The sequence below is a fragment of the Pseudomonas capsici genome, from assembly GCF_017165765.1.
GTDB classification, from domain to species: domain Bacteria; phylum Pseudomonadota; class Gammaproteobacteria; order Pseudomonadales; family Pseudomonadaceae; genus Aquipseudomonas; species Aquipseudomonas capsici.
Genome location: NZ_JAFGZD010000012.1, coordinates 57,672 through 161,494 on the forward strand (window position 1 = coordinate 57,672; position 103,823 = coordinate 161,494).

Genomic DNA, 103,823 nt, shown 5'->3' on the forward strand with positions numbered 1-103,823 from the left:
ATACCTTTCCTCTGGTCTCGGCAATGGCTTTCTCCAGAGCGACCTGGAAGATACTGACCAGCACATCGACTTCTTCAGCCTGAATGATCAGCGGCGGCAGGAAACGCACGACCGCTCCGTGGCGTCCGCCCAACTCCAGAATGACACCCAGGTGCAGGCATTGGCGTTGAATGGCCTGGGCCAGAGCGGTATCCGCTGCTGGCACACGGCTGTCGCCCGGTGCGTCGCTGACGATTTCCACACCCACCATCAGGCCACGACCGCGAACCTGGCCCAGGCATGGGTAATCGCTCTGCAACTGGCGCAGCGAGCTCATCAGGCGTTGCCCCATGACGTCGGCATGCCCCGGCAGGTTTTCGCTGATGATATGGCGCAGGGTTGCAGCACCAGCCGCCATCGCCATCTGATTGCCGCGGAACGTGCCGGCATGGGAGCCGGGCTTCCAGGTGTCCAGCTCTTCCCGGTAAACCACCACGGACAATGGCAAGCCGCCGCCAATGGCTTTGGAAAGCACGAGAATATCGGGCTCGATACCGGCGTGTTCAAAAGCAAAGAGTTTGCCGGTACGGCCTATGCCGGTCTGTACTTCATCGATGATCAATGCAACGCCATGTTTGCGGGTTAGCTGGCGCAGGCCTTGAAGCCAGCGTACCGGCGCGGGTATCACACCGCCCTCGCCCTGCACGACTTCGACCACGATGGCGGCCGGCGGCAGCACACCTGATTCCGGATCACCCAGCAGTTGTTCGATGAAATGCAGCCCGGCATCGACACCCGCTTCACCGCCAATGCCGAACGGGCAGCGGTAGTCATAGGGATACGGCAGAAACTGCACGTCGGCCATCAGAGAGCCCAGCGCCTGTTTAGGCCCCAGGTTGCCCATCAGGCTCAAGGTGCCCAGGGTCATGCCATGGTAGCCGCCGGAGAACGACATGACCGGTTTGCGTCCGGTGGCGATACGCGCCAGTTTCAATGCTGCCTCGATGCCATCGGCACCGGTAGGGCCACAGAACTGGATGCGCGCATGGCGGGCAAAGTTTTCGGGCAGCGCAGCGAACAGGTCTTCGACAAAACGATCCTTGACCGGTGTCGTCAGGTCCAGAGTATGCAGGGGCAAACCGGAATCCAGCGTCTGGCGCATGGCTTCGATGGCGACCGGATGGTTATGGCCCAAAGCCAGAGTCCCCGCTCCCGCCAGACAGTCCATGAACAACTGGCCTTGAGTATCGCGTACATAAAGGCCATGAGCTTCCTGCAACGCCAGTGGAATGCGTCGCGGGTAAGAACGGGCATTCGATTCCCGTGCAGCCTGGCGCTGCAGGTACTCATTGGTGTTCAGCTCACGGGGTGCTTGCTGACGAAACTGTTCCAGTGTGAAGCTTGCACTGGATGCCTGGCGAGGCTGGACGCTTTCCATTATTGAATCCCTGAAATTGAAAACACAGTCGCAGGCAATCAGCCCTGCCCTTGTACCTGCATGGCCTGGCGCAGGCTCAGCGGTCGCATGTCGGTCCAGACTTTCTCGATATAGCTCAGACATTCTTCCTTGCTGCCCTGAACATCAAGAGTGCGCCAGCCTTGGGGCACAGTGCGGTAATCCGGCCAGATGGAGTACTGTTCCTCATCATTGACTACAACCAGAAAGCGCGTATCCGGACTGTCCAGACTCATTGTTTTTCTCCTTGATAGGTTTTGATACATTCTCGATACATTACTACGAATGGTAGCAATTCTCATTAATATTTTATTACCGACACAGCTTTCCCAGTCATCGATGACAGGATCAACAGTCGCAAGACGCTGACGCCCTGTTTATACTTCCAGCCCTTCTGAACGATAACTGCTCTCAGCAAGCGGTCCACGGATGAGTCGATGATTCCCAGCCTTGCCCCGCTGTTCACCGGTCCTCTCGCCGACTACGGTGAGAAACTGCAACTGCGCAGCCTTCCACGGACCGACGTACCGGGTGACCTGTTCTTTGAGCACGAGCATTTCGGTGCATTCGTCGATGGCCTGTTACTGCGCTACCAGACCGATGAACGTCTTGCCCTGGTGTCGCTGTGGTCCAAGTGGTACTTCAGCACCTTCATCGCACCGGTAATGGCCGCCAGCCTGCTGCAACAATCGGCACTGCCGCTTGCCCTGGCCGATACCGGTCTGCAACTGGGTGCCGATTCCAGACCCAAGGCACTGCATCTGGCCCATGCTGGCAAACCCCTGTCTCCCTGCTCGGCCTTCGAGCGTTTTCATGACCTGATCGACGAGCACCTGACACCCGTCATCGACGCCCTGGTCAATGTCACCCGTGCCTCACCCCGGCTGTTCTGGAGCAATGCCGGCAACACGTTCGAATTCGTCACCAGCCGTCTAGAGCTGCACCCGCTGGTCAACCCGCAGAGCACCGCACCGGCCAGGGAAATCCTCACTGCCCGCCTGCGCCCTGACGGCCGACGCAATCCGTTGTTCGCCCCCGTGCGCTATCACGACACCGGCGAGAGCGAGCCGCTGCGCCTGAGGCGCATCTGCTGCATTCGCTACCGGCTTCCCGGTGTCGGCTATTGCAGCAGTTGCCCTCTGGATGAGTGCAGACAGCCGGACTGACTATTTCACCAACTGGAAAGGGTTTTCGGTTTCCCGGTCGTAATCCACCAGATGACCGTAATCCAGGCGATAGACGCGGTCGGCGACATCGAAATAGCGGTCGTCGTGGGTGATGGCGATCACCGTCTTGCCAGCGGCCTTCAGCTCGGGCAGCAGGTCGTTGTAGAACACATGGCGGAATACCGGGTCCTGATCCGCCGCCCATTCGTCGAGCAGGAAGACTTCCCGCCCTTCCATCATCAGCATCAACAGTGCCAGGCGCTTGCGCTGCCCCATGGACAGCGATGTGGTGGACAGACGCCCGGCCGCGAACTCGACTTTGTGAGCCAGCCCCAGACGCTCCAGATAATGATCCACCCGGGCTTCGAGCCCTTCATGGTTGCCTGCTTCTCCCAGCACATCGGCGAACAGATAGAAGTCGGCAAAGATGGCGGCGAAATGCTCGCGATGCCACTCGCTGGTACTGGCATCGAGCACCACACCATTGAGCGATACCTGCCCCGACGTCGGCACGTAGAGCCCCGTCAGCAACTTGGCCAGGGTGGACTTGCCGCTGCCATTGCCACCGACGATGAAAATCAGCTCACCACGCCGGATCGACAGATCCACAGGGCCCAGCTCAAAGGCAAATTCATCGCTCTGGCCGGGATAGCGGTAGCGCACGTTCGACAGGCGCAGCTCCTCAAAAGGCTGCGAAGCCTGCTCCGGTGTCGTGAACTGCACCGTTTCACCCAGAGCCAGGGAATCGATGGCCTGCAAGGCCACATGACCACGGATAACGGCCGGAATGGCATCCAGAATCATCGAGATCGGTGTCCGCAGGAACATGATTGCCAGTACGTAACCCACCACCACCTGCTGGTTCAGCCAGCCAAGCCCCTGGCCCAGAAAGAACAGCGTACCGATCAGCACGAATACCAGCAGCGTCGTCCAGTTCAGGTTGATTGCCCACAAGGTATCGGCACGCACCGAGGCATCCAGCGAGGCGCGGGCAATGGGCTCCAGCTTCTGCTGATAGAGCTGGTGCCGACGCTGGCGGCTCAGGCCCAGCTCGCAACGACCATGAATGGCGGCCTCGAACTGCTCGGTCAACTGGTCATCCTGGCGTCGCACCGCCTGCATCAGAGTCTTGATCTTGCGCCCGAGCAACACATCGAGGCCGACCCCGAAGGCAATCACCAGCAGTGTCAGGAAAAAGAACGGCAGACTCAGCCAGGCCATATAACCCAGGCCTGCCAGCAACAGCAGACCGTTGTACAGGGAAATCGGCAGTTGCTTGAAGGCTGTGGCGACGGTGGTCACGTCCTTGGTCAGTGCGTTGTAGATGCGTGGGCTGCCCAGTCGCTCAATGCGCTCCAGCGCAGTGCCCAGCACCTTGCCTACCAGTCGCAGCCGCAACTGGTAAACCAGGCGATGACCGATCTGCACCAGCAGCGACTGTGAGGCAATCCCACTGACAAACAACAGCATCAACAAGCCGCCGAATATCAGCAAGGCCTGGCCGATATCGCCAGGGCCATGCTCAAGGCTGCGGTTGATGTAACCAATCAGACCGATACTGGCCGCTGCACTCAAGGCACTGCTCAGCACCGCAAGAAAGATGCGCCACCGAGCGTTATGCAGCAGTTCTTTCAATAAAATCATGACGCCGATACCACCTTGGCAGAAGTTTCCAACAGTAGAGGCAACAGGCTTTCGGCCAGTCGAGGTTCGCCAGGTACTTCGTGATGCCCCACGTCCAGCGTCCATTGGCGAACGGCCTGCTGCGTATGCGCTTGCCACTGGGCACGCAGATCCGCATGGACATTGCCACGCCACACCCAGACCGGCACATCGACGACAGGCAAGGCCTGCTCATACAGGCGGGTCTTGATCGAGCGATACTGCTTCAACAGTGCAAGCAGTTCGGCGTCGGCGGCTTCCCATTGCAGATGCGAGCGTACCTGAGGATCGTTGAGCAACAGGTTGACGCCTTCGGCATAGTCATGACCGGCCAGCAGGCTCGTCAAGCGCTCGCGCAAGGATTCGCCAATCGGCTGTGCATGGCTGCGGCAGTAAAAGGCAAAATCGGCAATCAACTGCCCCGCCTCATCGCCCTCACCCGCCAGACTGCGCCGGGCATCGTGATCGAGCACTGCAAGCCCTGCGATGTTAAAACCACTGGCCTGCAAGTGCGGCACCAGCAACAAGGCCAGTCGCGAAGCGAGGCTCCAGCCCAGCAGCACCAGAGGCCGCTGTTTCAATTCGACGGGGATGCTCGCCACATAGTGCTGCAACAGCGCATCCATAGCGCCTTCATCCCAGCCTTTTTCCACTGCAGCCAGACCAAAGACCGAGACTTGAGGCCCCAGATTGTCCACCAGCGGTTGATAGGCCTGCAGATGCCCCTGGGCTCCGTGCATCAGCAACACGGCGGGCGACTGTTCGTGAGCCTCATTCAGCACTTTCCAGGGTCCGCTGCTCTCGCCTTTGCCCAGACCATTGACCAGATTGCGCACCGTATGCCGTTCGAACAGAAGGTTGGTTGGCAGATTGAGCGCAAGACGCTCGCGCAGCAGCGATATGACCTTGATTGCTGCCAGCGAATGCCCGCCGACGCTAAAGAAGTTGTCGGTCACGCCCAGATCCTCGACACCCAGCACCTCGCACCAGATGGCCAGAATGGCGGTTTCCAGCTCACCGACCGGCGCCACGCGGGTGTTCTGCAAACGCTGCCGGGCACGCTCCAGCAGACTCTTGCGATCCAGCTTGCCGTTGCTGTTCAGTGGCAGGGCCTTGAGCTCCAGAATGCCGCTGGGCAGCATGTAGTCCGGCAGTTGACGAGCCAGGCTGGCACGCAGTTGATCTGCGCTCTGAGAACCGGCTTCGTCCTTGACGATAAAGGCCAGCAGACGCGCATGATCGCCTTCGCCATCCAGCAGCACCGCGGCCTGCAAGACGCCCGGCTGACCCAGCAGTGCCTGTTCGACTTCTGCCAGCTCCAGGCGGAAACCGCGAATCTTCACTTGCTGATCGTTACGTCCCAGGATGCGCAGTGCACCATTGGCCTGACGCAAGGCCAGGTCGCCGGTGCGATACAGGCGGCTGCCGCTGAGCGGATCGACACCAAAGGCATTGCCGCCCACATCACCCACGTAGCCTCGTCCGACACTGGCCCCACTGATGCACAGCTCGCCAGCCTGCCCCGGTGGCACCGGGCGCTGCTGTTCGTCCAGCAAATGGATACGGTTATCTCCCAGCACCTGACTCAGCGCAGTGCCTGCCACACCCTGCTCGAGATCGATGGCCTGCCAGAGCACGCCGACCGTGGTTTCGGTCGGGCCATAGTGGTTGTACACGCGGCAGGCCGGTTTCGACTCGACCAGACGACTCAGCAAATGCTCACCCACAGGCTCGCCGCCCAACACCAGCACCTGCCTCGGAAGCACCTCGACGGCCTGCTCGCCCATCAGGGCTTCGAGATGCGAAGGCACGATCTTGAGGACATCCAGCGGGTAGCGCTTGAGTTCTTCGGCAAAGGCCCGGGCATCGGTCACGGTGGATTGCTCCAGCACATGCACGCATCCGCCTTGCAACCAGGCCGGGAAAAGTACGGTATTGCCCAGATCCGCGAGCAACGACGACACCAGCCCATAATGCCCGCCCTCGGGCAGTTTCAGGGCTCGCGTCACTTGCGTGGCGTAATGGCGTAGCTGAGCCTGTTCGATCTGCACGCCTTTCGGTTTGCCGCTGGTGCCCGAGGTATAGAGCACATAGGCCAGATCCTGCGCCTCAGCAGACACCGGCGTATCGAAGACTGGGCCGTTGCTGGCTTCTGACCAGTTCAGGGTCACAAGCGAGGTTTCAGGCAACTCTTCCATGCACAGCAACAGCGCTGGCTGGGCGTCTTCCAGAATGCCGGCCAGACGCAGCGGTGGCTGCTTCGGGTCCAAAGGCAGATAGGCGGCACCGACCTTGAAGCAGGCCAGCATTGCCACCAGCATCTCGGCCCCCCGTGGCAGATACAGACCGACCACTTGCTCACGACCGATACCGGCCTGATGCAGGCTGCCAGCCACCCGGTCGCTCAGGGCATCGAGTTCGGCATAAGAGAATATCTGCTCCCCATAGCGCAGTGCCGGCCGATCCGGTTGTGTGCGGGCGTGCTCACGCAAGGTGGCGACGATATCGAGATCGGCTTCCAGTTCAGGGCGAGCCGTTGCGGCCAGCAGTTCCCCGGGCAGATGAAGCTCAAAAGCATCGATTCGGCCGTTGGGTGACTGCACCAGTTGTTCAAGCCAGGGGGCAAAGCGCTGTAGCAACACCTGCGCCTGCTCGCCACGATACAGGCCCTCGTCATAGGAAAGCGCAAGCTGCCCAAGGCCCTGTGCATCCAGGGTCAGTTGTACTTGCAGCTCCACCGGGGTGTCGAAAGACAACACCTGCATGTCGTGCAGTTGCGACGTGTACAGAACCCGCAATCCGGTCTGGAAGCTGGCGCGCCACTCCGGCAGCAGTTGGGCCTGGCCCACATATTCCTGCCACTCGACAGCGTTTTCCAGCTGTCGGCTCAGTTGCCGGGCCACGCTGGTCAGGGTGCTGTGTTCGGAGAGCTGCACCACCATTGGCAAGGTCTGCTCGAACAGACCATAAGCGCCCTGCAACTCTTCATAGTCATCCCGTGGGTCATGCTGCAAGCCCAGTTGGCCATGCTGTTGACCATTGAGCCTGCCCAGCAGAGAGCCCCAGGCCGACAGTGCCAGTTGCTCGACATCCAGGCCTTCGTGCTCGGCCAGCGCACTCAGCGCAGTCGTCAGTGCCTCGGCAAGTTCCAGGCGAACCACGCCATGGCTGCCACTGGCGACGCCGTAGCGTTCGATCAGGCGCATGCCAGGCACGTCCTGCAAGGCCAGATTGCGCCAGAACTGCGCGCCCTGCTCGGCATCTTCGTCCAGTTGCAGGCCGTTGATCCACTCGACATATTCGCCGTACTGCATGGGTTCGGCTTCAAGCGCTGCACTTCGGCCCAGCAAATGCTCTCTCAACTGGAGCAGGCTGCGTTGATCCAGCGAGTAGACCGGGACTGCCAGGAGCAGGCTGTCGTCCAGCAGCCAGGCCAGCACATCCGGTTGTTCAACCTGACAATGACGCTGCGCCTGTTCCAGCCAGCCTTGCGCATCATGGCCGTCACCGGCATGAGCCTGACGCCAGTCCAGGCGCAGCTCGTGGTGTTCGGCAACCCGCTGGCGCAACGCCGTGGCCCCGACCGGGCGTTGATAGCGCAGACGCAGGGCCTCGTGTTGTTCAAGGCAGGCACGCAGACGTTGTTCGATGCTGCCTGCGGGTACACCGGCCAGTTGCATCCGTACCCAGCGCCAGGCCTGTGGGTTGGCCTGGGCCAGTTGTTTCTGTTGCGGTGAAAGCGTCAGTCCAAGATCCATCATGGGTTCAACTCTGCGTGGGTCGCTTCGGTCTGCGCCGGGGCAGCCATTACCTGATCACGGCCATAGATCTCGCCCATGGCCACCACAATTTTTCGCTCGCCGTCGAACGGGTCCCGGGCATGGGCCGCCAGCATGTTGTCGAGCATGACCACATCGCCCTGCTGCCAGTCGAAACGCACAGCGCAACGATCGTAGGCGGCGTTGATGGCTTCGATGGCGCTTTCTTCAAGCTCCGAACCGTCGCCGTAGAACACCTGCCGCGGCATGCTTGCCTCGCCATCGCGCAGGAACTGCTCGCGGATATCGGCATCCAGAAAGGCCGGATGGTACAGCTGGATCTGATTGAAGAAGCTCTCTTCGCCGGTCAGCGGATGCAGAATCACCGCCGGACAGACCTGACGGGTGTGCAGATCGTTGGCACCGCGCCACTGGAATTCGATATTGCTTTCACGGCAGATCCGCTCGACCTCGGCACGTTCCTCGGTCTGGAAGAAGTGCTGCCAGCTGACGTCCAGGCTGGTGCTGAAATTGCGCACGTACATCAGTTGTTTGCTGCGCAGCTTCGCCTGCAGCCAGGCCGGCAGTTCACGGTAGACCTCGCGGCTGTCGACAATCGGCGTCGCCCCACCGGTGGTGGCCGGAATCTCGCAATAGAACCACTGCCGACGCGGCCAGCGGTGCTGATGCGCGCTCTCGTTGTGGAACAGGATCATCCGGTCCTTGGGGTATGGCGTAGACTTGTAGATGTTCTTGCCGCCCTCTTTCTTGGGCAGGTCGCCGTACTGGCCGTAGAGCTGCGGGCACAGGGACTGGCAGAAACTCTCGAAATCGACCGGCGTCGGCAGGTCGAAACCACGGAACAGAATGCCGCCATGCTCGCGCAGCCAGTTCTCGACCTTGTCGCGGTTGGCTTCGGCCCAGATGGCGGGTGCCAGTTCACGGTCGCGCAGAGTCACCAGCAAGGGGAATTTCGAGCCTTCGCGCAACGGTCGGGCTTCGATGGGCTCGCGGGCGGCGGGTGAAGCGCTCTGGCGCATCTTGCCCAATTTGCTCATCTTGCGTTGCACCGGGTTGTCCGTGGACATTGCAGCAGCTCCCTTTACTGTCGGAATCAAGGTATCGATAGGTTTTTCAGGCGCGACGAGGGCCATTTCCAGCAGTGACGCGAAGGCATCGCGCAGGCGTTCGATGGTCGCCGGGCGGAACAGGCTGGTGCGATACACCCAGCGCAGGCTGATCGCATCGCCGTCTTCGCTGGCGAACAGCGCCATGTCGAACTTGGAATGATGCTGCTCGCCGGTCAGCGGTTCGACCTGCAGGTTGCCCAACCGACGTTGCTGACGCGGTGTGTTGTCGAGGACAAACAGCGTTTGCAGCAGCGGATGCAGATTGGCCACCCGAGGCAGTTCCAGGCATTCCACGACCCGCTCGAACGGCGTGTCCTGCCAGGCGAATGCTTGCAGGCAAAGCTCCCGGACCTGCTGCGCCTGTTCACGGAAACTCAGTTCCGGTTGCAGGCGGATACGCAAGGCCAGCAGGTTGACGAAGAAGCCGATCAGTGACTCGGTGGCAGGATGGTCGCGGTTTGCGACATCGGTACCGATTACCAGGTCGCGGCCTTGAGTCTCGCGCTGCAAGACAGCGGCATAGCAGGTCAGCAACAGCATGAACGGTGAATTGCCGCTGTCCTGGGCAAAGGCTTTCAGGCGTTCGACGATAGCAGCAGACAATTGGAAATCCAGGGCCGCGCCGGTGCCGCTATCGCGTTCCGGGCGCGGAAAATCGAACGGCAAAGGCACGTTAGCGGGAATTCCGGCCAGATTGCGCCGCCAGAAGTCCAGACCTTCGCGCTGACGCAACTGGACCGCAGGCGAGCCTTGCCATACCGCATAGTCGACGTACTGGATCGGCAAGTCGTCCTGATCGGGTTGCAGGCCCGCACTCCAGGCTTCGTAGCCTTGAATCAGCTCATCCACCAGTATCGCGCCGGACCAGCCATCGGAAGCGATATGGTGCATGACCAGTTGCAGCACATGTTCCTGCTCGTCCAGGCGATACAGCACGGCCCGCAAAGGCGCTTCGCTGCCCAGATCGAAAGGCCGCAAGGCAACCTCTCGAGCTTCGATTGGCCATTGGGCTTCGCTGGAGTCGATCATTTGCAGCGCGACCGACAGATCCTCATGAATCCGCTGGCGCAACTCGCCGCCTTGCTGATGATAGGTCGTGCGCAAGATGGCATGACGACCGACCAGACGCTGTAACGAACGCTGCAACGACTGGCTGTCCAGCTCACCGCGCAAGCGCACGTTGCTGCTCATGTTGAAGCTGCTGTCGGCCAGATCCAGTTGCTGCATCAGCCAGACCCGCTGCTGTGCCGACGACAATGGTTGCTCGATGTGCCGGTCGACGTGAGGAATCGCCAGTGAGCCGATATCCAGATCACGCGCCAGACCTTCCAGCCGTACAGCGAGTTCGGTCAGTACCGGAGTCTCAAACAGCCAGCGCAGCGGCACTTCAAGGCCCTGCTCGCGCAAGCGGCTGCGGACCTGGGCCGCCATCAGCGAATGCCCGCCCAACTGGAAGAAATGGCCGTCGGCAGGAATCTGCTGGCGTTTCAGCACTGCGCCCCAGATGTCGGCCAGCATGCTTTCGCTGGCCGACAGCGGTCGCCGATCGGCGCTGATTGTCGGGCTTTCCAGCTGCAAGCGTGGCAGTTGCTTGCGATCCACCTTGCCGTTGGTATTGAGCGGCAACTGTTCCAGCGACTGCAAATGCGTCGGCAGCATGTAAACCGGCAAGCGCGCCTGCAAATAGTCGCGAATCTCGGCTTCGCCGGGTGAGCTGCCAGCCTCTGCCACCCAGAAAGCGGCCAGATGCTCGCCCTGCACGGCCACGACCGCCTGGATCAGTTGCGGGTGACTGAGCAGCACCGCTTCGATCTCGCCCAGTTCGATACGGAAACCGCGCAGTTTGATCTGATCGTCGGTACGGCCCAGGTAATACAGTTGCCCATCGGGCTGCCAGCGCGCCAGGTCGCCGGTGCGATACAGGCGGCTGCCATCGGTGCTGAACGGATCGGCAATGAAGCGTTCTGCCGTCAGCCCAGGTTGTCCGGCATAACCGCGGGCCAGGCCATCACCGGCGATGTACAGCTCACCGACGCAACCGGTCGGCACTTCGCACAAATGTTCGTCGAGTACGTGGCAGCGGGTATTGAGCAGTGGTCGGCCAATCGGCGCGACAGGCAATTGCAGCGCATCGATCGGGGTTTGTGTAGACCATACCGTGGTTTCTGTCGGGCCATAGACGTTGACCAGATGAGCCACCGATTGCCGCAGTTCGGTGGCCATTTCTGCCGACAAGGCTTCACCGCCTGCCAGCGCCACACGCCCTGCCAGCACCTGACGGTCGCCCTGCAACAGCATGGCCCAGGTGGCGGGAGTGGCCTGAATCAGATCCACGGACCGATCCTGGATCAGGCGAGCGAGCAGTACCGGATCCTGGCGCTCGTCATCGTCGGCCAGCACCACGGAACCGCCGCGTACCAGCGGCAGACACAGTTCCAGGCCGCAGATATCGAAGGTGACGGTAGTCAGGGCCAGATAACGCTGCACATTTTCCAGGGGCAGCGCCTGCTCCATGGCCAGCAGGAAGTTGGCGAAGTTGCCGCGACTGATCTGCACGCCCTTGGGTTGTCCGGTGGAACCCGAGGTGTAGAGCGTGTAAGCCAGTTGCTGAAGATTTCTGTCAACCGCCGGAGCCTGTGCCGGGAACTGCGCCAAGGGCAGATCGGCCCAGAGATGGCTGCGCAGTTGCTCGGGCAAGTCTGCATTCCGTGCATCGCAGATCAGCAATTGTGGCTGCGCCCGAGTGAGGATCTGCGCCTGACGGGCTGCCGGATGACCGGGATCGAGCGGCAGGTAAGAAGCACCGGCCTTCTGGATCCCCAGGATGCACACCAGCAGTCTTTCGTCTCGCGGCAGGCAGAAGGCAATTGTCGATTCGTGACCGACGCCCTGCTCCAGCAGCCAGTTCGCCAGCCGGTTGGCCTGGGCATCCAGCGCCGCGTAACTCAAGCGCCGATCTGCGCTGTACACCGCAACACGCTCGGGATAGAGAGCAGCCTGGACTTCAAAGCGCGTTACAAAATCCGCTTCGCAATGCAGGTCCATGGATGTACCTGCCGTGGCCAGTCGTGCAACCGAGTCCAGCGGCACTTCCAGCAGGTTCTGCTGAAGATCGAGGCTCGTCAGGCTGCCCAGCAAGCCCTGGTAATCCTCGACCAGCCGTTTTGCGGTTTCAGGACGCAGCAGCGCGGTGGCGTACTCGACAATCAGGCGGGTATTGGCATCGGTGCCACGGCCGTGGGTGAACAGGTTGAACGTCAGATCGAACTTGGCACTGACCACACCGTCCGGCAGCGCCAGCGACTCAACGCTGACACCCGGCAGGCTGAGGCGGCGGGAGTCGCCATGGTCGATCTGGTAATTGAACAGATTCTGGAACACCGGGGTGCGATCCAGATGGCGCTCGAAATCCAGCTTGTCCAGCAATTGCTCGAACGGCAGCTCCTGGTGGGCCATATCATCGGCCAGTTGTCCGCTGAGCGTCTTGATGAACGATTGCAGGCTTTGCCGGGCATCGATCCGTACACGGTGAGCCAGGGTGTTGACGAACAGGCCGACCAGCGCCTGACCCGCAGCCGACTCACGCCCGGCCACCGGCAAGCCGATAGCGAAATCCGTGCGTCCGGCATGTCGCCAGAGCAGCAACTGGTAAGCGGCAAAGTACAACACGAATGGCGTGACACCCAGCGCTTTGGCCTGTGCATCCACTGCCGCACTCAGCGTACCCGGCAAGGCAAATTCGTCACGGGCACCGGAATAATCCTGCACCGCTGGCCGCAGGCAGTGATCAGGCAGTTCCAGAGGCTCGTTGCCCAGATCCTGCAACCGTTGCTGCCAATAACCCAGCAATTGCTGGCCCTGCTCGCCGTCCAGACGCTCGCGCTGCTCCTTGATGAAAGCCAGCAGGCCGGTTGCCGCAGGTGTTGGCTGGCCCTGGTAGATCAGCGCGAAGTCCTGCACCAGCAGGCCCATGGACCAGCCGTCCACGGCAATGTGGTGCACATTGAACAGCAGGCGGTAATCGCCGGGTGCAATGCTGAAGACATCGATGGCCAGCAACGGCCCGTTGAGCAGATCGAAAACACGCCGGGCTGCCTTGGCAATACTTGCCTGCTGCTCCGCTTCGCTCAGACCGCTGAGATCATGCACGTTGAAGATCGGCGCAACCGTCTCGTCCATACGCTGCCAGACCTGCCCCGTCTCTTCAAAGAAGCGGCAGCGCAAGGCCTCATGGCGCTGAACCAGGGTCTGACAAGTGCTTTGCAGACGCGGCACATCCAGATCACCGCGCAAGGCCAGCAATTGGGTGACGTTATAAGCCGTTTGCGCCGGATCCAGTTGCTGCATGAACCACACCCGCTGCTGGGCGTGGGACAAGGGCTGTGGTTGATCTGCGGCCTGTATGGCCACTGGCGGCGTAGCGGGTTTTGCCGCAACGGGTTTCAATACTCCGGCCAGTTGCCGGGGCGTCGGGTTTTCCAGGAGTTGCCGAGGAATCAGGCGCAGTTCGGCCTTACGCAGACGTGCAATCAGTTGCAGGCTGAGGATCGAGTCACCGCCCTCGGCAAAGAAGTCGGCATCTGCACCCAGCCCCGGTTGCTCAAGCAACTCGCGAAAGGCCTCGATCACTGCAAGCAAGGCCGGTTGCTGGCGGCAATCGATACACAGGGCCATGCTCACCAGCGTGGAATGCTGCAAAACGTCACGGGGCTTGAGCTTGAGTCCGGCACGGGAAGCCAGGCCGATCAGTTGCAGGCTGAGGATCGAATCACCGCCAAGGGCGAAGAAATCATCCTCGCGTCCGACCTGAGTACAACCCAGCACCTGACACCACAACTGCGCCAGATGCTGCTCCGTGGCGCCAATCGGTGGCTGAGCGGCGGCGCTGGCTGCTTCACCTTCGGTTGGCTCAGGCAAGGCGCGACGATCCAGCTTGCCATTGGCCGTCAGCGGCAATGTATCCAGCACCTGCCAGTGTGCGGGCAGCATATGCTCAGGCAATTGACGACGGGCTTCTTCCTGTACGCCAAGCAGTTCTTCGGCGCTCAGTGCAGGGCTGACATAGGCCACCAGTTGCGTCCGGCCCTTGATTTCCATAGCCAGTACCGCGCCCTCGCGGACCTGCGGCTGGGCATTGAGCCAGGCACTGACTTCACCCGGCTCGACACGGAAACCACGAATCTTGACCTGATCGTCCTGACGACCGAGAAACACCAGACGCCCGTTGCGGTCCAGGCGAACCCGGTCGCCACTGCGATAAAAACGCTGGCCCTGAGCCGTGGAGCCGAACGCCCTGGCGGTCAGTTCAGGCTGGCCGAGATAGCCCTGGGCAACCTGTGGGCCTGCAATCAATAGTTCACCGGCCACCCCCACAGGCACCGGAATGTCATTGCCATCGACAATGCGCAACTCACAGTTGGCCAGCGGCTGCCCCAACGGCAGGTATTGTCCGGTCTGCACTGAGTCGAGGGACGGGATTTCGCCGCAGATCACACCGACCGTGGTTTCCGAAGGCCCGTAGTGATTGAAGATGCGCAGTTGCGGTGCCAGTTCGCGCACCTGTGTAAACAGGGCCTGATCAAATCCCTCGCCGCCCAGAATCAGCGTTTCCCTGGGCAACACACGCCGGGCATCGTCCAGCGCCAGCAAGCCGCGCAAGTGCGAAGGCGCGATCTTCAGGCAATCCACGGGCTGCTCGTCGAGGAAATCAGCCCAGCCTGGCGGGTCGAACGTCAGGGATGCAGGCGGCAGCACCAGCGGATCGCCGGCATTCAGGGCCGCGAATACGCAGGTCAGGCCCAGATCCGCTGCCACGGTAGCCAGGGTCGCCCAGCGGCTGCCGGGTTTTGCCTGGAGGCGTTGGCCAACAGCAGTCGCGTAGTGCGCCAGATTTTCGTGGGTGACCAGCACGCCCTTGGGCTGACCGGTCGAACCCGAGGTATAGATCAGATAGGCAGGCAGATGTAGCTGGCTGAGGCTCTGCTCCAAATCCACAGGTGCATCAGCCGACCAGACGCTGGAGGTCAGCGCAAGGTGCGCAATATCCACACCGGTTTCAGGCGCTTCGGCCAGGGTCAGCCACAGGCTCGCGCCACTGTCCTGCAACAGTTGTGCAAGTCGTTGCGGCGGCTGGGCAGGGTCGAGAAACAGACAGGTCGCACCGCGTTGCCAGCAAGCCAGGGTCGCCAGCAATTGCTCGGCGCAGCGGGGCATGCACAGCGCAACCACATGGCCAGGCTCGACACCCTGCCCGGCCAGTCCTGCCGCCAGTGCATGGCTGGCGGCACCCAGCGTTGCGTAATCGATGTTCTGCTCGGCACTGCACAAGGCCAGGGCGTTCGGCGTATGGGCCGCCCAGTGCCGGACTTGCCGATCCAGCGGCAAGGGCGTCGAGCCCAGTTCAGGACCATGCAGCTCGCTTGGCGGCGAGACCATCTGCAACTCGGCCAGACGTCGCTGGGGATGGCTCACAGATTGTTCGAGAATCGCCAGCAGGTCGTCCAGCATTTGCTCGACCGTTGCAGCCTCGAACAATTCGTCGCTGTATTCCAGCTCGCAGCGCAGTCGCGAGTCGGCGGTGCGCACCATGCGCAGCGTGAGGTCGAAACGGGCATGACGTTGTGGCGGGTCAAGCACTTCGACCGCAACACCGGGTAATTCCAGGGTTCGGCTCGCGGGTAGATCGACCTGCACGAACATGACCTGGAACAGCGGGCTGGAACGTGGGCGCTCAAGGCTTTCCAGCACCTTCTCGAAAGGCAGCAATTGATGGTCGAAAGCGGCTGCGACGGTGTCACGGGTACGCAGCAGTGCACTGCTGAAATCGGGGTTGTCCTGTAACTGCTGACGGATCACCAGCGTATTGAGCAACGGGCCTATGAGCGGTACCAACTCTGGCCGGTCACGCTGGGCTGCGGAAGTCCCCAGGCACAGGTCGCTTTCGCCGCTGTAACGCGACAACAGGCAACTGAAAGCGGTCAGACCGTAGATATACAGCGTCACGCCCTGCCTGCGAATGGCCGCTTCCACTGCTGTGGTCAGTTCGGATGAAAGCTCACGGGCCAGTACCGCGCCGCTATGACGACGCTGGCTGGCTGCAGGTCGTGGTCGATCCAGCGGCAAAGCCAACGACGCCGGAGCATCCGCCAGTTGGGTGCGCCAGAACTCCAGGTGTTGCTGGCAACTATCGCTGTCCAGCCACTCCTGCTCCCAGGCCGCGTAATCGGCGTACTGGATGCTCAGCTCGGGCTGTCGGGCGGGTTCGTTCAGGGCAAGTGCCCGATAAGCCTCGGCCAGCTCCAGGGTGAGCTGCTGAGCCGACCATGCGTCGTAGGCCACGTGATGAATGGTGAAAAACAGCCAGGTCGACTGCCCCTGGGCGTCGCTGAAAGCCTGCCAGCGCCAGGGTGCCGAGCTGGCCAGATCGAAGGGTTCGGCAAGCTGACGTGCGTATTCGTCGGCACACCACTGCTCGTATTCATGTGCCTGCAGGCTCAAGCGCTCGACCTTTGGCAAGAAAACCTGCAAAGGTTCGCACTGAGGCTGCAACTGGCCCTGTGCATCGCTGATATAGCGGGTGCGCAGGATCTGGTGGCGATCGGTCAACTGTTGCATGGCCTGTTGCAGACGCTGGCCATCGAGGTCTCGATCGAAATGCAGGACCGAGCACAGGTTGTAGAGCGCACGGCTGCTCAGGGCTTCGGCCGACAGAAAGCGTCGCTGCGCCTGGGCCAGCGGCAGGCTCTGGCCTTCGCTGTGCACGGCAGGCACGATCGGCAGCCGCCAACTGTCGATGCCCTTCTCGGCCAGACGCTGGCGGAACAGCTTTTTCTTGTCCGCAGGCAAGGAAGCCAGTCGTTGTGCAATCTCCAGGAACGCTTGTTGCGTCATCCCACTCATTCTTATTCTTCCATCTCTGATAGCAGACGCTGCATTTCGTCCAGGGCTTCATCCGTGGAAGGCCCTTGGGGTTTTTCGATCTGCTCGGCAAGCGCGGCAATCGTCGGGTTATGGAACAGGCTGCGCAGTTCGATCTTGATGCCGAAACGGTTCTCGACCCGGGTCATCAAGCGCATCGCCAGCAGAGAATGGCCACCCAGCTCGAAGAAGCTGTTGAACACCCCGACCTGCGGCACTTCAAGCAACTCCTGCCAGATCTCGGCCAGTTGCTGTTCCAGCTCGTTGCGTGGTGCAACGCCTTCCAGAGCCACAGGTTGCGGCACCGGCAGGCTCTTGCGATCGATCTTGCCGTTTGCATTGAGGGCAAAACGTGGCTGCTCGATGAAACCGGCAGGAATCATGTAACCCGGCAACAGACCTTCCAGATGGCGACGCAAGGCCGCCTGATCCACCGGGCTCGGCGTTTGCAGCCAGGCGAACAGACTCTGGCTGCGGGCGTCGATCATCACCACGGCCTCTTCCACACCCGGATAACGACGCAACAGCGATTCGATCTCCCCCGGCTCGATGCGGAAGCCCCGTACCTTGACCTGGAAGTCGCTACGGCCCACATAGGCCAGACGTCCGTCATTGCGGCGGCGCACCAGATCGCCGGTGCGATACATGCGGCTGCCTGGCTCGCTGGCATAAGGATCCGGCAAATAGGCTGACGCCGTGATGGCAGGCGCATGCTGATAGCCGCGGGTCACCCCGGAACCGGCGATATACAGCTCACCGGTCGTGCCCAGCGGCACCGGACGCAGCATTTCATCGAGCACGTAGCAGCGAGTGTTGAGCAACGGCGAGCCGATATCGGCCACTCCGTTCGGCACCTCCTGCAACGCCTGAGTCGTCGACCAGACCGTGGTTTCAGTCGGGCCATAGGCGTTGATCAGGGTCACGCCGCGGCTGCGCAGTTCGGTCACCAGCTCACCCGGCACCGCTTCGCCGCCGATCAGGCCGCGTATGGCAGGCCAGTCGGCATGGCCGGTTTCCAGCAGGATCTGCCAGCCCGCCGGTGTTGCCTGGAACACCGTGGCACGGCGCAACAAGGCAAACAGCTGATGGCCATCAACCACCTGCTCGCGGCGGGCCAGCAACAGGGCCGCGCCATTGACCAGCGGCAGGAACAGCTCCGGCTTGCACATATCGAAGGCGTAAGTGGTGCTGGCCAGCCAGACATCGCTGGCACCGAGCGGCAACTGTCGGTCAAGACCGGCCAGCAGGTTGCTCAGGTTGTCGCGGGTGACCTGCACGCCTTTGGGGGTACCGGTCGAGCCCGATGTGTAGATCACATAGGCCCGTTGTTGCGGGTTGACCGGCAAGGCCAGGTTCTCGGCGCTGTAGTCATCCAGAGACAACTGATCGATCAGATCCTTGTCGACGCCCTTCAAGGCCTCGGCACTCAGGCTCTCGCCAAGCACCCGTGCCGGACGCGCATGACCGATGATGAAGCGCAGGCGCTCTGCCGGATGTTGCGGGTCCAGTGGCAGGTACGCCGCTCCGGCCTTGTGAATGGCCAGCAGGGTTGGCAACAGCCACGGGCCGCGGGTCAGGCAGACGGCAATCAGGTCATCGGTGCCGACACCCCGGGCACGCAGCCAATGGGCCAGACGATTGCTGCGGGCATTGAGTTGCGCGTAGGTCCATTGCTGGTCCTGACAATCCACGGCCAGGGCCTCGGGAGTCAGTTGCACTTGCCGCTCGAAACGGGCAATCAGGTCCACTTCACGCTGCAAGGCCTGGGCAGGCAGGTTCCATGGGCGCTCGTCCAGCGCGTGATCGGCATTGGCCAGATCGATATCCCACAGACGTGCTTCAGGTTGTTTGAGCATGCCTTCGAGCAGATAGCGGTATTCGTCGGCATAGCGTTGTGCAGTGTGCGGCAGGAACAGGTCGGTGTTGTATTCCAGTACGCACTGCCAGTCATCACCGTGCTGCTCGATATGCAGACCGATATCCACCAGCGCGCTGTCGCTTTCGACATTCAGGCGCTGCACCGCAGCACCGGCAAAATGCTGTTCGACCGACGCGGCGACATCCCGCTGGATCAGGTTGAACAACGCCTGGAACAACGGCGTATGACTCAGGTCGCGGCGAACTTGCAGGGCTTCGACCAAACGTTCGAAAGGCACATCCCCATGCTGCTGCGCTGCCAGATGCGTGGCTTGCAGTTGCTGCCAGAACTGCTCGACCGATTGCAGCGGATCGATGCTGCTGCGCAATACCTGGGTCGTGGCGAAGTAACCGATCAGGTTGTCGGTATGGGCCTGATGGCGATGGGCGACCGGCAGACCCATCCATATTTCACGTTGGCCAGAGTGTCTGGCCAGCAGGGTTTTCCAGGCAGCCAGCAGAGGTGCGAACGCCGTCAGGCCATGACGTTGCGCGGTTTCCCGAAGCTGCTCGACCAGCGCGGCGGGCAGATCGAAGCGCAGGCGCTGGCCTTTGTAGCCCTGCTCCGCCGGACGCGGCAAATCGGTCGGCAGGTTAAGTACCGGCGGTTCGCCAGCCAGGGTCTGACGCCAGTATTCAAGCTGCGATTCGATCAAGGCCTGACCCGCAGGGGCTTGCCAACTGGCGGCAATGTCGGAGAACTGCAGGGGCAGTTTCGGCAGACAGGCGCTGCGACCTTCCAGGAGGGCCTGATAGATCAGTTGCAGTTCATTGAAGAAGATCTCCAGCGAACGGGCGTCGGCAATGATGTGATGCAAGGTAACCTGCAGCACGCTGCGGCCCTGGCCCTGATACACACGAACCCTGAACAGCGGCGATGACGTGAGATCGAAGGCCCGCTGGGCTTCCTGACTCAGTTTCCGGGCGAAAGCCGGGGAATGCTCGTCGCTTTCCAGCGGTTCGATGCTCACCTGCACTGCGGCCTGAGCCTCGACACGCTGACGTGCGCCGTCGGCGGTATCGCTGAACACCGTGCGCAGGCTGTGTTGGCGGCTGACCAGTTGAGTCAGGGCCTGTTCCAGCAGTGCCAGTTGCAGAACAGCATCCAGGCGCAAGGCCAGGGACAGGTGATAAGCCTGAGTATCGCCTTGCAGGCGATCCAGGAACCACAAGCGCTGTTGCGTGAAATGCAGCGGGGCCAGAGGCTCCTTGAAAGGACGCAGGATGCCTTCGGATTCAACGCTGGTTGCCGCCAGTTGCGCCGCCAGATCCCGCAGGACCGGGTGCTCGAACAGCGTGCGCAATGGCAGGCGTCGGCCATGCTGCTCGGCAATGCGCGCCACCAGACGCGCTGCCAGCAACGAATGACCACCGAGAGCGAAGAAGTTGTCTTCGGCCCCGATATCGCTGCTGCCCAGCAGCTCTTCCCAGAGTCGGGCCAGTTCCTGCTCCCACTCGCCAGAGAGCGCACTGCGCCGACCATCGCGCTGGAGTGGCTCCGGCAGCGCCTTGCGGTCAACCTTGCCGCTCGGGCTCAGTGGCAGAGTCTCCAGATGCACGAACTGACTCGGCAGCATGTAGTCCGGCAGTTGTGCAGCAAGGGTTTCGCGCAGCAGCGCTTCATCCTGTGCATCCCCCGCGTAATAACCCACCAGCCGCGCCGCCTCGCCGTTGCCCAGCAGCACGACAGCTGCCTCGCGAACGCCGGCGATACGCGCCAGCAAGGCTTCGATTTCACCCAGTTCGATGCGGAAACCGCGCAGTTTGACCTGGAAGTCCAGACGTCCCAGATAATCCAGGCTGCCATTGCTGTTGCGGCGCACCCGGTCGCCGGTGCGGTACATGCGGGCTCCGGTCACGAACGGATCCGGCAGGAACGCTGCTGCGGTCAGTCGCGCTGCCGCGAAATATCCGCGGCCCAGGTTGGCACCGGCCAGATACAGTTCGCCAGGAACCCCGGCAGCCACGGGTTGCAGGTCGGCATCCAGAACATAGGCGGCCGTATTGGCCACCGGCTGTCCAATGGGCACTTCCACGCCGCTTTCGTTGCCGTTGCGGACCTCGAAGGTGCTGTAGACCGTTGCTTCCGTCGGTCCGTAACCATTGATGACCCTGGCTCCCCTGCCCTCGATAGCTTCGGCCAGCGCACAAGGCAAGGCCTCGCCACCGGAAATGGCGCGCACGCCTTGCCAACTGCGCGAGGTATGCGCCACCAGCATTCTCCAGGTAGCGGGCGTGGCCTGCATGACAGTCGGTTGCGAAGCCTCCAGCAATTGATCGATAGCCTGCGGGTCCCGAGCCTGTTCGCGGTCGGCCAGCAGGATACTGGCACCATGGGCCAGTGGCAGCAGCAGTTCGACGATGGCAATGTCGAAGGTCGCAGTGGTCAGGGCCAGCACCCGGTCCCGGGCAGTCAGCGGCAGGACCTGCCCGACCGCCAGCATCAGGTTCATCAGGTTGCCACGGCTGATCGCCACGCCTTTGGGCTTGCCGGTGGACCCTGAGGTGTACAGCACGTAGGCGAGTTGATCGGCCATCCATGCCGGTGTCCGGAGTGTGTCGGTCGAACTCAGGGCGTCGATATCCAGCAACGGCACGCCGCTGTTCCACTCAGCCAGCGTCTCCAGACTCGCCGCAGTACCGAGGCATATCCGCGGTTGTGCAGCGTCAAGAATGTAGCGGCCACGTTCCGGTGGCGTGTCTTCGGCCAGCGGCACATAGGCCGCACCCGCCTTGAGGATGCCCAGCATCGCCGTTGGCAGGCGTGCATCCCGTGGCAGATTGAATGCCACCCGGTCTTCGATGCCGACGCCATGGGCCTGCAACGCTGCTGCCAGTCGCTCGGCGGCCTGATTCAGTTCGGCGTAAGTCAGACGCTGATCGCCAGCCAGTACGGCAATGGCATCGGGCTGGCGCGCAACCTGAAGCTCAAAGGCCTGGAGAATGTCCTGTCGGCCATCGACCTCAGGTCCGTCGAGCCGTGCCAGAGCACGCTCGGCAGGCTGCCAGACCAGCTCACCCAGTGCTTTTTCCGGTTGATCGAGCAAAGCCTCCAGCAGCGCCAGATATTGCTCGGCCATGGTCTGCACAGTCTGTTCACGGAACAGGTCGCTGCTGTATTGCAGGCTCAGGCTGATGCCATGCTCGCTGTCACGCACATCCAGATGCAGATCGCACAAGGCGCTGTCCGGGCGGTTGTCCAGCGGCTCTGCGATGACGTCGGTCAGCTCGAAACGCTCCAGGGCATTGCCCGGGAAGTAGTTGAACATGACCTGGAACAGCGGGTTGTAACTGACCTGCCGGGCCACGCCGAGCTGTTCGATCAGGTAGTCGAACGGCAAGTCCTGATGGGACTGCACCGACACCGACAGCGCCTGCAACTCAGTCATCAATTGCAGCAGGCTGCGCTCGCCGGACAGCTTCTTGCGATACACCAGCGTATTGACGAAGCAACCGACCAGAGGCTGCAACGCGGCATGATGCCGGTTGGCCACAGGTACGCCGACAATAATGTCGTCTTCACCGCTGCGGCTGCGCAGCAGCAACTGGAATGCCGCCAGCATCGGCGTGAAGTTGCTCCAGCCATGACGGGCGCTGAAGGCGCGCAAACGCGCAGTCAGGGCTTCAGGCAAACGCTGCTCGACGCGACCACCGTTCTGGCTGGCCTGGGCGGGACGCGGGAAATCGGCAGCCAGTTCCAGCACCGGCAGTTCACCGGCCAGTTGCTCGCGCCAGAAACCCAGTTCCTGCTCACAGGCCTTGCTGTTCATCCATTGACGCTGCCACAGGGCATAATCGGCGTATTGCATCGACATGACCGGAGCTTCTGTGCTCAGGCCCTGACGCAGATGGCGATACTGTTTGCACAGGCCATCGATGATCAGTTGCAGGGACCAGCCATCGGCGACGATATGATGGCAGTTCAGTGACAGGACAAACGCCTCAGGTGCCAGACGATAGAGCCTGGCGCGCAGCAACGGCGCAGCCTGCAGATCGAAAGGCATCATTGCGTCCTGACGCAGCAGGTCGTGCAGTGCTTCTTCGCTTTGCACGTCGATCAATGGCAACTCAAGTTCTGTACGGGCCAGAATCACCTGACTCGGTCCCTCGGCTTCGCCGATGAAACCGGTGCGCAGCACTTCATGCTGATCGAGTACAGACTGCAAGGCACGCTGCAGGTCGGCGATATTCAAGGCACCGGTCAGGCGCACCGCACCGGCCAGGTTGTAGGCCGGGCTTTGCGGGTCGAGCTGTTGCAGGAACCAGAGCCGTTGCTGGGCAAAGGACAGCGGCAGCTTTTCAGGGCGCGGCAAGCGTGTTGGCGCTGATTGGGCGGTGTCGGTACGGTTTTCCAGCCAGTCGGCCATGGCGGCGATGGTCGGACGCTCGAACACGATGCGCAGTGGCAGGTCTTTACCGCTGAGCTTGCCGATCAGACCGATCAGTTGCGTGGCCAGCAGCGAGTGCCCGCCCAGCTCGAAGAAGTTGTCTTCGACGCCGACCTGATCGAGCCCCAGCACGCTTTGCCAGGCTTCGACCATCTGGCTTTGCAGTTCGCTGCTGGGTGCCACATAACGGGCCTGGCTTTGCGCGGCAAAATCCGGCGCGGGCAAGGATTTGCGGTCGATCTTGCCATTGCCGTTGAGCGGAAAACGTTCAAGGAACATGAACGCGCTCGGAATCATGTACGGCGGCAGGTTGCCCAGCACATGCTCGCGCAGGGCTTCGATGCCCGGCTGGGTATCGGCCACCACATAGGCCACCAGCACCTTGGAGCGTTGCTGGTCATCACGCGCCACGACTACCGCCTCCCGGACACCCGGATAACGGGTCAGGCAGGCTTCGATCTCGTCCAGTTCGATACGGTGGCCACGGATCTTGACCTGATGGTCGGTGCGCCCGACGTACTCCAGATCGCCATTGGGCAGGAAGCGCGCCAGGTCGCCCGTGCGATAGAGGCGGCTGCCATCGTTGGCAATCGGGTCCGGCAGGAACACCGCCGCCGTGCGTGCCGGGTCGGCCATATAGCCACGACCGACGCCCACACCGGCCACGAAGATTTCCCCCACCGCACCGGCAGGTATCGGCTGCAGATCGGCATTGAGCAGGTACAAGCGGTTATTCAGCGTGGCGCGGCCAATGGGCACGTTGATGCGTTGCTCGGGCAAGCGTTCGAGCAACGGATGGAACGCCACGTCATCGGAGCATTCAGCCGGGCCATAGGCGTTCATCAGCGGAATCGCGGGATAACGCTCGAACCAGCGCCGCGCCAGAGCTGGCGGCAGTGCTTCACCGGTGGCCAGCACCCAGCGCAGACGCGAACGGTCAAGGCCTGCATCGAGCAGGCTCTGCATCAATGACGGCACCGCCTCAAGGATGCTGATGCCATGGCGTTCTATGGCTGCTGCCAGATCGTCGGGGTTCTGCACCACGCAATCGCCCAGAATCACCGTGCGCGCACCCAGCACCATACCGGCCAGGGTTTGCCAGACGGAAATGTCGAAGCACTGCGGCGCGGTCTGGGCAATCACATCATTGGCATCGAGCCCGAGCCCCGGCAGCTTGCCGAGAATGTTGTTGAGCATGCCTGCGTGGGCCACCATCGCGCCTTTTGGCGTGCCGGTGGAGCCGGAAGTGAAGATGCAATAGGCCAGCGAACTGTCATGAACCGGAATGTTCAGGTCATCATCGCTGTAGCTGCCCAATGCGGACGAGTCGTAAAGCACCGACTTGAGCGGCTGCTCCAGCAGTTCCACGGCCTCCATCGCCAGTTCGCCCTGCCCTGCGCTGTGGATCAGCAAAGGCGTGCGACTCTGGCGCAGCACCTGGGCCAGACGTTGTGGCGGGTTGCGCGGATCAAGTGGCAGCCAGCCTGCGCCGGCCTTGAGGGTGGCGACGATCATCACCACCAGATCCAGGCCACGCTCGTCGAACACCGCGATCAGGTCGTCGGATTTGACACCCTGTGCCCGCAAGTGCCGGGCCAGGCGGTTGGCGGCACGGTTCAACTGATCGAAAGTCAGGCTCTGTTCACCATGCACAATGGCCACGCGCTCGGGCGTCTTGCGAACCTGTTGTTGCAAACGCTCGATATACAGGGGTTGCAGCAGTTGTTCATCGGCGGCCAGACCACCACCGGCCCAGACCTGCTGCTGGAGGGCAATTTCCTGCTCATCGAGCATGGCCAGATGATGCAAGGGCGTTTCGGGCTTCTCGCTCAGTGCTTCGCCCATATTCAGCAGCAAGGCGCGGAAGTGACGCAGCATCTGCTCGATTTCTTCGCGCAGGAACCAGTCGGTCTGATAGGTCAGCTGCAAATGCAGACGTTCGCCCGGAACAATTACCACGGTCACGGGGTAATTGGTGTGGGTGCGGTTGGCCATGTCGCTGATCAGGTAATCCAGCTGGCTCTGACGCAGGTCGGAAGCAATCGGCGCGTTCTCGAATACGAACAGGCTCTGGAACAGATCCTGGCGCTGCACTTCGCTCCAGCGCTGGATGTCGGCCAGGGAAACGCTTTCGTGTTCACGCAGGCTCAGGTTCTCGGTCTGCAAGGCCTTGAGCCATGGCCCCAGCGCATCGTCCGGGCACCAGCTCCAGCGTAGCGGCAGGCTATTGATAAACAGGCCGACGATACTTTCCATGCCCTGCATATGGACCGGACGCCCGGCCACGGTGATACCGAACACCAGATCGCGATCACCGCTGTAGCGTGCCAACAGCAAAGCCCAGGCACCCTGCACCAGAGTGTTGAGGGTGATGCCGTGGCGGGCTGCGGTATTTTGCAGGCTCTGGGTCTGTTCCAGAGTCAGGTATTCGACGCAATCCTCGACCGGCTCGGCGGCCCCCTGAATACGACCGACATGACCAAAACCAAATTCGTTGGGTGTATCGAACCCGGCCAGACGCTGTTGCCAGAACTCCTGATGATCTTCCGGCTTCTGGGCTTCCAGCCAGCGGATGAAGTCGCGGTACGGACGTGGTGTCGACAGATTCAGACGACGACCTTCCTGCGCGGCGCGGTAGCCGTTGAGGAAGTCCATCATGATGATCGAGAAACACCAGGCATCCATCAGAATGTGGTGATAGCTGCGCACGAACTGATAGGTATCGGGTGCAATCTTGTACAGCCTGACGCGCATCAGGGGAGCCTTGGTAAAGTCCAGGCCCTGGGCACGCTCTTCGCTCAACAATTGCTCGAGACGGCCCTGTTGCTCGCCTTCGCTCAGGTGCGACCAGTCTTCATAGGTGATTGGCAGTTCGACCTGCTTGTGTACCACCTGCATCGGACGCTTTTGCTGCTTCCAGACGAAAGAAGTGCGCAACAGTTCGTGACGCTCAACCACTTGCGCCCAGGCCTGACGGAAAGCGTTCAGGTCGAGGTCGGGCATGACCATGACATGGCGATATTGCAGCAGGTACATCCCCTTTCCGGGGTGCAGCAGACTGTGAAACAGCAATCCTTGCTGCATGGGAGCCAACGGGTAAATCGCCTCGATGTTGCGCGAAAGTGCTTTGACCTTGTCGTTCATGCTGACGGTATCCGAACCTTTAATGTAGGGGACGCAGGGTTGTCACTGCTCAAGCTGTTCGAGCAGCCCCAGGAATTCATCGTCGGACAGGCCTGAGTCAGCGAAGTCCGAAGCCGTGGCGCGACCAGCCTCTGGCGACAGGCAGTGCTCCAGCAAGGCATCGATCTGTTGCACAAACTGCTGCGCCAATCCGTTTACCAGTGCCTCATCGTGAACATGTGGGGCATAACGCCATTCGATATGCAGCCGCCCTTCGTTCTCCAGCACCGTCACATCCAGCCAGTGGGTGCGGCGGGTATCGTCGGCACGCATGCCAGGGCAGATCGGCCGGGACAGGCGCCACAGACGGGAGGCTCCCAGCCATTGATCGACACGGCCCAGATAGTTGAAGGTCAGCAGCGAGGCTGCGCCCAGGCCGTGAGCCGGGTCCTGGCGCAACAGGCCGTAGCCGATGCCTTGCTCGGGTACGCGGCGCAGCGCTTCCTTGGCACCGATGATCGAGGATTCGAGGTCCCAGGAGGTGCTGACCGCCAGAGGGTAACGACTGGTGTGCCAGCCCACCGAACGGGACAGGTCGGGAGCTTGCTCCCAGCCGCTACGACCATGACTTTCCAGCTCAAGAGTGACCCGCTCACGGCCTTGCCATTGACCGATGACACCGGCCAGTGCCGCCACCAGCAGGTCCTGAACCTGGGTGCCGTAGGCTGAGTGGCAGTCACCCTGCAGCCGTTGCGTCTGCTCGACCGAAAGTTGTGTGTCCAGCGTGCGGCTCTGGCCGTACTCATTGCTCTGCTCAAGGACTACGCCTTCAGCAACCAGTTGCTCGCGCCAGTAATCCACTTGAGCCAGGACTTCAGGCTCGCTGCGATGGCGCTGCAAGGCTTCGCTCCATACATGGAAGCCCGCCGAAACGGCTGGCAGCGCAAGATTCGGTTGCAGGTACAGGCTTTCCAGCTCTTCCAGCAGCACCTGCCAGGACACCGCATCCACCAGCAGGTGATGAGCCGTGCACAGCAGCTCCCGGCTTTGCGAGAAATACACCCAGCGGATCAAGGGTGCCCGATCCAGGCTGAAACCCTGTTGCCAGCGTTGCAGCAAGGCTTCATTCAGAGGCTCGTCCTCCACCTGCAGCAGTGCTTCGACCTGTTTCTCGGAAAAGGCCTGATAGCGTTGCTGCCAGCCGTTTTGCGCGGCCTCGAAGGTCAGGCGCAAGCTGGCATGACGCTTGAGCAAGGCGCCCAGGGCCTGAATAAAAGGCGCCTGATCCAGCGGCTCGTCCAGCGCCAGCAACAGCGACTGGTTCCAGTAGCCGGGCTGGCTTTGCTGCTGGGCAAAGAACCAGTCCTGAATCGGCGTCAGGGCAAAGGCCGCGGTGGGCTCAAGTGCCGCAGAAGTGGCGTTCGCATTGGCCGCGCCAAGGTCAACCACCTGCTCTGCCCAGCCACGCACGGTGGGGAATTCGAAGATCTGCTTGGGCTTGAGTTGCAGGCGCTGCTGCTTGGCCTTGGCGATGATCTGCAAGCTCAGGATCGAGTCGCCGCCCGCCGTGAAGAAGTTATCGTCGACACTCAGTTGCGGCTTGTCGAGAATCTCACGGGCGATGTCCAGCAGACGTTTTTCGAGCTTGCTGCGCGGTGTCTGCGCCACTCGCGCCAGGGCCCGCACGCTTTGCTCGGCAAACAGTTGCTTGGGCGTCATCAGAATCTGTTGCTGACGCGCCAGGGCAATGATTTGCAAACCGAGAATGGAATCGCCGCCGTGGGCGAAGAAGTTATCGTCCGGGCCAAGTTCCGGCTTGCCGAGCAAGGTCCGCCAGATATCCAGCAAGGTGCTTTCGACGGCGTTCAACGGTTGATCGTCTGTCGATTCTGCAGCAGACGACTGAACCGACTCCTGACTGGCAAGAGCGATCAAGGCCTGACGATCGACCTTGCCGTTGGCCAGCAAGGTAAAGCCTTCAAGGCAATGCCACTGGGCTGGCTGCATGTAGTCCGGCAGTTGCGTTTGCAGAGCCTCCTGGATTGTGGCCAGGGCGTCTGGCGGCGCAACCACAAAGGCCACCAGACGATTGCCGGTCAAAGGCGCAGGAATATTCAGCACCCGGGCATCGCTGACCTGCGCCATGGCACGCAACTGGGCCGCCACTTCTGCCGGCTCGACCCTGTAACCACGAATCTTGACCTGCTCATCGAGCCGCCCGAGAAATTCGACTTGCCCCTGATGATTGAGGCGTACCCGGTCGCCGGTGCGATAACCATGCTCAGCAAAGCGCGCATGATCCGCATCCGGCGCACTGAGATAACCCGGCGAGACCGTCGCACCCTGAATGTACAGCTCACCGCTGACACCCATCGGCAACAGCGCGCCTGCGGGAGAACGAACGCTGATTTGAACGTTGGCCAGGGGTCGTCCTAACGGCGCAGCAGCGCTGCCCTCCACTTCATGGGTCAGGACGCCGATTGTGGTTTCGCTGGGGCCGTAGTGGTTGACGATGCGCAGGTCCGTTTTCAGGGTACGCAAACGGTTGATCAGCTCATGACCCAGCGCTTCGCCGCCCGTGACCAGACACTGGCGTGGCAGCAGGCGTTGCGGATCCGTGGCGACCAGCAAGGCATTGAGATGTGAAGGCACGATCTTCAGCAGATCGACAGGCTCGCGCTCCAGCACGGCCGCCAGTTCTTCTGCATCGAAAGCCAGCTCTTCCGCCAGCAGGCGCAGGCGGCGACCGCTGAGCAAGGCACCGAACAGGGCTGTATGCCCAAGGTCGGTCGCGCAACTGGCGAGGCTGGCCAGACTGGCATCGGCGCTGAGGTTCAGGCGTTCAAGGCAGCCAGTCACGTAATGGATCAGGTTGCTCTGGCTGACTTTCACCCCTTTTGGCTTGCCGCTGGAACCCGAGGTGTAGACCACGTAAGCCGTCAGATCTGCCGCCAGGGCACCGCGCAGCGGCGCATCGCTGAATAATGGCGCAGCCGGAATTGGCAACCAGCGCACCGGCTCCGGCAACCACTCTGGGCGTGGGCCTTCGCCAACCAGCACCTTGGGCGCAGCATCCTGGCAGATATCCTGCAGACGCGACGCTGGCCATTGCGGATCGAGGGCCAGATAAGCTGCACCGCTCTGCCAGGCCGCGAGCATATGCATCACCAGTTCGCGACTGCGTGGCAGGCACAAGGCAATCCGCTCGCCGGCCAGATCCAGCCCCAGGCGCTCGCCACGGGCAACCACGGCACGACCCAGTTCGGCATAGTTGAGCGTGCCCTGCTCATCCTGCAACGCAATCGATCCGGGTTTTAGCGCGCACTGCTGAGTGAAAGCCTGCCAGGCATTGCTGACGGCCAGCGGAACGTCCTCGCCCTTGAGCAACGACTGCTGTTCCACAGGCAGCCAGTCCAGCTCGGCAAAGGGCACTTCGGGCTGTTCGAGAACGGCATGTACCAGGGCTACGAACTGGTCCCGATAACGCTCGACGGTCTGATGCAAGTACAACGCCTTGCTGTAGCGCCACCGGCAAAGGAAACCCTCTTCCTCGTCGATGACCACCATGTTCAGCTCGTGGGCTGCGCCACGCTGCTCCGAGAGCAAACGATCGACATACTGCTCGAAAGGCGCGATGCGCTCCTTGTTGAGGGTGAACATATGCTGGAACAGCGGCGCCCTGCCCATCTGCCGCGGCAGGTCCAGCTGTTTGACCAGCCGCGAGAACGGATAGTGGCGGTGCTGGAGTGCCTGTTTGACGGTGGCGTCCACCTGCTTTGCCCAGTCGCCACTGGACAGATCACGGCGCAGACGGCAGCGGATCGGCAGTGGATTGACCAGATAGCCCGGCAGGTTGAGGTGTTCACGGCGCAAACGCCAGCCGCTGGGAGTTCCCAGCACGAAGTCGTCCTGCCCGGACAGCACGCCGAGAAACTGCTGGAACAGCGAGAACCAGAACACATAAGGCGTTACCCCCAGACCGCGGGCAACTGCGCGGATTCTGGCGGTAACCGCAGGATCGAAACGCACCGACAATTCACCGCCCTTGAAGGCCTGATTGCTGCCATAAGGGAAATCGGTCGGCAACTCCAGGGCCGGGACTTCGGCCAGTTGTGCCTGCCACCATGCCAACTCTTCGGGTTCGGCCGCTTCGCTGCGGATATGCAGGTCACTGCAATAATCGCGATACGCATCGGGATTTACAGAAGGCAGCGACTGTCCTGCGAGCAAGGCGAACAACTCGTTGAGTACGGTGTAGAAAGTGGCCAGATCCGCAGCGATATGATGGATCACCAGCAATACGCTGTATTCGGTAGCCTCGCCTTTCGAGTTGCTCAACAGGACGACACGACTGACCTCGGCTGCTTCCAGGTTGAACGGCTTATCGGCCAGAGCGGTGATGTGTTGCTGCAGGGTATCGGCATCTGCGGCCTGCAATGCCACACGTTGCAAGGGCTGGATCTGCTCGCGATGGCTCCATTGCAGCAACTCGCCATTACGTTCTGCATAGGCCGTACACAACATCGGATAGCGTTGCTGCACCGTGCCCCAGGCTTCCTGCAGACGCTCGGGCAAGTCTGCAGTGACGAATTGCGCCTTGATGCGTCCGGCATAAGCGATGTTGTAGGCGCAGTTGTCGGGCTCCAGACGCTGTAGAAACCAGAGGGCCTGCTCGTTATCCGTCAATGGACGGGCATCGAAATAATCGGGATTCTGTTGCAGCCAGTGCAGCACCTCAGGGCTCCTGGCCTGCAGCTCTGCTACCAGCTCATCGTTCAAGGCGCCCTGGGATCCGTGGGCAATGGCTAACTGGCCTTCGGCTATAGACAGGCGAATTCCGCGCAGCCAGCAGCGATGCATCAGGCGATCCATTTGTTGTCCTTTTTCTACTTGTTCGAAGTAAGCCGTCTATTGCGACAGCTTTCCAAAAGAGAGTGCTCAGCTTGCCGAAGCAGGCTCCGCCATGGCGACCACGACCTTGCGTGCGCCCTGGAATGTCGAGCGGCCATGGGCCACCAGCATGTTGTCGAGCATCAGTACGTCACCGGCCTGCCAGGGAAAACTGACCTGGCAGCGCTGGAGAACAGCGCGTACATGCTCAAGAGCTTCCAGCTCGATGGGTGAACCGTCGCCGTAAAACACGTTACGTGGCACGCCTTCTTCGCCAACGATGGAAATCAGCGTCTCGCGTACCGCCGGTGCAAGATTGGAGATATGAAACAGGTGCGCCTGATTGAACCAGACCCATTCACCGGACACCGGATGCCGGGCAACGGCCTGGCAGACCTGGCGAGTGGAAAGCTCACCCTCTTCATTCCACTCGAAGTCGATATTGCTGGCCTTGCAGTACTGCTCGACCTGGGCTCGATCCTCGGTGCTGAAAGCCTGTTGCCATGGCAGATCCAGGCCATTGCCGTAGTTGCGCACATACATCAGACGCTTGTCGGCAAAACGCTGGCGAATGACCGGATCGAGCTGTCGATAGACCTCGCGACTGTCGGCAATCGGGGTTTCACCCCCCACCTCGGATGCCTGTACGCAATGAAACCAGATCTTCATCGGCCAGTTCAGGGAATAGGACTGTTCGTTGTGCAGCGGGATGACCTGATGGGCCGGGTACTCGGTGGAGGTATAGACGCGGTTGTTGAGTTTGGTACGCGGTGTGGAAGCGTAGTCGTAGGTCAGCAGCTCATGGCCGAAGCTGCTGGCGAAGGCTTCAAAATCGGCTTCGCCCTTGAAGGCAAAACCGCGAAACAGAACACCGCCGGCACGCGGCAGTTCAGCATCGACCACCTGCTGGATCTGCTCGCGATGGGCTTGCCAGGTATCACCGGCAGCAGGTGCCTGAAAGATGAACGGCAGGGTCAGTTCGCTCCCTTGGGAAACCTCCGTGGATTGAACCTGTGTACGTGCCACACCCGTTTCCATTTGAAACCCCTCGCCATCCCGATATGCGTATTTTTTGGAGAGCACAAACTAATACAAACGAGTACCAACATCAATAGAGAATGATTGTCATTTATGACATTTGTATCAAATCGGACACATTTCATCTGGCCTGCAGGACACTCTCCCGCTCACCGATATGCGACATCAACAGATAGGCCGATCCCAACAGGCCTTGCATCGTATCGGCATAGCGGCTGCGGTTCAGATACAGGAACTGGCGATTCTTGACCGCAAAAAGATTCTGCCATTGTGGCGACTGTCGGAAGGCAGCCGTGCTGGTCTCCGAATCTAGCAGCTCTTCATATGTATCAATAATGAAATCACTGTTGAAGTCGCCAATACGCTCCAGACTGTAGGGCACGTTCTGCCTTGCGGCGCTGTAAGCCGGTACACGTCCCAGGCCAAAATCGGCAATGACATCATCCATGCCACCACGACCGATCAACTGGAAACCATCGGTGTAGACCTCCAATGTGGTGACGGTAATTCGTGATGGGTCCTTGACCCGCTTCTTGAACTCCTTGACCACCCATTGGTACTCGCCCAGCATCTCTTGGTAGCGCTGCTGTTTGCCGACCAGTTCGGCGAGCTCTTTGGCGTAGGTCTTGATATCGCTTTCCCGTGCAGGCAAGAGCACCACAGGTGCAATCTTGCTGAGCTTTTCCTTGATATCCGCGTGATATGACAATCCGACTATCAGGTCGGGCTTCAAGGCGGCAATCGCCTCCAGATCGGGAGCCTGATGCGAGCCGATATATTGAATGCCCGTCACATCGAAACGCTCCTGGGTGCCGCGAAACAGCACATCGGAAAACAGCTTCTTGCGCCCGGTGGAGCCACACGGCTTGACGCCCAGCTCCAACAGTTGCGTGGTCAGACTGAAATCATGCAGAGACACGATGCAATGCGGCGCTACGGGCACTTCGACACGGCCAAAGCTGTTCTCGAATACCCTGGTTTCTGCCGCACTGACCTTTACGGCCAGTAATGCCAGAGGCACACACAACATGCACGCCACACCCCGGAAAAATCCTTTCACCCGCACTTACCCCCAGACAATTTTGTTTTTCAGCGATTGCGCTGCCGCGCCAATAACACCATCAGATAAGGCGCACCGATAATGGCGACCACCAGCCCGGCCGGTAACTGCAAGGGCGGAAAAATGCCCCTTCCCAGAGTGTCGCCGGCCAGAACCAGCAGCGCGCCGAACAGCGCCGACAAAGGCATCAAGGCACCATGGCGATCACCTGCCAGCTGCCGCGCCAGATGCGGAGCGACCAGCCCGACGAAGGTCATGGTGCCGACATTCGCTACAGCCGCCGCCGTCAGCATGACGCTGCACAGCAGCAAGGAAATCATGACGCCCGTGACATTCAGGCCTCGACTGAGCGCAACCTTTTCACCCAGTTGCAGCAGGTTCAACTGCCGATGACAGAACAGCAATGGCACACCGGCCAGCAATAACCAGAGGCAAAGGCTGTTGACCTGTGGCCAGCCGGCCCGATGCAGACTGCCACCCAGCCACATCAGTGCCGACTCCACTTGATCGATATTGCCGTAGGTGATCAGCAGATCGGCGACCGCACTCAACATGGCGGTAAGCCCGACGCCCACCAGAATCAGGCGCAGCGGCGAGATGCCCTGACGCCAGGACAACAACGCCACAAAGAACGCCACCGCCAGACCACCGGCCAGTGCCGCCAATGGATAGAACTCCAGCGGCAGCAGTCCGGGCCAGAGCACAATGATCAGCAGCATGGTGACACTGGCACCCGATTCCACGCCCACCAGACCGGGCGCTGCCAGCGGGTTACGGGTCAGGGATTGCATCAGCAGACCGGCCAGGGACATTGCTGCACCCGCCAGGATGGCCAGCACCACGCGGGGCAAGCGCAGCTCCCAGAGCAGATTGCGGATTGTCGGGCTGACTTGTTCGGGCGTCAGCACTGCCTGCCAGGCCTGGGCCATGCTCAGCGAAAAACTGCCCACGGTCAGCGCATACAGCGCCAGCGCGATCACAGCGCCTGTCAGCAGCAGCACTGAAATCAGGTCGATAGGCCGGGCAATCCAGGGCAGCAGCGGCAAGGCTCTGGGCAGGGTCAGTCCGGTGCGCCTCATTTGACTTTCCTCAACACCAGGATGACAAAAACGGGACCGCCGATCAGGGCCGTTACGATACCGGTATTGAGCTCGAACGGACTGACCACGGTGCGCGCCGCGATGTCCGCCAGAATCAGCAACAGCGCACCCAGCAAAGGAGCTGCCAGCAACAGCCGTCGATAGTCGTCGCCAAACAGCAGACGCGCCGCATGGGGCACGACCAAGCCGACAAAACCGATAGGCCCGGCCAGAGCCACGGCACACCCGGACAGCAGAACCACCGAGGCCAGCCCGAATACGCGCATCCTCAACAGACTGACGCCCATGCCGGCAGCCGCTTGCGGACCCAGGCGATGGGCATTCAAGGCCCGCACATTGACCAGACACAAAAACATGCCCAGCAGCACATAAGGCCAGACCCAGGCCTGCATCGTGCCACCAGTCACGCCGATGGAGCCGGTCAACCAGCGCCGCAGGCTGTCGAGCCCCTGTTGATCGAGCAACAACAGAATTGAAGTGATTGCGCTGAACAGCGCTGCAATCATGGCCCCCGACAGCGTCAGCCGAATCGGGTTATGCCCCCTGCCTGCCAGCAACAGGACGCCGATGGCTGCCGTCAGCGCACCGACAAAGGCAAAGAGCGGGATCATCGACAAATCGTTGCCCGGCATCACCAGCAGTCCGAACACCACGAACAGTGCCGCGCCGCTATTGATACCGAGAATCCCCGGATCGGCCAGCGGATTATCGCCGACCGCCTGCATGATGGTGCCGGCAAGCCCGAGACTGGCCCCCACCAGCAGCGCGACCAGCAGGCGCGGCAGGCGGCTGCCGCGAATGACGCTGTGATCGGGATTATCCGGCACATAGGCAACCAGTGCCTGCCAGGTTTCGTGCCAGGGAATACTCTTTGCACCAACTGCCAGATGAAACAGTGCGGCCAGGGCAATTGCCATCAACAGACCCAGCCATACCGGCAATCGCAGACCGTGACTCACATCGCCTCCTGCACGGACAGCGGCTTGCTGCGGTTCGACTGCGGGACGCATAGCAGATCACCGGAATAAGGGTCGGTGATGATGTGCGCATCCAGATCGAAGACCGCCTTGAGGTTTTCCCGGGTGAACACCTCGGCAGGCGCGCCCTGGGCCAGCAGACGTCCTCCACGCATCATCACCAGATGGTCGGCGTAACGGGCGGCCTGATTCAGATCATGCAGGACTGCCACTATGGTCTTGCCCTGCTCGCGGAGATCCACCAGCAATTCGAGCAGCGTGATCTGATGGGCGATATCGAGGAAGGTGGTCGGCTCGTCCAGTAGAATTACCGGCGTATCCTGGGCCAGGGTCATGGCAATCCAGCAACGTTGCAACTGTCCGCCCGACAGGGTTGCCAGCGAACGGTCGAGCAAGGAATCGATACCGGTCAGTTCGATGGCACGCTCAATCGCCTGCTGGTCCTGCTCGGACCATTGGCGCCACCAGCTCTGCCAGGGAAAACGTCCCTGCATCACCAGCTCTCGTACGCTCATGCCCGCTGGCGATGTTGCATGCTGTGGCAGCAGGGCCATCTGTTGCGCCAGAGCTCGACGCGAATACTGGCGCAACGGTTTGCCGGACAACTGCACCTCGCCGGCACCCGGACGCAGCATATGGGCAAGTACGTTCAGCAAAGTGGTCTTGCCGCAGCCATTGGCACCGATCAATGCCGTGAAACGGCCTTGGGGAATGTCCAGACTGACGCCATCGAGAACCACTTGTTCGCCATAGCCAAGCCGCACTCCGGTGGCTTTCAGCATGACTTTACCCCCGCCCAATACAGCCTCGTCGAGCAATGCCCCAGCATCGTTTTTCATCCTGTCATCACATCAGGGGCATAAGTGGGCCACAGAATGTGTCGAAAATGAAATAATTCTGTACCGTAGCAACAAATCTTAATGCAAAACTTTATCATTTACAGATAAAGTATGGCCAGTCGATACCAGCCCGGTTGAGCCACTGATGGCAAAGGATTCAGGGCGCATGGCTATTCCGAAAGTCAAAATGTAAATCCAAGGACTTCCTCGATGCTTGAAAGAAAAACAACAGTTGGCAGTGGAAACCGTTACACAAAGCGCCCTCCTGTGTTTCAACTGACCACCCTGGCATTGGCTTTGAGCGGCGTCATCTCGGCGCAGGCAATCGCGGCGGATGAAGCATCCAGCAGCAATGCCGTTCAACTCACCAATATCAATATCAACGCCGACACCCCGGAAAACCCGACGGCCCCGCTGGTCGGCAAGGTTGCCCTGCGCAATACCAGCGCCACCAAGACAAACGCGGCCATTACCGAAACACCGCAGTCGCTGTCGGTGGTGACTGCCGATGAAATCACCGACCGCAAATCCGACACCCTGGCCGATGCCCTGAGCTATACGCCGGGTTTCACCAGCCAGCCATCGAGCTTCAACCGCACTTCCGACCGCTTCCGTATCCGCGGTTTCGACGTAGAGTCCGCTACCGGTGGCTCGCTGCGTGACGGCCTGCGTCTGCAGAACAACTCCTACGACGGCGTCCAGGAACCCTTCGGCCTGGAGCGCGTGGAAGTGATCCGTGGTGCCGCCTCGGTCCTGTACGGCCAGTTGTCGCCGGGCGGATTCGTCAACGGCGTCAGCAAGCGCCCGACCGATACACCGTTCCATGAGCTGGGCCTGCAATACGGCAACAATGATCGCAAGCAATTGACGGGCGACTTCAGCGGCCCGCTGGGCGACAGCGATACCCTCAGCTATCGCCTGACCCTGTTGCAGCGTGACAGCGACACTCAGCAGGACCATATCAACGACGACAAGCTTTACATTGCTCCGGCCCTGACCTGGCGCCCCAATGAAGACACGTCGCTGACCTTGCTGGCTTTCCATCAGAAAAGCGACACGCGTTTTTCCGCGCCCCTGCCATACCAACTCGTCAAAGGCCTCGGCAACGGCCCCTTTACCATTGGCCGTCATGACTTCATCGGTGAGCCCGGTTACGACGACATGAATGGCGAGATGTCCGCCATCGGCTACGAGTTCGAGCATAACTTCAACGACAATATCCGCATCAGCAACAAGCTGCGCTACTACGAAGCGGAGATGAAGTGGAAGTACCTGCAAATCCCGACTAACAACGCGGCAGCAATAGCAGCGGTCAACTCGGCGGCTAGAAATGGTTTGCTGACTCGTCAGTACAGTGATCGTCACGAGCGCTCCAGGGCCCTGACCAGCGATACCAACGTCGAAGCACGCTGGAACATCGGTGGAGTGGAAAACACCTTTCTGATCGGTGCCGACACCTACGATGCATCGTATGACTCGCACAACTTCCGGAACAACGCGCCCTCTTTGAATCTCGCCACCTACAACTACGGGCAGCCGGTGGTAGTAACCCGAACCCCTGACCGTGGTTCGCAAATCGATACCCTGCAGACAGGCGTTTATCTGCAGGACCAGATCAAGTTCGACGATCACTGGCTGCTGTTGCTCGGCGGTCGCCACGACTGGGCCAACCAGGACCAGAAAGCTTTTGCAAACGGCCAGAAACGGCACCAGTCAGACGAGTCCACCACCTGGCGCGCCGGCCTGGTGTACCAGGCGGATAACGGCCTGGCTCCGTACATCAGCTACAGCGAATCGTTCTTCCCGGTAGCGGTGGCCGATGCTCCGACCCAGAGCTTCGCCCCGACCGAAGGCAAGCAGTATGAAATGGGTATTCGCTACCAGCCTCCTGGCAGCAATATCCTGTTGAGTGCCGCAGTCTATGAGCTGACCCAGAAAAACGTGCTGAAGACCGTCAATAACGTTCCTTCGCAGACGGGCGAACAACGCTCCCGCGGACTGGAACTGGAAGCAAAGGCCGATGTAACGCCGCAATTCAGCGTCATTGCCACCTATGCCTACACTGACGCGCGCATTACCGAAAGTTCGGTTCCGGGGGAAGTGGGCCAGCGCAGCGAAGATACGCCGTACCATCAGGCTGCACTGTGGACCGACTACAACTTCGCCCTGTTCGGCATTCCGCAACTGAAGATTGGCGGCGGTGCCCGCTACAAGGGCACAACCCAGGCTTCGGGTATCGAGTCGCAGATGCCGGCTTACTTCCTGTTCGACGCCATGGCCAGCTACCAGATCGACAAGAACTGGGATGTTTCCCTCAACGCCAATAACGTGACGAACAAGAAGTACACCTACTGTGAATTTGCGATTTGCCGCTACGGCGATGAGCGCGAGCTGGTGACCTCCGTCAACTTCAGGTGGTAAAAACCCTGTAGGGGCCAATTCATTCGCGAAGCCTTTCGCGAGTGAATTGGCTCGCACGATAACTATCCCTTCGGCTTCGCTGCCTCAAGCACTCCCCGGATAACCTGTGACTGCCACGCAAAATAAGGGTTATAAGTCAGGCGCGCATGCACCTTGCCCGGCTCACGGTAGCCCCACTCGGAATACCACACCTCCTCTCCAGCCTCACAGCGCGCAACATCCTTGGCATCCAGGCCATTCCAGCAGAAGCGCAGTTTCCCTGACCGGCCATAGAGAGCATTTTGCGGCGAAAACAGAATGCCCATATGGGAAAACTGGCTGATACGCTCATCCGCAAGGCGGTCTGTGCGGGTCAGAATACGCGATGAATCCGGCGCGCCTGCTTTCTCCTGGCCATACCAGATCAATCGGCTGGCAGGGTTTGTGAAACGGCTGCTGAACAGCTCGCGCACATATTGCACATCGACGACCGAATCCTTTTCCGTCAGGACAATGGCTACAGGCCGATCGAAGTTCTCATGCTCGATCAGGCTGCGAACCGCCACGCTGCTGCGATAGAACTGAGCGAAGCCGTTGGTGGGCACGTTGTAATAGCGCACCGGCGACTGCTGCGGTCGAGACTCGTTGGGTGGCACGATCCAGGTCCTGACATGGGCCAGCCATGGCGTAACCCAGTCAAAGGTGGCACTGGAACGAAGGGCCGGCGAAAACAGCACCAGGCCATTGATGCCAGGATCTTTCATGGCATAGGCGAGTGCCAGATTGGCGCCGGTCGAGAATCCCCCCAGATAGACCTCCGGAAATTCCTGTCGCAACAGTGCGACCTGCTCCTGCACCAGTTGCTGCCATTGTTCCAGGTGAATATCGATCAGATCCTCGGGACGAGTACCATGCCCCGGCAGCAACGCGACTCGCACGACATATCCCTGATCGGCGAAATCCTGAGCGACATCAACGAATGACCAGGGCGAATCACCGAGCCCATGCAGCAGAAGCAGCGCTTTGCCGGAGGGTACGGCAGGACGGATCTCGAAAGGCGCATTCCACACCAGCTCATTGTCACGGCTTTCGGTCTGGAACAGACGCCGCTCGCGGATTTCCTGCCGGGTGTCTTGCAGATACGCCTGAAAACTCGCGTGATGCGTCACGGCCGTTTCAGCCTCTGGCCGGGCACATCCCATGGCCATAACCATGAATATGAGGCTGGCCGCTACCCTGGCCATGAGTGACTGGTGCATGGCTCCCCTACTCCCGATCCTTGCCGAATCTGTTTCCCGAAAAGTCGATCATCGTAATCATCCGCTCACCCGAGCGATACTTTATTTGGCGAGTGGTTTGCCCTGTCTTGTATCCTTTCGTAAAATGCCCGCCACCCCGGGAAAGCCTTGTTACAGCGGGCTTCCCACTTATCGATCAGCGCAGTCGGGACATCCGTGGCAAGAAAATCCAGAAGGGATCTCACCCATGCAACGGGCACAGGCGATGCACCGGTCACGGTCATCGATGTGGCTCGTGCAGCCGGGGTTTCTCCCATCACGGTGTCTCGCGCCGTCAATCGCCCCGAGCTGGTCAGCGATGCAACCCGCGAGCGGGTGCTGGAAGTCGTCAAGGCCATGGGTTATGTGCCCAATCTTCTGGCTGGCAGCCTTGCAAGCAGCAAAAGCAAGCTGGTTGCCATCCTGCTACCCACCATTGCCCACTCGATTTTTGCTACTGCCGTGCAAGCCATCATGGACCGCCTGACGGAAGCCGGTTATCAGTCGCTGCTTGGCCCGACCGGCTACTCCCCGGAAAAGGAAGAGTCGCTGCTCGAAGCGATTCTTGGCCGTCGCCCCGACGGCATCGTACTGACCGGCACCCTGCACACCGAAGGCAGTCGTGCCCGACTGGCCAGTGCTGGTATTCCGGTGGTCGAGGCCTGGGACCTGAGCGATACGGCGCTGGACATGCAGGTGGGGTTTTCCCATGAAAAGGTCGGCGAGTTTGTGGCCGATCACTTCGTTGCCAAAGGCTATCAGCGCTTTTCGGTGATCACTGTCGATGATCCTCGGGGAATTCGGCGCTGCAACAGCCTGATTCAGCGCCTGGCACAACATGGCCTGTCAGGGGTGCCTGTTGAGATACTGCCTTTGCCCGCGACCTGGGAAGTCGGCCGTGAAGGGCTCAAACGGCTATTGCTGCGCCCCGAACACCCGCAATTGGTGTTCTGCAGTTCCGATACCGTCGCCATGGGTGTCCTCGCCCAGGCCGCTGAACTGGGCTTGCGGGTTCCTCAGGACATTGCCGTGCTGGGCTTCGGCGATACGACCAACAGTCGGTTCGCGCACCCGGCGCTGTCCACCATCAGTGTCAACTCCACGCTGATGGGTCATGAAGTCGCGCAGGCTCTATTGCGCCGCTTTGAGGGCGATACCTCGGTCACCCACTTCGACAGTGGCTTCTCGCTGATCGAACGCGCCAGCACCTGATCCCTCTCCATTTTCAAAAAATCTGCTGCACCGGGCTTGAATGATAACGTTATCTGAATAATGATAACGTTATCGTTGTACGACAACGGATGAGTCGGCTTGCCCTGCTCACACTTATCTACCCGCATAAAAACAACTAGTGGGAGCGTCAACATGCAAGAACCGAAGAAAACCCGCGCCCGGTATCTGATCCTGCTCATGCTGTTTCTGGTGACCACGATCAACTTTGCCGATCGTGCAACCATCTCCATTGCCGGGTCCAGTATCCAGAAAGACCTGGGCATCGACTCCATTACCCTCGGCTACATCTTTTCCGCTTTCGGTTGGGCCTATGTGCTTGGCCAGATCCCCGGCGGCTGGCTGCTGGACCGCTTCGGTTCCAAGAAGGTCTACGCGGCAAGCATCTTCACCTGGTCGCTGTTCACCCTGCTGCAGGGCTATATCGGCGAGTTCGGGGTCGGCACGGCGGTGGTGGTGCTGATTCTGTTGCGCATGATGGTCGGCCTGGCCGAAGCGCCCTCCTTTCCGGGCAATGCGCGCATCGTGGCGTCGTGGTTCCCGACCAAGGAACGGGGCACGGCCTCGGCCATTTTCAACTCGGCCCAATATTTCGCCACAGCCCTGTTCGCGCCGCTGATGGGCTGGATCGTCTACCGCTTCGGCTGGCAATACGTATTCATCTTCATGGGCGCCATAGGGATTGTGTTCTCGATGATCTGGCTGCGGGTCATCTACAGCCCGAAGGATCACCCGCTGGCCAATGCTGAAGAAGTCCGCTACATCGCCGAAAACGGCGGTCTGGTCGATCTCGATGACAAGAAAAAGAAAGCCGATGGTGGTCCGAAATGGGATTACATCCGCCAACTGCTTACCAACCGCATGATGGCCGGTGTCTACCTCGGGCAGTTCTGCATCAACTCGCTGACGTACTTCTTCCTGACCTGGTTCCCTGTGTATCTGGTCCAGGAGCGCGGCATGACCATCCTCAAGGCCGGCCTTATCGCTTCGCTGCCTGCCGTCTGCGGCTTCCTGGGCGGTGTGCTGGGCGGCGTGTTCTCCGACATGCTGCTGCGACGTGGCAACTCCCTGAGCGTGGCGCGTAAAACGCCTATCGTCGTCGGCATGCTGCTGTCGATGTCGATGATCATCTGCAACTACGTCGAAGCCGACTGGATGGTCGTGGCATTCATGGCGCTGGCCTTTTTCGGCAAGGGCGTCGGTGCGCTGGGCTGGGCCGTGGTATCCGATACCTCGCCCAAACAGATCGCCGGTCTGGCTGGCGGCCTGTTCAACACCATCGGCAACCTGTCCTCGATCAGTACCCCTATCGTGATCGGCTACATCATTGCCGCCACCGGCTCGTTCAAAATGGCTCTGGTCTTTGTCGGAGCCAACGCCTTGATCGCCGCCATCAGCTACCTGTTCATCGTGGGCGATATCAAGCGCATTCATCTCAAGGGGATCAGCGATCCGCTGGAAGACAGAGCGGCGCAGGCCGATGCACCAGCGGCCCCTCACACTCCCCGCTGACTCACAACAAGAAGGACTTTGATTCATGACTGTTCAGACTTCAAATCAGGCAACACACGGCGCACCGGTCATCACAGAGCTGCAGGTCGTTCCCGTTGCGGGCCACGACAGTATGCTGCTCAACCTCAGTGGTGCCCATAGCCCGTATTTCACACGAAACGTACTGATCCTCAAGGACAACGCCGGCCATATCGGCGTCGGCGAAGTGCCGGGCGGCGAAGGCATTCGCAAGACCCTGGAAGATGCCAGGGATCTGCTGATCGGTCAGTCCATCGGCAATTATCAGCACCTGCTCAAGCAGGTCCGCACAGCCTTTGCCGATCGCGACATCGGCGGACGTGGCCTGCAGACCTTCGACCTGCGTATCACCATCCATGCGGTCACTGCCGTGGAGTCGGCCCTGCTGGATCTGCTTGGCCAGCATCTGGAGGTGCCGGTGGCCGCCCTGCTCGGCGAAGGCCAGCAACGGGATGCGGTGGAAATGCTGGGTTACCTGTTCTATGTCGGCGACCGCACCCGGACCGATCTGGCCTATCGCTCGGAGGCCGATGCCGATAACGCCTGGTTCCGCCTGCGCAATGAGGAAGCATTGACTCCGGAAAAGATCGTCAGCCTGGCTGAAGCAGCCTACGAGCGTTATGGCTTCAAGGATTTCAAACTCAAGGGCGGCGTGTTACGTGGTGATGAGGAAATCGAAGCGGTCACCGCCCTGGCCGAGCGTTTCCCGCAGGCGCGCATCACCCTGGACCCGAATGGTGCCTGGTCATTGAAAGAAGCCATCCGCCTGTGCCGGGACCAGCATCATGTGCTGGCTTACGCCGAAGACCCGTGTGGTGCGGAAAACGGCTTCTCCGGTCGTGAGGTCATGGCCGAGTTCCGTCGCGCCACGGGTTTGCGCACTGCAACCAACATGATCGCGACCGACTGGCGTCAGATGGGTCACGCCATTCAATTGCAGTCGGTGGATATTCCGCTGGCCGACCCGCACTTCTGGACCATGCAAGGCTCGGTACGTGTGGCACAGATGTGCAACGAGTGGGGGCTGACCTGGGGCTCGCACTCCAATAACCACTTCGATATTTCCCTGGCGATGTTCACCCAGGTCGCGGCTGCCGCTCCTGGCCAGATCACGGCCATCGACACCCACTGGATCTGGCAGGATGGACAGCGCCTGACCAGAGAACCGCTGAAAATCGAGGGAGGACTTGTGGCCGTGCCGAAAAAGCCGGGCCTCGGGATCGAACTGGATATGGACGCTCTGCAAAAGGCCCATGAAGTCTACAAAGGTATGGGCCTGGGTGCCCGTGACGACGCCACGGCCATGCAGTACCTGATTCCAGACTGGACGTTCAACAACAAGCAGCCTTGCCTGGTGCGCTGATCGACTCACACTTGCAGATCCAAAACTGGCCACTCAGTTGGCAGCCGGCGCACAGCCCCCTTGTGCGCCGTTTTTTATCAAGGCCTGCAGAGGCTCGACGTATATTCTGCAAAAGTCGCAAATATGTAACAGGATGCGTACAAGATCTGAGACACAGCCTCGCTCCTGGAAGCTAAAAACGACTTCATATAGAAGCTACAAGCTGTTGATTCAATAAGGCTATCGCGAAAAAGATCAAGTCCTCTCTCCCTGTCGCCAGCGGTCAAAAGCCCGGCATTTCCTTATCTCAAATTGTATATACAAGCAATCACGTACATTCATATTCGTGACCGAGGTCTCTTTATCCGCGTCGAAAACCTGTCCCAGCTACATCATCATGGATGACAAAATGCCACATACCCTATTTCCGCAAATTGGCAGTGTCATGGCCAATATTGGTACTCGGAATTTCTCGCGCGCGTTTCTTGAGCTGATAAACAAGCAGCTTGGCATCGATGCCGCACATCTTCACGCACTGCCACAACCGCTGCAATCCGGGCTCGCCAGCGCTCGGGCGATGCTTGACGAAACCGTCACCTCAGCGCGCGCCCTCAGTATGTTCACGGATTCTGTCCACCTCTATCCGATGCAGGAGTCCAATGGTTACTGCTGCCGAATCACGGTGTTTCGTGCGCCTCCTTCACCCTGTTTCTCGGCTGGCGAGCGTCGCCGCTTGAAAGACATCTCGCCTTTCCTGTTCTCGATCCTCGAGAAACATGTGGAAACCTTGCAGTCGATCCAGTCCAGAGCCGAGGCGAACAAGACTGAAAGCCTCGAAGACCGTTTCCACGAACGTCTTCGCGAAACCGGCCTGAAGCTTTCCGAGCGCGAAACACAGGTCTGTCTTGGGCTGCTGGCCGGGCATACGGCTCTGGAGCAGGCCGAACGCCTGACCCTGAAGGTCAATACCGTAGGCAGTTATCAGCGTCGCGCCGCCGTCAAGCTGGGGATCAGCGGGCGCAACTCACTGATGCGCTGGATGTATGCGTCGTCCGAAGGCATTTCCATCGCCAACTGAGGCCTGGAACTGCCCTCGGACGCAGGCCTCAATCCCGCGCCAACGCTTCGATCGGATCAAGCCTTGCCGCATTGCGTGCCGGTACAAAGCCGAACAGCACGCCAATCAATGTCGAACAGGCGAAGGCGGTGACGATCGAGGCGGGTGAGAAGACCATTTCCCACTGTTTGACGAACAGCGTGAACAGGTAGCCGATCCCGTAAGACAGGGCGATACCGATTACCCCGCCGATCAGGCACACCATCACAGCCTCCACCAGAAACTGCTGGCGGATATCCGACTGGCGAGCACCGACAGCCATGCGGATACCGATCTCACGAGTCCGCTCGGTCACCGACACCAGCATGATGTTCATTACCCCGATACCACCGACCACCAGGGAAATCACCGCAATCAGCGACAGCAGCAAGGTCAGCGAGCGGCTGGTTTTCTGCACGGTCTGCATGACGCTGTCGAGGTTGTTGGTGAAGAAGTCCTTGGTGCCGTGGCGCTGCAGCATGAGGGCCTTGATCTCTTCCTCCACCTGCTTGCTCGGCATGCCATCCTTGACCCGCACGCTGATGCTGTCCAGATGGCGCTGGCCCAGCACACGACCGGCAGCGGTTTCGTAGGGCATCCAGATATTCAGGGTATTGCCGGCGATGAACAGGTTCTTGTGATCGCTGGTCACGCCAATCACCGTACAGGGCAGATTGCCGATCAGGATCACCTGCCCCAACGGATTGACGCCCGGCCCGAACAGCCGCTGCGCGGTGTTGTGGTCGAGCACCACCACCTGGGCCTGACGCCGGGCGTCCTGTTCGTTGAAGGTGATGCCTGCCGCCAGTTGGATGTTGCGCACCTGGAAGTAACGACTGCTGACACCATTGAGCTGGGCATCGACGTCAATGTTGCGGTAGCGCACCAGCATGCTGCGACCGACCACCGGCGTGGCGCTGTCGATGTAATACATCTGGTTGAGTGCCGTGACATCCGATGGCAACAGGGTCTCGATGGATTTGGCCCGACTGTCACCGAAGTTACTGCCGGCATAGATATCGATGGTATTGCTGCCGATGGCCTGGATGTCCTTGAGCACATAGCGCTTGGCACCTTCACCGATGGCCGAGATGGACACCACCGAAGTGATGCCGATGATGATCCCGAGCATGGTCAGCAAGGTGCGCATGCGGTGCGAGATCAGGGCGATCCAGGCCATGTTGAAGGCTTCGCGGAACAGACCGAGGCTGACGCCCAGGCGTCGGGACGCGCCCGCATGCTGCAATTGCGCTTCGGGCTCAGGTGCCGCCTGTGCCTTTTGCGCCGTGCGCTGGTCACTGATGATCTCGCCATCACTGACTTCGATGATGCGCTCGGCGTTGGCGGCGACCTTGGGATCGTGGGTAACCAGAATCACTGTATGACCGAGGCCGTGCAGCTCCAGAAGGATGTTCATGACCTCCTTGCCGCTGGCGGTATCCAGGGCACCGGTGGGTTCGTCGGCCAGAATCACCTGGCCGCCGTTCATCAGGGCACGAGCAATACTCACCCGCTGCTGCTGACCACCGGACATCTGGCTCGGCCTGTGCGACAGATGCCCGCTCAGGCCCAGGCGCGCCAGCAACTCTTCGGCCCGTTTATGCCGTTGCGCCTGGGATTTGCCGGCGTATACAGCCGGAATCTCGACGTTGCGCACGGCATCCAGGTGCGGCAGCAAGTGATAGCGCTGGAAAATGAAACCGAAATGGTCGCGACGCAACGCCGCCAGTTCCTCGTCGTCGAGATCTCGGGTTTCCTGGCCGTTGACCTTGTAGCTGCCGCCACTGGCATGGTCCAGACAACCGAGGATGTTCATCAGCGTCGATTTGCCCGAGCCCGAAGCGCCGATGATCGCCACCAGCTCGCCTGCATGAATCGACAGATCGATATGCTTGAGGGCCAGAAACTCGCGGTCTCCGGCCATGAAACTGCGGCTCACACCTTGCAGGTGCAGGATCGGGCTGCCCGTATCGATCGTCGTCTCGTGCAGAGCTGCAACCTCTACCTTCTGGTTCATGCTCATGACCCCGCCACGGTCGCTGACGGATCGGCGATGACAACCTGGTCACCTTCGGCGAGTCCGTCCTTGATCTCCACCTGAACGTTATTGTTGATACCGGTCTGAACCTTGCGCTCCTGGGCGAAACCGTTCTTGTCCAGTACGCGTACGGTGTAGACACCTTCGGCATCGCGTCTACCCAGCGCCGCCACCGGCATGCTCAGGGCACTTTTGGCGGTGTCGAGGACGATCCGCACCTGGGCGGTCATGGAGATGCGCAGGCGATGATCGGGGTTCGGCACTTCAAACAGCGCGTTATAGAAAACTGCAGAGTTCTGCTTGCTGGACGAACCGCTGCCTTCGGTTTCCAGATAGTCCTGAGGCGCGGGCTCGGTACCGCGCAGCGTGGCGTAGTAACGCTTGTCTTCACCCAGAATCGTGAAATAGACCTCCTGCCCGGTGCTGATGTGGATCACATCGGCTTCGGAAACCTGAGCCTTGATAGTCATGGTGTCCAGATCCGCCAGTTTGAGCAGGACCGGCGCGAGTTGCTGAGCGATGACGGTCTGGCCTTCCTGAGTCACGATCCCCACCACGTCGCCATCGATAGGCGCGACGATCCGGGTGTAGCCCAGATTGACCTTGGCCGTGTCGATCTGCACCTGGGCGCTTTTGATCTGCGCATCCAGCGCACTGACGTTGGCCTGCTGGACTTCATAGTCCGACTCGGCATTCTCGAAGTCCTGACGGGAAATAGACTGATCGGTCTGTAATTCCTTGTAGCGATCATACAGACGCTTGGCCTGCTTCATCTGGGCACGGGCCGAGAGTCGGTCGGCCTGCAGTTTTTCCTCGTCCACCTCGGCCTGGCGCAAGGTGTTACGCAATACCAGAGGGTCGATTTCAGCCAGCCACTGACCTTTCTTGACCTTGTCTCCCAGCTTGACCTTGAGCGACTTCAACTGCCCGGAAACCTGGGCACCGACGTCCACCTGCTTGATGCCTTCCAGCACGCCTGTCGCCAATACGGCGTTCTCGATGTCGCTACGCTCGACCTTGGCGGTGATATAGGTCGGCGGCTTGGCCGGCGCTTCGATGGCATAAAACACGATACCCGCGGCCAATACCAGGGCAGTACCCAATCCAACCTTACGCAATTTCGACTTGTTCATAGATGCCTACTGATACTTGAAGATCGCGCCCACCAGACGGGGCGGCAACTGACTGTTCGGTGTTCTGTGCGGCAGAGCTTCCCGCCCTTATCGGCGGGAAGCGCCTTCTTCATGGCCTCATGACAGCGTTTCCTCAACATCGACTGTCAGCCTGTCGTACCACCATGCCGCGAGGCTGTAGACGTCTGGCGCCTTGAGGATGCTGAAGTGATTGCCCGGGCCATCCCAGACCGTCAGTTGCGGCAACAGGTGTTGCCAGCCGACGGCCATGGCGGCGTGCTCGATCAGGTTGGCTTCGGCGTCCAGGCGCGTGTCCGTCACCCGAACCAGACTGGCCGGGCCGGTATAGCCCGGACCTGGCCGGTACACGGTGCGCAAGGCCGTAGCAAAGGTGCGGAAAATGCCGTGCAGTGCCTGAGGTGCCATACGTGCCGGCAACAGACCGACACGAACCATGGCTTCCTGCAGCAAGCGCAGTTGGGTGGCATCATCGCCATCGATGAAGGCTTGCTGGTCCAGATCCAGACGCTTGCCGCTGGAAATCTGCAGCGCCTCGATCAGTTCCTTCAACGCCGCCGTGGTGGTGTAAGGCTTGCTGAGCACGCCGTCACCGCCGGGGGCTTCGCTGTCGATCAGGGTCAGGGAAACCACTTCCCGGCCACGCGCCTGGAGCTTCACGGCCATGGCATGAGCCGCCCAGCCGCCAAAGGAATGGCCGACCAGATGCAGCGGACCTTGCGGATAGAAATCCTCGATCTCCTGCAGATAACGCTCTGCCGCGGCCTCGACCTGGCTGTGAGGAACGCTGCGCCCGTCCAGGCCACGCGGTTGCAGGCCATGGATCGGCCAGTCCGGCCCGAAAGCCTCCACCAGACCGATAAAGCTGGTGACGCTGTCACCGGCACCCGGTACGCAGAACAGCGGCGTCTTGCCATTCTTGCCGCTCTGGATCGCCAGCAAGGCCTGATAACCAGGCACTGCCGGAGCCTTGGCAGGCTCAGCCGCCAGCACCTGAGCGATGGCCTGACCGAGCACCTGCACATGAGGTGCCTGCATCATGGTCTGGTGATCGCCCGGCACATCGAGGCTGTGCAGCTGTCCGGGCTGCAGGACCTCGGCCCAGCCCAGAGTCGCGCTGGTCCCGGTCGGAGCCAGCGGACGCTCCTCGGCGCGGAACTGATGCACCGCCAAGGTGATGGGTTCCAGCCGGTAATGAGCCAGGGCATGCCCATGGGCCACTTCCCGCTCCAGGAAGTGCTGCAGTTGCTGATCGCTGGCCTGAGCCAGTTCAGGATGCAGCAGTTGTTCGTCGCGGCACAGCAATAGCAGCGCCTCGAAGCCCGGCATTGCAGGCTGTTCCAGAATGGAAGCCAGACGCGCCAGAGGTGCGACTCCTGCCTCGCCCTGAGCCTTCCAGTGCGCGGTGCAGTGGGACAGCAGTTGCCGCTCCAGCAGATTCGGCCCTTGCCAGCGCGCCTTGCCCTGATCGGTCAGACGCGGCACATAGCTGTCGAGCAGGCCAAGGAAATCGACCTTCTCGTCCATGCCCAGCAATTGCGTGGCAACCTCATAGGCCAGCACTCCACCGAACGACCAGCCGGCCAGGCGGTACGGGCCATGTGCCTGCACGCCGCGAATCAGACCTACCAGACGCGCCGCCAGACCTTCCATGGTGCGCAACTGCGGTTGCCCCAGACCGATGCCCGGCAATCCGTAGATCGGGAAGTCGCCTTGCAGATGGCGGCCCAACACCGGGAAGTAAGCATCCAGACCGGTGAAGTCATGAATCAGGAACAGCGGCGGCTGTGTGCCGTTCGCCCGTACGGTAATGACATCTTCGGCTTCTGTCGGCCCTGCCGGACGCTGATCCAGCAGACCGGCCAGCGCAGCGATGCTGGAGTGCTGGAACAGCTCGGCCAGGGTCAGCGGTACGCCGGACTTCTGGATCAGGCTGACCAGACGGATTGCCGACAGCGAATGACCACCCAGTTCGAAGAAGCTGTCATGGCGCCCTACTCGCTCGACTTCCAGCACTTCGGCCCACAGCTCGGCCAGACGTTGCTCCAGCGGCGTCGCAGGCGCCTGATAGGTGGCAGTCGCCATGGCGTCCAGGCTTGGCACCGGCAGCGCACGGCGATCGACCTTGCCGTTCTGGGTCAGCGGCAGTGCATCGAGACCGACATAGGCGGCGGGTACCATGTATTCCGGCAAGCGACCCAGCAGATGGGTACGCAACACACTGCCGTCGAGTTCAGGATCGAGACGCGTGAAATACGCCACCAGACGCAAGGCACCCTGCTCCAGACGCTGGGTAGTGACCACCACTTCACCGATGCCCGGGCACAGAGCCAGTTGCTGCTCGATTTCGCCCAGTTCGATACGCACGCCACGGATCTTCACCTGATCGTCGTTGCGACCCAGGTATTCCAGGGTTCCGTCGGCCAGCCAGCGCACCAGGTCGCCGGTACGGTACATCCGCGCAGCGGGCTGTTCGGCGAACGGGTCGTCCAGGAAGCGCTCGGCGGTCAGGTCCGGGCGGTTCAGATAGCCACGGGCAACACCGGCACCGCCGATGTACAACTCGCCCGGCACACCCAGCGGCACCGGCTGCTGACGTTCGTTCAGCACATAGAGACGGGCATTGCTCACCGGCTTGCCGATATGCAGCACGCCGCCCACTTCCATGGTCCCGGAACTGGCCACGACCGTGGTTTCGGTCGGACCGTAGTTGTTCACCACGGCAAAGCCCGGATCGCGGTTGAAGTTGCGCAACCGGTCGCCACCGATCAGCAAGGTGCGCAGGGTCGGATGACGCAGTTCGCGGCTGAACGCGTACTCGGCCACCGGCGTCGGCAGGAAGGACACTTGCAGCGGCTGAGCAAGCCACCAGTCCAGCAGCGTATCGAGCTGTTCGTTTTCCACCTCGGCCGGTGGAATGTGCAGCACGGCACCGGCGCACAGGGCCGGCCAGATCTCCCAGGCCGTAGCATCGAAGCCAAAGCCGGCCACGCTGGCGGTGTGGCTGCCGGCGTGCAGGTCGAAGGCCTGGCAATGCCAGTCCACCAGATTGTTCAGGGTGTGGTGTTCGACCATCACGCCCTTCGGCAGACCGGTAGAACCCGAGGTGTAGATCACATAGGCCAGATTGCTCGAGGTCAGGCCCGGAACCATAGGGTTCCCGGCGTTGGCCGCCCAGTCCGGACGATCCAGAGCAATCACCGGCACCGGCAGTTCAGGCAGACGTGCCAGCAGGTCGAGCTGGGTCAGCACCACCACCGGCTCGCTGTTTTCCAGCAGATAGCGGATACGATCGTCCGGATGCCCCGGGTCCACCGGCACATAACCCGCGCCCGCCTTGAGCACGGCCAGCAGGCCAACCAGAGTTTCCAGCCCGCGACGGGCAAGCACCGCAACCCGATCATCCGGACGCACGCCTTGACCGATCAAATGATGGGCCAGGTCATTGGCACGGCGATTCAACTCGCTGTAGCTCAAGTGATGGCCGCCCACTTGTGCGGCAATGGCATCGGGCTGCACAACCGCCTGCTGCTCGATGCGCTGGTGAACGGTCAGCACGGTTTCATGCTCGGCCAGATGATCATTGAAGCCTTCCAGCAGCTCGATCCGCTCGACCACCGGCAGAATGTCCAGTGCTTCGACCGGCGTCTGCGGTGCCTGCTCCAGCGCCACCATCAGACCTTCGACGGCATGGGTCAGATAGGCACAGATGCGACGCGCATCGATACCCGCCGAGGTCAGTGCGCTCAGCTCGAAGTCTTCGCCCAGGTCGTCGACGCTCAGGGTCAGCGGATAGTTGCTGCGCTCGTCCGCCTGCAACAACTCGATCCCCTGCCAGGCCGTGCTGGCCGCTTCGTCGGCAGCTTGCGGTGCCGCACTGTGGCGATAGTTGAACAGCGCACTGAACAACGGCGCACCCGCCGGCAAGGCACTGCACCGCTGAGCCAGTGCCAGCGGTGCATGCTCGTGGGCAAACAGCCCGCTCAGGCGGCGATGGGTTTGCAGAACCACGTCGCGCACGGGCTGATTGCCCAGGTCGATACGCAGCGGCAAGGTGTTGATGAACACACCCAGAGTGCGCTCCACCCCTTCGCCGCCCTGCAAGCGCCCGAGCAGCACGGTGCCGAACACCACCTTTTCACGACCGGACAAGTGACCCAGCACTTGCGCCCAGGCCAGGTGCATCAGGCTTGCGGCACTGACACCCAACTGACGGGACTGATCGCGGACCCGACGGGACAAGGCCGAATCCAGGCGCTGTCGGGCTTCACCCGGTACATCCGTGCCGGGCAGCGTAGCCTGACCATACGGCAGGGTCGGTTCGTCAAGATCACCCAGTTGCTCGCGGAAGAACGCCTCATGAGCTTCATCGCCAGGTCCCAGCAGAGCCTGGGCGATGTAGTTGCGATACGGCACAGGCTCAGGCAGTTGCGCTTCAAGGCCCAGCAGCACGGCTTGCAACTCGTGACTCAGCAGCTCAAGGGCCATATGGTCCATGATCAGGTGATGGAACAGCAGAACGGCGACGATCCGCTGGTTGTCCGGATCTTCGGCATGTACCAGACGCAGCAGCGGTGCCTTGTCCAGATTCAGCGGCTCGGCATCGCTCAAGGCTGCCAGCGGCACTTCGACCACCGGCAGTTCGGCATTGCGCCAGACCACCTGTACCGGCGTTTCCAGTCCCTCCCAACATAGCGAGGTGCGCAGCACATCGTTACGGGCGATGACACGTTGCAAGGCCGAGCAGAAAGCGTTCAGGCGCTCGCGGTCGGCAAAGGCGAAACGTGCCTGCAGACGGTAAGGGTCATCCTCAACAGAAGTCAGGTAATGGTAGAAAATACCGGCCTGCAGCGGCCCCAGAGGATAAATGTCCTGCACGTTCGCAGCACCGCCGGGAATGCTGGCGACGATACGGTCGATGGCTGGTTGATCCAGCTTGACCAGCGGCAACAGCTCCGGCGTGATGCGCGAGCAATCCGCCGTGATCAGGTTGGCCGGTACTTGCACGCCATGGCTGCTGCCGATGCCGCTGGCCAGGGCGGCCAGGGTTGGCTGGGCGAACAGCACGCGGATATCGGCTTCCAGACCGAGACGACGAATGCGAGCGATCAGGGTCACGGCCAGCAGCGAATGCCCGCCCAGTTCGAAGAAGTTGTCATGGCGCCCTACCCGGTCAACCTGCAGCAATTCGCTCCAGATTTCGGCCAGATCGGTTTCCAGTTGACCCTGTGGCGCCTCGTAGTCACGCCCCGGCAATGCTTCACGATCCGGAGCAGGCAAGGCGCGACGGTCGACCTTGCCGTTGGCGGTCAGTGGCCAGGCGTCGAGACGCACAAAGGCGCTGGGCACCATATAGCCCGGCAGGACTGTCAACAGCTCGGCACGCAGCTCGGTAACAGAAATCGGCGCTGTATTGGCCTGCTGGATGAAATAGGCCACCAGTCGCGGCTGGCCCGGTTCGTCTTCACGCGCCAGTACCAGCGCCTCTTCGATACCCGGCAATTGACCCAGCTGGCTCTCGATCTCGCCCAGTTCGATCCGCACACCCCGGATCTTCACCTGATCGTCGTTACGACCCAGATACTCCAGCGTGCCATCGGCATTCCAGCGCGCCAGGTCGCCGGTGCGGTACATCCGCGCCCCCGGCTGCGCACTGAACGGATCGTCGAGGAAGCGCTCGGCGGTCATTTCCGGACGGTTCAGATAACCACGGGCCACGCCGTCGCCCGCCACATACAACTCACCCGCCACACCAAACGGCACCAGTTGCTGATGCTCGTCCAGCAGGTAAACCTGCGTATTGGCAATCGGCTTGCCGATATCCAGGCTGCCATCGGGGAACAACTGACCCGAAGTGGCCACGACCGTGGCTTCGGTCGGGCCGTAGTTGTTGATCACGGCAAAACCCGGATCACGGTGGAACTGACGCAGACGGTCGCCACCGATCAGCAGGGTGCGCAGCGTCGGGTGACGCAGGTCACGGCTGAACGCATATTCGGCCACCGGCGTCGACAGGAACGACACCTGCAGCGGCTGCGCCAGCCACCAGTCCAGCAGCGTATCCAGTTGTTCGTTGCTGACCTGCGCAGGCGGCAGGTGCAGGGTCGCACCGGCGCACAGCGCCGGCCAGACTTCCCAGGCCATGGCGTCGAAACCGAAACCGGCGACGCTGGCGGTGTGGCTACCGGCGTGCAGATCGAAGGCTTCGCAATGCCAGTGCACCAGATTGCTCAGGGTACGATGTTCGACCATCACGCCTTTGGGCTGGCCGGTCGAGCCGGAGGTGTAGATCACATAGGCCAGATTGGCGGCGCTCAGGCCTTGCACCAGCGGGTTGTCCGGCTGCTCGGCCCAGTCCGGGCGGTCCAGGGTAATCACCGGCACCGACAGCGGTGGCAGACCGGCCAGCAGGCTGTGCTGGGTCAACACGGCCACCGGCGCGCTGTCGCTCAGCAGATAAGCAATACGCTCGTCCGGGTGCGCCGGGTCCACCGGCACGTAACCGGCACCGGCCTTGAGCACAGCCAAAAGACCAACCAGAGTATCCAGGCTGCGACGGGCCATCACGGCCACGCGATCGTCCGGGCGCACGCCCAGGCCGATCAGGTGATGGGCCAGAGCATTGGCCTTGCGGTTCAGCTCGCTGTAGCTCAGCTGCTGGTCGCCCACCTGCGAGGCGATGGCGTCTGGTCGCTGAACAGCCTGAGTTTCGATCAAGCCATGGATGGTCTGACCTTGCGGGACTTGCAGCCCGGTAGCATTCAGTGCTTCCAGCAGGTACTGACGCTCTTGCTCGCCCACCAGCGCGACCTGATCCAGCACCGCCTGCTCGTTGTCCACCAGCGCTTGCAGCAGTTGCTCGAAGTAATGAACGTAACGAGCCACGGTGGCCTCGTCGAACAGCGCCAGCGCGTAATCCAGCGTGCCGACCAGTGTTTCGCCCTGCTCGCCCAGATTCAGCGACAGGTCGAACTTGGACACCTGGCTGGCCTGCTCGACCGGCGCGACAACAAGCCCGTCCATCTGCGGAGCCGAAGCTTCGCCCGCCAGCCAGTTCAAGGTGGTCTGGAACAATGGCGCATGAGCCAGACTGCGCTCCGGACGCACGATCTCCACCACTTGCTCGAATGGCAGGTCCTGATGATCCTGAGCTTCCAGCACACGCTTCCGGACCTGAGCCAGCAAGGCTTCACCAGTCGGAGCGCCCGAAGTATCGATGCGTACGGCCAGGGTATTGACGAACAGACCGACCAGCCCTTCCAGCTCGGTGCGACCACGGCCTGCCATCGGGCTGCCGATCACCACATCGTTCTGTCCGGACAGACGTGCCAGCAACGTTGCCCAGGCCGTCATCAGCGTCATGTACAGGGTCACGCCCTGACGCTGAGCCAAGGCCCGCAGGCCGCTGCTCAAGTTTGCATTCAGGTGGACCGCCAGGCTGCCGCCGGTGAAGTCCTGCTGCGCCGGACGTGGCCGGTCGGTTGGCAGCATCAGCAGCGTCGGAGCGCCGCTCAGTGCCTCACGCCAGTAGCTTGACTGCTGTTGCAGACGCTCGCCGGTCAGCCACTGGCGCTGCCAGACGGCATAGTCGGCGTACTGGATGGCCAGTGCAGGCAAAGGATCGGCTGCACCCAGACGCAGGGCCGGGTACAGGGCCAGCAGTTCGCGGGTCAGCACGCCCATGGACCAGCCATCGGCCACGATATGGTGCACAGTGAGCAACAACACGTGATGATCGTCGGCCATCTGCAACAGACGACCACGGATCACCGGGCCGTGGGTTAGATCGAAAGGTGCCGCCGCTTCTGTGCGAACCCGTTCAGCCAGGGCTTCAGGCTTATGGCGCAGGTCTTCCAGCGGCAGGACGACTTCATCGGATACCGGCGCGAACAGCACTTCTGCGCCGTCTTCCAGGGCAATAAAGCGGCTGCGCAGGGTTTCGTGACGCTCGATGATACGAGCCAGGGCGCGGGACAGCGCAGGCACATCAAGTGCGCCCTGCAGGCTCAGGGCCATGGGGATGTTGTACGCCTCGTTGCCACCTTCCATCTGTGCCAGGAACCACAGGCGTTGCTGGGCGAATGACAACGGCAGCGACTGGTCGCGAGAGGCCGGCAGGATCTGCGCCTGCTCGGTACGTTCGATCCCGGACACGGCAGCAGCCACCGCCGCCAGTTCGCCCAGGGCAAAGAGTTCACCCAGCGGCAACTCCACACCCAATTGCTGGCGAACCTGGGAGACCATGCGCATGGCCAGCAGGGAATGCCCGCCCAGATCGAAGAAGTGATCGTGGCGACCCACCTGCTCGACCTGCAACACTTCGGCCCAGATCTGTGCCAACGCGATTTCGACCTCGCCTTGCGGCGCTTCGTAGGTCATTCCAAACAGTGCCGAGCGATCCGGTTTGGGCAAGGCACGACTGTCGAGCTTGCCGTTGGCGGTCAGCGGCAGGGTTTCCAGCTCGACGAACGCGGCCGGCACCATATATTCCGGCAGGTTGGCCTGCAGGGCTGCGCGCATCTGCTCGGACGTGAGGGCTTCGACGTCCTTGTGCTGAGTGAAATAGGCAACCAGACGCACACGCCCCGGTTCGTCTTCACGGGCCAGTACCACGGCGTCCCGGACACTGGGCAATTCGTGGAGACGGCTGACGATTTCACCCAGTTCGATGCGGAAACCGCGAATCTTCACCTGATCGTCGTTACGGCCCAGGCATTCCAGCTGGCCATCTTCCAGCCAGCGACCCAGGTCACCCGTGCGGTACATCATCGCGCCCGCTTCATCACTGAACGGATCGCTCAGGAATTTCTCGGCAGTCAGGTCAGGACGGTTCAAGTAACCCTGCGCCACGCCATCGCCGCCAATGTACAGCTCGCCGATAACGCCTTGCGGCACCAGACGCTGATGGGCATCCAGCACATAGATGCTGGTGTTGCCGATAGGCCGTCCAATGGATACCGACTCGGCACCTTCAGCCACTTCCCGCACTTCGTTGGTGGTGGCAAAAGTGGTGGTTTCGGTCGGGCCATAGCCGTTCACCAGACGCAGGCCAGGCGCATGCTCCAGCATGGTACGGAAACTGGCCGGATCGGCACGCTCGCCGCCGGACATCAGGTAACGCAGGCCCTTGAGTGCATCGGGAATCAGTTGCACGTACTGGTTGAACAGCGCAGTGGTGAGGAACAGCACGCTGACGTTACTCAAGGCAACGCTGAGGCGCGCCGGGTCGATCAGGGTCTGGTGGTCGATGACCAGCAGTTGTCCGCCGTTGAGCAAGGCGCCCCAGACTTCCATGGTGCTGGCATCGAACGCCGGGTTGGAAGCGAAGGCAACGCGATCCTGTTCGTTGAAGTCGGCGAAGCCATTGTTCAGCACCAGCCTGGCAATGCCGCGATGCAGCACGCACACGCCTTTCGGTGCGCCAGTGGAGCCGGAGGTGTACATGACGTACGCCACGCTGTTGGAGTTCTGCAGCAGAGCCGGATCGTGGGCAGGCTGATCGTCCAGAACCAGCTGGTCAAGATCGATACGCGCAGTGGCCGAGTCGATAGAAGCTGCGCTGCGGGTCAGCACGAACACAGCCTTGCAGTCTTCGATCATGTAGACCTGACGCTCGGCGGGTGCGTTGATGTCCAGCGGCACATAGATCGCCGCGCACTTGCCGATGGCCAGCTGAGCAACCAGCAACTCAATGGAGCGCGGCAACAGGATTGCCAGGTGATCATTGGGCTTGACGCCATTCCCGATCAGATAGTGAGCCAGGCGGTTGGCGCGCTCGTTGAGTTCGCCATAGCTCAGCGAGAGACTGCCATGGACGGCAGCCACGGCCTGAGGATGGGCGGCGGCACGTTGCTCGAACAGGTGGTGTACCGGTTGTTCGCGAGGGTAATCGCGACGGGTGATATTGAAGCCCACCAGCAGGCGCTGGCGCTCCGCTGCGGGCAGCACCGACAACTGCTGCATACCGTCTTCCGGTTGCAACTCCAGAGCTGCGACCAGATTGGCCACAGCTTCCTGCAGATAAGCGCACACGCGCTGGGCGTCGATGCCTGGTGCCGCCTGGGCGGTCAGGCTGAAGGTTTCGCCCAGATCGTCGATGCTCAGGGTCAACGGATAGTTACTGCGCTCTTCGGCATTCAGCACGTCGATGCCCTGCCAGGCTTTGCTGGCCGCTTCGTCTCTGGCCTGAGGTGCAGCGCTGTGGCGGTAATTGAGCAGCGTGCTGAACAGTGGTGCGCCAGCCGGCAAGGCACTGCAACGTTGCGCCAGAGCCAGTTGGGCATGTTCGTGAGCAAGCAGGCCGGTCAAACGGCGATGAGTGTCGAGGACCGCGTCACGTACCGACTGGTCGCCCAGATCGATGCGCAGTGGCAAGGTGTTGATGAACACACCCAGGGCACGCTCCACACCTTCCCCGCCTTGCAGACGTCCCAGCAATACGGTGCCGAACACCACGCTGTCGCGCCCGGACAGTTGCCCCAGCACCTGAGCCCAGGCCAGGTGCATCAGGCTCGCGGCACTGACGCCCAGTTGTCGGGCCTGCTCCCGGACCTTGCCGCAAAGGGCAACGTCCAGTGGCAGCCGGGCCTCGTTCAGTTCGCCCTCACCAGCCGCCACGGGCAGGCCGTAAGGCAAGGTCGGTTCGTCGATGTCACCCAGTTGCTCGCGGAAGAAGCTTTCATGGGCTTCGTCGCCAGGACCTTGCAGGACCTGGGCGACATAGTTGCGATACGGTACCGGCGCAGCAAGTTGTGCTTCTTCATCGAGGAGCATGGCCTGCAACTCGTGGCCCAGCACTTCAAGGGCCACGTGGTCCATGACCACATGATGGAAGCGCAGCACCGCAGAGATCCGCTGGGTAGCCGGATCACGTGCATGTACCAGATGCAGCAGTGGCGCCTGGGTCAGGTCCATCCTTGGCGTGCTGGCCAGATCCTGCAGCGGGATCTCGTCGATCTTCAGGCGGGCTTCACGCCAGACCACCTGCACCGGTGTCGGCAGACCTTCCCAGAGCAACGCGGTGCGCAGGATGTCATTGCGCTCGATGACCCGTTGCAATGCATGACTGAAAGCTTCAAGGCGAGACTCGTCAGCGAAGGCAAACTGCGGTTGCAGCAAGTACGGATCGTTGTCGCCCGCGGCCAGGTGATGGTAAAGAATGCCCGCCTGCAACGGCCCCAGCGGGTAGATGTCCTGCACATTGGCAGCGCCGCCGGGAACGCTGGCGACGATACGGTCGATGGTATCCTGCTCCAGCGCTATCAGTGGCAACAGATCCGGTGTGATGTGCTGACAGTCTGCGCCGATGCGGTTGGCTGGCACCTGCAGTTCGCTGCCGACGCTGTTATCGGCAGAGCTGGCCAGAGCAGCCAGGGTCGGCTGGGCAAACAGCACGCGAATATCGGCGGTCATGCCCAGACGGCGCATGCGGGCGATCAGGGTCACGGCCAGCAAAGAGTGGCCGCCGAGCTCGAAGAAGTTGTCCTGACGACCGACTGTTTCCACGTGAAGCAGTTCGGACCAGAGTGCGGCCAGTTGTGTTTCTGTCTCGCCCTGAGGTGCTTCGTAGTGGCGGCTCAGCACGGCCTGTACGCCCGGCTCCGGCAAGGCTGCGCGGTCGAGTTTGCCGTTGGGGCTCAGGGGCAAGGTCGGTAGTGCGACATAAGCCGAAGGCACCATGTAATCCGGCAAGCCGGCCAGCACATATTCACGCAGCACTTCGATGCCAGGGGTTTCCTGGCCTTCATGGCAACTGAACCAGGCCACCAGACGTTCGTTATGCAGCAGCACTGCCACTTCACGGATGGCCGGGTGGGTCGCCAGACGTGCTTCGATTTCACCCAGTTCGATACGCAGGCCATGCAACTTGACCTGGAAGTCATTGCGGCCCAGGAACTCCAGAGTGCCATCGGCACGCTGACGCACCAGGTCGCCACTGCGGTACAGGCGGTCGCCTGCCACGAACGGGCTGTCGATAAAACGCTCGGCCTGCATATGCGGCAGATTCAGGTAGCCACGGGCAACACCGGCACCACCGATGTGCAACTGGCCCACCACGCCTTGGGGGACCGGCTGATCGTAGGCATCCAGTACATACAGACGGGTGTTGCTGATGGGGAGACCGATCGGCAAGGCGCTGTCTGGCACGCGGTCCTGAGGCTCCAGAGTCCAGACACTGCAATCCACCGTGGTTTCGGTCGGACCATAGACGTTGTGCAGACGCACGCCTGGCAGGCTCTGACGCACCTGCCGGGCCAGAGCCTCGGTCAACTCGCCACCGCCACAGACGATATCGGTCAGGGAGTTGCACTGGCGGCTTTCTTCCAGCTCCAGGAACTGTTGCAGCAAGGCCGGTACGAATTGCACCACACTGACCTGCCGCTCGACGATCAACTGCGCCAGATAGGCCGGGTCGCGATGCCCGTCCGGGCGTGCCAGCACCAGACGAAGACCGGCGCACAGCGGCCAGAACAGCTCCCATACCGAGGCATCGAAGCTGACCGGCGTCTTGTGCAGCAAGGCACCTTCAGGGGTTGGCAGGATCAGCTGCGAACTCCATTGCACCAGGTTGCAAAGGCCACGGTGCTCGACCATCACGCCTTTGGGCGTACCAGTGGAGCCGGAGGTGTAGATCACGTAAGCCAGATGGTCGGCGCTCAGGCCCGGCACCACCGGGTTCTCGGCAGATTGAGCCGCCCAGGTGCCAGCATCCAGATTCACCTGTTGCAGAGCGTTATCGGCAAAACGCTCCTGGGTTTTGGCATCGACCAACAGGGTCAGGGCGCCGCTGTCGGCCAGCATGTAAGCCAGACGCTCGCTCGGATAGCCCGGATCCAGTGGCACGTAGGCACCACCGGCCTTGAGCACGGCCAGCAGACCGATAAGCAGGTTCGGGCCACGCTCCAGACAGACCGCCACCCGGCTGTCGGCCTGCACACCTTGGCCGATCAGGTGATGGGCCAGGCGGTTGGCGGCTTCATTGAGCTGGCGATAGCTCAGACGAACACCTTCGCTTTCCAGCGCAATGGCATCAGGCGTGTTCGCCACCTGGGCCTCGAACAGCGCCTGCACAGGCTGATCAAGTACGAAGTTCTGCTCGCTGGCGTTGAAGTCCACCAGCAGACGCTGACGCTCCTGGGGCTTGAGCAGGTCGGTCTGTGCCGGAACGGCCTGATCGCTGCCGACCATGCTCCACAGCAAAGGCTCCAGGTAAGACACATAACGCTCGGCAGTGGCTGCATCGAACAAGGCCGTGGCGTAATCCAGGGCACCGGCAAAACCTTCTTCGGTTTCCCCCATGCTCAGGGTCAGATCGAACTTGGCAAAGGTCGGTTGATCACCCAGCGGCTCCAGACGCAGGTCCCCCAGATGCAGCTCCAGTCCCTGACTGCCGTCCCAGGCCAGAGAGGTCTGGAACAGTGGGCTGTGGGCCAGGCTGCGAGGCGGACGCAAGCGCTCTACAACCTGCTCGAATGGCAGGTCCTGATGTTCCTGGGCTTCCAGCACGCGAGTCTTGATGCGTGCCAGCAGTTCAGTGACATCCGGCTCGCCCGAGGTATCGACACGCACGGCCAGGGTATTGACGAACAGACCGATCAGCCCTTCGACTTCGGCACGACGACGGTTGGCCACCGGCGTACCGATGACCACTTCGTCCTGACCGGACAGACGCGCCAGCAGCACGGACCAGGCGCCCATGAACAACATGAACGGTGTCACGCCATGGCGCTGACAGAAAGCCTTGATTTCGCTGCTCAGACGCGCATCGAAACGCACCGGGAGACTGACGCCCGTGTAGTCCTGACGCGCCGGACGAGGCCGGTCGGTAGGCAGGGTCAGCAATACCGGCGCGCCGGAAAGCGCCTGATGCCAGTAGTCGCCCTGACTGCTCAGCCTTTCGCTGTCCAGCCAGTTGCGCTGCCAGATGGCGTAGTCGGCGTATTGCAGGGCCAGTGGCGGCAGCGGGTCATCGAGGCCCTGGCTGAACGCCTTGTACAGCGCCGTGAGTTCGCGGGTCAGAACCCCCAGCGACCAGCCGTCGGCAACAATGTGATGCACAGTCAGCAACAGTACATGGCGATCTTCGGCCAGGCACAACAGACGACCACGGATCGGCAACTCATGGTTCAGGTCGAAAGCCTGTTCCGCTTCTTCCTTGACTACGGCCTGCAAAGCCTGCTCGTCCTGATCGCGCAAGTCCTGCCAGGTCAGATCCGGCACCACGTTTGCGGGTGCGGCTTGTACCGAGGCTTCACCCTCTTCCTGCGTGAAGCGGCTGCGCAGGCTGTCGTGGCGTGCAACGATGCGCTCCAGTGCGCGCTTCAGCGCACGGGTGTCCAGCTGGCCGGTCAGTTGCAGGCCCAGAGGAATGTTGTAGGCGCTGTTGGCGTCTTCCATCTGCGCCAGGAACCAGATCCGCTGCTGGGCGAAAGACAGCGGAACCGCGCCGCTGCGCGGCAGCACTTCGATGGGTGGCAGCTCATTCCTGCCGGCATTGCCCAGGCATTGCGCCACGGCAGCCAGAGCGCTGTCGGCGAACAGATCGCCCAAGGACAACTCCAGCGACAGGCGCTGACGCACCTGGGAAACCATCCGCATCGCCAGCAGAGAGTGACCGCCCAACTCGAAGAAACGGTCATGCCGCCCTACCCGCTCGACTTGCAGCAATTCGCTCCAGATCTGCGCCAGAGCGACTTCCAATTCGCCTTCCGGTGCCTGATATTCACCGGTGAACAGCGCATCGCGGTCCGGAACAGGCAAGGCGCGACGGTCGACCTTGCCGTTGGCGGTCAATGGCCAGGCATCCAGACGGACCAGCGCGCTGGGCACCATGTAGGCGGGCAACTGCTCCAGCAAGGCAGCGCGCAATTCATTCACCACCAGCGGCTCACTGCCGGCCCGCTCGGTGAAATACCCCACCAGACGCGGCTGGCCCGGTTCGTCTTCACGCGCCAGTACCAGCGCCTCTTCGATACCCGGCAATTGACCCAGCTGGCTCTCGATCTCGCCCAGCTCGATCCGCACACCCCGGATCTTCACCTGATCGTCGTTACGACCCAGATACTCCAGCGTGCCATCGGCATTCCAGCGCGCCAGGTCGCCGGTGCGGTACATCCGCGCCCCCGGCTGCGCGCTGAACGGATCGTCGAGGAAGCGCTCGGCGGTCATTTCCGGACGGTTCAGATAACCACGGGCCACGCCATCGCCTGCCACATACAACTCACCCGCCACACCAAACGGCACCAGTTGCTGATGCTCGTCCAGCAGGTAAACCTGCGTATTGGCAATCGGCTTGCCGATATCCAGGCTGCCATCGGGGAACAGCTGACCCGAGGTGGCCACAACCGTGGCTTCGGTCGGGCCGTAGTTGTTGATCACGGCAAAACCCGGATCACGGTGGAACTGACGCAGACGGTCGCCACCGATCAGCAGAGTGCGCAGCGTCGGGTGACGCAACTCACGACTGAACGCATATTCGGCCACCGGCGTCGACAGGAACGACACCTGCAGCGGCTGCGCCAGCCACCAGTCCAGCAGCGTATCCAGTTGTTCGTTGCTGACCTGCGCAGGCGGCAGGTGCAGGGTCGCACCGGCACACAGCGCAGGCCAGACTTCCCAGGCCATGGCGTCGAAACCGAAACCGGCAACGCTGGCGGTGTGGCTGCCGGCATGCAGATCGAAGGCTTCGCAATGCCAGTGCACCAGATTGCTCAGGGTGCGGTGTTCGACCATCACGCCTTTGGGCTGGCCGGTCGAGCCGGAGGTGTAGATCACATAGGCCAGATTGGCGGCGCTCAGGCCCTGCACCAGCGGGTTGTCCGGCTGCTCGGCCCAGTCCGGGCGGTCCAGGGCAATCACCGGCACCGACAGCGGTGGCAGACCGGCCAGCAGGCTGTGCTGGGTCAACACGGCCACCGGCGCGCTGTCGCTCAGCAGGTAAGCAATACGCTCGTCCGGGTGCGCCGGGTCCACCGGTACATAACCGGCACCGGCCTTGAGCACAGCCAACAGGCCGACCAGGGTTTCCAGGCTGCGACGGGCCACCACGGCCACGCGATCGTCCGGGCGCACGCCCAGGCCGATCAGGTGATGGGCCAGGGCATTGGCCTTGCGGTTCAGTTCGCTGTAGCTCAGCTGCTGGTCACCCACTTGCGAGGCGATGGCGTCTGGCTGATCGAGGGCCTGACGCTCGATGCGCTGATGGATGGTCAGCACGGTTTCCCGATCGAGGTGATAGGCATTGAAGCTTTCCAGCAGGCGCTTGCGCTCATCGGCCGGCAGGATTTCCACGCGCTCGACCAGCATTTGCGGGGCCTGCTCCAGAGCCTCCAGCAAATGCTCCATGGCCCGTTCGAAGTAGGCACAGGTGCGCTGCGGATCGATGCCATCTGTAGTTTGTGCGGTGAAGCTGAAGGCTTCGCCCAGATCGTCGACACTCACCACCAATGGGTAATTGCTGCGCTCTTCGGCGTGCAGCACTTCGATGCCCTGCCAGGTTTCGCCTGTGGTCTGGGCCGAGCTGTGGCGGTAGTTGAGCAAGGCGTTGAACAGTGGCGTCGGCGCGGCAACACCACTGCAGCGCTGGGCCAGGGCCAGCGGCGCATGTTCGTGGCGCATCAGTGTGGTCAGGCGCTGATGGGTGGCCTTGACCGCGGTGCGCACATCCTGAGCATCCAGGTCGATACGGATCGGCAAGGTATTGATGAAGATACCCAGAGCACGCTCGGTCGCCTCGGCACCCAGCAGACGCCCCATCAGTACGGTACCGAACACCACGCGCTGACGGCCGGTCAGGCCCGACAGCACCCGCGCCCAGCCCAGGTGAAACAGGCTGGCGACGCTGATACCCAGGGTACGCGCCTGATTGCGCAGGCGGCGGCAGAGCTCAAGATCCAGAGACAGGGTGTATTCACTGATATCTCCGCCGTCACCACTGAGGTCCTGCAGGTCGTAGGCCAGGGTCGGCTCATCGAGGTTGCCCAGCATCTCGCGGAAGAAGGTTTCATGCTCTTTCTCGCTGACACCCAGCAGGGCCTGGCCCACGTAGTTGCGAAACGGAACCGGCGTTCCCAGCAGACCGGCCTGACCACTGAGGCAGGCCTGGATTTCATGGCGCACCACTTCCAGGGCGCTGTGGTCCATGGCGATGTGGTGGAACTGCAAGGCGGCTTTCACGCCCTGGGTATGGTCGGCTTCGTCGTAGACCAGACGGATCAGTGGTGCCTGGCCAAGATCCATGACGGCCTGGGCTTGTGCCGACAGGGCGCCGACCTTGAGCCTTGCCTCACGCCAGACAACCTGCACCGGGGTTTCCAGGCCATCCCAATGAACCGAAGTACGCAGGATGTCGTGCCGTTCGATCACGGTCTGCAACGCCAGAGCGAATGCATCCAGACGAGCGCGATCGGCAAAGGCGAACTCCACGTGCATCACATAAGGGTCGCCGTGACTGGCCGTGACATGGTGGTAAAGAATGCCCTGCTGCAAGGGTGCCAGCGGGTAGATGTCCTGTACATTGGCTGCGCCGCCGGGAACAAGCGCGACCAGGCTGTCGATAGCCTCCTGATCCAGAGACACCAGGGTCAGCATGTCAGGTGTGATGCGTGTACAGCCGGCAGGAATACCGTTTTCCGGCAAGCTCGGGGCACCGCGTTTTGTTGCCAGATACTCGCCCTGTTCGATCAGCTCGATCAATGCCGGCTTGTGCTCGCGCAGGTGTTCCACCAGGCCCTTGTCGGTCAGCGCACGGCGATTGCCCTGCACCACCAGTTGTCCATCCTTGACCGACAGATTGATGTCATTGGCCTTCAGTGTCGCCAGGAGTTCGTTGATGCTCACAGGATAATCTCCATGCTCTCTGTGATGGCTGCATAGCCGGCCAGCGTAGGTTGTTCGAACAGCGCCCGGACATCGGCTTCAATGCCTTCCTGCCGCAGACGCGCGGTCAGGCTGACCGCCAGGAGCGAGTGACCGCCCAGTTCAAAGAAGTTGTCGTGTCGTCCCACCCGCTCGACACCGAGCAGTTCGGCCCAGAGGTCGGCCAGCAGGACTTCGGTTTCGCCCTCTGGCTCCTCGTAGGGACGGGTCAATACCGCGTCGGCACCCGGCGCAGGCAGGGCTTTCTGGTCGACCTTGCCGTTGGGGGTCAGAGGGAATGCGTCAAGGTGTACATACAGCGCCGGCACCATGTAGTCCGGCAGTTGCGCCCGCAGCGCTTCACGCAAGGTTTCCACCGGCAGCAGCGTGCCGGTGTAGTAAGCCACCAGTCGCTGACCGCCCGGTTGCTCGTCGCGGGCCAGCACCACGGCCTGTTGAATCCCCGGATGACGGGTCAGGCACGCCTGGATTTCACCCAGCTCGATGCGCAGGCCATACAGCTTGACCTGATCGTCGTTGCGCCCCAGGAAGTCGAGGTTGCCATCCGCACGCTGGGACACCAGGTCACCGGTGCGATACAGACGATCGCCAGCCACGAACGGGCTGTCGATAAAGCGCTCGGCCTGGAATTGCGGCAGATTCAGATAACCACGGGTCACACCCGAACCGCCGATGTGCAACTGACCGATCACGCCCTGGGGAACCAGTTGGTCGTATTCGTCCAATACATACATGCGGGTGTTGCTGATCGGCCGCCCGATAGGCAAGGCGCTGCCAGGTACCGCTTCGTGTGGCTCAAGGGTCCAGGCGCTGGAGTCCACCGTGGTTTCGGTCGGGCCATAGACGTTGTGCAGACGTGCCCACGGCAGGCGTTGACGTACCTGCTCGGCCAGGGCAGTGGTCAATTCACCACCGCCGCAGACGATATCCGTCAGAGAAGTACACTGGCTGATTTCTTCCAGTGCCAGGAATTGCTGGAGCAAGGCCGGTACGAATTGCACCACGCTGGCCTGCTGATCGCGGATCACACGCATCAGGTAAGCCGGATCGCGATGGCCGTCAGGACGCGCCAGTACCAGCGGCAAACCGGCACACAGCGGCCAGAACAGTTCCCATACCGAGGCATCGAAGCTGATGGGCGTCTTGTGCAGCAGCGCCGTCTCGGGTTTCAGCGCAATGACCTGCGAACTCCAGTGCACCAGGTTGCCCACACTGCGGTGTTCGACCATCACACCTTTCGGCGTGCCGGTGGAGCCGGAGGTGTAGATCACATAAGCCAGATGATCCGCACTCATGCCGACAATCTGCGGATTGTCGATGCTCTGGGTGCTCCAGGTGTTGTCGTCGAGATCTACCCGCAGGGTGCGCTCTTCGTCCAGCAGTTTGCGGGTCGCCGACTGCACCAGCACCACAGCCGGCGCGCTGTCTTCGAGCATGTAGTGAATGCGTTCACGAGGGTAGCTCGGGTCCAGCGGCACATAAGCGGCACCGGTCTTGAGGATGGCCAGCAGCCCCACCACCATGGATACGCCACGTTCGACACAGATCGCCACTCGATCATCGGTTTTCACGCCCAGACCGATCAGGTGATGCGCCAGACGGTTGGCCTGTTCGTTGAGAGCCTGATAGCTGAGTTGCACGCCTTCGCCACGCAGCGCCACGGCCTGTGGCTTGCGAGCGACCTGCCCCTCGAACAGGCCATGCAGAGTATGCTCCAGATCGTAGTCGACCTCGGTCCGGTTGAAATCCACCACCAGACGCTGACGCTCTTCGGCATCCAGCACCGACAGATGCTGCAGCGGCATATCCGGTTGAGACTCAAGGGCTTCGACCACACCGCTCAATGCCTGCTGCACATAGCCACAGATCCGACGGGCACCCACTTCAGGCGTGACAGTGACCGACAGACGCAGGCTGTCGCCCAGATCGTCGACGTTGAGGCTCAACGGGTAGTTGGTGTTTTTCTCGCTGGCCAGGATCTCCAGGCCGCGCCACGCTTCGCGCTGGGCATCCTGCCTGGCCTGACCGGCGCTGTGGCGGTAGTTGAGAATGGCGCTGAACAGCGGCAATGGCGCAGCCACCCCGCTCCAGCGCTGGGCCTGGGCCAGAGAGGCGTGCTCGTGACCGAGCAATGCAGCAAGCCGGGCATGGGTATCACGCGCACCTTCACGAACGCCGATATCGGCCAGATCAATGCGCAGTGGCAGAGTGTTGATGAACATGCCCATGCCGCGGTCGGCTCCGGCACCGCCTTGCAGGCGACCGAGCAATACCGTACCGAATACCACACGGTCCTTGCCGGTTGCGCTGGCCAATACCCGGCCCCAGGCCAGGTGGAACAGACTGGCAACGCTGACACCCATCTGCCGGGCCTGATTGCGCAGGCGCAGGGTCAGATCGTCGAGCAGTGTCAGTTGCGCTTCTTCGATGGAGCTGCCATCACCCTGGACATCGTGCAGGCCGAACGGCAGGGTCGGCTCGTCGATATCGCCCAGTTGCCCGCGGAAATACGCTTCGTGCTCCGCCTCGCTGACACCCAGACGCGCCTGGGCCACGTAGTTGCGGTACGGTACCGAAGGCTGGAGCGGCTCTGGCTCGCCACGCAGGTGAGCGAGTATTTCCTCGCGCATCACTTGCAGGGCCGTGGCATCGACCACGATGTGATGGAACAGCAGCGTGGCCTGCAGACGCGAGCTGAGCGGATCGTGGCTGTAGACCAGACGGATCAGCGGGGCCTGGCTCAGATCGATCCGCGCCGAACCGTCCTGGGTTTCGATCTGTGCCAGAGGCACTTCGTCCACCGGCAGCTCGGCATGACGCCAGACCACCTGCTGTGGAACCTCCAGTCCTTCCCAGACAATCGCGGTACGCAGGCTGTCGTGACGGGCAATGACCTTGCGCAGGCCGTCGGCGACCGTGTGCAGACGCTCCAGGCTGTCGAAGCTGATGCGCAATTGCAGCAGATAGGGATCGCCCTGCTCGGCGGTCAGGTAGTGATAGAGAATACCTTCCTGCAACGGTGCCAGCGGGTAGATTTCCTGCACATTGGCGGCGCCGCCGGGAACCGTTTCGACGATACGGTCGATGGTCGACTGGTCCAGATTCGACAGGCTCAGCATGTCCGGGGTGATACGTGTAGCGCCTGCCGGTACAAGGTTGGCCGGAACCGTGATTTCGCGACCATTGCCAACCGAAGACGCCAGTGCCGCTACGGTCGGCTGACCCAGCAACACACGCACATCGGCACTCAGACCGGCATTGCGCATGCGCTCCACCAGACTGACCGCCAGCAGCGAATGGCCACCCAGTTCAAAGAAGTTATCGTGACGCCCTACCCGGTCAAGCCCCAGCACCTGAGCCCAGAGTTCGGCAATGGCGACTTCCACTTCGCCCTGCGGCGCTTCGTAGACCTGAGCGGCCAGATCGGACTGGTCCGGGTCCGGCAGAGCACGACGGTCGAGCTTGCCATGACTGGTCAGCGGCAAGGCTTCCAGACGGATGAAGGCCAGCGGCACCATGTAGCCAGGCAGGCTGGCCTGCAAGGCCTGACGCAATGCGTCCGTCTCCACTGGCGAACTTTCGGTGAACCACGCCAGCAGGCGTTCGCCACGCACCAGAACCACGGCATCCTTCACGCCCGGCTGGCTGGCAAGCGCCGCTTCGATCTCACCCAGTTCGATACGCATGCCGCGAATCTTCACCTGATCATCGTTACGCCCCAGATAATCCAGTGTGCCGTCGGCATTCCAGCGCACCAGGTCGCCGCTGCGGTACATGCGGGCATGGGCCGCATCGCTGAACGGGTCGGCGATAAAACGCTCCTCGGTCAGATCCGGTCGGTTCAGGTAGCCACGGGCAACACCCGAACCACCGATATACAGCTCTCCGCTCACGCCTACCGGCACAGGCTGCAGTTGTTCATCCAGCACATAAATGCTGGTGTTGGAGATCGGACCGCCGATGTGCAGCGATTCACCCACCCGCACCTGCCCCGAAGTGGCAACCACTGTGGTTTCGGTCGGGCCATAGTTGTTGATCACGGCGAAACCCGGATCGCGGTCGAACTGACGCAGGCGGTCACCACCGATCAGCAAGGTACGCAGGGTCTGGTGCTGACGCGGACGACGGAAAGCCTGCTCGGCCACCGGAGTGGGCAGGAACCCCACCTGAAGCGGCTGCTCCAGCCACCAGTCGAGCAGTTCATCGACATGCTCGTTGCCCACATGGGCCGGTGGCAGATGCAGCACGGCACCGACACAGAGCGCAGGCCAGATTTCCCAGACCATGGCGTCGAAGCCGAAACCGGCCACGCTGGCGGTATGGCTGCCAGCACTCAGATTGAAAGCCTGGCAGTGCCAGTGAACCAGGTTATTGAGGGTGCGATGCTCGACCATCACGCCTTTGGGTTGCCCGGTGGAACCGGAGGTATAGATGACGTAAGCCAGGTTTTCATGGCTCAGGCCCGCCACTTGCGGGTTGCTGTGAAATTCCTGATCCCATGCGCCCTGCCCCAGATCCACTTGCGCCACATCACCGACCAGATCCCGGGTCGAAGCATCGACCAGGACCACTCGCGGCGCGCTGTCTTCCAGCAGGTAGCTGATGCGCTCGGCAGGATAGGCCGGATCCACCGGCACATAAGCGGCACCGGCCTTGAGAATGGCCAGCAGACCGACCAGGCGGTCGGGACTGCGACGCAGGCACAGAGCGACCCGCTCGTCCGGCTGCACGCCCAGACCGATCAGATGATGAGCCAGGCTGTTGGCGCGGCGGTTGAGTTCGGCGTAGCTCAAGACCTCATCGCCCTGCACCACGGCAGGCGCGTCCGGCCTGTTGACGGCCTGGGACTCCACCAGTGCGTGCACGGTCTGGCCTTGCGGGAAAGCCTGCGCGCTGGCATTGAAGTCAACCAGCACCTGGCGGCGCTCTTCGGCCTGCAGGATCGACACCGCATCGAGCGGTGCCAGCGATCCCTGCTCCAGGGACTGCACCAGTTGTTCAAGGGTGTTGTGCATCCAGCCGACCACTCGCTCGGCACCAATGCCTTCCAGCGCCAGCACGTGCAGGTCGAAACTGTCGCCCATGTCATCGACGCTCAGGGTCAGCGGGTAGTTGCTGCGCACATCGCCGCCAAGCACGCGCACGCCCTGCCAGGCACCTTCACCGTCCAGCGGCTTCACATTGGCGCTATGGCGGTAGTTGAGCAAGGCGCTGAACAGTGGAGACCCCGCCGCGACACCACTGCAACGTTGGGCAAGCACCAGCGAGGCGTGTTCATGGGCGAGCAAGGCAGACAGACGCGAATGCACGTTCTTCACGGCTTCACCGGCGCCTGCCGCCGTATCGACCCGCAGCGGCAAGGTGTTGATAAAGACGCCAAGCGCCCGATCGGCACCCTCGCCGCTCTGCATGCGCCCCAGCAATACGGTGCCGAACACCACATCGCGACGGTTGGCCAGCACGCTCAATACCCGTGCCCAGGCCAGATGCATCAGGCTGGCGGCGCTGACGCCCTGCTGGCGAGCCTGCTCACGCAGACGCAGGGAAAGATGATTGTCCAGTACCAGACGGGATTCTTCGATACCGCTGCCATCGGTGCGCACGTCCTGCAGGCCGAAAGGCAGGGTCGGCTCGTCGACGTCACCGAGCATTTCGCTGAAAAAGGCCTCATGGCGCTTGTCATCACTGCCGATGCGCACCTGAGCGACATAGTTGCGGTAAGGCACTGGAGGTGCCAGATCAGACAGGTGACCGGCCAGCAAGGCCTGCATCTCGTTACTGACCACTTCCATGGCCGCGTTGTCCAGCACCAGATGGTGGAACAACAGAATCGCCACGACCTGGCTGTTGGCCGGATCATGGGCATGGACCAGACGCATCAGCGGTGCCTGGGACAATTCCAGACGATGATGACGGGCGTCGAACTGTTGCTGCAGACGCTCGATGATGCTGGCATCTGCATTCGGGGTATCGAAGCTGACCGGTTGCACGATCAGCTCGGCCTTGCGCCAGACCACCTGTTGAGGGTTTTCCAGCCCTTCCCAGACCACGGAAGTGCGCAGGATATCGTGGCGGTCAATCACCTGCTGCAACGCACCGGCCCAGGCCTGGAGCCGATCCAGACTGTCGAAGGCCAGACGCCATTGCAGCAGATACGGATCGCCTTGTTCTGCAGTGATGTGGTGATAAAGGATGCCTTCCTGCAAAGGTGCCAGCGGGTAGATTTCCTGGACGTTGGCGGCACCACCAGGAACGGTGGCGACAATCCGGTCGATGGCCGACTGATCGAGGTCGGTCAGGCTCAGCATTTGCGGGGTGATCTGGGTGCAACCTGCCGGCACGCGGTTGTCTGGCACCGCAATCGTTTGCGACTCATTGCCATCGAAGGCCGCCAGGGCTGCTACGGTCGGCTGGGCCAGCAAGACATGAACATCGGCCTTGAGCCCGGCCTTGCGCAGGCGATCCACCAGATTGATGGCCAGCAGCGAATGGCCGCCCAGTTCGAAGAAGTTGTCATGACGCCCTACTCGCTCCACATCCAGCACCTGAGCCCAGATGTCGGCCATGGCGACTTCCACAGCACCTTGTGGTGCCTCGTAGGCCTGGCCGAGCAAGGATGCAGGATCGGGGTCCGGCAAGGCGCGGCGGTCGAGCTTGCCGTTATTGGTCAGCGGCAAGGCTGCCAGATAAGTGAAGGCACGCGGCACCATGTAACCCGGCAGACGCGCACGCAGGGCCTGACGCAAGGCTTCGGGGTCCACGACAGCGTTTTCGGTGAACCAGGCCAGCAGTTGCTGGTCACGCACCAGCACCACGGCGTCTTTTACACCGGGCTGGCTGGCCAGGACCGCTTCGATCTCGCCCAGCTCGATACGCATGCCGCGAATCTTCACCTGATCGTCGTTGCGGCCCTGATAATCCAGAGTCCCGTCGCTGTTCCAGCGCACCAGATCACCACTGCGGTACATGCGCGCTTCGGCAACGCTACTGAACGGGTCGGCGACGAAACGCTCTTCGGTGAGGTCCGGCCGGTTCAGGTAGCCACGGGCAACGCCCGCACCGCCGATATACAGCTCACCGGTCACGCCTACCGGCACCGGCTTCAGCCGTGCATCCAGTACGTAAGTGCGGGTATTGGCAATCGGACCGCCAATATGCAGGGCACCGCCCACCAGTACTTGCCCGGAAGTGGCAACCACTGTGGTTTCGGTCGGGCCATAGTTGTTGATCACGGCAAAGCCAGGATCGCGATTGAGCTGACGCAGGCGGTCACCGCCGATCAACAAGGTACGCAGGGTCGGATGATCGTCTTCCTGGCTGAAAGCGTACTCGGCCACCGGTGTCGGCAGGAAGCTGACGTCCAGTGGCTGGGCGCGCCACCATTGCAGCAAGGCGTCGATGTCCTCACCGCCTTCCTGGGTAGGAGCCACATGCAGGGTCGCACCGGAGCACAGGGCCGGCCAGACTTCCCAGGCCATGGCATCGAAACCGAAACCGGCCAGGCTGGAGGTGTGTCCGCCGACGCCCAGGGAGAAAGCCTCGCAATGCCAGTCGACGAGATGAGAGAGCGTGCGATGTTCAACCATGACGCCTTTGGGCTGGCCGGTGGATCCCGAGGTGTAGATCACATAGACCAGATTGTTGCTGCTCAGATTGACGATACGCGGGTTGGCGTGGTCGCCATGCCCCCAGTCGCTGGCGTCCAGCTCGATCAGCGGCAGATTCAGTACCGGCAGGCGATCGCGCAGATTCGATTGGGTCAGCACCGCCACCGGCTGGCTGTCGCTCAGCAGGTATGACAAGCGCTCACGTGGATGCGCCGGGTCGACCGGCACATAGGCGGCACCGGCCTTGAGGACCGCCAGCATGCCCACCAGGGTTTCCAGGCCACGACGGGCAACCAGCGCAACACGATCATCCGGACGCACACCCAGTTCGATCAGGCGCCGAGCCAGGCCATTGGCCTTGCGGTTGAGTTGGGCATAGGTCAGGTGTTTTCCCTGATGAGTCGCCGCAACGGCATCAGGACGCGCCTGAGCCTGATTTTCGATGCGTTTGTGGATCAGTTGTTCGCTGCCGGAAATCGCATCGGTTGCGTTCCAGCGCTGCAACTGCCGGTGCTCGGCAGGCGTCAGCAGGTCAAAGTCCTCGACACGCAACCCGGGGTTTTCCAATGCCTGCTCCAGTACCTGCAACAGACGACCGGCGATGGCCTCGGCCTCTTCGGCATCGAACCAGGCGCGGTGATAGACCAGGTGCAGCCAGGCGTTGTCATTGAAGCTGTTGGTGCGCAAATGAATGGCAAGCGGCGTGGCTTCGTAGCCGTTCGAGACTTTTACCGTCTGCGCCTGAGCTTCGCCATAGCGGTACTCATGGTCTTCCTGCTCGTAAGACACCGAAACCTCGAACAACTGACCCCGCTCCTCACGGGCCACACCGAGGTTACGATTCAGCTCGCTCAGCGGGAAACGCTGATGGCGAAAGTCGCGCTTGAGTGTGTCGCGCACTTCCTTGACCAGCGAGCCAAAGTTCAATTGCTGGTCAAAAGTCATGCATACCGCGCTGACCTGGGCGAAGTGGCCCATGGTCGCCTTGAAACGTGCCCCGATACGGTTGAGCAATGGCAGGCCGACCACCCAGTCTTCGCGTTGTGCGGTACGGGTGAAATACACATGCAAGGCCGCCAGCAGCACATGAAACGCCGAAGAGCCGTTGCTTTCGGCAAACTGCTTCATGCGTGTGTGCAGTGCTTCCGGAAAATTCTGTACCCAGGTATGGGACGGTGCCGGGTCGGTTGCCCGGCGGTTGTGGTAGCGCGATACCAGCAGCGGCTCCGGCAGGTTGCTGTACTTCTCCAGCCAGTAGGCCTTGTCCCGCTCGTAGCGTGGCGATTCGTGGTAACGCGCATCTTCCTGAATGAAGTCGCGGTAATCCGGCCCCTTGAAATCCAGGCTGCTGCCTTCAGCCAGTGCGGTGTAATGCTCGCCCAGAGACTTGATCATCTGCCCGAAGCCCCAGCCATCGAGAATCAGGTGGTGAGCCACGCTGATCATCCAGTGATGGTCGACACCCAGACGCACAAGACAGAAGGTGAACAGGGGGCTGCCATCGAGCGTATAAGGACGCTGCATGTACTCAAGGGTCAGCGCATGGGCGGCACTGACCGGGTCAGGCTGGTCGCTCAGATCATGCAGCGGCATCGGCACAGGCATCGATGCGGCGTAGGTCTGCAACGGCAGACCATCTTCGGCAGCTCCCGGCAGCAGGACTGTACGCAACCCTTCGTGGGACGCCACCAGATTTTCCAGCGCACGCTGATACAAGACCGGATCCAGCGGACCGGTAAGGTTCAGATAGCCACCGATGTTGTACAGAGGTGAATCACCGCGGCTGACCTGATCAAGCCAGACATCGCGCTGGGCGGCGGTTAGGGGGAAGACATCGGCGGCTGACATGGTCCAGGTCCTTCTAGGCAGTGAAGCCGCGGATTCAAGCACCGCCCCGCCGACCCTGTATGTCCCAGAAAACCCCTACAATGGCATGTAGCCACCATCCAAAAAAACCTTGACAGCCGCTCTAGCCCGCGTAGTCAGTTGCCTCGACCGCTCGTCACCGAGCGAAGAGATTATCTTTGTCAGATAAAGTTCATACCAAATAATGCGCTTGTCCCGGTTTTCCGCTACAGACATGTAACAAACCCTTGGGATTGAATAAGACCATCGTCAGCGTCATTATTCAGGCGTCAACATAAGGAATCGGCCAGCCTAATCAGTACGGTCAGAATCAGGGAAGATAGAAGTATGAAACTGACAACCGCTCGCGAGCACAGTCACGACCCGCGTTTTTATCAGCATCTGGGTCAGCTTGTTTCCAGCACCGGCAACAACGCTTTTGCCAGGCAGATGCTGCAACTTGTCGATGCACTGGTGCCGATCCACGGTCTCGATATCAATGAATGGACCCTGGATGTTCCCCAGGCCAGTATCGGCCAGAGCAACCGCCTCGGCAATGCCGGTCTGCAATACGACTTCCCTGCGACCCAGAGTCAGCGTCATCCACTGCTGCAGAGTATCATGCAGATGGATGCGCCACTGCTCATACAGCTCAAGGTGCCGTCGAGCACACAAAGCCCCCAATATACGGTCCACCAGTGCAATCTGGTTTCGAACCGTGGCGAGCAGCGCTGGATCATCTGCTTCTATCGCCTGCCGACCCTGCGGCCGTTCTCCCTGAGCGAACTGTCACTGCTCAAGAGCCTGTCCGACACACTGCTGCCGCTGGTCGAGCACCATGCCCAGCTCCTCGCACAACCTGTCACTCGCGTGACAAGCACGGCTCGCGTCGAACCCGAGCAGGATGCAGAAACCGCGTCCATGCATCAGGCCTTCAGCGGTCGCCTGGCACAGGATGCGATCAACCTGTCGGCACGCGAACAGGAAGTCTGCCTCGGCCTGCTGACCGGCGGCACCATACCGGAGATGGCGCAACGACTGCGAGTCAAGGCCAGTTCGGTGGAAACCTACCTCAAGCGCGCTACCGTAAAGCTGGGTATCAGCGGGCGACATGGCCTTGCACGGTGGATGGCCGGGGCCTGAGGCCCCAGTCGCAGACTCATTGGCTCTGTCTGCATCAAGTGTTGCCAATCCCACAGCATTGGTTCATTCGCGAGACGACGTCAATCAGACGTCCTTGTCCTCAACCGTCCCGTCGACAGCGACCGGAGGTTCAATCCCCCAGTCCCCGTGCAGATACCAATCGTCACCGATCATCTCTGCCGGGTGCATCGTGCGATCCGCTCCGTTGCCGCAGGCCAGGGCATTGGCTGCACAGTACCGATCGCAGCCCCAGCAGATACGCTCGGGGTGTTTCGGGCTAATGGGAAAGGGTTTGGCCATGACGTTCCCCTGTTCACTGCACCAACGGTGAGTCGGCACCTTGCAAATGAATGCCACGAATATCCGCGGCACCGATCAGGCCCTGAAGATACTGCACCACAGCTTTTTGCCAGACACCCTGCTGCAGCCGGGTCCGAATCCTTGTGGCCACAGCCTCGTAAGGCAAAGCCTGACCTTCGATGCGCTGATCGATATTGATCACGTGCCAGCCATAGCGACTTTCCAGAGGCTTTTCGCATAGCCCCGGTGCCAGGCCGAATAACTGGCGCTCCAGTTCCGGTACGGTCTGGCCTTTGCTGATCTGCCCGAGGCTCCCCCCTTGGGTTTTGGACGGACAGGCCGAGTGCATCAGTGCCAGCTCGGCGAAACCAACGGAAAACTCGCCCAGCTGTTGCAGCATATCCTGGGCCTGCTCTCGGGCCAGACTGCGCGACTCGGCATCGTCCGGAGCGCATTCGAGCAGGATGTGCCGAACCGCCAGCAGTGGCGCGCTACGAAAGCGCTCCCGATTGTTATCGTAATAACGCAGACAAGCGGCCTCGTCGCACTCGGGTATTTGCACTTCGCGCTCGAGCAGCAGGCGGGTGGCGGCCTCCTCCTCATTCTCACCGGCACCCAGTTGCTGCGTCAGGCCCAGCTCGTCAATGCGCTGCTGCAACAACTCCCGGATCACCAACGCCCTGGCCGCCAGGTATACCGCCTCATCGCGGCTGGACGCCGGATGATATTGCAACTCCTGCGCCAGGGATTGCGGGGTTATCGACACTTGATTGACGCTGATGACCGGCCACTCCTGCTCACTGCTGGCGATCAGTTGCTCCCGACCGCCCTGAGACTCACAACCGCCACTGCCACATCCACATTTATCTGTCATGACAGCCTCCTCAGGTTTTCTGCCGGACAATCTGATAACGCCGCCCCAGGTACCAGACCGGCGCGCTGATCACATGCACCAGGCGAGTAAAGGGGAACAGGACAAACAGTGTCAGGCCGAGAAATACATGCAGCTTGTAGATCAGACTGACCGGGGCAATCGCGGCGACTGCATCCATGGGCCGTAACATCACCGTGTACTGCGCCCAGTCGGCAAGCATTACCATGACCGAGCCATCCATGTGCGCAGTGGACACAAAGATACTCAGCAGCCCGAGCAGCAACTGCGCCAGCAATACCAGCAGGATCAGAATGTCCGAAGGGCTGGACGTAGCCTTTATTCGCGGCGCGGTCAGGCGGCGCTTGAGCAGCATCAGCAGGCCGATCAGACACAGCAGACCGAAAAATCCGCCGGAAACCATGGCCAGCAATTGTTTGTGCTCGGTGCTGATCAGGTGGTGATAGACCGAGACGGGGGTCAACAGGCCAACGAAGTGCCCCACCAGTACAAACAGCACACCGACATGAAACAGATTGCTGGCCACACGCATTCCACGGTTGTCGAGCATCTGGCTGGAACCGGCTTTCCAGCTGTACTGTGCAAGGTCGAAGCGTGCCCAGCTTCCCAGCAGACAAATCGCCAGGGCGACATAGGGATAGACCCAGAACAGCAGAAGATTCCACTTAGACATTGCCCACCTCCCCGGCCGGCCCTTCATGCTGAAACCCCACCCAGTGCAGCGGTACCGCGCTTTCTTCCCGAGCCTTGCCCGGTCCGCCCGGCATCGAAGAGCAACGGTCCTGCTGTTCGGCCTTGAGAAAGTCCACGGCCTCCTCTTCCCAGACCTTGTCCAGTGCTTCGAGGGAGTCGTCTCGGGGCTCTCTGGTCACTTGTTCCCGCAATCCGGCAACCGCTTGCTGTGGCTCGGCACCGGCAATCTGCAGCAGCGCGCGAAAGCAACTGGCGTATGCGCTTTCCCGTTCCTCCAGGCGTGCCGCAAGCAAGGCCAGCAGGTGCGCAACATCCGCCAGCCCTTCGCGAGCCTCGATGTCTTCCCGGGTGGAAAGGAACTCCAGATACAACGGGAGATAGTCGGGCAGCTCCTTGATGCCAAGGACAAAACCGGCCGCTTCGTACTGCGCCAGCATGTCGACCATGGCCTGGCCCCGGTCGCGGGACTCTCCATGTACATGCTCGAAGAGCAGTAAAGACAGGGAGCGGCCACGCCCGAACAGCGCTCCATAATGCTCTTGCCCGTCCATCAGGTCGTTGCTGCAGATCAGCTCCAGCAATTCAAACAAGGCACCGCGCTGTTGCGGGCTGATTTCCCGGGCCTGGATGATTGCCTGTTCCAGTTCTTCACGTCCCTCGACCAGGGCTTCATCCGGATAATCGAGCAGCAGCGAAATCACTTTGAGAATGCGCATGCTCATTGCTCCCACAACTGAACGGTTTTCAGAATGTCGCGACGGTTGGCCTTCTTCGTGCCGAACATATTGATATCGGAACTGCCGCTGCAGCCGCTGCCGAAGCTGAACCCGCAACCGGAGCGCTCGGCAAAGGCATCGCTCATGGCGTCCTCTCGATGCGCGCTGGGCACCACGAAACGGTCTTCGTAGTTGGCAATCGCCAGATAGCGGTACATTTCCTCAACCTGACTCACACTCAGGCCGACCTCCTGCAACACCTGCAAATCCTGCACACCGTCAACCTGTTGGGAGCGCTTGTAGGCCCGCATTGCCAGCAAGCGCTTGAGGGCCAGCCTGACCGGTCCTTCATCCCCAGCGGTCAGCAGGTTGGCCAGGTAGCGCAGGGGAATACGCAGGCTGTCGACATCCGGGATCACCCCGTTCATGCCGACGGTGCCCGACGCCGCAGCGTTCTGGATCGGTGACAGTGGCGGCACATACCAGACCATGGGCAGCGTGCGGTATTCGGGGTGCAATGGCAGTGCGAGCTGCCAGTCCACGGCCATCTTGTACACCGGCGAGCGTTGCGCGGAATCGATCACCGATTGCGGAACGCCATCCTCCAGAGCCTGACGGATCACTGCCGGATCATTGGGGTCGAGGAATATCTCCAGTTGTTTCCGGTACAGATCCTGATCATTGCCGGTGCCTGCCACCTCGGCGATGCGATCTGCGTCATACAGCAGCACACCCAGATAGCGGATGCGGCCGACACAGGTTTCGGCACACAAGGTCGGCATCCCGGCTTCTACCCTCGGATAGCAGAAGATGCACTTCTCCGACTTGCCGCTTTTCCAGTTGAAGTAGATCTTCTTGTACGGACAGCCGCTGATACACATCCGCCAGCCTCGGCACTTCTCCTGATCGATCAGGACAATCCCGTCTTCCTCGCGCTTGTAAATCGCCCCGCTCGGGCAGGATGCCGCACATGCCGGATTCAGGCAGTGCTCGCACAGGCGCGGCAGATACATCATGAAGGTGTTTTCGTACTCGCCGTAGATATCTGCCTGGATCCGGTCGAAGTTCTTGTCCTTGCGTCGCCTGGCAAACTCGCCGCCGAGGATTTCCTCCCAGTTCGGGCCCCATTCGATCTTTTCCATGCGCTTGCCGGACACCAGGGAGCGCGGTCTTGCAGTGGGTTGATGCTGCCCCGAAGGCGCGGTGTGCAGGTGCTGGTAATCGAAGTCGAACGGTTCGTAATAGTCATCAAGGCTCGGCAGATCAGGGTTGGCGAAGATATTGGCCAGCACCCTGAACTTGCCGCCGATCCGGGGAGTAATCGAACCATTGGCATTGCGCACCCAGCCGCCCTTCCACTTGTCCTGATTTTCCCATTCCTTGGGATAGCCAATCCCGGGCTTGCTTTCGACATTGTTGAACCAGGCATATTCAAGGCCTTCACGGCTGGTCCAGACATTCTTGCAAGTGATCGAACAGGTATGGCAACCGATGCATTTGTCCAGATTCAGGACCATGCCGACTTGTGAACGAATCTTCATCACAACACTCCTCAATCCACATCGGTCGGCAAGGGGCGCGGCAGCTCATCGCCGCGGGAACCGTCGAGCCAGTCGACCCTGGCCATCTTGCGCACGACAACGAACTCGTCGCGGTTGCAGCCGACCGTGCCGTAATAGTTGAAGCCGTAGGCCTGCTGGGCATAGCCACCGATCATATGGGTCGGCTTGAGTACCACCCGGGTGACCGAGTTGTGATGGCCGCCACGGGTTCCGGTGGTTTCCGAGCCTGGCACGTTCACGATCCGTTCCTGGGCGTGATACATCATCACCATGCCTTCCTTGACCCGCTGGCTGACCACCGCACGTGCCGTCAGCGCGCCATTGGCGTTGAAGCATTCGATCCAGTCGTTGTCTTCGATACCCGCGCGTCTGGCGTCGATTTCCGAAAGCCAGACAATCGGCCCGCCACGGCCCAGCGTGAGCATCAGCAGGTTGTCGCTGTAAGTGCTGTGAATTCCCCACTTCTGGTGCGGCGTGATCCAGTTCAGGACGATTTCGGGATGGCCGTTGACACGCTTGCCCTGCACCGCCTCGATGGTCCGGGTGTTGACCGGTGGCCGGTAACTCATCAGTTGCTCACCGAATGCCTGCATCCATGGATGATCCTGATAGAACTGCTGACGACCGGTGATGGTGCGCCACGGAATATTTTCGTGAACGTTGGTATAACCGGCGTTGTAGCTGACGTGCTCGTCTTCGAGACCCGACCAGGTCGGGCTGGAAATGATCTTGCGCGGCTGTGCCTGAATATCGCGAAAACGGATCTTCTCGTGAGCCTTGGGCTGTGCCAGATGGCTGTGATCGATGCCGGTGAACCCGGACAGTGCAGCCCAGGCCTTGACCGCCACATGACCATTGGTTTCCGGGGCCAGAGACAAGATGACTTCTGCAGCATCAATGGCCGTATCGATCCGGGGACGCCCCTGGCTGATGCCCGGTTCGCCCTCTCGATAATTCAGATCGCCGAGAAGTTTCACCTCTTCCTCGGTATTCCAGTTGATGCCCTTGCCGCCGTTACCGAGCTTTTCCAGCAATGGGCCGAGTGAAGTGAATTTCTTGTAGATATTGGGGTAGTCACGCTCTACCACATGCAGGTTCGGAGCATTCTTGCCAGGCTGCGGTACCACGCCTGCGGTTTTCCAGTCCGTCCCACCGAAGGGCTGGGCCAGCTCGCCGACACTGTCATGCAGCAACGGCACGGTGACCAGGTCCTGCTCCACCCCCAGATGACCAACCGCCATGGAAGAAAACGCCCTGGCGATGCCTTTATAGATTTCCCAGTCGGAACGCGACTCCCAGGCCGGATCGATGGCCGCCGATAACGGATGGATGAAGGGGTGCATGTCCGAGGTGTTCATGTCGTCCTTTTCGTACCAGGTCGCGGTCGGCAGAACGATGTCGGAGTACACGCAGGTCGAGGACATCCGGAAGTCCAGGGTGGTAACCAGATCAAGCTTGCCGATGGCGCCCTCGTCTACCCATTCGGCTTCTTCAGGCTTGCAGGCACCGGTATGGCCGATGTCTTCGTTCATGACGCCATTACGGGTGCCGAGCAGGTACTTGAGCATGTACTCATGCCCCTTGCCCGAAGAGCCCAGCAGATTGGAACGCCAGATGAACATGTTGCGCGGAAAGTTCTGCGGGTTGTCCGGCTGTTCGCAGGCAAAGCGCAGAGAACCCTCATGCAGGGACTTGACCACATAATCCTGGGGAGTCATGCCGGCTTCGGCGGCATCGCGACAGAGATGCAGCGGGTTGCGGTTCAATTGTGGCGCGCTGGGCAGCCAGCCGGCCCGTTCGGCGCGAATGTTGTAGTCCAGGGCATGCTCGGGAAACTGGCTCTTGTCGGCCAGCGGCGAAAGCACATCATGCATGCTCATCTTTTCATGACGCCACTGCGAACTGTGGCCATAGAAGAAGCTGGTGCCGTTCATCTGCCGTGGCGGACGACTCCAGTCCAGACCGAAAGCCAGAGGCAGCCAGCCACATTGCGGACGGAGCTTCTCCTGGCCGACGTAATGCGCCCAGCCACCTCCCGTCTGGCCCACGCACCCACAAAGCATGAGCATGTTGATCAGCCCACGATAGTTCATGTCCATGTGATACCAGTGATTCATCGCCGCCCCGACAATGATCATCGAGCGCCCGCGGGTCTTGTCGGCGTTATCGGCGAACTCACGGGCTATCCGGATCGCTTTCTCACGGCTGACTCCGGTGATCTGCTCCTGCCAGGCCGGAGTGCCGGGCACACTGGGGTCGTTGTAATCCCTGGCCACATTGGCACCGCCCAGCCCGCGGTCAATGGCCAGATTGGCCGCCGACAGGTCGAATACCGTAGCCACCCTGGCCTGGCTGCCATCGGCCAGGATCAGGCTGCGCACGGGTACGCGGCGGTATTGCACGGCATCGCCGGCCACATGCTGGAAGTGCAACTGGCTCTCACCGGCAAAGTATGGAAAGGCCACTTCCGCGACATCGCCACCGATCAGGCTGAGACACAGCTCTATTTCACGCCCTTGCGCGCCCTCACGCGCCAGAATGTTCCACTTGCCCTTTTCGCCCCAGCGATAACCGATGGAGCCTTGTGGAGAAACCAGCTCACCGCTGACGTCGAATGCGATGGTTTTCCACTGCGGATTATTGTCCTGGCCGAGGTTGTCGCTCAGATCCGAGGCGCGCAGGAAGCGATCGGGTTGATAACCGCCGCCTCCGGGCATGGGCTTGAGCATCACCAGCACCGGCAGGTCGGTATAGCGCTTGGCGTAGTCGGTGAAATAGGCGCTGGGCCGGTCGAGGTGGAACTCCTTGAAAATCACATGATTGAAGGCCTGGGCCAGCGCGGCATCGGTGCCCTGCCTGGGGTTGAGCCAGAGGTCGGTGAGCTTGGCCACTTCCGAATAATCGGGGGTGATGGCCACGGTCTTGGTGCCCTTGTAGCGCACTTCGGTAAAGAAATGCGCATCGGGGGTCCGGGTTTGCGGAACGTTGGAGCCCCAGGCAATGATGTAATTGGCGTTGTACCAGTCGGCCGACTCCGGCACGTCGGTCTGCTCGCCCCAGATCATGGGCGAGGCCGGCGGCAGATCGCAGTACCAGTCGTAGAAACTCAGACAGGTGCCACCGATCAGCGACAGATAACGGGCACCGGCAGCATAACTGACCATGGACATGGCCGGAATCGGCGAAAACCCCACCACCCGGTCAGGCCCGAATCGCTTGACGGTATAGACGTTGGCCGCAGCGATGATTTCGTTGACCTCATCCCAACTGGAACGAATGAAACCGCCCATGCCGCGCTTGCTTTTATAGGAGTCGGTCCTGGCCTTGTCTTCGACGATGCTGGCCCAGGCATCCACCGGATCCAGGGACTGACGCGCCTCACGCCACAACTTGAGCAGCGGCTTGCGGATCTTGGGGTACTTGAGCCGGTTGGCACTGTAGATGTACCAGCTGTAACTGGCACCTCGAGGACAGCCGCGCGGTTCATGGTTGGGCAGGTCGTCACGGGTTCGGGGGTAGTCGGTCTGCTGGGTTTCCCAGGTGATCAGGCCGTTCTTGACGTAGATTTTCCACGAACAGGAACCGGTGCAGTTCACGCCGTGAGTGGAGCGAACGATCTTGTCGTACTGCCAGCGCGAGCGGTAGACATCTTCCCAGTCGCGGGACTCCTTGCGCGTTTCACCGTGACCGTCGGCGAACTCGCCCTGCTTGCGATTGAAAAACCGCAATTGATCCAGCAAGTGACTCATGACGCTTTCCTCTCAGGCTTGCCGCAGGGTTCTTTGCCCCACTCATGCAAGGTATGAATCCGGTTTTTCAGCAGGGCGTTGCGGCATCCTTGCGGGCATAAAACCACCAGGTCACCAGAATGCAGCTCAGGTAAAAGACGATGAACATGTAGAAGGCCAGTTCCGGGCCACCGGTCTGGGTCATTGAAGTCCCGAAGGTCTTGGGGATGAAGAACGCACCGAAAGCTCCCATGGCCGAACTGAAACCCAGGACAGCAGCCGACTCCTTGCCCGCGTTCCTCATGGCCTGCTCACGCGCCTCGGGACCTCTGCCGGCAGCGGCCTGCTCATGGAGGCTGCGAAAGATCACCGGGATCATGCGAAAAGTGGAACCGTTACCTATGCCGGTGGTGATGAACAGCAGCATGAACATGCCAAGAAAGCCGTAGAAACTACCACCGCGGCCCTCCTGCGCCAGAGCACCATCGCTTGCCGGAAGAAAGTGCAAAACGCCGAAGACCATCACGATCATCAGCACGAAATTCCACAGGCTGACCCGCGCACCACCCAGCCTGTCCGCCAGCCAGCCACCCAGTGGCCGCACCAGAGCGCCGACCAGCGGGCCGAGAAAGGCGAACTTGAGGGCGATGACCTGCGGAAAGGAGGTCTTGATCAGCAGCGGAAACGCTGCCGAGAAACCGATGAACGAGCCGAAGGTCGCCAGGTAAAGCCAGCACATCAGCCAGTTGTCCTTGCGCTTGAAAATCACCGCCTGTTCCCTGAACGAAGCCTTGGCACTGGACAGATCATTCATGCAGAACCAGGCCAGCAGGCTGACGGCAATAATGAAAGGCACCCAGAGAAAACCAGCGTTCTGCAACCACAACCGGCTGCCGTCGGCCGACACCTGAGGTTGCCCGCCAAACCCGCCGAACAGGCCGAAGGTAATGACCAGCGGTACACAGAACTGCATCACCGAAACACCCAGGTTGCCCAGCCCGGCATTCAGGCCCAGGGCCGTGCCCTGCTGAGACTTGGGATAGAAGAAACTGATATTGGACATGCTCGATGCAAAGTTGCCGCCTCCCAGGCCGCAGAGCAGTGCAATCAGCACAAACACGTTGTAGGACGTGGTCGGGTCCTGAACGGCAAATCCCATCCACAGCGATGGCAGCAACAGCGACAGGGTGCTCAGGGCTGTCCAGCGCCGACCGCCGAAAATGGGCACCATGAAGGAATAGAACACCCGCAAGACGGCACCGGACAAGCCGGGCAAGGCCGCCAGCCAGAACAACTGATCGGTACTGAAACTGAAACCGATGGCGTTCAGACGCACGATCACCGTGCTCCAGACCATCCATACGGCAAAGGCCAGAAGCAGTGCAGGAATGGATATCCACAGATTGCGAGTGGCCGTCTGCTTGCCACTGCTCCCCCAGAACGCGGGATCTTCCGGGCGCCAGTCAGTAATCAACGGGCCTTGTCGTACAGGTGGTGTGGTCATCTCGAGCTCCATTCAGTCAACCATGGCGACAGACTAGTAAAGAGTGGCCCGGAGAAAACCTGACCCTGGTCAATGAAGCCCTCAGGGTTTGCAACCTATGCTTGTGCGATCTACCTCCAAAGAGGTAGTGATGAAACACCTTTAAACCCTTTGTTTATCGGGCTTGCACCTGAGTTCTGCGGCACCGTGGCGAACAATCGACGGCCAGCAACTCTTTGGAGGTAGAGCCTGCTCTTGCCTGGAGTCTCGGCAATGATTCGCTGGTTACGCAGTTCCCTGCCCGCCCGTGCCAGTCTGGCGGTGATCCTGATATCGGTATTGGCCCTGGCCAGTTCCCTGAGTGCCGGACTGATCGCCTGGTTCAGTCAGGGTGACGCAGCGGCCATCAATACGGCGGGCTCGGTGCGCATGGAGACCTATCACCTGAGCTGGAAGCTCAGCACAGGTGCAAGCGCCGAAACCATTACCGCCATCAGCGAAAGCCTGCAGCAGCGTCTGGACAGCCCGTCGCTCAGGATGGTGCTGAAAGAAGACGCAGAGCCTGAACTGCTGAGCAGCTACCGGGATATCCGGCAGCGCTGGAGCGACACGTTGCAGCCAGCCCTGATGCGAGGAGATGCAGCCGGCTTCCAGGCTCAGGCCCAGACTTTCGTCGAACGACTGAACCAGTTCGTCAACCTGCTGCAGCGTCAGAGTGAACACAAGCAGACCTGGCAGCAGTTGATTCAGGGCACCGCCCTGTTCACCACCCTGTTCGTCCTGTTCATTGGGCTGTACGAACTGCAAAACAGCGTGGTCAGCCCGTTGCAGGAACTGGTGGATGCAACCCGACGCTTTCGGCGTGGAGACTTTCAGGCACGGGTCAATCACCAGTCACTCGATGAACTGGGCCAACTGGCCAGCAGCTTCAATGCCATGGCCGAAACCATCGAGCAGTCTCATCACACTCTGGAAACCCAGGTCCGGCAAAAGACTCTGAACCTGCAACAGGCCAATGCAGCTCTGGAACTGCTTTATCAAAGCAGTCGCAATCTGGCCACCCGGCTGGCCAATGCCGAAGGCCTGGATGAGCTGATCCGGCACTTCCAGCAACGCCTGCCCGGGCTGCGCCTGTCGCTGTATCTGCAAGGCCAGCAGCAATCTCCGGCCCGACAACGGCTGGTCCTGCATGGTGCCAGCAACCGGGATGTCTGCACGGACAATCATTGCGAGACCTGTCAGCAGCACCAGCAACTCAACAGACAGAGTTTCAATATCAGCAACCAGGGCAGCGAACTGGGTGAGCTCAAGGCTTACTTTATCGATGGGCACATGCCACAAACCTGGGAAACCGAGCTGATCCAGGCGCTGGCCAACCTGATCGGCACCTCGCTGTCACTCAAGCGCCAGCGCGAACAGGATCACCGCCTGCTGCTCTTCGAAGAACGCGCCATCATCGCCCGGGAATTGCACGACTCACTGGCCCAGGCACTGTCCTACATGAAGCTGCAGGTCAGCCGCATGCAAACCCTGATGCGCCGTGGCGAACCCGTGGAAACCCTGGAAAACGTCACCGCCGAATTGCGAGAAGGACTGAGCAACGCTTATCGACAGTTGCGCGAACTGCTGACCACCTTTCGCCTGCAGATTCACGAAGCCGGGCTGGCACAGGAACTCAAGGACACTGCCGAAGACTTCTCGCGCCGCGCAGGCTTCCAGGTGCATCTGCACGCCGAGAGCCTGGCCTTCGAGCTGTCGGCCAGCGAGCAGATCCATATTCTGCAGATCACCCGCGAAGCCCTGTCCAACTGCCTGCGCCACGCCCACGCACAGAACGTATGGCTGCAACTTCGCCAGTACGGCGAAACGGTACGTCTGTCCATCGAAGACGATGGCCGCGGCTTCGGCCAGCCCCGCGACCGGCACGAACACCACGGTCTGAACATCATGGAAGAACGTGCCCGCAGCCTGCATGGCCTGTTGCAGATTTCTTCCCGATCCCCTCAAGGCACTCTGGTCCGAATGGAATTCCGCCCCGAGTTTCTCGGACACCTCACAGAAGGTAGCGTCATATGAACCCATTTCCCCGCAAACACCGGATTCTGCTGGTGGACGATCATCCGATGATGCGTCGCGGCATCCGCCAGATGCTGGAACTCGATACGGATCTAGAAGTAGTGGGAGAAGCCGGCAACGGCGAAGAAGCCCTGCACCTGATCGAGCCTCTGAAGCCCGATCTGGTATTGCTCGATAACAACATGCCGCAGCTCAATGGCATCGAAACCCTGCGTCGCCTGCGGGCCACGAACTACAGAGGCAAGGTCTTGCTGTTCACGGTGTCCGATGCCGAGGACGATATTCGCGATGCCCTGCGCCTTGACGCCAACGGCTATCTGCTCAAGGACATGGAGCCCGAACTCCTGATCCAGTACATCCGTGATGCCCTGGACGGAGCCCTGGTAGTCAGCCCCGGACTGACCCTGGCCATGGCCAATGCGCTTCGCGCGCCATCCCGTCAGCCCGAAATCGAACTGACCGAACGAGAGCGTCAGGTACTCAAGACCATCGCCAGCGGCTACAGCAACAAGGTCATCGGCCACAAGCTGGGCATCACCGAGGGCACGGTCAAGGTCCATGTCAAGAACCTGCTGTACAAACTCGGCCTGCGCTCGCGGGTCGAGGCCGCGGTATGGGCCATGGAGCATCTGCGCTCTTCGGGCTGAACCGCACAAGGCTGTCACTGTTGCCCAGCCAACACCTGAGCAACAGTGACAGCCGCACGGCAACAGCATCTCGCTCGCAAAGTTTTGAAAAGCCTTCCATATCAGCAGGTTATGTTATGGCACAGGACTTGCCAACCAAGCGATACGGCTCTGTTCACGGAGCTTCATCACAAGGAATCGAACATGAGCGGACTATTGAAGGTCATCGCTGTTTCAAGCGGGGCCTGTCGCCCTTTTATCTCGACTGCCAACAGGTTGCTGCCAGAGAAGTGGCTTGAGTCAGTCTGTATGGGAGAGCGCCTGTGACATTTCCTCTGTCCACTTCCTCCTCTTCCCCGCTGCTACTGGCCCGCAATCTGGCAGCAGATTTCGCCAGCACCGCCGCCGAACGCGACAGGAACGGCGGAACGCCTCAGACCGAACGCGATGCCCTGCGCCGCAGCGGGCTGCTGGCCCTGAGTATCCCGACCCGCTTTGGTGGCATGGGTGCCAACTGGCAGGAAACCTTCGATGTGGTGCGCGAGTTCGCCAGGGTCGACAGTTCAATTGCCCATGTATTCGGTTTCCACCATCTGATGCTGGCCACGGTCCGGCTGTTCGCCAGACCCGAGCAATGGCACCCGTGGTTCGAGCAGACGGCCCGACAGAACTGGTTCTGGGGTAATGCACTGAATCCTCTCGACACCCGCACCGTGATGAAAACCTTTGACGGCTGGCGTGAGTTTTCCGGGCGCAAGAGCTTCTGTTCCGGTGCCAGCGACTCGGAAATGCTGATTGCCTCGGCGGTGGATGAGAATGCCGGTGGCAAGCTGGTGATTGCCGCGATACCCAGCGGCCGCACCGGCATTACCCTGCACGACGACTGGGACAATATGGGCCAGCGTCAGACCGACAGCGGCAGCGCAACCTTCGAGCGGGTGCGTATCGAAGAGTCCGAGCTGCTGCTCGATCCGGGTCCGCTGAGCACCCCGTTTGCCTGCCTACGCCCGCTGATTGCCCAGTTGCACTTCACCAACCTGTTCCTGGGCATCAGCGAAGGTGCCTTTGAGGAAGCCCGTCAGTACACCCTCAAGGAAAGTCGCCCGTGGTTCACCTCACAGGCCCGGGACATCAGCGAAGATCCTTACGTACTGCGTCATTACGGCGAGTTCTGGGCAGCACTCGAAGGTGTGCGAGCGCTGGTGGAACGCGCCTGCGCTCAACTCGACGAGGCCTGGAACAAGGGGCCGGACCTGAGCAGCGAAGAACGGGCGCGCCTGGCGCTGTCCATCAGCAGCGCCAAGGTCGCGGCCACCCGCACAGGCCTGGATCTGTGCAGCCGGCTGTTTGAAGTGACCGGTGCCAGAGCCACCCATGCCGCGCTGCGCCTGGACCGTTTCTGGCGCAACCTGCGTACCCAGACGCTGCACGACCCGCTGGATTACAAGCTGCACGAGCTGGGCGACTGGGCCTTGAACGGCAAGCGGCCGACACCGACCTTCTACTCCTGAGCCTGAACTTTCCGAGTGGCGGCGGAAGCCGAGTGGCCGGGTGCACGACACGGCCACCCGAGCAGCTTGTCTCTGCCGCAACTGTCCGCCAGGCAACAGTTGTTCAGCATTCTGCCTTCGCCTGCACAGCCCCGTATCCACCTCTATTGCGTGTAACGTCCACGGGCCGTGGCCTGCAGCACATGGCATGACACCTGCAATCGCGTCATGACTTCCCAACCCTGACTGGATACCACGCGATGCGTCTGATTGATCTGGCCTTGCCCCGCCTCCCTCGCACCCTGAAGCTTCTGGCCTGCTCCGGCCTGATGGCACTGGCCCTGAACCCGTCGGCCCGCGCCGAAAATGCACCTGAGGAAGTACGTCTGGACTACGCCTACTATTCGCCTGTCAGCCTGGTGCTCAAGCACTTCGGCTGGGTCGAAAAGGCCTTGCCGAACTCGAAAGTCAGTTGGGTATTCAGCCAGGGCAGCAACCGCTCGCTGGAATACCTGAACAGCGGTGGCGCCGACTTCGGTTCGTCGGCCAGCCTCTCGGCGGTACTGGCACGGGCCAATGGCAGCCCGATCAAGTCGGTGTATGTCTACAGTCGTGCCGAGTGGACGGCACTGGTAGTGCGCAAGGATTCGCCACTCAAGAGCGTGAACGATCTCAAAGGGAAGAAGATCGCCGCGACCAAGGGCACAGACCCATACCTGTTCACTCTGCGCTCACTGGCCAAGGCAGGTCTGGAAAAGAATGACGTGGAACTCCTGCACCTCCAGCATCCGGACGGACGCACCGCGCTGGAGAAAGGCGATGTCGATGCCTGGGCCGGTCTTGACCCGCACATGGCCGCCAGCGAACTGCAGGCCGGTTCACGCCTGCTGTACCGCAACAAGGACTTCAACAGCTATGGCGTGATCAGCGTGACCGAGTCCTTCGCCAAAGCCCATCCACAGACCATCACGACTGTGATCAAGGCCTACGAGCAGGCACGTCACTGGGCCATTGCCCATCCTGAAGAGTTCGCCAAGCTGTTGGCCGAGGAATCCAAACTGCCGCTGGACGTCGCCAGGCTGCAACTGACCCGCACCGACCTGTCTGCTCCGCAACTGACCGACAAGGATATCGAAGCCTCTAAAGCTGCCGCACCGATTCTGGTATCCGAAGAACTGGTCAAGCGTGGCGTGGATGTCAATCAGGTCATCGACCAGTTGATCGATCCATCCTTCGGCAAGGCCAGTATCGAGTGATGAGCACGTCCAGCAAAGCCCTTGCCGGGGCCAGTCCGGCAGAGCGCCCGGCCAGCCGTGCGCTCCAGTGGCGACGTCGGGCCAAGGGCCTGGCCTTGCCGCTGGCGATCATCCTGTTGCTGGAAACCGTGGTGCGTCTGGGCTGGATCGCCTCCTACCAGATGCCCGCCCCCAGCGAAGTGGCGCAGACCCTGTTCCAACTCGCCGATGGCGCGCTGTGGAAACACATCGGGGCGAGCCTGTCCCGGGTACTGGCCGGATTCTTCATCGGCTCGGTGCTCGGCCTGCTGTTCGCTGCCTGGGTAGGCCTCAGCCGCGAGGCCGAGGCCTGGCTGGAGCCGACCTTCGCCAGCCTGCGGGCCATCCCCAGCCTGGCCTGGGTGCCACTGTTGCTGCTGTGGCTGGGGATTGGCGAAACCTCCAAGGTGACGCTGATTGCCATCGGTGCGTTTTTCCCCGTGTACCTCAACGGTGTGGCAGCAATCCGCAATATCGACCGCAAGCTGGTGGAAGTCGGGCGCATGTATGGCTTCAGCCGCACACGCCTGGCCCGGCGGATTCTCTTGCCAGCAGCCTTTCCGGGTGTTTTCACGGGCCTGCGCAGCGCTTTGAGCCTGAGCTGGATGTTCCTGGTGGCCGCCGAACTGATCGCCGCAACCCGTGGTCTGGGCTATCTGCTCAGCGATGGCCGGGAAACTTCACGGCCGGATCTGGTGCTGGCGGCGATCATTGTCCTGGCGCTGCTGGGCAAAATCAGCGACGGCCTGCTGGCCGGCCTTGAAAAACGCTGGCTGGCCTGGCGCGACACCTTCGACGGCGCAGACTCCGGAGCCCGGCCATGACTCGACTTCATCAAGCCCCGCAAGATCAAGCGCTGCTGCTGGACTTGCATGTCGAGCACAAGGCTTTCGGCGATACCGCCGTGCTCGGCCGGCTCGACCTGCAACTGCAACCGGGAGAAATCGTCAGCCTGCTCGGTCCCAGCGGCTGCGGTAAAAGCACGCTGCTGCGTCTGGTGGCGCAACTGGATCAGGACTTTCATGGGCAGTTGCGCACAGGTCCCGATGAAGTGGGTTTCGTGTTCCAGGAACCACGACTGATGCCCTGGCTGACGGTTGCCGAAAACATCGGTTTCAGCCAGGACAAGGACTACGACCGCGTCCGGGTCGCCAGCCTGATCGACGAAGTCGGCCTGACCGGCTTTGCCGATGCACTGCCCAAGGCGTTGTCGGGCGGCATGGCCCAGCGGGTGGCGATTGCCCGCGGGCTTTACGGCCAGCCACAGCTTCTGTTGCTGGACGAACCCTTCAGTGCGGTCGATGCCTTCACCCGCTTCAAGCTCCAGGACCTGCTGCTGGATCTGGCGCAACATCACCATATCGGCTTGCTGGTCGTCACCCACGACGTCGACGAAGCGCTGTACCTGAGCCATCGGGTGCTGGTGATCGGCAACCGTCCCGGCACCGTCATCAGGGAGCTGAACGTGCCACTCACCTATCCCCGCGACCGCCGTGACGAAACCCTGGCAAGGCTACGCAGCCAGGCGCTGGAGTCATTGCATGATGCGCGGGTGATTTGAGGCATCGACACCAGTCAAGGGACAGACAAACTTGCAGGACCGGATTTATCCGGTCTTGCTTCAGGCTTTGCCACCCTTCTCGCGTCATCCTTCAGCCAGGCGGCTGCACCCGATACCTCAATCAGCGATGCGCAATACAAGGCCGTGCTGGAAGGCTCATGGCGATCCAAACAAAACAGTGTGCGCGACGAGTATCGTCATCCGCAGGAAACCTTGAAATTCTTCGGTTTGCAGAGCAACCAGACCGTGATCGAAATAACCCCCGGTGGTGGCTGGTACAGCGAGATTCTTGCGCCCTTGCTGAAGGAGCATGGCCACTACATTGCAGCATTGCAAACGCCATCCTCGGGTGACTACTACAGGAAAGCTGCCGACGGCCTGACGCAGAAATTCAAGGCCGATCCGGAACGTTACGGCAAGGCCGAATTTATCGAGTTCGATCCCAGGACACCTGTCTTTGGCAAGCCCGCCTCGGCCGACCGGGTCCTGACATTCCGCAACGTGCACAACTGGGTACTTGCCGACGATGCACCACAAACCTTCGCCGCCTTTTTCAAGGTCCTGAAACCGGGCGGCGTGCTGGGTGTGGTCGACCACCGCGCCAAAGACGGCAGCAACTTGGAGAGCATCAAGCAAAGCGGCTACCTGCCCACCGCTTACGTGGTGAAACTGGCTACCGATGCAGGCTTCAAACTGGAAGCGCAAAGCGAGATCAACGCCAACCCGAAAGACACCAAGGATTATCCGGCGGGCGTCTGGACACTGCCACCGGCCTTGAAACTGGGTGAGCAGGACAAGGCCAGGTATGTGGCGATTGGCGAGTCGGACAGGTTGACGTTGCGGTTTGTGAAGCCGGGGCAGTAGCGTCGCGGGCAAGCTCCCTGCCACAAGGAGGATTGCCCAACGGCCGCACTGAAGCCACCCTGCAATTTCGCTCTATCGGACGACCTTCGATGTGTTTAACACCCCGGCAAACGCCCGAACAGCAACCAGTAGAGCACCGGAATCAGCCCAAGGGTGATCAGGGTGCCCAACGCCAGCCCACCCATGATGGTGATCGCCATGCCTTTCCAGAGCGGGCCGGCAAACAGCATCAGTGGAATTCCCCGCGCTGCCGCATCCAGACACCGATGGAGAGCCGTTCCGTTGAGCTTTTATGCTTCCTCAAGAACTCTGCCCGCTTGCACATGTGTATTTTTGAGCGCATGAAACATACCGAACCCGTAAAGACTATGTATAGATAATTGCTATCCCCCTGTATTGCATTACCCTCCAGACTTCACATTCTACGGGGAAATCAATAATGGAAAATTCCGACCTGGGTTTCATGATCATCATAATGATCGGACTCTTTGGATTTGCTTCGTTTCTGTTTGAATATCTGGGTGCCCGATACTCCAGAAAGAAAAAACATCATTGAGATTTCGGGCAAAAAGTCCGAAACGTGACAAGCGTTCTTTTCAACAAACCGTAAATGGCCTCCCTACTTGTCACGTACAACTCAGAACAGTACCAGAGCAGCCCTGATTTTATCTTTCCCGAATACACTCATCCGTTCGAACTCCCGATGTGTCAACGGGACGTGCTGGCAATCCAGACGCTGGCGGTAGCGGCCATGATCCAGATCCGGGTCATGCAGGTACACGAAGTCTTCATCGCACCCCGTTATCACCACCCAATGCGGAGCCTTGGAGTGTGTCAGACGGTAGCTGCTGATCAAGACAATGGGAACGCCGCCTTCGCTGACAATCCCTGGCAGATCCAGGCGTCCGGATCGGGATTGTTGTACGCCGCTGGCTTGCAGTTCCCTGCAAAACGCGTCATGTACCAGACGCATGACCGACTTCTTGTCCTCACGACGTACACCATCGAGAAACAATGGCCCGCTGCGGCTCACATGCAGCCGCACGTCGAACCCTCGCCGCCAGGCTGCCAGTGCCATTCCATGCGGGCTGCAGCCGCCGTGACCGGAAGTCATGAATATCGTCGTCGCTTCGCGCCATAGCTGAATTTCCTCGTCCCGGGAAAAGGCCCGGTCCGGATTGAGTGCCTTCATGGCCATGAGCAATGACGCGGCCCCGCAGGTAAATTCTGTAGTCTGGGGGTAATAGGGAACTGCCATGACGCTGCCCGCAACCGGCAGAACGATACGCTTCTCATAGCGCAGCGCACGGGCATGGTCCTGATAATAATCATCCACTTCGGCAAAGAGCCGGTAACCCGCGCGTTCATAGAGACGGATGGCTGCCGGGTTATCGGGACGCACCTCCAGCCGCAGGTGCGCGCACTCCTGTTCGATCGCCAGTTGTTCAGCGTGCTGAAGCAGCGCCATGCCCAGCCCCGATCCCCTGGCCCGACTGTCAATTGCCAGCGAATAAAGTCTCGCCAGCGAGGTACCACGATGAAAGAGCACCAGTGCATACCCCATCAGCCCCTTGTCATCTTCGGCCACCAATAATCTGGCGTGGGCCCGCTGAATCATCCACAGAAAGTTGCGTCGGGACAGTCGATCCTGCTCGAAACATTGATTCTCCAGAAGTTCCAGAGCCGGAATATCTTCGGCGACAGCAAAGCGGTAGTTAATATTCATGGTTTTACCGTAAATAAAGCGTAACGACGAAGGACAGGTCTGCGCAAAACATGTTTTATAGAACACACCTACACGGCAAAGGCCCCTCTTATCATGGTTTCGGTGTATTCAAACGTAATGGAAATATTACCAAAGGTCGAGTTGAATCTACCGACAGCAAGAGAAACCCCGGCCGCACTGTTCGCACCCAGCAAGTTACTGGTTATTGTCGAGCGGCTCGATGACTGGCTCGGTTACTTGCCCAGCGAAAGTATATTGACCGCCCAGGAATATCTTGAAGACAAGCGTTATAAAAATCCTGGCGGACAGGTTCAGATCATTAACTTGTGTCGCAACTATAAATATCTGGGGCACGGCTATTACTGCTCGTTACTGGCAGAAGCACGCGGTCATAAAGTCATACCTTCGGTCAAAACCATCAGTGAACTCACGAAACGTTCACTCTACGGTCTGGCCCTTGAAGATCTGGACCGTGTACTGGAGAACGCCATCGCTGACCACCCCTATGGCGAAACCGAAGGCTTCACGCTGAGTTTTCATTTCGGCAAAACCGATCTGCTGCCGCTGCAGGCTCTGGCTCAACAGTTGTTCGACACCTTTCCAGCGCCCATCCTGCAAGTGGAGTTCATCAAAAACCAGCGTTGGCACATCGCCGGAATCAAGATCGGTGCCCTGCACAAGCTGCGGGAAGAACAGCAACACGATTTTGCCCACGCACTGGATACCTTCAACCGGCGCATCTGGCGTCAGCCGGTTTCGCAACGCCAGTCCCGTTATGACCTGGCCATTCTGCATGATCCTGCCGAGGCACTGGCCCCCTCCAACCCTCTGGCTCTGCAAAGGTTCATCGATGCCGGGCAGCGTCTGGGGATAGATGTCGAACTGATCGAGAAGAAAGACTACGCCCGACTGGCCGAATACGATGCCCTGTTCATCCGTGAAACCACCAGCGTTGCCAATCACACCTATCGTTTCGCCAAGAAAGCCGAGAGCGAAGGTCTGGTGGTCATGGACGACTCGGCCTCGATCCTGCGCTGCACCAACAAGGTCTTTCTCACCGACCTGCTCAACAAACACAATCTGGGTATGCCAGCGACCGAGATTCTCTACCGTGATCGTATTCAGGATCTGGAACAGGTGGGCGAACGCCTGGGGTTTCCCGTCGTATTGAAAATCCCCGACGGTTGTTTCTCACGGGGCGTGATCAAAGTGGAAACCCAAGCCGAACTCGCCACAGCGGCTGCCGAATTGTTCGAGCACTCCGTATTACTGCTGGCACAGGAATATCTCTATACCGAGTTCGACTGGCGGATCGGCGTGCTCAATCGTCAGCCGCTCTATGCCTGCCTGTACTTCATGTCCAAGGGCCATTGGCAAATCTATAACCACAAGGCGCAAGGCAACGAAGTCAATGGCCTGTGCGAAACGGTCCCTATCGAAGAAGTGCCCCCCGAGGTGGTCAAGCTGGCCGTGGACGCTGCAAGTCTGATCGGTGACGGGCTTTATGGGGTCGACCTCAAGCAGACCGACAAGCGCCTGGTGGTCATCGAGGTCAACGATAACCCCAACCTGGATGCCGGGATCGAGGATGCCTGCATTCAGAATCAGTTGTACGACCGGATACTGGAGGAGTTCGTCCGCCGTCTGGAGCTCAAGCATCAGGGCCATGGTTAATCAACCTTTGCAGTAGAGACGCCAGAATGATTGAACGCTACAGCCTGAATACCGGGACGCTTCATGCAACAACGGCCGAGGATGCGCCACTTTTTTTATGCACGAACCCGACAGCGCAAGAACGGGATTTTCTGCATCGCAACTTCAAGGTTGATGCCCATATGCTGGATTCGGCGCTGGACCCTGACGAGGTGTCCAGAATCGAATTCCATGACGGCCAGCTCTTTCTTATCTGGAAGCGTCCGGAAAGCTATTCGGGCGCAGCAGCCATGACTTTCGAAGTCTCCTCCTTCGGTCTGATGCTCTCATCCGAGAAGCTGGTGGTCATTTCTGCTGGCAATTCATTGCTCAGTGCAGAGGGAACCCATCGGCCTCTGGAAAACCCGCTGGATATTCTGATCGACTTGCTGTTCAACAGCGTGCACCACTACCTGGGCCACTTGCGGGTCATCAAGTTGATTGCCCGGGAACTGCACAAGAAATTCGACACCTCTCTGGATAATCAGCATCTGCTGCACATGTTCAATCTCAGTGAAAGCCTGATCTATTACATCAACGCGATTCAGAGCAATGGTGCGGTCCTCGAGCGCCTGCACAATCACGCCGAGAAGCATGGATTTTCGGCCCATTTCATCGCGTTGCTGGACGATCTGATCATCGAGAACGACCAGTGTTACAAGCAGGCCAGAATCTATTCCACCGTGTTCGCCACACTCATGGATGCCCGCGGCAACATGGCAAACAACAACATGAATTCGATACTGCGCAACCTGACCGTGGTCAATGTGGTGTTCCTGCCGCTGAACCTGATCGCCGGTATCGGCGGCATGTCCGAGTTCAGCATGATGACGGCGGGTTTTCCTTGGTGGATATCATTCCCGGCACTGATCGCGGGCATGCTGCTTCTGAGCCTGTTGATGTTCATGGTGCTCAGGAAGTCGTTCGCCTGACGCTATTGGCAGGTTGCAAGCGAGAGGCAAATCCAGGGTGCCGGATCACCCGGTAGAAAAGCCCCGCCACAGGACGGGGCCAAAGAGTCGCAGGCCTCAGGCCTGCTTGTCGCGAATACCGCAGTGAACATCGGAAGCGATCTGGCCGTCGGACAGCTTGATGATGCGATCGGCCAGCTGGAAGTACTGATCGTCGTGGGTGATGATCAGGATGGTCTTGCCACGGCGTTTCAGGTCAGGGAGCAGTTCCTCGTAGAAGAAGCGCTTGAAAGGTGGGTCCTGATCCGCAGCCCATTCGTCAAGAACGTAGAGCGGACGGTCTTCCAGGTAGGCACAGACCAGCGCCAGGCGTTTCTGCTGGCCATAGGAAAGCGCCTTCAGCGTCGAGTAACCGTGCCCTTCGATCTTGATCTTGTCCGCCAGGCCCAGGGTCGTCAGGTATTTCTGCGCCAGCTCACTGCTCGCTTCCTTCTCGTCGGGGCCGATCAGACGGTTGAACAGATGAAAGTCGGAGAACACTGCCGAGAACATGTCCCGGTAATGGCTGCGATTGGTGTCGGTAATCTCGACGCCGTCGAGCTGCACATGGCCCTGACGCGGGATATAGAGACCGCACAGCACTTTGGCCAGGGTGCTTTTGCCACAGCCGTTGCCGCCGACGATATAAACGAGCTCTCCCGCATGAATGTCCAGGTCCACAGGTCCCAGGGCGAACCCCGAGCCGACATCGGCATTCTGATAATCCATCCTGATGTTCTTGAGCGAGATGGTATTCCAGGCTTTTTGCGGGAAGTGCAACAGCTTGGGCGCTTCCGTCTCGACAACCTGCGGATGCTCTTCATTGATGCCAAAACCGAAATCCGCCAGGCGGCTGCTTGCAACACGCCCCTGGGCCAGAATCGGCATGGCGGTCACCAGCAGAGAAAGCGGCCCCATGATATAGAGCACGGCCAGAATGCTGGCTGTGAGCACCGAGGGGTCCAGGGCTGCCACTTTCGGCGCGGCGAACAACAGACAACCCAGCAGTATCGACAGAGTGAGTTGCCCCACGTTGTCACCGGCGGTAAACCAGACACGCTCGATGAAGTTGAAACGTGCCACTCGGGTCGACGAAGCATCGATGGCTGCACGACTGAACCAGTTACGGCGGATACGGTTGAGCTTCAGTTCCTTGAGACCGAATACCAGCGCATGGGTGTATTCGTTGAACGAGGTGAATTCGTCACGCACCCGGCTCGACACCTTCACGCCACTGCTGAAGAAATACAGATAAAGCACCACACCCACGAACATCAGCGACAGCGTGACCGCAAACACCACCCAGGACAGGTAGGCCAGGTAAGCGATACCGAACAGGAACACAGTGGTTTCCACCAGTACCGTAGGCATCACGACCAGCGTGGTATTGAGCTGGGGAATGTCATTGGTAAGCATGGTCAGCACGTTGGCCGGCCCGCGTCTGTCCACTTCCTCCAGCGGCGTGCGCAGGATCTTGCGGCACAGTGCGATGCGAAGCCGGGTCATGATGTGCATGCTTGCATAAGCCGGAAAGAACGCTGCGGCATTGCGAAAGACGAATGCAACGACACTCAGGCCAATGAACCAATACATCACCTGGGTTCGCGAGCCTTCCATATGGATGGCCTGGTTGATCACATTGACCACTGCAATCGAAGCGACCCCGCTGATGACACCAGTCACCAGGGTAAAAAGGGTCAGCCAGGGATGGCTGCGCCATAACAGGCGCATGATCGAACCCGGACTGGGCTTTTTCTCTTGCTCGTTGCTCATTGCTCAATATCCTTGGATGGACGGGCCATAGGGCAGTACCGATTGCGAGTCGCTGGCACATGAGCGCCAGCGGGTTCGGAAAAACAGTGAAATTCAGACAGGCCAGTGTACGGACGAGGCCGCTTGCGGCTGTCCCGGACTCCGAGTACAAGCGCCAATCATTTGCTCGGCCAGACAGCGTCCCGCGTGGTCATTTCACCCATGGCCACAGCGATGAGCCGTGGTTCTTCATAGGGATCACGCGCATGGGCCGCGAGCATGTTGTCCAGCATGATCAGGTCACCCTTCTGCCACTGGAAGCGCACAGCGCACGCCTCATAGGCCTCTCCGACCAGAGCCATGACCTCATCTTCGATAGGAGTGCCGTCGCCATAACTGACCATGCGCGGCAGGCGATCCTCACCAAACATGTCGAACAGGTCTTCACGCATTTCTTCACCCAGGCAGAACGGGTGATGCAGCTGGACCTGATTGAAGAAAGCCGCCTGCCCGGTGACCGGGTGATGAATGACCGCCGGGCAATGGGTGTGGATCTGCAGGGTGTCGGCGTCCAGCCACTCGAACGCCGTACCTTGTTCGCGACAGCGGGCCTCTGCCACTTCGGGCTTGTCGGTCCCGAAAAAGCTCTGCCAGCTGGGTTCGACACCCGAAGTAAAGGTACGGATGTAGCGCAGCGCCTTGCGCTTGAACTTCTCGACCACTTCGCCAGGCAGTTGCAGCAGCATCTGACGAATATCCACCAATGGCGTTGCCCCACCCACTTTCGAAGGCAACTCACAGTAGAACCACTGCTTGCGTGGCCAGCTTTCCAGATGCGAGCTTTCGTTGTGGTAGAGGATCATTTCCCGCTCGGGATAAGGCGTGGAGCGGTACACATTGCGACCGCCCTCCTTCTTCGGCAGATCGCCATAGCCACCGTGCAGTCCCGGTGACAAGGCCTCGGCAAAACTTTCGAACAGGGGCACGCTATCCAGACCGAAACCACGGAACAGAATCGCTCCGTGTCGACACAGCAGTGCTTCGATGCTTTCACGGTTTTCAGCGGCCCAGGCCAATGGCTCCAGCCCGGCTTCGACGGGTTCGATCACCACTGGCAGGCTGTTGGCGGGATCCAGCAGCGACAGGCGTACCTTTTTGTCACCGTGGCTGTCCGGCCAGCGCAGTGACTCGGTAATGTCCAGCTCAGGCAAATCGATGGTTTCAAGGTTCATGCATAACTCCCGGGCGATGAATATCGAGGGTCGTGCCTGCTCGAGAAACCTCCCGTACCGGCACGCTTTGCGCCAGCATGTAAGCATCGCCGGACATGCCTGTCTGTCACCGCAATTAGGGACATTCCGGCCCTTTCACTGCGTCACCGACTGTCCCCATTTCCCTCGACAGACACCTTTGCGGGATCGGTGCTGAAATGCCTCCGCTGCGCAAATACGAGCGGTTCGCAAGTACCTCACAACTCTTCGGTACGGGCTGCAGAACCTGGTTTCGAATGCGTCCAGCGCACTGCAACTTGTGATCAAACAGGAGTGTCATTCATGCCGATCAACCCAATTGGCAAAGGGGAAGACCAGTTGTCAGCCCCGCTGCGACCCGGCGTCTTGCTGCACGAGCTGTTCAGTGCCAGGGCCGGAGAGTTTCCCGAAAGAACAGCGTTATCCGACAAAACCCGCGCCGTCAGTTACGCAGAGCTCGACGCCACGTCTTCGGCGCTGGCAGCCAGCCTGCGCAAGCGCGGCGTCAAGGACGGCAGCCTGGTCGGCCTGTGCCTGGAGCGCAATGTCGATCTGGTCATTACCCTGCTCGCCATTCTCAAGGCCGGCGGTGCCTATGTCCCGGTCGATCCGGCCTACCCTGCCAAACGTATCGAGCACATCGTTCAGGACAGCGGCCTGCAACTGATCGTCAGTTCCCGTGATCTGTGCAGCATTCCCAAGACACCTTCACTGCAAGTACTGCTCCTGAACGAGCTGCTGGCAGAAAAGAACCCTGGCGAGTTCAAGGCCAGCAGCGCCGATGCCTCTCAGGCTCCGGCCTATGTGATCTACACCTCGGGCTCCACGGGCGAACCCAAAGGCGTGCTGGTGACTCATGCCAATGTGAGCAGCCTGCTGGAAAGCACCCAGCGCATCTATCATTTCACTCACAACGATATCTGGTCGATGTTCCACTCCATCGGCTTCGACTTCTCGGTCTGGGAAATCTGGGGCGCTCTCGCCCACGGTGGCCAGGTTGCCATCGTGCCTTACGAAATCTCCCGCTCACCCGAAACCTTCAGACAGTGGCTGATCAGCAATCAGGTCACTGTTCTGAGCCAGACGCCATCGGCCTTCCGCGGTCTTGACGAAGCGGATCGTCAGGCCAGCAAACGTCTGTCGCTACGTTATGTGGTATTCGGCGGCGAAGCGTTGCCAGCTACCGTCCTGCGCCCGTGGGTCGAACGTCACGGTGACGCACTCCCAGCACTGATCAACATGTACGGCATCACCGAAGCCACAGTGCATACCACCCACAAACGGGTGCGCGGCCAGGACCTTGAAGTATCGGCCACCGTCTCTGTCGGCAAACCGCTGGATGGCTGGACCCTGCACCTGCTGGATGACAACCGGCAACCGGTGAACACAGGCGAAATCGGCGAACTGTATATCGAAGGTGCCGGCCTGACCCTGGGCTATCTGAATCGTCCGGGCCTGACGGCCGAGCGTTTTGTAACCCTGCCAGGCAGCGGCATCCGTGCCTACCGCACCGGCGACCTGCTCAAGCAAGACGAGCATGGCGAATACCACTACGCCGGACGTAGCGACCAGCAACTCAAGGTTCGCGGCTTCCGTATCGAGGCTGGCGAAGTCGAAGCGTCCCTGCAGTCGAGCAAGAAGATTTCCGCCAGCCACGTTACCGCCTATGACTACGGTCAGGGCGATATACGCCTGGTGGCCTACATCGTTCCCTCCGATGGCTCACAGAGCGTGACTCAGGAACTGCGCAGCGAACTGGCCGCACTGGTCGCTCAACAGTTGCCGGACTACATGCGGCCTTCGGCCTACATTGCCCTGGCAGCGCTGCCGGTCACCGCCCACGGCAAGATCGACAAACAGCAACTGCCTTCACCGCTTGAGCACGGCAGTGTCAAAGCCGGTCAGGACACCCTGTCCGAACAGGAACAGCATGTCCTCAAGGTCTGGTCCGAAGACATCGGCCTCAAGGGCATCGGCCTGAACGACGATTTCTTCGATCACGGCGGTACCTCGCTGGCCCTGATTCGCTCCCTCAGCCTGCTCAAGGCTCACTACAAGGTTGACCTCAACCCTGGCGTTCTCGCGGACGGAGCCACTGCCAAGGTCCTTGCCGAAAACATTCGCAGCGCCCTTGCCAAGACCGGTCAGGGCAACCTCTCGGAGCAGGAACGGCAGGTCCTCAAGGTCTGGTCCGAGGACATCGGCCTCAAAGGCATTGGCCTGAACGACGATTTCTTCGATCACGGCGGCAC

Annotated in this window: 45 protein-coding genes (1 of these 45 only partly in view); 17 read left to right on the forward strand and 28 right to left on the reverse strand. The window is 60.7% G+C overall.

The window, feature by feature from the left end; all coding sequences use genetic code 11:
• On the reverse strand, positions 1–1,417 hold the 5' portion of the coding sequence (locus JSY17_RS16595; RefSeq protein ID WP_200978039.1) for a diaminobutyrate--2-oxoglutarate transaminase. It extends 14 nt beyond the left edge of the window; the window shows 1,417 of its 1,431 coding nt (coding positions 1–1,417); the start codon lies at positions 1,415–1,417; its stop codon lies beyond the left edge, outside the window.
• A gap of 38 nt (positions 1,418–1,455) precedes the next feature.
• A complete protein-coding gene (locus JSY17_RS16600; protein ID WP_117163267.1) occupies positions 1,456–1,671 on the reverse strand; it encodes an MbtH family protein in 216 nt (71 codons plus the stop codon).
• 201 nt (positions 1,672–1,872) lie between these two features.
• Here JSY17_RS16600 and fhuF point away from each other — a divergent pair, with 201 nt between their 5' ends.
• Complete coding sequence (fhuF, locus tag JSY17_RS16605; protein ID WP_206402442.1) at positions 1,873–2,601, forward strand: siderophore-iron reductase FhuF; 729 nt, start codon at positions 1,873–1,875, stop codon at positions 2,599–2,601.
• Here the strand turns inward: fhuF and JSY17_RS16610 are convergent, their stop codons facing one another.
• From JSY17_RS16610 to JSY17_RS16655, 10 genes are all read right to left on the reverse strand, one after another.
• Entirely contained in the window at positions 2,602–4,245 is a 1,644-nt protein-coding gene (locus tag JSY17_RS16610) for a cyclic peptide export ABC transporter (protein ID WP_206402440.1), read from the reverse strand.
• Complete coding sequence (locus tag JSY17_RS16615) at positions 4,242–8,024, reverse strand: non-ribosomal peptide synthetase (RefSeq protein WP_206402438.1); 3,783 nt, start codon at positions 8,022–8,024, stop codon at positions 4,242–4,244. The genes JSY17_RS16610 and JSY17_RS16615 overlap by 4 nt, the downstream gene beginning before the upstream one ends.
• Positions 8,021–17,050: a non-ribosomal peptide synthetase gene (locus tag JSY17_RS16620; protein ID WP_206402436.1), complete on the reverse strand. Its 9,030-nt coding sequence runs from the start codon at positions 17,048–17,050 to the stop codon at positions 8,021–8,023. Before JSY17_RS16620 ends, JSY17_RS16615 begins: the two co-directional genes overlap by 4 nt.
• A gap of 2 nt (positions 17,051–17,052) precedes the next feature.
• A complete protein-coding gene (locus JSY17_RS16625; protein ID WP_206402434.1) occupies positions 17,053–26,517 on the reverse strand; it encodes a non-ribosomal peptide synthetase in 9,465 nt (3,154 codons plus the stop codon).
• A 42-nt stretch (positions 26,518–26,559) separates the two neighbouring features.
• A complete protein-coding gene (locus JSY17_RS16630; RefSeq protein ID WP_206402432.1) occupies positions 26,560–31,368 on the reverse strand; it encodes a non-ribosomal peptide synthetase in 4,809 nt (1,602 codons plus the stop codon).
• 66 nt (positions 31,369–31,434) lie between these two features.
• On the reverse strand, positions 31,435–32,424 hold the full coding sequence (locus JSY17_RS16635; RefSeq protein ID WP_200997444.1) for a TauD/TfdA family dioxygenase: 990 nt from the start codon (positions 32,422–32,424) through the stop codon (positions 31,435–31,437).
• Positions 32,425–32,545: 121 nt separating this feature from the next.
• Positions 32,546–33,454 carry an ABC transporter substrate-binding protein gene (locus JSY17_RS16640; protein WP_117181396.1) on the reverse strand — a complete coding sequence of 303 codons (909 nt, stop codon included), beginning with the start codon at positions 33,452–33,454 and terminating at the stop codon, positions 32,546–32,548.
• A 59-nt stretch (positions 33,455–33,513) separates the two neighbouring features.
• Positions 33,514–34,563, reverse strand: coding sequence for a FecCD family ABC transporter permease (locus tag JSY17_RS16645; RefSeq protein WP_200997445.1), 1,050 nt, complete (start codon positions 34,561–34,563; stop codon positions 33,514–33,516).
• Positions 34,560–35,543, reverse strand: a complete 984-nt coding sequence (locus tag JSY17_RS16650) for a FecCD family ABC transporter permease (RefSeq protein WP_117163257.1) — start codon at positions 35,541–35,543, stop codon at positions 34,560–34,562. The genes JSY17_RS16645 and JSY17_RS16650 overlap by 4 nt, the downstream gene beginning before the upstream one ends.
• The gene (locus JSY17_RS16655; protein WP_206402487.1) at positions 35,540–36,343 is read right to left on the reverse strand and encodes an ABC transporter ATP-binding protein; all 804 of its coding nucleotides are present in this window, start codon (positions 36,341–36,343) and stop codon (positions 35,540–35,542) included. Before JSY17_RS16655 ends, JSY17_RS16650 begins: the two co-directional genes overlap by 4 nt.
• A 267-nt stretch (positions 36,344–36,610) precedes the next feature.
• Here JSY17_RS16655 and JSY17_RS16660 point away from each other — a divergent pair, with 267 nt between their 5' ends.
• Entirely contained in the window at positions 36,611–38,821 is a 2,211-nt protein-coding gene (locus tag JSY17_RS16660; RefSeq protein WP_206402431.1) for a TonB-dependent siderophore receptor, read from the forward strand.
• A gap of 62 nt (positions 38,822–38,883) precedes the next feature.
• Here the strand turns inward: JSY17_RS16660 and JSY17_RS16665 are convergent, their stop codons facing one another.
• Positions 38,884–40,002 carry an alpha/beta hydrolase gene (locus JSY17_RS16665; protein WP_318656826.1) on the reverse strand — a complete coding sequence of 373 codons (1,119 nt, stop codon included), beginning with the start codon at positions 40,000–40,002 and terminating at the stop codon, positions 38,884–38,886.
• A gap of 252 nt (positions 40,003–40,254) precedes the next feature.
• Between JSY17_RS16665 and JSY17_RS16670 the strand changes: the two genes are divergently transcribed.
• The 4 genes from JSY17_RS16670 to JSY17_RS16685 all read left to right on the forward strand — a co-directional run bounded on the left by JSY17_RS16670 (position 40,255) and on the right by JSY17_RS16685 (position 45,257).
• On the forward strand, positions 40,255–41,289 hold the full coding sequence (locus tag JSY17_RS16670) for a LacI family DNA-binding transcriptional regulator (protein ID WP_117186564.1): 1,035 nt from the start codon (positions 40,255–40,257) through the stop codon (positions 41,287–41,289).
• 153 nt (positions 41,290–41,442) lie between these two features.
• Complete coding sequence (locus JSY17_RS16675) at positions 41,443–42,819, forward strand: MFS transporter (protein WP_117186563.1); 1,377 nt, start codon at positions 41,443–41,445, stop codon at positions 42,817–42,819.
• Positions 42,820–42,844: 25 nt separating this feature from the next.
• Positions 42,845–44,200 carry a glucarate dehydratase gene (gudD, locus tag JSY17_RS16680; RefSeq protein ID WP_206402430.1) on the forward strand — a complete coding sequence of 452 codons (1,356 nt, stop codon included), beginning with the start codon at positions 42,845–42,847 and terminating at the stop codon, positions 44,198–44,200.
• 388 nt (positions 44,201–44,588) lie between these two features.
• A complete protein-coding gene (locus JSY17_RS16685) occupies positions 44,589–45,257 on the forward strand; it encodes a LuxR C-terminal-related transcriptional regulator (RefSeq protein WP_206402429.1) in 669 nt (222 codons plus the stop codon).
• A gap of 28 nt (positions 45,258–45,285) precedes the next feature.
• On the opposite strand, the gene JSY17_RS16690 is transcribed toward JSY17_RS16685, so the two are convergent.
• From JSY17_RS16690 to JSY17_RS16705, 4 genes are all read right to left on the reverse strand, one after another.
• Positions 45,286–47,292, reverse strand: coding sequence for a MacB family efflux pump subunit (locus tag JSY17_RS16690; RefSeq protein ID WP_117181388.1), 2,007 nt, complete (start codon positions 47,290–47,292; stop codon positions 45,286–45,288).
• 2 nt (positions 47,293–47,294) lie between these two features.
• Positions 47,295–48,446, reverse strand: coding sequence for a macrolide transporter subunit MacA (gene macA / locus JSY17_RS16695; RefSeq protein WP_206402428.1), 1,152 nt, complete (start codon positions 48,444–48,446; stop codon positions 47,295–47,297).
• Between the two features lie 117 nt (positions 48,447–48,563).
• Entirely contained in the window at positions 48,564–66,302 is a 17,739-nt protein-coding gene (locus JSY17_RS16700; protein ID WP_206402427.1) for a non-ribosomal peptide synthetase, read from the reverse strand.
• Positions 66,299–75,796, reverse strand: a complete 9,498-nt coding sequence (locus JSY17_RS16705) for a non-ribosomal peptide synthetase (RefSeq protein WP_206402426.1) — start codon at positions 75,794–75,796, stop codon at positions 66,299–66,301. Before JSY17_RS16705 ends, JSY17_RS16700 begins: the two co-directional genes overlap by 4 nt.
• A 351-nt stretch (positions 75,797–76,147) precedes the next feature.
• On the opposite strand from JSY17_RS16705, the gene JSY17_RS16710 reads away from it, so the two are divergent.
• A complete protein-coding gene (locus tag JSY17_RS16710; RefSeq protein WP_122371326.1) occupies positions 76,148–76,936 on the forward strand; it encodes a helix-turn-helix transcriptional regulator in 789 nt (262 codons plus the stop codon).
• Between the two features lie 84 nt (positions 76,937–77,020).
• On the opposite strand, the gene JSY17_RS16715 is transcribed toward JSY17_RS16710, so the two are convergent.
• The 7 genes from JSY17_RS16715 to JSY17_RS16745 all read right to left on the reverse strand — a co-directional run bounded on the left by JSY17_RS16715 (position 77,021) and on the right by JSY17_RS16745 (position 86,331).
• Positions 77,021–77,236, reverse strand: coding sequence for a DUF3079 domain-containing protein (locus tag JSY17_RS16715; RefSeq protein ID WP_206402425.1), 216 nt, complete (start codon positions 77,234–77,236; stop codon positions 77,021–77,023).
• Positions 77,237–77,249: 13 nt separating this feature from the next.
• Entirely contained in the window at positions 77,250–78,110 is an 861-nt protein-coding gene (locus JSY17_RS16720; RefSeq protein ID WP_206402424.1) for a peptidylprolyl isomerase, read from the reverse strand.
• Positions 78,111–78,120: 10 nt separating this feature from the next.
• Complete coding sequence (gene narI, locus JSY17_RS16725; protein ID WP_206402423.1) at positions 78,121–78,801, reverse strand: respiratory nitrate reductase subunit gamma; 681 nt, start codon at positions 78,799–78,801, stop codon at positions 78,121–78,123.
• Positions 78,794–79,537 (reverse strand): nitrate reductase molybdenum cofactor assembly chaperone, encoded by a 744-nt coding sequence (gene narJ, locus JSY17_RS16730; protein ID WP_206402422.1) that lies wholly within the window; start codon positions 79,535–79,537, stop codon positions 78,794–78,796. The genes narI and narJ overlap by 8 nt, the downstream gene beginning before the upstream one ends.
• A gap of 2 nt (positions 79,538–79,539) precedes the next feature.
• The gene (narH, locus tag JSY17_RS16735; RefSeq protein ID WP_206402420.1) at positions 79,540–81,078 is read right to left on the reverse strand and encodes a nitrate reductase subunit beta; all 1,539 of its coding nucleotides are present in this window, start codon (positions 81,076–81,078) and stop codon (positions 79,540–79,542) included.
• Positions 81,079–81,089: 11 nt separating this feature from the next.
• Positions 81,090–84,848, reverse strand: a complete 3,759-nt coding sequence (locus JSY17_RS16740) for a nitrate reductase subunit alpha (RefSeq protein WP_206402418.1) — start codon at positions 84,846–84,848, stop codon at positions 81,090–81,092.
• A 67-nt stretch (positions 84,849–84,915) separates the two neighbouring features.
• On the reverse strand, positions 84,916–86,331 hold the full coding sequence (locus JSY17_RS16745; RefSeq protein WP_206402417.1) for a NarK family nitrate/nitrite MFS transporter: 1,416 nt from the start codon (positions 86,329–86,331) through the stop codon (positions 84,916–84,918).
• A gap of 252 nt (positions 86,332–86,583) precedes the next feature.
• On the opposite strand from JSY17_RS16745, the gene JSY17_RS16750 reads away from it, so the two are divergent.
• The 7 genes from JSY17_RS16750 to JSY17_RS16780 all read left to right on the forward strand — a co-directional run bounded on the left by JSY17_RS16750 (position 86,584) and on the right by JSY17_RS16780 (position 94,201).
• Complete coding sequence (locus tag JSY17_RS16750) at positions 86,584–88,386, forward strand: HAMP domain-containing protein (RefSeq protein WP_206402415.1); 1,803 nt, start codon at positions 86,584–86,586, stop codon at positions 88,384–88,386.
• Positions 88,383–89,033, forward strand: a complete 651-nt coding sequence (gene narL, locus JSY17_RS16755; protein ID WP_206402413.1) for a two-component system response regulator NarL — start codon at positions 88,383–88,385, stop codon at positions 89,031–89,033. Before JSY17_RS16750 ends, narL begins: the two co-directional genes overlap by 4 nt.
• Positions 89,034–89,335: 302 nt before the next feature.
• Positions 89,336–90,523 carry an acyl-CoA dehydrogenase family protein gene (locus tag JSY17_RS16760; RefSeq protein ID WP_206402410.1) on the forward strand — a complete coding sequence of 396 codons (1,188 nt, stop codon included), beginning with the start codon at positions 89,336–89,338 and terminating at the stop codon, positions 90,521–90,523.
• Between the two features lie 308 nt (positions 90,524–90,831).
• Entirely contained in the window at positions 90,832–91,758 is a 927-nt protein-coding gene (locus tag JSY17_RS16765; protein WP_162880519.1) for an aliphatic sulfonate ABC transporter substrate-binding protein, read from the forward strand.
• Entirely contained in the window at positions 91,758–92,600 is an 843-nt protein-coding gene (locus JSY17_RS16770) for an ABC transporter permease (protein ID WP_117163235.1), read from the forward strand. Before JSY17_RS16765 ends, JSY17_RS16770 begins: the two co-directional genes overlap by 1 nt.
• A complete protein-coding gene (locus tag JSY17_RS16775; RefSeq protein ID WP_206402408.1) occupies positions 92,597–93,337 on the forward strand; it encodes an ABC transporter ATP-binding protein in 741 nt (246 codons plus the stop codon). Before JSY17_RS16770 ends, JSY17_RS16775 begins: the two co-directional genes overlap by 4 nt.
• 3 nt (positions 93,338–93,340) lie before the next feature.
• Positions 93,341–94,201, forward strand: coding sequence for a class I SAM-dependent methyltransferase (locus JSY17_RS16780; RefSeq protein WP_404823320.1), 861 nt, complete (start codon positions 93,341–93,343; stop codon positions 94,199–94,201).
• A 95-nt stretch (positions 94,202–94,296) separates the two neighbouring features.
• On the opposite strand, the gene JSY17_RS16785 is transcribed toward JSY17_RS16780, so the two are convergent.
• Both JSY17_RS16785 and JSY17_RS16790 read right to left on the reverse strand, forming a co-directional pair.
• The gene (locus JSY17_RS16785; protein ID WP_122371320.1) at positions 94,297–94,431 is read right to left on the reverse strand and encodes an efflux RND transporter permease subunit; all 135 of its coding nucleotides are present in this window, start codon (positions 94,429–94,431) and stop codon (positions 94,297–94,299) included.
• Between the two features lie 407 nt (positions 94,432–94,838).
• Positions 94,839–95,927, reverse strand: coding sequence for a GNAT family N-acetyltransferase/peptidase C39 family protein (locus JSY17_RS16790; RefSeq protein ID WP_206402406.1), 1,089 nt, complete (start codon positions 95,925–95,927; stop codon positions 94,839–94,841).
• Positions 95,928–96,020: 93 nt separating this feature from the next.
• Between JSY17_RS16790 and JSY17_RS16795 the strand changes: the two genes are divergently transcribed.
• Together JSY17_RS16795 and JSY17_RS16800 are read left to right on the forward strand one after the other, a co-directional pair.
• Positions 96,021–97,601 carry a RimK family protein gene (locus JSY17_RS16795; protein WP_206402404.1) on the forward strand — a complete coding sequence of 527 codons (1,581 nt, stop codon included), beginning with the start codon at positions 96,021–96,023 and terminating at the stop codon, positions 97,599–97,601.
• 26 nt (positions 97,602–97,627) lie between these two features.
• Complete coding sequence (locus JSY17_RS16800) at positions 97,628–98,551, forward strand: magnesium transporter CorA family protein (protein ID WP_200997465.1); 924 nt, start codon at positions 97,628–97,630, stop codon at positions 98,549–98,551.
• A 96-nt stretch (positions 98,552–98,647) separates the two neighbouring features.
• On the opposite strand, the gene JSY17_RS16805 is transcribed toward JSY17_RS16800, so the two are convergent.
• Positions 98,648–100,342, reverse strand: a complete 1,695-nt coding sequence (locus tag JSY17_RS16805) for a cyclic peptide export ABC transporter (protein WP_117181361.1) — start codon at positions 100,340–100,342, stop codon at positions 98,648–98,650.
• A 158-nt stretch (positions 100,343–100,500) separates the two neighbouring features.
• Positions 100,501–101,553, reverse strand: a complete 1,053-nt coding sequence (locus JSY17_RS16810) for a TauD/TfdA family dioxygenase (protein ID WP_206402402.1) — start codon at positions 101,551–101,553, stop codon at positions 100,501–100,503.
• 321 nt (positions 101,554–101,874) lie between these two features.
• Here JSY17_RS16810 and JSY17_RS16815 point away from each other — a divergent pair.
• Positions 101,875–103,823: amino acid adenylation domain-containing protein (locus JSY17_RS16815; RefSeq protein ID WP_206402401.1), on the forward strand; the 1,949-nt coding region annotated here is incomplete at its 3' end.

Excerpts from the sequence above, each read along its gene's own strand:
- JSY17_RS16810 (WP_206402402.1), bottom strand. The coding sequence starts at position 101,553 with ATGAACCTTGAAACCATCGATTTGCCTGAGCTGGACATTACCGAGTCA.
- JSY17_RS16770 (WP_117163235.1), top strand. The coding sequence starts at position 91,758 with ATGAGCACGTCCAGCAAAGCCCTTGCCGGGGCCAGTCCGGCAGAGCGC.
- JSY17_RS16765 (WP_162880519.1), top strand. The coding sequence starts at position 90,832 with ATGGCACTGGCCCTGAACCCGTCGGCCCGCGCCGAAAATGCACCTGAG.
- JSY17_RS16750 (WP_206402415.1), top strand. The coding sequence starts at position 86,584 with ATGATTCGCTGGTTACGCAGTTCCCTGCCCGCCCGTGCCAGTCTGGCG.
- JSY17_RS16795 (WP_206402404.1), top strand. The coding sequence starts at position 96,021 with ATGGTTTCGGTGTATTCAAACGTAATGGAAATATTACCAAAGGTCGAG.
- JSY17_RS16660 (WP_206402431.1), top strand. The coding sequence starts at position 36,611 with ATGCTTGAAAGAAAAACAACAGTTGGCAGTGGAAACCGTTACACAAAG.
- JSY17_RS16785 (WP_122371320.1), bottom strand. The coding sequence starts at position 94,431 with ATGCTGTTTGCCGGCCCGCTCTGGAAAGGCATGGCGATCACCATCATG.
- JSY17_RS16685 (WP_206402429.1), top strand. The coding sequence starts at position 44,589 with ATGCCACATACCCTATTTCCGCAAATTGGCAGTGTCATGGCCAATATT.
- JSY17_RS16775 (WP_206402408.1), top strand. The coding sequence starts at position 92,597 with ATGACTCGACTTCATCAAGCCCCGCAAGATCAAGCGCTGCTGCTGGAC.
- JSY17_RS16600 (WP_117163267.1), bottom strand. The coding sequence starts at position 1,671 with ATGAGTCTGGACAGTCCGGATACGCGCTTTCTGGTTGTAGTCAATGAT.
- JSY17_RS16655 (WP_206402487.1), bottom strand. The coding sequence starts at position 36,343 with ATGCTGAAAGCCACCGGAGTGCGGCTTGGCTATGGCGAACAAGTGGTT.
- JSY17_RS16690 (WP_117181388.1), bottom strand. The coding sequence starts at position 47,292 with ATGAACCAGAAGGTAGAGGTTGCAGCTCTGCACGAGACGACGATCGAT.
- JSY17_RS16665 (WP_318656826.1), bottom strand. The coding sequence starts at position 40,002 with ATGGGATGTGCCCGGCCAGAGGCTGAAACGGCCGTGACGCATCACGCG.
- JSY17_RS16645 (WP_200997445.1), bottom strand. The coding sequence starts at position 34,563 with ATGAGGCGCACCGGACTGACCCTGCCCAGAGCCTTGCCGCTGCTGCCC.
- JSY17_RS16715 (WP_206402425.1), bottom strand. The coding sequence starts at position 77,236 with ATGGCCAAACCCTTTCCCATTAGCCCGAAACACCCCGAGCGTATCTGC.
- JSY17_RS16635 (WP_200997444.1), bottom strand. The coding sequence starts at position 32,424 with ATGGAAACGGGTGTGGCACGTACACAGGTTCAATCCACGGAGGTTTCC.
- JSY17_RS16720 (WP_206402424.1), bottom strand. The coding sequence starts at position 78,110 with ATGACAGATAAATGTGGATGTGGCAGTGGCGGTTGTGAGTCTCAGGGC.
- narL (WP_206402413.1), top strand. The coding sequence starts at position 88,383 with ATGAACCCATTTCCCCGCAAACACCGGATTCTGCTGGTGGACGATCAT.
- narI (WP_206402423.1), bottom strand. The coding sequence starts at position 78,801 with ATGTCTAAGTGGAATCTTCTGCTGTTCTGGGTCTATCCCTATGTCGCC.
- JSY17_RS16615 (WP_206402438.1), bottom strand. The coding sequence starts at position 8,024 with ATGATGGATCTTGGACTGACGCTTTCACCGCAACAGAAACAACTGGCC.
- JSY17_RS16805 (WP_117181361.1), bottom strand. The coding sequence starts at position 100,342 with ATGAGCAACGAGCAAGAGAAAAAGCCCAGTCCGGGTTCGATCATGCGC.
- JSY17_RS16740 (WP_206402418.1), bottom strand. The coding sequence starts at position 84,848 with ATGAGTCACTTGCTGGATCAATTGCGGTTTTTCAATCGCAAGCAGGGC.
- JSY17_RS16790 (WP_206402406.1), bottom strand. The coding sequence starts at position 95,927 with ATGAATATTAACTACCGCTTTGCTGTCGCCGAAGATATTCCGGCTCTG.
- narH (WP_206402420.1), bottom strand. The coding sequence starts at position 81,078 with ATGAAGATTCGTTCACAAGTCGGCATGGTCCTGAATCTGGACAAATGC.
- gudD (WP_206402430.1), top strand. The coding sequence starts at position 42,845 with ATGACTGTTCAGACTTCAAATCAGGCAACACACGGCGCACCGGTCATC.
- narJ (WP_206402422.1), bottom strand. The coding sequence starts at position 79,537 with ATGCGCATTCTCAAAGTGATTTCGCTGCTGCTCGATTATCCGGATGAA.
- JSY17_RS16625 (WP_206402434.1), bottom strand. The coding sequence starts at position 26,517 with ATGAACGACAAGGTCAAAGCACTTTCGCGCAACATCGAGGCGATTTAC.
- JSY17_RS16610 (WP_206402440.1), bottom strand. The coding sequence starts at position 4,245 with ATGATTTTATTGAAAGAACTGCTGCATAACGCTCGGTGGCGCATCTTT.
- macA (WP_206402428.1), bottom strand. The coding sequence starts at position 48,446 with ATGAACAAGTCGAAATTGCGTAAGGTTGGATTGGGTACTGCCCTGGTA.
- JSY17_RS16620 (WP_206402436.1), bottom strand. The coding sequence starts at position 17,050 with ATGAGTGGGATGACGCAACAAGCGTTCCTGGAGATTGCACAACGACTG.
- JSY17_RS16800 (WP_200997465.1), top strand. The coding sequence starts at position 97,628 with ATGATTGAACGCTACAGCCTGAATACCGGGACGCTTCATGCAACAACG.
- fhuF (WP_206402442.1), top strand. The coding sequence starts at position 1,873 with ATGATTCCCAGCCTTGCCCCGCTGTTCACCGGTCCTCTCGCCGACTAC.
- JSY17_RS16745 (WP_206402417.1), bottom strand. The coding sequence starts at position 86,331 with ATGACCACACCACCTGTACGACAAGGCCCGTTGATTACTGACTGGCGC.
- JSY17_RS16705 (WP_206402426.1), bottom strand. The coding sequence starts at position 75,796 with ATGTCAGCCGCCGATGTCTTCCCCCTAACCGCCGCCCAGCGCGATGTC.
- JSY17_RS16675 (WP_117186563.1), top strand. The coding sequence starts at position 41,443 with ATGCAAGAACCGAAGAAAACCCGCGCCCGGTATCTGATCCTGCTCATG.
- JSY17_RS16640 (WP_117181396.1), bottom strand. The coding sequence starts at position 33,454 with ATGTTGTGTGTGCCTCTGGCATTACTGGCCGTAAAGGTCAGTGCGGCA.
- JSY17_RS16630 (WP_206402432.1), bottom strand. The coding sequence starts at position 31,368 with ATGGATCGCCTGATGCATCGCTGCTGGCTGCGCGGAATTCGCCTGTCT.